Origin of the sequence: Paraburkholderia sp. HD33-4 (assembly GCF_021390635.1) — a bacterium.
Classification (GTDB): Bacteria; Pseudomonadota; Gammaproteobacteria; order Burkholderiales; family Burkholderiaceae; genus Paraburkholderia.
Genome location: NZ_JAJEJS010000001.1, coordinates 2,234,477 through 2,349,819 on the forward strand (window position 1 = coordinate 2,234,477; position 115,343 = coordinate 2,349,819).

The 115,343-nt window shown below is 60.2% G+C and carries 95 protein-coding genes and 15 pseudogenes; 58 read left to right on the forward strand and 52 right to left on the reverse strand.

What is annotated here, in order from left to right:
• Positions 1–33: 33 nt before the first annotated feature.
• Together L0U84_RS09855 and L0U84_RS43790 are read right to left on the reverse strand one after the other, a co-directional pair.
• Positions 34–228 (reverse strand): hypothetical protein, encoded by a 195-nt coding sequence (locus L0U84_RS09855; protein WP_233849549.1) that lies wholly within the window; start codon positions 226–228, stop codon positions 34–36.
• A 403-nt stretch (positions 229–631) separates the two neighbouring features.
• Positions 632–2,219 (reverse strand): annotated as a pseudogene (locus L0U84_RS43790) (alpha-amylase family glycosyl hydrolase).
• 47 nt (positions 2,220–2,266) lie between these two features.
• On the opposite strand from L0U84_RS43790, the gene L0U84_RS09870 reads away from it, so the two are divergent.
• The gene (locus L0U84_RS09870) at positions 2,267–3,913 is read left to right on the forward strand and encodes an alpha-amylase family protein (protein WP_233849550.1); all 1,647 of its coding nucleotides are present in this window, start codon (positions 2,267–2,269) and stop codon (positions 3,911–3,913) included.
• Positions 3,914–4,389: 476 nt separating this feature from the next.
• Here the strand turns inward: L0U84_RS09870 and L0U84_RS09875 are convergent, their stop codons facing one another.
• Both L0U84_RS09875 and L0U84_RS09880 read right to left on the reverse strand, forming a co-directional pair.
• On the reverse strand, positions 4,390–4,566 hold the full coding sequence (locus tag L0U84_RS09875; protein ID WP_233849552.1) for a hypothetical protein: 177 nt from the start codon (positions 4,564–4,566) through the stop codon (positions 4,390–4,392).
• Between the two features lies 1 nt (position 4,567).
• The gene (locus L0U84_RS09880) at positions 4,568–4,798 is read right to left on the reverse strand and encodes a hypothetical protein (protein ID WP_233849554.1); all 231 of its coding nucleotides are present in this window, start codon (positions 4,796–4,798) and stop codon (positions 4,568–4,570) included.
• A gap of 153 nt (positions 4,799–4,951) precedes the next feature.
• Between L0U84_RS09880 and L0U84_RS09885 the strand changes: the two genes are divergently transcribed.
• Positions 4,952–5,536, forward strand: coding sequence for a glutathione binding-like protein (locus L0U84_RS09885; protein ID WP_233849556.1), 585 nt, complete (start codon positions 4,952–4,954; stop codon positions 5,534–5,536).
• 600 nt (positions 5,537–6,136) lie between these two features.
• On the opposite strand, the gene L0U84_RS09890 is transcribed toward L0U84_RS09885, so the two are convergent.
• Positions 6,137–6,334 (reverse strand): hypothetical protein, encoded by a 198-nt coding sequence (locus L0U84_RS09890; RefSeq protein ID WP_233849559.1) that lies wholly within the window; start codon positions 6,332–6,334, stop codon positions 6,137–6,139.
• A gap of 44 nt (positions 6,335–6,378) precedes the next feature.
• Positions 6,379–6,927 carry a phasin family protein gene (locus tag L0U84_RS09895; protein ID WP_233849561.1) on the reverse strand — a complete coding sequence of 183 codons (549 nt, stop codon included), beginning with the start codon at positions 6,925–6,927 and terminating at the stop codon, positions 6,379–6,381.
• Between the two features lie 1,027 nt (positions 6,928–7,954).
• Between L0U84_RS09895 and L0U84_RS09900 the strand changes: the two genes are divergently transcribed.
• Genes L0U84_RS09900 through L0U84_RS09910 form a run of 3 tightly spaced genes read left to right on the forward strand, consistent with a single transcriptional unit; the run spans position 7,955 to position 11,084 of the window.
• Complete coding sequence (locus tag L0U84_RS09900; RefSeq protein ID WP_233849563.1) at positions 7,955–9,160, forward strand: paraquat-inducible protein A; 1,206 nt, start codon at positions 7,955–7,957, stop codon at positions 9,158–9,160.
• The gene (locus tag L0U84_RS09905; RefSeq protein WP_233849564.1) at positions 9,157–10,452 is read left to right on the forward strand and encodes an MlaD family protein; all 1,296 of its coding nucleotides are present in this window, start codon (positions 9,157–9,159) and stop codon (positions 10,450–10,452) included. Before L0U84_RS09900 ends, L0U84_RS09905 begins: the two co-directional genes overlap by 4 nt.
• A complete protein-coding gene (locus tag L0U84_RS09910) occupies positions 10,449–11,084 on the forward strand; it encodes a PqiC family protein (RefSeq protein WP_233849566.1) in 636 nt (211 codons plus the stop codon). The genes L0U84_RS09905 and L0U84_RS09910 overlap by 4 nt, the downstream gene beginning before the upstream one ends.
• 76 nt (positions 11,085–11,160) lie before the next feature.
• On the opposite strand, the pseudogene L0U84_RS44180 reads toward L0U84_RS09910, so the two are convergent.
• Positions 11,161–11,388, reverse strand: a pseudogene (locus L0U84_RS44180) (FdhF/YdeP family oxidoreductase); the annotation flags it as partial.
• Positions 11,389–11,524: 136 nt separating this feature from the next.
• On the opposite strand from L0U84_RS44180, the pseudogene L0U84_RS09915 reads away from it, so the two are divergent.
• From L0U84_RS09915 to L0U84_RS09925, 3 genes and pseudogenes are all read left to right on the forward strand, one after another.
• Positions 11,525–11,833, forward strand: a pseudogene (locus tag L0U84_RS09915) (DEAD/DEAH box helicase); the annotation flags it as partial.
• 438 nt (positions 11,834–12,271) lie between these two features.
• Positions 12,272–12,442 (forward strand): hypothetical protein, encoded by a 171-nt coding sequence (locus L0U84_RS09920; RefSeq protein ID WP_233849568.1) that lies wholly within the window; start codon positions 12,272–12,274, stop codon positions 12,440–12,442.
• Positions 12,443–12,556: 114 nt separating this feature from the next.
• Positions 12,557–15,226, forward strand: coding sequence for an ATP-binding cassette domain-containing protein (locus L0U84_RS09925; RefSeq protein ID WP_233849570.1), 2,670 nt, complete (start codon positions 12,557–12,559; stop codon positions 15,224–15,226).
• On the opposite strand, the gene L0U84_RS44185 is transcribed toward L0U84_RS09925, so the two are convergent.
• The 4 genes and pseudogenes from L0U84_RS44185 to L0U84_RS09940 form a co-directional block, all read right to left on the reverse strand.
• On the reverse strand, positions 15,211–15,633 hold the full coding sequence (locus L0U84_RS44185) for a KUP/HAK/KT family potassium transporter (protein WP_442794031.1): 423 nt from the start codon (positions 15,631–15,633) through the stop codon (positions 15,211–15,213). The genes L0U84_RS09925 and L0U84_RS44185 overlap by 16 nt on opposite strands.
• Before the next feature lie 153 nt (positions 15,634–15,786).
• Positions 15,787–15,858: pseudogene (locus L0U84_RS44190) on the reverse strand (hypothetical protein); the annotation flags it as partial.
• Between the two features lie 112 nt (positions 15,859–15,970).
• Positions 15,971–17,128: pseudogene (locus L0U84_RS09935) on the reverse strand (KUP/HAK/KT family potassium transporter); the annotation flags it as partial.
• Positions 17,129–17,208: 80 nt separating this feature from the next.
• A complete protein-coding gene (locus tag L0U84_RS09940; RefSeq protein WP_233849575.1) occupies positions 17,209–18,513 on the reverse strand; it encodes an NRAMP family divalent metal transporter in 1,305 nt (434 codons plus the stop codon).
• 2,818 nt (positions 18,514–21,331) lie between these two features.
• On the opposite strand from L0U84_RS09940, the gene L0U84_RS09955 reads away from it, so the two are divergent.
• From L0U84_RS09955 to L0U84_RS09965, 3 genes are all read left to right on the forward strand, one after another.
• Entirely contained in the window at positions 21,332–21,811 is a 480-nt protein-coding gene (locus L0U84_RS09955) for a hypothetical protein (RefSeq protein WP_233849577.1), read from the forward strand.
• Positions 21,812–22,208: 397 nt separating this feature from the next.
• Positions 22,209–23,102 (forward strand): DUF72 domain-containing protein, encoded by an 894-nt coding sequence (locus L0U84_RS09960; RefSeq protein ID WP_233849579.1) that lies wholly within the window; start codon positions 22,209–22,211, stop codon positions 23,100–23,102.
• 558 nt (positions 23,103–23,660) lie between these two features.
• Complete coding sequence (locus L0U84_RS09965) at positions 23,661–24,266, forward strand: ParB/Srx family N-terminal domain-containing protein (protein WP_233849582.1); 606 nt, start codon at positions 23,661–23,663, stop codon at positions 24,264–24,266.
• A gap of 162 nt (positions 24,267–24,428) precedes the next feature.
• Here L0U84_RS09965 and L0U84_RS09970 read toward each other — a convergent pair whose 3' ends face one another.
• From L0U84_RS09970 to L0U84_RS10000, 7 genes are all read right to left on the reverse strand, one after another.
• Entirely contained in the window at positions 24,429–25,214 is a 786-nt protein-coding gene (locus tag L0U84_RS09970) for an SDR family oxidoreductase (protein WP_233849584.1), read from the reverse strand.
• A gap of 148 nt (positions 25,215–25,362) precedes the next feature.
• The gene (locus L0U84_RS09975) at positions 25,363–26,721 is read right to left on the reverse strand and encodes a c-type cytochrome (RefSeq protein ID WP_233849587.1); all 1,359 of its coding nucleotides are present in this window, start codon (positions 26,719–26,721) and stop codon (positions 25,363–25,365) included.
• A gap of 17 nt (positions 26,722–26,738) precedes the next feature.
• Complete coding sequence (locus tag L0U84_RS09980) at positions 26,739–27,215, reverse strand: hypothetical protein (protein ID WP_233849589.1); 477 nt, start codon at positions 27,213–27,215, stop codon at positions 26,739–26,741.
• Entirely contained in the window at positions 27,212–27,838 is a 627-nt protein-coding gene (locus tag L0U84_RS09985) for a cytochrome c oxidase subunit 3 (RefSeq protein ID WP_233849592.1), read from the reverse strand. Before L0U84_RS09985 ends, L0U84_RS09980 begins: the two co-directional genes overlap by 4 nt.
• A 1-nt stretch (position 27,839) precedes the next feature.
• Positions 27,840–29,843 (reverse strand): cytochrome c oxidase subunit I, encoded by a 2,004-nt coding sequence (gene ctaD, locus L0U84_RS09990; protein WP_233849594.1) that lies wholly within the window; start codon positions 29,841–29,843, stop codon positions 27,840–27,842.
• Between the two features lie 39 nt (positions 29,844–29,882).
• Entirely contained in the window at positions 29,883–30,977 is a 1,095-nt protein-coding gene (coxB, locus tag L0U84_RS09995; RefSeq protein WP_233849596.1) for a cytochrome c oxidase subunit II, read from the reverse strand.
• A 299-nt stretch (positions 30,978–31,276) separates the two neighbouring features.
• The gene (locus L0U84_RS10000; protein ID WP_233849597.1) at positions 31,277–33,070 is read right to left on the reverse strand and encodes a thiamine pyrophosphate-requiring protein; all 1,794 of its coding nucleotides are present in this window, start codon (positions 33,068–33,070) and stop codon (positions 31,277–31,279) included.
• 195 nt (positions 33,071–33,265) lie between these two features.
• Here L0U84_RS10000 and L0U84_RS10005 point away from each other — a divergent pair, with 195 nt between their 5' ends.
• The 13 genes from L0U84_RS10005 (at position 33,266) to L0U84_RS10060 (ending at position 46,030) form a co-directional block, all read left to right on the forward strand.
• Positions 33,266–34,381: an enolase C-terminal domain-like protein gene (locus L0U84_RS10005; protein ID WP_233849598.1), complete on the forward strand. Its 1,116-nt coding sequence runs from the start codon at positions 33,266–33,268 to the stop codon at positions 34,379–34,381.
• Positions 34,382–34,467: 86 nt separating this feature from the next.
• Positions 34,468–35,430 (forward strand): hypothetical protein, encoded by a 963-nt coding sequence (locus L0U84_RS10010; RefSeq protein ID WP_233849599.1) that lies wholly within the window; start codon positions 34,468–34,470, stop codon positions 35,428–35,430.
• Positions 35,427–36,098, forward strand: coding sequence for a gluconate 2-dehydrogenase subunit 3 family protein (locus L0U84_RS10015; protein ID WP_233849600.1), 672 nt, complete (start codon positions 35,427–35,429; stop codon positions 36,096–36,098). The genes L0U84_RS10010 and L0U84_RS10015 overlap by 4 nt, the downstream gene beginning before the upstream one ends.
• On the forward strand, positions 36,088–37,731 hold the full coding sequence (locus L0U84_RS10020) for a GMC family oxidoreductase (protein ID WP_233849601.1): 1,644 nt from the start codon (positions 36,088–36,090) through the stop codon (positions 37,729–37,731). Before L0U84_RS10015 ends, L0U84_RS10020 begins: the two co-directional genes overlap by 11 nt.
• A 46-nt stretch (positions 37,732–37,777) precedes the next feature.
• Positions 37,778–38,782 carry an SDR family oxidoreductase gene (locus L0U84_RS10025; RefSeq protein WP_233849602.1) on the forward strand — a complete coding sequence of 335 codons (1,005 nt, stop codon included), beginning with the start codon at positions 37,778–37,780 and terminating at the stop codon, positions 38,780–38,782.
• A gap of 2 nt (positions 38,783–38,784) precedes the next feature.
• Positions 38,785–39,420: a trehalase-like domain-containing protein gene (locus L0U84_RS44195; protein ID WP_442793987.1), complete on the forward strand. Its 636-nt coding sequence runs from the start codon at positions 38,785–38,787 to the stop codon at positions 39,418–39,420.
• A gap of 53 nt (positions 39,421–39,473) precedes the next feature.
• Entirely contained in the window at positions 39,474–40,541 is a 1,068-nt protein-coding gene (locus L0U84_RS44200; protein ID WP_442793988.1) for a glycoside hydrolase family 15 protein, read from the forward strand.
• A 119-nt stretch (positions 40,542–40,660) separates the two neighbouring features.
• Positions 40,661–41,161 (forward strand): flavin reductase family protein, encoded by a 501-nt coding sequence (locus L0U84_RS10035; protein WP_233849603.1) that lies wholly within the window; start codon positions 40,661–40,663, stop codon positions 41,159–41,161.
• A 220-nt stretch (positions 41,162–41,381) separates the two neighbouring features.
• On the forward strand, positions 41,382–42,518 hold the full coding sequence (locus L0U84_RS10040; protein WP_233849605.1) for a glutathione-independent formaldehyde dehydrogenase: 1,137 nt from the start codon (positions 41,382–41,384) through the stop codon (positions 42,516–42,518).
• A gap of 638 nt (positions 42,519–43,156) precedes the next feature.
• Complete coding sequence (locus tag L0U84_RS10045) at positions 43,157–43,447, forward strand: hypothetical protein (protein ID WP_233849607.1); 291 nt, start codon at positions 43,157–43,159, stop codon at positions 43,445–43,447.
• A 132-nt stretch (positions 43,448–43,579) separates the two neighbouring features.
• The gene (locus L0U84_RS10050; RefSeq protein ID WP_233849609.1) at positions 43,580–44,875 is read left to right on the forward strand and encodes an NRAMP family divalent metal transporter; all 1,296 of its coding nucleotides are present in this window, start codon (positions 43,580–43,582) and stop codon (positions 44,873–44,875) included.
• A 381-nt stretch (positions 44,876–45,256) separates the two neighbouring features.
• Positions 45,257–45,553 carry a CsbD family protein gene (locus L0U84_RS10055; protein WP_233849610.1) on the forward strand — a complete coding sequence of 99 codons (297 nt, stop codon included), beginning with the start codon at positions 45,257–45,259 and terminating at the stop codon, positions 45,551–45,553.
• A 102-nt stretch (positions 45,554–45,655) separates the two neighbouring features.
• Complete coding sequence (locus tag L0U84_RS10060; RefSeq protein ID WP_233849611.1) at positions 45,656–46,030, forward strand: phage holin family protein; 375 nt, start codon at positions 45,656–45,658, stop codon at positions 46,028–46,030.
• 387 nt (positions 46,031–46,417) lie between these two features.
• Here the strand turns inward: L0U84_RS10060 and L0U84_RS10065 are convergent, their stop codons facing one another.
• The 3 genes from L0U84_RS10065 to L0U84_RS10075 all read right to left on the reverse strand — a co-directional run bounded on the left by L0U84_RS10065 (position 46,418) and on the right by L0U84_RS10075 (position 50,899).
• Complete coding sequence (locus L0U84_RS10065) at positions 46,418–46,948, reverse strand: hemerythrin domain-containing protein (RefSeq protein ID WP_233849612.1); 531 nt, start codon at positions 46,946–46,948, stop codon at positions 46,418–46,420.
• A gap of 374 nt (positions 46,949–47,322) precedes the next feature.
• Complete coding sequence (locus L0U84_RS10070; protein WP_233849613.1) at positions 47,323–47,970, reverse strand: YoaK family protein; 648 nt, start codon at positions 47,968–47,970, stop codon at positions 47,323–47,325.
• 637 nt (positions 47,971–48,607) lie between these two features.
• Positions 48,608–50,899 carry an FdhF/YdeP family oxidoreductase gene (locus L0U84_RS10075; RefSeq protein ID WP_233849614.1) on the reverse strand — a complete coding sequence of 764 codons (2,292 nt, stop codon included), beginning with the start codon at positions 50,897–50,899 and terminating at the stop codon, positions 48,608–48,610.
• 208 nt (positions 50,900–51,107) lie between these two features.
• On the opposite strand from L0U84_RS10075, the gene L0U84_RS10080 reads away from it, so the two are divergent.
• Positions 51,108–51,413 carry a RecQ family zinc-binding domain-containing protein gene (locus tag L0U84_RS10080; RefSeq protein ID WP_233851997.1) on the forward strand — a complete coding sequence of 102 codons (306 nt, stop codon included), beginning with the start codon at positions 51,108–51,110 and terminating at the stop codon, positions 51,411–51,413.
• Between the two features lie 400 nt (positions 51,414–51,813).
• Here L0U84_RS10080 and L0U84_RS43795 read toward each other — a convergent pair whose 3' ends face one another.
• Positions 51,814–51,987, reverse strand: a complete 174-nt coding sequence (locus L0U84_RS43795) for a DUF2934 domain-containing protein (RefSeq protein ID WP_267939541.1) — start codon at positions 51,985–51,987, stop codon at positions 51,814–51,816.
• A gap of 288 nt (positions 51,988–52,275) precedes the next feature.
• Here L0U84_RS43795 and L0U84_RS10085 point away from each other — a divergent pair.
• Together L0U84_RS10085 and L0U84_RS10090 are read left to right on the forward strand one after the other, a co-directional pair.
• Positions 52,276–52,542, forward strand: a pseudogene (locus tag L0U84_RS10085) (DDE-type integrase/transposase/recombinase); the annotation flags it as partial.
• A gap of 168 nt (positions 52,543–52,710) precedes the next feature.
• Entirely contained in the window at positions 52,711–53,682 is a 972-nt protein-coding gene (locus L0U84_RS10090) for an IS110 family transposase (protein WP_233849615.1), read from the forward strand.
• 1,904 nt (positions 53,683–55,586) lie between these two features.
• On the opposite strand, the pseudogene L0U84_RS10095 reads toward L0U84_RS10090, so the two are convergent.
• The 5 genes and pseudogenes from L0U84_RS10095 to L0U84_RS10115 form a co-directional block, all read right to left on the reverse strand.
• A pseudogene (locus L0U84_RS10095) lies at positions 55,587–55,751 on the reverse strand (RES family NAD+ phosphorylase); the annotation flags it as partial.
• A 99-nt stretch (positions 55,752–55,850) separates the two neighbouring features.
• Complete coding sequence (locus L0U84_RS10100) at positions 55,851–56,225, reverse strand: RES family NAD+ phosphorylase (protein ID WP_442793989.1); 375 nt, start codon at positions 56,223–56,225, stop codon at positions 55,851–55,853.
• Positions 56,225–56,386, reverse strand: a pseudogene (locus L0U84_RS10105) (antitoxin Xre/MbcA/ParS toxin-binding domain-containing protein); the annotation flags it as partial. The pseudogene L0U84_RS10105 and the gene L0U84_RS10100, both read right to left, overlap by 1 nt.
• A pseudogene (locus tag L0U84_RS10110) lies at positions 56,376–56,732 on the reverse strand (transposase); the annotation flags it as partial. The pseudogenes L0U84_RS10105 and L0U84_RS10110, both read right to left, overlap by 11 nt.
• A 238-nt stretch (positions 56,733–56,970) precedes the next feature.
• Entirely contained in the window at positions 56,971–57,636 is a 666-nt protein-coding gene (locus L0U84_RS10115) for a RibD family protein (RefSeq protein WP_326491186.1), read from the reverse strand.
• A 512-nt stretch (positions 57,637–58,148) separates the two neighbouring features.
• Between L0U84_RS10115 and L0U84_RS10120 the strand changes: the two genes are divergently transcribed.
• From L0U84_RS10120 to L0U84_RS10145, 6 genes and pseudogenes are all read left to right on the forward strand, one after another.
• The gene (locus tag L0U84_RS10120; RefSeq protein WP_233849618.1) at positions 58,149–59,279 is read left to right on the forward strand and encodes an extracellular catalytic domain type 1 short-chain-length polyhydroxyalkanoate depolymerase; all 1,131 of its coding nucleotides are present in this window, start codon (positions 58,149–58,151) and stop codon (positions 59,277–59,279) included.
• A 772-nt stretch (positions 59,280–60,051) separates the two neighbouring features.
• Positions 60,052–60,503: pseudogene (locus L0U84_RS10125) on the forward strand (Hsp20/alpha crystallin family protein).
• Positions 60,503–60,930, forward strand: a pseudogene (locus L0U84_RS10130) (Hsp20/alpha crystallin family protein). Before L0U84_RS10125 ends, L0U84_RS10130 begins: the two co-directional pseudogenes overlap by 1 nt.
• A 369-nt stretch (positions 60,931–61,299) precedes the next feature.
• Positions 61,300–61,863, forward strand: a complete 564-nt coding sequence (locus tag L0U84_RS10135; RefSeq protein ID WP_233849620.1) for an Hsp20/alpha crystallin family protein — start codon at positions 61,300–61,302, stop codon at positions 61,861–61,863.
• 1,061 nt (positions 61,864–62,924) lie between these two features.
• Positions 62,925–63,803 carry a manganese catalase family protein gene (locus L0U84_RS10140; protein ID WP_233849622.1) on the forward strand — a complete coding sequence of 293 codons (879 nt, stop codon included), beginning with the start codon at positions 62,925–62,927 and terminating at the stop codon, positions 63,801–63,803.
• Positions 63,804–63,946: 143 nt separating this feature from the next.
• Positions 63,947–64,603 (forward strand): glycosyltransferase, encoded by a 657-nt coding sequence (locus L0U84_RS10145; protein ID WP_233849624.1) that lies wholly within the window; start codon positions 63,947–63,949, stop codon positions 64,601–64,603.
• A gap of 729 nt (positions 64,604–65,332) precedes the next feature.
• Here L0U84_RS10145 and L0U84_RS10150 read toward each other — a convergent pair.
• Complete coding sequence (locus L0U84_RS10150; RefSeq protein WP_233849626.1) at positions 65,333–69,346, reverse strand: CheR family methyltransferase; 4,014 nt, start codon at positions 69,344–69,346, stop codon at positions 65,333–65,335.
• Between the two features lie 451 nt (positions 69,347–69,797).
• Between L0U84_RS10150 and L0U84_RS10155 the strand changes: the two are divergent.
• Both L0U84_RS10155 and L0U84_RS10160 read left to right on the forward strand, forming a co-directional pair.
• Positions 69,798–71,317 (forward strand): annotated as a pseudogene (locus L0U84_RS10155) (glycogen debranching protein); the annotation flags it as partial.
• 333 nt (positions 71,318–71,650) lie between these two features.
• Positions 71,651–72,522: pseudogene (locus L0U84_RS10160) on the forward strand (manganese catalase family protein).
• Positions 72,523–72,571: 49 nt separating this feature from the next.
• Here L0U84_RS10160 and L0U84_RS10165 read toward each other — a convergent pair.
• The 3 genes from L0U84_RS10165 to L0U84_RS10175 all read right to left on the reverse strand — a co-directional run bounded on the left by L0U84_RS10165 (position 72,572) and on the right by L0U84_RS10175 (position 77,086).
• Positions 72,572–73,801: a DUF2252 family protein gene (locus L0U84_RS10165; RefSeq protein ID WP_233849628.1), complete on the reverse strand. Its 1,230-nt coding sequence runs from the start codon at positions 73,799–73,801 to the stop codon at positions 72,572–72,574.
• Positions 73,802–73,891: 90 nt separating this feature from the next.
• On the reverse strand, positions 73,892–75,877 hold the full coding sequence (locus L0U84_RS10170) for an AI-2E family transporter (protein WP_233849630.1): 1,986 nt from the start codon (positions 75,875–75,877) through the stop codon (positions 73,892–73,894).
• Positions 75,878–76,168: 291 nt separating this feature from the next.
• The gene (locus L0U84_RS10175) at positions 76,169–77,086 is read right to left on the reverse strand and encodes a hypothetical protein (RefSeq protein WP_233849632.1); all 918 of its coding nucleotides are present in this window, start codon (positions 77,084–77,086) and stop codon (positions 76,169–76,171) included.
• Positions 77,087–77,764: 678 nt separating this feature from the next.
• Here L0U84_RS10175 and L0U84_RS10180 point away from each other — a divergent pair.
• The 4 genes from L0U84_RS10180 (at position 77,765) to L0U84_RS10195 (ending at position 81,479) form a co-directional block, all read left to right on the forward strand.
• A complete protein-coding gene (locus L0U84_RS10180) occupies positions 77,765–78,238 on the forward strand; it encodes a PRC-barrel domain-containing protein (RefSeq protein ID WP_233849633.1) in 474 nt (157 codons plus the stop codon).
• A gap of 166 nt (positions 78,239–78,404) precedes the next feature.
• Positions 78,405–79,130: an acyl-CoA dehydrogenase family protein gene (locus L0U84_RS10185; RefSeq protein WP_233849634.1), complete on the forward strand. Its 726-nt coding sequence runs from the start codon at positions 78,405–78,407 to the stop codon at positions 79,128–79,130.
• 392 nt (positions 79,131–79,522) lie between these two features.
• Positions 79,523–80,068, forward strand: coding sequence for a ferritin-like domain-containing protein (locus L0U84_RS10190; protein ID WP_233849635.1), 546 nt, complete (start codon positions 79,523–79,525; stop codon positions 80,066–80,068).
• 703 nt (positions 80,069–80,771) lie between these two features.
• Positions 80,772–81,479 (forward strand): glycosyltransferase, encoded by a 708-nt coding sequence (locus tag L0U84_RS10195; RefSeq protein ID WP_233849636.1) that lies wholly within the window; start codon positions 80,772–80,774, stop codon positions 81,477–81,479.
• A gap of 938 nt (positions 81,480–82,417) precedes the next feature.
• Here L0U84_RS10195 and L0U84_RS43990 read toward each other — a convergent pair.
• The 9 genes and pseudogenes from L0U84_RS43990 to L0U84_RS44205 form a co-directional block, all read right to left on the reverse strand.
• Complete coding sequence (locus tag L0U84_RS43990) at positions 82,418–83,074, reverse strand: putative zinc-binding metallopeptidase (protein ID WP_326491187.1); 657 nt, start codon at positions 83,072–83,074, stop codon at positions 82,418–82,420.
• A gap of 87 nt (positions 83,075–83,161) precedes the next feature.
• Positions 83,162–83,389 (reverse strand): annotated as a pseudogene (locus L0U84_RS43995) (zinc-ribbon domain-containing protein); the annotation flags it as partial.
• Positions 83,390–83,540: 151 nt separating this feature from the next.
• Entirely contained in the window at positions 83,541–84,236 is a 696-nt protein-coding gene (locus L0U84_RS10205) for a transglutaminase-like domain-containing protein (RefSeq protein WP_326491167.1), read from the reverse strand.
• A gap of 258 nt (positions 84,237–84,494) precedes the next feature.
• The gene (locus tag L0U84_RS10210) at positions 84,495–85,589 is read right to left on the reverse strand and encodes an extracellular catalytic domain type 1 short-chain-length polyhydroxyalkanoate depolymerase (RefSeq protein ID WP_233849637.1); all 1,095 of its coding nucleotides are present in this window, start codon (positions 85,587–85,589) and stop codon (positions 84,495–84,497) included.
• A 108-nt stretch (positions 85,590–85,697) separates the two neighbouring features.
• The gene (locus L0U84_RS10215) at positions 85,698–86,270 is read right to left on the reverse strand and encodes a phasin family protein (RefSeq protein WP_233849638.1); all 573 of its coding nucleotides are present in this window, start codon (positions 86,268–86,270) and stop codon (positions 85,698–85,700) included.
• A gap of 68 nt (positions 86,271–86,338) precedes the next feature.
• The gene (locus tag L0U84_RS10220; RefSeq protein WP_233849639.1) at positions 86,339–86,833 is read right to left on the reverse strand and encodes a YciE/YciF ferroxidase family protein; all 495 of its coding nucleotides are present in this window, start codon (positions 86,831–86,833) and stop codon (positions 86,339–86,341) included.
• A 94-nt stretch (positions 86,834–86,927) separates the two neighbouring features.
• Positions 86,928–87,959, reverse strand: a complete 1,032-nt coding sequence (locus tag L0U84_RS10225; RefSeq protein WP_233849640.1) for an alpha/beta fold hydrolase — start codon at positions 87,957–87,959, stop codon at positions 86,928–86,930.
• A gap of 101 nt (positions 87,960–88,060) precedes the next feature.
• Positions 88,061–88,312 (reverse strand): hypothetical protein, encoded by a 252-nt coding sequence (locus L0U84_RS10230; protein WP_233849641.1) that lies wholly within the window; start codon positions 88,310–88,312, stop codon positions 88,061–88,063.
• Positions 88,313–89,008: 696 nt separating this feature from the next.
• The gene (locus L0U84_RS44205; RefSeq protein WP_442793990.1) at positions 89,009–89,722 is read right to left on the reverse strand and encodes a thiamine pyrophosphate-dependent enzyme; all 714 of its coding nucleotides are present in this window, start codon (positions 89,720–89,722) and stop codon (positions 89,009–89,011) included.
• 371 nt (positions 89,723–90,093) lie between these two features.
• On the opposite strand from L0U84_RS44205, the gene L0U84_RS44000 reads away from it, so the two are divergent.
• The 6 genes from L0U84_RS44000 (at position 90,094) to L0U84_RS10260 (ending at position 93,751) form a co-directional block, all read left to right on the forward strand.
• A complete protein-coding gene (locus L0U84_RS44000) occupies positions 90,094–90,354 on the forward strand; it encodes a CsbD family protein (RefSeq protein ID WP_326491188.1) in 261 nt (86 codons plus the stop codon).
• Positions 90,248–90,748, forward strand: coding sequence for a hypothetical protein (locus L0U84_RS10240; RefSeq protein WP_233852082.1), 501 nt, complete (start codon positions 90,248–90,250; stop codon positions 90,746–90,748). Before L0U84_RS44000 ends, L0U84_RS10240 begins: the two co-directional genes overlap by 107 nt.
• Positions 90,745–90,999 (forward strand): hypothetical protein, encoded by a 255-nt coding sequence (locus L0U84_RS10245; RefSeq protein ID WP_233849642.1) that lies wholly within the window; start codon positions 90,745–90,747, stop codon positions 90,997–90,999. Before L0U84_RS10240 ends, L0U84_RS10245 begins: the two co-directional genes overlap by 4 nt.
• A gap of 28 nt (positions 91,000–91,027) precedes the next feature.
• Positions 91,028–92,116, forward strand: coding sequence for a glycosyltransferase family 4 protein (locus tag L0U84_RS10250; protein ID WP_233849643.1), 1,089 nt, complete (start codon positions 91,028–91,030; stop codon positions 92,114–92,116).
• A 525-nt stretch (positions 92,117–92,641) separates the two neighbouring features.
• Positions 92,642–93,094 carry a hypothetical protein gene (locus L0U84_RS10255; protein ID WP_233849644.1) on the forward strand — a complete coding sequence of 151 codons (453 nt, stop codon included), beginning with the start codon at positions 92,642–92,644 and terminating at the stop codon, positions 93,092–93,094.
• A 183-nt stretch (positions 93,095–93,277) separates the two neighbouring features.
• Entirely contained in the window at positions 93,278–93,751 is a 474-nt protein-coding gene (locus L0U84_RS10260; protein WP_233849645.1) for a PRC-barrel domain-containing protein, read from the forward strand.
• A gap of 361 nt (positions 93,752–94,112) precedes the next feature.
• On the opposite strand, the gene L0U84_RS10265 is transcribed toward L0U84_RS10260, so the two are convergent.
• Positions 94,113–94,439: a hypothetical protein gene (locus tag L0U84_RS10265; protein WP_233849647.1), complete on the reverse strand. Its 327-nt coding sequence runs from the start codon at positions 94,437–94,439 to the stop codon at positions 94,113–94,115.
• A 791-nt stretch (positions 94,440–95,230) separates the two neighbouring features.
• Here L0U84_RS10265 and L0U84_RS10270 point away from each other — a divergent pair.
• Together L0U84_RS10270 and L0U84_RS10275 are read left to right on the forward strand one after the other, a co-directional pair.
• Positions 95,231–95,458: a hypothetical protein gene (locus tag L0U84_RS10270; protein ID WP_233849649.1), complete on the forward strand. Its 228-nt coding sequence runs from the start codon at positions 95,231–95,233 to the stop codon at positions 95,456–95,458.
• A 598-nt stretch (positions 95,459–96,056) separates the two neighbouring features.
• Positions 96,057–97,886, forward strand: a complete 1,830-nt coding sequence (locus L0U84_RS10275) for an ABC transporter ATP-binding protein (protein WP_233849651.1) — start codon at positions 96,057–96,059, stop codon at positions 97,884–97,886.
• 496 nt (positions 97,887–98,382) lie between these two features.
• On the opposite strand, the gene L0U84_RS10280 is transcribed toward L0U84_RS10275, so the two are convergent.
• Together L0U84_RS10280 and L0U84_RS10285 are read right to left on the reverse strand one after the other, a co-directional pair.
• Positions 98,383–98,688, reverse strand: a complete 306-nt coding sequence (locus L0U84_RS10280) for a hypothetical protein (protein WP_233849653.1) — start codon at positions 98,686–98,688, stop codon at positions 98,383–98,385.
• Positions 98,689–98,925: 237 nt separating this feature from the next.
• The gene (locus L0U84_RS10285) at positions 98,926–99,306 is read right to left on the reverse strand and encodes a response regulator (RefSeq protein WP_233849655.1); all 381 of its coding nucleotides are present in this window, start codon (positions 99,304–99,306) and stop codon (positions 98,926–98,928) included.
• Between the two features lie 127 nt (positions 99,307–99,433).
• On the opposite strand from L0U84_RS10285, the gene L0U84_RS10290 reads away from it, so the two are divergent.
• Complete coding sequence (locus L0U84_RS10290; protein ID WP_233849656.1) at positions 99,434–100,555, forward strand: sensor histidine kinase; 1,122 nt, start codon at positions 99,434–99,436, stop codon at positions 100,553–100,555.
• A 404-nt stretch (positions 100,556–100,959) separates the two neighbouring features.
• Here L0U84_RS10290 and L0U84_RS10295 read toward each other — a convergent pair whose 3' ends face one another.
• The 3 genes from L0U84_RS10295 to L0U84_RS10305 all read right to left on the reverse strand — a co-directional run bounded on the left by L0U84_RS10295 (position 100,960) and on the right by L0U84_RS10305 (position 103,114).
• Entirely contained in the window at positions 100,960–101,472 is a 513-nt protein-coding gene (locus tag L0U84_RS10295; RefSeq protein WP_233849657.1) for a hypothetical protein, read from the reverse strand.
• 33 nt (positions 101,473–101,505) lie between these two features.
• Complete coding sequence (locus L0U84_RS10300) at positions 101,506–102,015, reverse strand: hypothetical protein (RefSeq protein WP_233849658.1); 510 nt, start codon at positions 102,013–102,015, stop codon at positions 101,506–101,508.
• A gap of 232 nt (positions 102,016–102,247) precedes the next feature.
• Positions 102,248–103,114 carry a glucose 1-dehydrogenase gene (locus L0U84_RS10305; RefSeq protein ID WP_233849659.1) on the reverse strand — a complete coding sequence of 289 codons (867 nt, stop codon included), beginning with the start codon at positions 103,112–103,114 and terminating at the stop codon, positions 102,248–102,250.
• 351 nt (positions 103,115–103,465) lie between these two features.
• On the opposite strand from L0U84_RS10305, the gene L0U84_RS10310 reads away from it, so the two are divergent.
• The 6 genes and pseudogenes from L0U84_RS10310 (at position 103,466) to L0U84_RS10335 (ending at position 106,815) form a co-directional block, all read left to right on the forward strand.
• The gene (locus L0U84_RS10310) at positions 103,466–103,729 is read left to right on the forward strand and encodes a hypothetical protein (protein ID WP_233849660.1); all 264 of its coding nucleotides are present in this window, start codon (positions 103,466–103,468) and stop codon (positions 103,727–103,729) included.
• A gap of 316 nt (positions 103,730–104,045) precedes the next feature.
• Positions 104,046–104,315: a DUF1488 family protein gene (locus tag L0U84_RS10315; protein ID WP_233849661.1), complete on the forward strand. Its 270-nt coding sequence runs from the start codon at positions 104,046–104,048 to the stop codon at positions 104,313–104,315.
• 200 nt (positions 104,316–104,515) lie between these two features.
• A pseudogene (locus L0U84_RS44210) lies at positions 104,516–104,644 on the forward strand (SET domain-containing protein-lysine N-methyltransferase); the annotation flags it as partial.
• Positions 104,645–105,261: 617 nt separating this feature from the next.
• Positions 105,262–105,516 carry a hypothetical protein gene (locus L0U84_RS10325; protein WP_233849664.1) on the forward strand — a complete coding sequence of 85 codons (255 nt, stop codon included), beginning with the start codon at positions 105,262–105,264 and terminating at the stop codon, positions 105,514–105,516.
• A 97-nt stretch (positions 105,517–105,613) separates the two neighbouring features.
• Positions 105,614–106,210: a ParB/Srx family N-terminal domain-containing protein gene (locus tag L0U84_RS10330; RefSeq protein ID WP_233849666.1), complete on the forward strand. Its 597-nt coding sequence runs from the start codon at positions 105,614–105,616 to the stop codon at positions 106,208–106,210.
• A 104-nt stretch (positions 106,211–106,314) separates the two neighbouring features.
• Positions 106,315–106,815: a DUF421 domain-containing protein gene (locus tag L0U84_RS10335; RefSeq protein WP_233849667.1), complete on the forward strand. Its 501-nt coding sequence runs from the start codon at positions 106,315–106,317 to the stop codon at positions 106,813–106,815.
• A 77-nt stretch (positions 106,816–106,892) separates the two neighbouring features.
• Here the strand turns inward: L0U84_RS10335 and L0U84_RS43800 are convergent, their stop codons facing one another.
• Together L0U84_RS43800 and L0U84_RS10340 are read right to left on the reverse strand one after the other, a co-directional pair.
• The gene (locus L0U84_RS43800; protein ID WP_267939542.1) at positions 106,893–107,021 is read right to left on the reverse strand and encodes a hypothetical protein; all 129 of its coding nucleotides are present in this window, start codon (positions 107,019–107,021) and stop codon (positions 106,893–106,895) included.
• Positions 107,022–107,280: 259 nt separating this feature from the next.
• Entirely contained in the window at positions 107,281–107,745 is a 465-nt protein-coding gene (locus L0U84_RS10340) for a PRC-barrel domain-containing protein (RefSeq protein WP_233849668.1), read from the reverse strand.
• A gap of 245 nt (positions 107,746–107,990) precedes the next feature.
• Here L0U84_RS10340 and L0U84_RS10345 point away from each other — a divergent pair, with 245 nt between their 5' ends.
• From L0U84_RS10345 to L0U84_RS10355, 3 genes are all read left to right on the forward strand, one after another.
• A complete protein-coding gene (locus L0U84_RS10345) occupies positions 107,991–108,443 on the forward strand; it encodes a hypothetical protein (protein WP_233849644.1) in 453 nt (150 codons plus the stop codon).
• A 183-nt stretch (positions 108,444–108,626) separates the two neighbouring features.
• Positions 108,627–109,100 (forward strand): PRC-barrel domain-containing protein, encoded by a 474-nt coding sequence (locus L0U84_RS10350; RefSeq protein ID WP_233849645.1) that lies wholly within the window; start codon positions 108,627–108,629, stop codon positions 109,098–109,100.
• 181 nt (positions 109,101–109,281) lie between these two features.
• Entirely contained in the window at positions 109,282–109,455 is a 174-nt protein-coding gene (locus L0U84_RS10355) for a hypothetical protein (protein ID WP_233849669.1), read from the forward strand.
• Positions 109,456–109,730: 275 nt separating this feature from the next.
• On the opposite strand, the gene L0U84_RS10360 is transcribed toward L0U84_RS10355, so the two are convergent.
• Entirely contained in the window at positions 109,731–110,060 is a 330-nt protein-coding gene (locus tag L0U84_RS10360; RefSeq protein ID WP_233849670.1) for a hypothetical protein, read from the reverse strand.
• 745 nt (positions 110,061–110,805) lie between these two features.
• The gene (locus L0U84_RS10365) at positions 110,806–111,303 is read right to left on the reverse strand and encodes a low affinity iron permease family protein (protein WP_233849671.1); all 498 of its coding nucleotides are present in this window, start codon (positions 111,301–111,303) and stop codon (positions 110,806–110,808) included.
• A gap of 429 nt (positions 111,304–111,732) precedes the next feature.
• On the opposite strand from L0U84_RS10365, the gene L0U84_RS10370 reads away from it, so the two are divergent.
• Positions 111,733–113,439, forward strand: coding sequence for a hybrid sensor histidine kinase/response regulator (locus tag L0U84_RS10370; protein ID WP_233849672.1), 1,707 nt, complete (start codon positions 111,733–111,735; stop codon positions 113,437–113,439).
• Between the two features lie 43 nt (positions 113,440–113,482).
• On the opposite strand, the gene L0U84_RS10375 is transcribed toward L0U84_RS10370, so the two are convergent.
• Together L0U84_RS10375 and L0U84_RS10380 are read right to left on the reverse strand one after the other, a co-directional pair.
• Positions 113,483–113,920 (reverse strand): response regulator, encoded by a 438-nt coding sequence (locus L0U84_RS10375; RefSeq protein ID WP_233849674.1) that lies wholly within the window; start codon positions 113,918–113,920, stop codon positions 113,483–113,485.
• Between the two features lie 254 nt (positions 113,921–114,174).
• Entirely contained in the window at positions 114,175–115,008 is an 834-nt protein-coding gene (locus L0U84_RS10380) for a CHAD domain-containing protein (RefSeq protein ID WP_233849676.1), read from the reverse strand.
• Between the last annotated feature and the right edge of the window lie 335 nt (positions 115,009–115,343).

The window sequence follows — 115,343 nt, forward strand, 5'->3', positions numbered from 1 at the left end:
CGATCCGGGCGGTACTTCACGAGGATCGAAATGTCAGTGCATGCGTGAAAGAGTACGAAGCAGGGAATCCCCTTCCTGGGTCACGCGAGGCAGCACGTCCCCTCCCGCCAGCCGCTCCATTGCGATCAGCTGACGGTCGAGTAATGCGTCGAGTTCCGTCCGGTCGGCAATCTGATCGGCGGAGTCCTTGACCAGCATCAAGGTCGCAAATTCGTGAGCGCTAAGCATGCCTGCCTCCTGATAGATAGACTAGATGTGATAGGGATCGCGCCTGTTAAGGCGTTTGCTTTTGGCAACGTATGGTCGGAGGCGCGTCTGGCTGCAATATGCGGTGCGAGTTGATAGTAAAAGGAGGTCTGCGACGCGGCAATTCGGGTCGTCCCGCATAGTGGACGTGCCCGCCGTTGCGCCTTGACAGATGAAGCGGCGAGGATGCACATGTACTCGCTTCCGAACCCCGATTGCAGCAATCTGAAGAACAGGACTCAAATCGATTTCAACTGTCAGCGAACTCATAGGCGAAACGAAAGCCTTCATGCTTCCTTGAGTTGCGTTGGCTTCAACGTGCTATGCCGAAGAGACTTCCGTCGCGGTCTCATAGCAATAGGTTAGCTGAGAGAAAGACAGAAGTTTAGCCACCCTGATTTGTCGCGCGCCACACGGCGCGTCCAACGATTGCTTCCCCAGCTGCAAGGGGGTTGGGGCCTGCCGCAAGGGCTTCTCCGTCGCGTCGTGCAGACGTCGATAGCACCACCACGCCAGACCGGGACTGCACCAGGGCGTGTTCGGCACCGAAGTTCAACGCTATGAAGAGCGATTGATCACGGTATCGACGTTCATAAGTCAGCACGTCTCCGCTTGCGGCGACATTCGCAATGGTGCACTGCACAACCGCGGCATTGCTGCGACGCAGGATCAGCAGGCGCCGGTAGAGCGAGAGCATGCTCGACGTATCAGCGCCCTGTTCGCGCATGCTCGAACCCGTCGCAACGGGTACCCACGGTTTGCCGTCCGTACAGCCCACGTTCGGCAGCGAGCCCTCCCATTGCATCGGCGTGCGCTCGGGATCGCGTCCCTGACCCATGCCTGGTTGCCTAAGTTCAGCCGGGTCCCTGACCTGATGCGGTTCGATGTCCCCATCCGTCATGCCGATTTCGTAGCCATAATTTCGCAACGTCAGCAGCAGGACAGCGGCCAAGCGCGCCTGCGCGGGGCCCACGCGCGATGCGATCCGCGGATTGTCATGATTGCCCGGCACCCAGTTTGGCCACGCATGCTCGGGCAACGCGCTGTCGTAATCCCAGATCATGCCGGCAATCACGGCTGCGTTCCATCTGGCGTTGAGCAACTAGAAAATTGAACGGCATGTCCGCCCCTTCGCCGACCGTGCCGTAATATTTCATCAGTTGCGCAACCGGCAAGTAGATCTCGCCGATCAGCACACGGTCGCCATATTCGTCCAGGGTGGCCCGCATCGAGCGCACGATCTTATGCACCTCCGGCTGATCTTCGGTGTAGGTCTGCAATAACCGATGATGCTCCGGTTCATCGGGTCGATATGCGGAGTTCAGTGGATTGTCACGAAACTGGTCATCCTTGATTACCAGCCACAACACGTCTACGCGAAATCCGTCGACGCCGCGATCCAGCCAGAATCGCAATACGCCGTCCATCTCGCGGCACACATCGTGATTACGCCAGTTCAGATCGGGCTGCTCGCGCAGGAACGCGTGACAGTAGTACTGACCCGTATGTTCATCCCACTCCCACGCGGAACCACCCATGCGGCTCAGCCAGTTGTTCGGCCGGCCGCCGTCGGGCGCGGGGTCGTGCCACAGGTACTGGTCGCGCTTCGGGTTGTCACGTGATGAGCGGCTTTCCTCGAACCATGGATGCCGGTTCGACGAATGGTTCGGTCCGAAATCGAGCAGTACTTTGAGGTCGAGGTGATGGGCGTGGATCACTAATTGCTCAAAGTCCGGGAGGGTGCCGAACATGGGATCTATGTCACAGTAGTCCGCCACGTCATAGCCAAAGTCGGCCATGGGAGATGGGTAGATGGGCGAAATCCAGATAGCGTCGGTGCCCAGCGCGGAAACGTATTCGAGACGTGCATCAATGCCGACAAGATCACCGATACCGTCGCCATTGCTGTCCTGAAACGAGCGAGGATAGATCTGATAGATCACACCGCGTTGCCACCGCTTCAGCTCCGGCATTTCAATTCCTCTTCATAGTCGACCACCTGGCGCCACGTGCGGACCATATGCTCAACGACCTCTGGTACAAGAACGCCATCATTTACTGTCTATCGGTAGGCACCTTCATGGACGCCAATGGCGACGGCGTAGGTGATTTCCAGGGACTCATGCGTCGGCTGGACTACTTGCAAGGTCTCGGCATGACGGCGGTCTGGTTGATGCCCATTCATCCTTCACCCGGACGTGACAATGGTTATGACATTTCCGACTACTACAACGTCGATCCCAGGTACGGCACGCTCGGCGACTTCGCCGAATTTGCCCACGCCTGTGCCGAGCGCGGTCTGCGGGTGATCATCGACCTCGTAGTCAATCACACTTCTGACCAGCACCCGTGGTTCAAGGAAGCACGCAGCGATCCTGATTCGAAATATCGCGACTGGTATGTCTGGTCAGATAAAAAGCCGCCAGATGCAAAACGTGGTGTGGTATTTCCAGGCGTGCAGAAGTCGACTTGGAGTTTCGACAAATGTGCAAAGCGCTGGTACTTCCATCGCTTCTACGATTTTCAGCCGGACCTGAATACCTCCAACCCTCATGTTCAGGCTGAGTTGCTGAAGATCATGGGCTTCTGGATACAACTCGGCGTATCTGGATTCCGCATGGACGCGGTGCCTTTCGTGATTGCAACCAAGGGGCCGAAGTTGCATCAACCGGTCGAGCAATATGAAATGCTGCGGACGTTTCGCGAATTCCTGCAATGGCGTGAAGGTGACGCGATCATTCTGGCGGAAGCTAATGTCCTCCCGGATACAGACCTCGAGTATTTCGGTGACGAAGGTGAGCGCTTGCCCATGATGTTCAACTTCCAGGTTAACCAGAATACCTTCTATACCCTTGCAACGGGTGACACGAAGCCGTTGAAGCATGCGCTGCTCGCGACGAAGCCACGACCGTCGAGCGCACAATGGGGCGTGTTCCTGCGTAATCACGACGAACTCGATCTGGGTCGCCTCACGCCTGAACAACGCGCTGCTGTGTTCGCTGCGTTCGCCCCTGAGCCGAACATGCAACTCTATAAGCGCGGGATTCGACGCAGGCTTGCCCCGATGCTGGCGGGCGACAGGCGCCGCCTTGAACTCGCCTACAGCCTGATGCTCAGTTTGCCGGGCACGCCCGTGTTCCGTTATGGCGATGAGATCGGAATGGGCGACGATCTGCGCCGTCCTGAACGAGCGTGTGCGCGCACTCCGATGCAATGGTCGACAGAGCCGCAGGGCGGCTTCACCAAACATACAAAGCCCCGCACATCCGTCATATCTGGCGGCGCATATGGTTTTGAGCGAGTCAACGTGGCCCAGCAGCGCCGCGACCCGAATTCACTTCTCAACTGGATGGAGCGGATGATCCGCATGCGCAAGGAGGTCCCCGAGATCAGTTGGGGAGATTTCGAGGTGCTGCGCACCTCGCGAAGCGATGTCCTCGCGCTGTGTTATCACTGGCGCGACAACTCGGTGCTGCTTCTACATAACTTCGGCGCCGAGGCATGCACCGTGAAGTTTCGCTCGGGCTGCCGCCTGATCAATCTGCTTTCGGACGACCACAGCCAGCCTGGCGCCGACGGCCGCCATGCGGTGGTGCTCGAACCTTATGGCTATCGGTGGTATCGGGTCGGTGGTCTCGATTATCTTTTGACGCGTTCGGAAATATAGAAATCCCGCATGAGCAGGACGACCGATGGTTGAAACTATTTAGGCCTCTTTGCGAAATCTTCTGCGAATTGTTCTCACAGACATTCTCATCTTTTGATTATGTGTTGACTCTCTAACTGCCGCATGTCGGTTGCTTTACACCAGTCGAGGCGCAGAACGACGCGAACAAGAAAGCCGCCGTGCTCAGGCAGCAAGGAAGATGCCGGTGTGCGATCCAACCGGCCGGAGGTGGGAGGCCGCGAGTAGGCGCGCGGAGTTGGGTGCGAATCGGCGTGCTAACACGCTGTGAATGGACTTGGTCGTCCCGGCAGGAACTTGTGGTCCCTGCAACGAATGTTATAGCGCGTGGAACTCCGAAACGTTAGCCAATTATCGGCCGGGCTGTCCGGAGAGAGCGAAGGCCGGCGCTATCCCTCTTCACCGGAACTCAGCCGGTCAAATGCCGCCTTGGGGTTGTCCGCGGCCAGTTGAGCCATCTACGGAGCCAAGGCGGCCAGCGCATTCCACTCCCACGCCCGATGTTTGTGCGTGCATTCCGGGAAATACTCGATGTTGACCAGCTCGCGTAACGCAGTCGTCAACGCGGCTTCGTTTAGCGGCGCAATCGCCGCGCGCGGCACGGATTCGACGCCGTCGATGATGACTGTCGGCATATCAACCACCCATATGCGCCGTTGGCAGCATGGGCACCTCGCTGATGTCGAACAGGACGCGGTTGAACGCGCCGGTCGCGTGCGCAAGGTCGGTTTCGCGATTGAGCCGGCCGTTCAAGGTTTTTGTCGCCTGGGCGGCATTGAGTCTGCGCGCGTACAACTGAGCCTTGCGCAGTGCGATCAGCAGACACGCCTGCAGCAGCTCTTCCCGCGCCGCCGGTTGCTCCTTCACTTTTTTCAGAACGGTTTCCGGTTGCCGGCAGCAGCGACCGCCTCGCGTGGGAGAGAGCGTTCAATCAGTGGGGAGCAGCCTGTCGTCGGCGGAGGCACACCCTTTGCTGAGTTTAGAAACGTCTAGCCAATCTAACGGAAAAGGCCCCCTATCATGAAGCTCTACTATTCCCCTGGCGCCTGCAGCCTCGCCGACCATATCGCGATGCATGAGGCCGGTCTCACTTTCGACCGGGTTCGCGTCGACTTGAAGTCCAAGGAGACCGAGACTGGGGCGCAGTTCAATCAGATCAATCCAAAGGGTTACGTCCCAACGCTCGAGATGGATGATGGCGAGCGGCTTACCGAGAATATCGCGATACTTTCGTGGATCGCACAGCGCAAGCCTACCCTTGCACCAAACAGCGAACCCGGCAGCTTACGCCTGCTCGAAATGCTCGCGTTCATTTCGACTGAAATCCACAAACAGTTCGGCCGTGTTTTCAAGCCCACTTCCGATGCTGAAACAACCGCAGCGCGCGAGAAACTCGGTCAACGCTTCCAGTTGACCGCCACCATGTTCAAAGGGGATTACCTATTTGGTACTGAAGCGACTGTGGCGGATGCCTATTTGTTCACGATGCTGCTTTGGGCCAAAAAAGCGGGTATCGAAGTCCCTGAGAAATTGGGAAACTTTGCCGAACGGATGCGCGCACGACCGGCCGTCCAGCTTGCCATGAAGCATGAGGGGCTGGAATGATGTGGCGCGCGACGGCAAAGGTCGTCCGCCTTTTCAGAAGCAGCTTTTCCGGTCAGGTTTGCAGCGCCGACTACGGGGACGCGCGGTTCACCGCTGTATCTTGTACCACGACGTCGCCCAAGTGGCGCGTGCTTGTATCGTGAGCGAACCGGGTAGGCACACCGTGAACTAAGCTCCTGGCTGAGGCCTACACTGCTGCAGTCAATAAAACCCCTACGCGATTCAACGAGGTGGCGCGCCAGCGTCACCGATTCCACGCCCGCCTTGTGCGCAATCGAGCGAGCTGGCAGCAATTTCGGATCGACTCCTTCACTACGAGGGGCGGACGAGCGGCGCCAGAGCCAACGCAATCCGCCAATGACGCAGTTCAATGGTTAATAGTCGAGGTCAAGGTTACGCAACAGAGCGGTACGGTCCCGTTCGTAACGGTAATGCACAATCACACCGCAAGTAAGCCTCACCAGCCCATAAGACTCACAGCCATAACCACGATTGGTCCACGTCTGCCTCTTGACGCAAACCCGGACTGCCACCCGCCTGCGAAGACGGCATCCCCAACCAGTCTGGTTTGCCTGGGTTGCGGTCGGCCCCGCGGACCGGTCAACGTACTCGTGCAAATGCACGCAGGACGGCTTCGCCGCGCGGCGTCACGTGAGAAAACGGGAAGTCCGGCCTCGCTGGCGCGTTCGCAATCAACTGCAGTTCGCGGAGCGCGTCAAGCTCTGCCCGGTCCGAATTAATCCGATCAGGCGCATCCTTCAACAGCAACAACGTGGCCACTTCGTGCGGGCTCAACATGTTGTGTACCTCGCGGCTGGTCAGGTTTTGTGGAAGTTTGTCGGCTATCGGGGTGACGAGCGACGTGCGGGGGGCAGACTTCGGCGTTCCGCGGTATCGGGCTCGGGCGCCACCTTTGCGGCACGCGCGAGAATGACACGGGTCATTTCCCGTATCTGTGGCCCAGCGACAGACTCGCCGTCTGTCTGTACCAGCAGCGGCAGAGACCCGCGCATCATGGCGTCGGCGCCTGTTGCATAGGTCGACTTGCTGTCGGGCACGGTGCCAGCCCGACTCTCATGATTGTCGTCGTGATTGCGGGGCCCGTAGCGCGGTCCCATTGTTTCCGACGCGATCGTCATCCAGTGTCGAGTGTATTCGGCGAATTGCACTGCGAGCCGGGGCATCAGATCGGCCTGGCGTCTGACGAACTGTTCAGGCGTCTGCTCGTGCAACACGTTCTCCCAGTGCAGCGCGGCACCTGCGAACGCAGACATGCACGTATCCACGTTGAGCCGCGTCAACGCGCAAAGACCGGCGAGGAACTGCTCGGACAGTTGCGACCCGTCAATCTGAACGGATGCGGTAAGCGGCATCTGTTTAGGTGTGCTCACAGAATATCTCTCCGGCTCGCGCTGCCAGCTGGGCAAAACAAGCGCTGCAAACGGGATTCATGAAGGGTATTTCCGCACACCCGGCCTTGGGCCGCACAGACGGCCTGACGCCGCCTTAGAGCAGCCACTCTAACTATGTTAAATCGCACTATTATTTTTCTAAGCCAGGGAGTTCCCCAATATGTGGGAAATGGGCGTTTGAAACGAATGGACTGTCCGCGCGAGTGGCACCCGCGACTGGAGACGTCCGACAGTCATCGCAGACGACTGCCCGTCGTTCGAAGCGCGGTGCGCTGCAATCTTGAACGGTCACTTCGGGGATGGAGAGGCCGCAGGCGCGGGTCTCGACAGATAAATTCCGACCGACGCGCCCGAAACGGACGGCCCATTGCCGCGTCGGCCTCGGATGGCGAAAGGAGGTCCACTCACCTCTACGACGCGCCGTGGAGAATGTCGCGATCGTGCTCGATGCCGGAAAGAACCAGCCTCCGGTCACACACCCGGGCATGCCCGGACACGCCGCCCGGGTCGAAACGTGAAGTTGGACGCCTCGAGCTGAAATCTTTATACGTTACGACCCACTCAAGCTGCCCCTGCTCCACAGCATCCCTGGCAATCTGGTGCATCCGGGCGTCGCGCGTCATGATCGACAACCGGTCTAGAAGGTAGGAGAGCACAACGGGCCTGTGCAAAAACAATGCGCCCTTCTCACCGCGCACGTAGAGCGCCCCACTGCGATAGAGCCCGTCGGGCGGCTCCCCGTTGGCAGTAGTGTGACTGGCTCTCTACTGGTAAAAGCCCTGGAGATTGAAGCTGGGAAGCTCAGGCGACGTCGTGACAGAAACGTCCGGATTGACGACGCGAAATACGCGCAGATGGCTGGTGGCTCGATCTACACCGACGGATCAGGCACGATCGTGCTCTGGAACCATGCTTCCGCAGCCCTCTCCGGTCATTTTCGACTGACCGGGAACGAACGATGCTCATCGAAGTGAGCCACTGATGGTATGGACGAAGGCGAAATCCCATGACGATTGGCTGCCCCGAATGTGGAGCGATCGTGGACATCCCACCGCTTGCCGCGCGCGCCCGTGCGCATTGCCGCGTCTGCCACTATCCGCTGGAGCGCCGCAGCGGTCGAAGTCTGAACGCGGCACTCGCGTTTGCCGCAACGACCTTCGTACTCCTCTTTCCAGCCAACCTGGTACCACTGATGACGGTCGAATTGATGGGCGCCGAGCGCTCATCAATCCTTTCGTCAGGCATCCTGACGATGTGGAATGGCGGATGGGTGATCCTCGCACTGTTACTGGGAATGTTTGGCATCGTTCTGCCGTTCGTGCGGTTTGGCGGCCTCACAGTGGTGCTCGGCGCAGTCCGGTTCGGATGGCGCTTCAAGGGCATCGGCGCGCTCTTTCGCTGGACGCTCTGGCTTGACATCTGGGCAATGCCCGATGTGTATCTCGTCGGCTGTTTCGTCGGATATGCGCGCGTGACTCAGAACCTGACCGGCACAATTGGCGCAGGCGGCTATTGCTTCATTGCTGCAGCGCTGATGTCGATGCTCACGCGTGGAACGCTCGATCGTCGGACCGTCTGGCGAGCAATCGGTGCTGAACAGAAGCTGACAGAAGATCAACCCATGCTCTCCTGCTCAGTATGCGACCTGGTCCAGCCGGTCTCACATGAGGGGAAGCCGTGTTCCCGCTGCGGGCGAAAGCTCTATTCGCGCAAACCTGACGCTATCGTACGGGCGGCCGCCCTATCGCTCGCAGCGCTTGTGCTGACAGTGCCCGCAAATCTGTATCCGATGACGTTCTCGATACAACTCGGCCAGGACGTGCCTCATCGGATTGTCGATGGCGTGTACCAGCTCTTTCATGCGGGCCTGTGGCCCCTTGGCATTCTCATCTTCTGCACGAGCATCGTCATACCGGTAGCAAAAATCGTGGGCATGGCCTGGTTCATTGCCTCGGTAAAGCGGCGATCGCACCGGCATTTGCGTTGGAAAGCGCATCTGTACCGATGGATTGACGAACTTGGACGATGGTCGAACGTCGACGTCTTTACGATCGCGGCGTTCGTACCACTGATCCGCTTCGGTGGTCTGGCCTCGTCCAGACCCGCGGACGGTGCAACGGCGTTCGCGCTCGTCGTGTTTCTGACCATGGCGGCTTCGCGTGCCTTCGACCCGCGGATGATGTGGGACGCCCGCATCAGGAGAGGGTCGTGAACAGCCCGCGTTCACGGCGTACGCAAGCCGAGGTACGGCGCAGCGCATGGCCGGGCTGGATCTGGTCGGCGCCGGTCGCCGCGTTAGGCGTGGCCGGATGGCTCGGCATCAGTGCGCTGGTGCATGGCGGCGAGACGGTCACCGTCACCTTCGCGAATGCCTACGGGATGAAGCCCGACGATACCAGCGTCATGCTGCGCGGCGTGAAGGTCGGTACCGTCTCGGACATCGCGCTCGCCCCCGATGGTGAGCATATTGAGGCAAAGCTCAAAATAGACGGTGCCGAAGAAAAATATCTGCGCAGCGGGACGAAGTTTTTCCTGCGTGGTGCGCAGCCAGACTTTAGCGATCTGTCGTCGATCAAGGCGCTCCTTTCCGGACCTGAAATCATCATGGAGCCCGGGCCCGGCAAGCCCACGGATCGCTTTGACGGCGATGACCGCAGACCTGCCCTCCCCCCCCAGCATGGCCCCATTGTGACGTATCTGGTGCGGTTCGACGGCGCCTCAGGAGGGCTGAAGAACGGCGCTGCTGTGGAATTGCGCGGATTTCATGTGGGTACCGTCATCGGCGTGCACTTGAGCTACGACGCGGGCACGGGCACGCTGAGCACGCCCGTGCAAATCGCTCTCGAGCCGGAGGCGCTCGGGATCGTCGGTGCGCCGCCGCCCGCCAATGGCGACTGGCGGCCACTCGTCGATGGCATGCTCAAACGCCTGGTCGCGAACGGATTGCGCGCACGCCTCGCTCGAGACCCGCCCCTGCTGGGTCCGCCCAAGGTCAGCCTCGACTTCGTGACAGACGCCACAAGCGCGACCCTCACCGCCGACAACGGCATAGCGGTGATTCCCAGCGTCGCGCCTTCGGACATCGATGCCATCACGTCAACAGCGGGTCAGGTCATCAGGAAAATCGACAGTCTGCCGATCAAGGAAACTGGAGAACAGGTACGCAGCATTGCCGCGCGTGTCAACGCGCTGAGTTCGTCTCCGCAAATCAAGGACAGCCTCACGCACATCGACCACGCCGTGACGCAGATCGATCGGACGGTACAGCAGGTGTCCCCGCAAGTTGCCCCGCTCGTCACGCAACTACGCGAGACGGCGAACGCGGCTGACGAAGCAGTCGCCGCGGCAAACCACACACTCGGGGGGGACGCGACAAGCCAGAACGATCTGCCTACGGCCTTGCGCGAGCTCACCGATACGGCACGCTCGATCCGGGCGCTCGCCGATTACCTGGATCGCCATCCGGAAGCGCTCGTTCGAGGCAGGCAGGAGGAAAAACCATGACGCCCAGACCCGCGAACCCGGCCCGACGTGTACTCGCAGCACTGAAGATAACAACCGTACCGCTGGCAGCGGTAGTAGTCGGCCTGATCGGGATATCCATCGCCGGGTGTGGCCACAGCCCGCCCACGCGCTATATCACCCTGAACGCAACGCCGGTTGCCATGCCAATAGCGACGGCTCAGATACAGCCCATTCAGCTAACCGCCGTGCATATTCCCGCCGAACTCGATCGGCCTGAAGTGGTCACGCAGCTTTCACCGAACCGGCTCTCGGTGGACGATACGGATCGGTGGGGCGCCCCACTCGCGCAGATGATACGCCGCACGCTTGCACAGGACCTGGTCACCCGCCTGCCGGAAGGCTCCTTCGTCCTGCCGGATGCGCCGGCGCCACCTGAGACGCGCACGCTCGTCGTCACCGTGCTGGACTCTGAGGCCGACGCACGCGGCACGTTGACGTTGCAGGCGGCCTGGACGCTGCTGACGGGGCACCCTGCCCGCGCGAGCCTGACGCAACAGGCAACATTCAAGTCTGAGATGACCAACCCTGGCGCGCCCGCGCAAGCGGCTGCGCTGAGTAACGTCCTTGGGCAGTTGGCTGACCGCATCGCGATGTCGATCGTCGCGCATTAACCGGCGTCAATACCAAAGCCGAATGCCCCGTCTCCGCCGCGCGGCACGCGATGCGCTGAGCGTGTCTTCGGAAGGACGCCGTCGCTTTCGCGCCGTTCTCGCAGAACTCGAGCGTATGCGGATCGACCGGCTTGGCCCATGAACAGCTGACGCATATGAGGCCGTCGGGCTTGTTCTGATGCATCAGGACGCGGCTATCCGTCAGCGGCGCGGTTTCCTGCAGCAGGATCGTAGCGACGGCCTTGAGCGACCCTCATGTGCCCGATGCGTACGGATACGTGTCGCTTTTGTCTATTTTGCTCATGAGTCCCCCTTGGGCCATGCATATCACGTCGTGATGTATCAGCATGTCGTGCTCCCGGACGTGGCGCGAAGCGGCGGTACGGTAGCTTGCTACGCCGCTGTCGGACCCGCCGCGTTGCACGCAACCACCAACCTCCATGACCGTCGCCACGACCACCCGCGACACGATCACCCGCCTCAACGCGATGCGCAAAACGCTTCGCGAGGTATTCGGCATCAGCCGGTTGCGTCCTGGTCAGTACGACATCATTCGTAGCGTGCTCGACCGGCGCGACACGCTCGCTGTGATGCCGACCGGCGGGGCAAATCGCTGTGCTACCAGTTGCCCGTGCTGCACCTCGACGGCTGGACGCTAGTCGTGTCGCCGCTGATCGCGCTGATGAAAGACCAAGTTCGACAAACTGCACGAGGCCGGCATCGACGCATGGCGGATCAATAGCACGGTCGTTCATGGCGAGATTCGTGAAGACCGAGATCGGTTGACGCGCGATGCTTGTTCTCCAGCGTAATGGAGGACTTGGGTCAGACTCGCCACCTTGTCTGGTTGCTGCCGGTTTCTCTCCCGCACGCCATCCCCTGGTTGCGCGACGACGGAAGACACAAGCTGCAGTGCCTACATCGAAGACAATACGAAGTACCAGGAAAGACGCACGTATATCTCGGGGGCGGCCCCGCCTTGCCAAATCGCACTTTTTGCGAGCCATTCAAAGCAGGTGCTCGTCACAGCCATGCCCGGAAAAAAACATGCTGCTGGGTATCAGGAGTTGCGAGCCCAGGTCCGACCGGAAGGTATCGCGCGAGCCGGCGACATCGTCAGGTGATGAATTGCGCCAACGCCGCGTAGCACGCAAACCGGCGAAGCACGCCAAAACGCGACACGCGGCGTGTCTGTCGCCCAATGCGCCGCATTCGCTCAAGGTGTTTCCCGTAAAGGCTCACCTCATCCGTGGACGCGGCTGCGCTCGTTTGGCCCGGACACGGTCGTTGGCGAAATGGTGGTCTACACGCAGCAACAGCGCAGCGCGGACGTGATCGCCAAGGCCAGCCGTGAATGAGAAGCAAGGGCCTTGTAGATGTCGCCAGATTCCCTCACCGGGCCCTGGCATGTTCCGTGCGCCGTCAGCATTCACGCAGCCATCCAGGCTGCACGCTGACCGCTATCGATTGACATGGGCGCCATCCGCAGCAAAACAGATCAAACGCCTTCCGACGGCGCCACCGGCTTCGTGCGCGTGCGCGGAGCACGCGAGCACAACCTAAAAAACGTCGACGTGCAGATCCCACGCGATGCACTCGTCGTGTTCACGGGCGTGTCAGGCTCGGGCAAATCATCGCTCGCGTTCGGCACGCTCTACGCCGAGGCGCAGCGGCGCTACTTCGAATCGGTCGCGCCGTATGCAAGGCGCCTGATCGAGCAGGTCGGCGTGCCCGAAGTCGACGCGATCGAAGGGCTGCCGCCCGCGGTCGCCTTGCAACAGCAGCGTGGCGCCCCGAGCGCGCGTTCATCGGTGGGCAGCGTGACGACACTGTCCAGCCTGGTGCGCATGCTGTACTCGCGAACCGGTGACTATCCCCCGAAACAGCCGATGCTGTTTGCCGAGGACTTCTCGCCGAACACGGTGCAAGGTGCCTGCCCGACCTGTCACGGGCTGGGCCGCGTGTACGAGGTCAGCGAGAAATCCATGGTGCCCGACGACACGCTCACCATCCGCGAGCGCGCGGTCGCCGCTTGGCCGCCAGCGTGGCACGGACAGAATCTGCGCGACATCCTCGTCACCCTCGGCTACGACGTCGACACACCATGGCGCAATCTACCGAAAAAAGATCGCGAGTGGATCCTTTTCACCGATGAGCAGCCGACCGTCCCCGTCTATGCCGGACTCACGCCGAAGGAGACCCGCGCCGCGCTCAGACGCAAGGACGAGCCAAGCTATCAGGGCACGTTCACGGGCGCGCGCCGCTACGTGCTGCACACCTTTGCGAACACCCAAAGCGCGTTGATGAAAAAACGCGTGTCGCGGTACATGGTCAGCAGCCTTTGCCCGGCTTGCCATGGCAAACGGCTCAAGAAAGAAGCGCTGACGGTGAGATTCGCCGGCTTCGATATCGGCGAGTTTTCCCAGTTGCCGCTCGCGGCGCTCGCCGCGATTCTCGCGCCGATTGCGCGCGGCGAATGGCCCGAGACGGCGGCGACGACGACCGACGAAGGCAGCGTGCTCAGCAGGAGTGCGATGCGCGAGGCCGCCGACAAGCGGGTCGCCGCCGGTGGCTCCGCGCACAAAGCGTCGCCCGATATCCGGCGCACGCCGAACCTGTCCACGGAGAAGCTCGTCGCCGCCCAGCGGATTGCCGCCGAACTGCTCGAACGGCTGACGACGCTCACCGATCTGGGCCTCGGCTACCTTGCGCTGGAACGCAGCACGCCCACGCTGTCGTCGGGCGAATTGCAGCGTTTGCGGCTCGCGACCCAATTGTCGTCGCAGCTATTCGGTGTCGTGTATGTGCTCGACGAACCGTCGGCCGGTTTGCATCCAGCTGATGGTGAAGCGCTTTACAGCGCACTGCAAGCGCTGAAGGCGGCGGGCAACTCGCTGTTCATCGTCGAGCACGACCTGCAGATGATGCGCCACGCCGACTGGCTCGTCGACGTCGGTCCGTTGGCGGGGGAAGCAGGCGGTCATGTGGTCTATAGCGGACCGCCCGAGGGGCTTGCAACGGTCGAGGCATCACAGACACGCCGGTATCTGTTCGCGCGGCTCGCCTCCGTCAATCGCACGCCGCGCGAGCCTGCGGGCTGGCTGCGGCTCGTCAATATCACCCGCAACAATCTGCACGGGGTGAACGTCGCATTGCCGCTCGGCTGCCTGAGCACCGTGACGGGCGTGTCGGGTTCGGGCAAATCGAGCCTCGTGAGCCAGGCGCTGACCGAACTGGTCGCGAGCCGCCTGGGACGGATCATCGAAAGCCCGGACGATGAAGACGAGGACCCGCTGCTCGCCACCGTGACGGCGCCGACGAGCGGCCATATCGCCGAGGGCATGGACGCGCTCCGGCGGCTCGTACGCGTCGATCAGAAGCCGATCGGGCGTACACCGCGCTCTAACCTCGCCACCTATACGGGCCTTTTCGACCACGTGCGCAGGCTGTTCGCGGACACACCCGGCGCAAGCAAGCGCCGCTACAGCGCAGGGCGCTTCTCGTTCAACGTCGCACAAGGTCGCTGCCCGACCTGCGAAGGCGAAGGGTTCGTCAGCGTGGAACTGCTATTTCTGCCGAGCGTCTATGCACCCTGCTCGACCTGTCACGGCACCCGCTACAACACATCGACGCTGGAGATCACGTGGCGCGATAAAAACATCGCGGAGGTACTTGGGCTGACTGTCGACGCCGCATGCGATTTCTTTGCCGACGAAGCAGGCGTGATGCGTGCGCTCACCGCACTGCGCGACATCGGCCTCGGCTATCTGCGGCTCGGTCAGCCAGCCACCGAGCTATCGGGCGGCGAAGCGCAGCGCATCAAGCTCGCGACCGAACTGCAACGCGCGCAGCGCGGGGAGACGTTGTACATCCTCGACGAACCGACTACCGGCCTACACCCCGCGGACGTCGACCGGCTGATGTTGCAGTTGCAGGCACTTGTCGACGCGGGCAATACGGTAGTGGTAGTCGAGCACGATATGCGGGTAGCCGCCCAAAGCGACTGGATTATCGACGTTGGGCCAGGAGCCGGCGACGCCGGCGGGGAGATCGTGGCGAGCGGCAAGCCCGCCGAAGTAGCGCGCGAAAAGGAAAGCCGCACTGCCCCGTATTTGCGGCAACACATTCAAAGCGCGATCTGAACACCTAGTTCTACGACATCTTCCGGCCGAAGCCCGTAGTATTCAGCGCTGGTGGCTGAATGGAACGACATTTGTCCAAACAACGCTTCGCGCCAACGCATCAACGCACCATGCGAACAACCCTTGACGACTTCATCTCGTGGCAAAAAGAAGGTCGTATGCGCGGGGTCATAGTTCCAGTTCCCCAACCGTCCACTCAGTGATTCGAGGAGCGCGGGCAAATTCATGCGTTCGACAAATCCGTGGTGCGCAATGATCTCGTGGCAACCGTTGCCGAGATCACGAATTTCAATGCGGGTTCGTTCCTCGATGCGAGGCGCCGACTCCGACAGGTTCGCAAAGAAAATCGCCGTCTCGTGCAACACCCCGTTGTGCCGGATATTGCTTTTAAGTGCTGCCGGCGTCATACCTGCCCCGTTTCCCGGGTAGACGGCCGTTCCCCGTACTCGCGCAAGGCGATCCCCGCTGTTGAGCGCATCACGCAGAAACCCATCCAGCGGCTCCGTACGGTCGGCGTGAATCGCCGCGAGCTCGCGCCCGCGATTCCACGTCGACATCAGCACGAAGAGGAGCAGACCCACCGTGACCGGGAACCAGCCGCCAGAAGGAATCTTTGGAATATTCGCGGCCACCAAAGTAAGGTCGACCGCAAACAATGGTGCGCTGACGAGCGCGACGCACCACGCGGACCAGTCCCCACACGTTGCGCGACACGCTGACCATCTGGATAGTCGTGATCAGCATCGTAAGTCCAACTGCAATGCCATAGGCCGAAGTCAGCCTCGCCGAACTTCGAAAGACCAGCACCAGGAACAACACCGACATGAAGAGGATCGCGTTGACGGCGGGCGAATAGACCTGTCCCCGTTGCTCTTTCGATGTCTCGATGACCCGCACGCGGGGTAGAAAGCCGAGTTCGATCGACTGGCTCGTCATTGAAAACGCCCCCGAGATGACCGCTTGCGAAGCGATGATGGTCGCGAGTATGGCGATCACGACGCCGGGGATGAGCGCCCACGAAGGCAGCGCCCGGAAGAACGGCTGTTGATACGAGCCGGGGTCGAACAGCAGCGTGGCTGCCTGGCCGAAATACCCGGTGATGATGGACGGAAACACGATCGTGACAAGTGCAACGCGGATCGCGCGACGTCCAAATTGCCCGATATCCGCGTAAAGTGCTTCCGCGCCAGTAAGCGCGAGAATGACCGCGCCCAGAATCGTGAATGTCGTGGCTGGATGAGCGACAGCCAGCGAAACCGCCCACCACGGCGAAAGCGCCTTCAATACCTGTGGGTGCTGTGCAATCCGGTACAGTCCGACGGCTGTTAGCGAGGCGAACCATACCGCCATCACGGGTCCGAACATACGCCCGACCACCTTGCTGCCGCTTCGCTGGAAAGCAAACAGCGCAATCAGGATCGCCGCGGTGGCGGGCACGACCCAAGGTCTGAACACGGGACTGATTTCCGTCAACCCCTCGACCGCCGACAGCACCGACACGGCCGGCGTAATCATCGAGTCGCCATAGAACATGGCGGCTCCGAAGAGCCCGGCCAGAAGCAAGGTGCGCGGCACCTGTCGATTATCCCTTTCATATCCTGAGCGGACGAGCGCCGTCAGAGCGATGATTCCGCCCTCGCCCTCATTGTCGGCGCGCATCACGTACAACGCGTACTTGAACATCACGACGATCACGATGGCCCATACGATCATCGAAAGCACACCCATGACGAGTTGTACATCTACCGGGCCTGTGTCGACCACAGCCTGTCGTAACGCGTAAATCGGACTCGTGCCGATATCGCCGAACACGACGCCCAGCGCGCCGAGTACCACCGCCCCACGGCCGGAGTCGTTGGGCGTTGCTGACGCATGGGGACGATCAATTCGCTGTTTGAGCATTTGAAATGCCGATGTCGTGCGCTGTTCGGCCTAGCAATTCATGTTCCAGTCGTAACGACATGCGCTTTCAGGGTTCGCGGTCAGGATCGCCATTCGAGCACGAACAGCGAGGCTAGCGCAGCTCCGGCGCAGGCGGTCGCCAGCCAGCAAAGACCCCGAAGAACCCAATGGGCGCTCAGATCGCCGACTGCTGAGCGCTTCGTGCTCAGCAGCACCAGCATGAACATCACGGGCGTCGCTGTCGATCCGTTCACCACCGCGCCCCAGTACAGGACATGCAGCGGTTCGACCCGCGCGCAAACCAGCGCCACACCGAGCACACCGCCGAGCACCATCACAGCCAACAGTGCGAGTAAGACCCGACGGTTTGTGAGCGACTTGTCCCTCGTTCCAAAGACGCCTGCCGCTGCGTGCGCGGCCGAACCCGCAAGCGGCGGCAGCGCAAGCAGCGCAGTGCCGATGAATGCAAGCGCAAGAAGCTGCGATGCATAGCCGTGAGCAACAGGCTCCAGTACATACGCAGCGTCCTGCATATGGGCGAGATCATGCCCGTACGCATAGAACGTCGCGGCTGTCGCAGCGATGATAAAAAATCCGACCAAGTTCGATAAGGCGGTCCGGATCAACGTATCCTTCTGCGTCTCGCGAAACCGCTGTTCGAGCAGGCGGTTTTGCTTCGGTGATCGCTCGTGTGCTGGATCGGTCCGCGATTCTTCGACCTGTTGCGTCGCCTGTGAAAAGAGCAGATACGGGCTGATGGTGGTTCCGAGTATCGCGAGCAGCATCGAAAAGTAGTGGTCCGTCCAGCGCAGATGTGGCACGAGTGATCTCAGCATCAGCGTCTGCCACGATACGTGCGTCACGATCACCACGCCGACGTAAGCGAACAGCGTGAGAGTCAGCCACTTCACGACCTTTGCATAGCGTTCGTACGGCACAGTGAACTGCAAGACAATGGACAGCATCGTCGCCAAAGCGGCGAACACCGGCACGGAACCGTGCCACAGAAGATTCGCCGCCACACCCATTGCAACCGTGTCCGCGGCGATATTGAAAACATTGGCAATCAGAAAACGTGTAACAGCCAGATAGAAGAAAATGCGCGGATAGTGCTCACGCATGTTGGTCGTCAGACCATTACCCGTGAGCATCCCGATTCGGGAAGCGACAAGCTGAAAAGCGACCATCGATGGATAAGACAGCACGCACAGCCAAAGCAGGTCATAGCCGAATTGCGCACCGGCAAGCGAGTAGGTTGCAATGCCGCTCGGGTCGTTGTCGCTCGCCGACGTTACCAGTCCCGGCCCAAGATCCGCCGCCCATGAATGCGCGGGCGCTTCGTCCGGGGCTTTGGGGTCCTGCTTGTCTCGCGCGGTCGTCGACATGGTCCATTCAGCGCGCTCTACGCATCCCCCCAGTGACACCATTGGAAATCCGATCATGCCTTCAATCTCGGCATAAGCCATGCCTGCTGGAACGGGCAATGCACTTCATCGGCTTGCTGGGTTGACTAAGCAAAAGTGATTCCAGATCGGTTGAGAAGGGGCGAGTGTCAGCGTGCGGTCGTGATGTGCGCATTGACCTTGATCGGCGGACCTTTGTCGTCCAATGGAGGTAACGGCTCGAAGCGGCTGATGACATCCGGCTGGAACAAGGCAGTACGTCGATCCGTCATACTGGAAGTAGCCGAGTTCATCGCCTTTGCCGACGTGCTGTCCTGCCAGGCGCGGAGCTTGCGACCGATCTGATTTTTCTTGACGAAGCCATTGCCTTGAGCGCGGGCCGTCGAACGTTGAACCGCTCACGCCTCCCTCACTATCGAAAGCCACTAGACACGGTTACGTGGTCCAACTACGCCCAACAGCATCAGCAGAAACGCACACGGCTGCGGGATGCCGTCCCGCAAGGTGACTGAGAAGTCCTTCGCTCCGCGCTACCGCCAAAGGCTCGGTCTCCCCACCCGCGTTACACGTCATCAAGCGTCCATGACTTCACCTTCTCGATGGTAGCGTACAACTTTAAAAGGTTGCTTTTTTCCAAAGCGTTGAGAGAACTGGTCAAGTTTGAGTACTCAAACGTCAGGAAATCGTCACCAATGTCCGGCAACAGGCTTCGCCGGCGGGTAAGCGGTTGTTCTATCCTGACGATGCTCACTCGAGCGAAAGATTGAGCAGTAAGCGTTGGGCACGCTAGATCTGCGCCCGTTAATCTAGCCTTCAGGTTCGAAGAATACTATCTGGGCAACGGCAAAGGCTTGCGTGTGTCCAACGCGTGTCGCTTCCATGGTAATCAGGACGTCATCTTTGAGAAGGATATGGTGGTCAAGCGCAGCGAGCGCGTGAAGTCCCGCAAGCCACATGATCGCGTCGCCGAGCCACTTGTGGATCGGCGAGCCACGGGGCCTGCATCGAGTGTCCGCCACAGCAAGCAAGGCTTTGTGCGGTTGGGGGCGGGTATGCTTTCAGTTCGCCAAGCCTGGACGACCCTTGCCGTGGCTCACGATCGCGGAAGGTCCATGGCGGTTTCCCGAAAGTACTTCGGTAAGCTGCACCGACAATGATGCGCCCTGGCATCCCGATTGCTCTCGGATCTGCAAAATCGGGCACTTCTCGACGGACGGAGGTGATCAAGCGGATGATGATGACAAACGTCAAAACTGGGCTTGAAATGATGAAGAGCCCATATACGTGCCTTACGGTGGAGGCCGCGATTGCGCATCTCGAGCGCATCTTGTCAGCTGATGGTGCAGAATCACTTTTCAGCCAAACCTACTGGCGAGCACGTGTTGAGCAGGTGAGCGCTACGCCGGGCCTAACCCCGGAGCAGCGAGCAAGGCTCGCGAAACTCCTTGCATCTATCCCCCGCCTGAGGGCAAAGCCGAGCTTTTGAACGATTCCGGCTAAGAACGCGGACAATCGGCCAGGAAGGGGCGGTCGTCTGCCTCGTCGCTCGGCCATCCTAGTGTCGGTTCCATAACCACATCGCGGACGTTCGACCCTAGTGGTGTGAGCCGGTGTCTGGCTAATCCGACCGTTCGAGTTGTCTCCGTTTCAGCCGTTTCGCAACGACTCGTTTGGCGCGTCGCGAACAAGTGTTCAGAATCAACGAACTCTCGGCACGATCGCAAGCAGGCGTTCAGCGTTATTAGCCAGGGCACGATCGATCAGCAAGGTGATATCCCCGGCGGCGCGGGTTAGCGGTAGAGAGTCAATGGGCGCTTGCCGCCGCGCACCCGGGACAGACTTGCACGCTCACCGATTGTCACTGTTTTGCGCCCTCGAAAAAAGTGGGCCTCTTTGCAGCGACCCAAATGCGTGGACTTTCAACACCAGGCACGCAATCTTAAGGAAAGTTTAAGGATGCTCCGATGTCGCGTCGATGTGCGCCACCGTATGGAGAGGGGCATGCCACCATTTGGGCGCACGACATCAGGCGCGGACGCAGTCTAGCTAGCTGCTTCTGTGCGGTCTCATCTGACCCGCTGATGATCAGTCGATGGGCCGCTTTTCGCAACTGACGGGTGGTCCCAATGTCGTAGTCAGTGCCTCGACGAACGCCGCTTCCTGGCACTGTGCGTTAGTCCAACGAATACCATTTCCTTAGACAGTGCAGGGAAACGGAATTCGCTGGACTGCAGCGATTTTGAAATCAACGGCTGGCAAGCTGGTCCCGGCTGATCCGCGACCAGAACTCCTCGCGCAGATTTGCGCAGGCTAAGGGACTGCGGAGCGTTCGCGGTACGGACGCCGGGCTCGTGCTGGCGGCTTTGGAACTCAAAATGAATATGATTACTGCTACAGGCCGCCTGGATTACCCGGATGACAGCTTCCTCCACGCAGGCATGGCACTTGCGCAATGAATGACACCGTCAAGGGCTAGGGAGACCACATGCACACCCGAGGTGGTAACGCAGTTACACCCAGTTCTACCACCGACGAATGCTGGTCCGTAACCGTGACGCTGGGGACACGCCTCCGGGCCAGCCCCACGGACGTGCGGAGGACCGTTGGAGACGACCAACGGCGACCGTCGGCAGGTAAATTTTGCGTTGAGGCAGCGCGGTAATACTCGATAGTTAGGATGACTACCCATCATCTTGTGCCGCTGGTTGCCGTTTGTCACAATTCCGGCGTTTTCGTCGAACTCTAACGTTAGTGCGGGCAGCACTGCCCGCGATAGTGCCATTTCCCAGGGAGGAAAACCATGAAGAAGATTGTCGCAACTCTCGCATCCGTACTGCTCGTTTCCACGGCGCTCGCACAAACCGCGACGCCATCGGAAGCCGACAAGGCTCAGATGAAGGCAAACAGCGAGAAGAGTGAAGCGCAGGCAACCGCTAACAAGAAGAAGGCGGAAGCCCAGACAGACGCCGACAAGGCTCAGGCCTCAGCGAACGAAGACAAGGCTTCGGCTCAGGCGGACGCAGACAAGAAAGCTGCGAAGATGGAAAAGGCAACGACGCCGAGGGAAGCGTCCGACGCACGCGCAGATGCAGCGCGGGCGCAAGCCAAGGCCGACAGGAAGAAGCACGATGCGCAGGCTAAGGCCGACAAGAAAAAACTCGACGCCGCCAACGACGCGAACGTCGCTCAGGCCAAGGCCAACAAGGACAAGGTCGAGGCGCAAAACGACGCAAACAAGAAAGCCGCCGATGAAAAAATCGACACCGCCAAAAAGCAGTAACCCGGACGGCGATGGCTCGCCCGATGCCCAACTTCCGGTCGCGCTTGGTCGTGACTCGGGAACGGTAAAGCGACACTCTCTTGCCTGGCAAGTCGGCCCACACTGAACCGTAGCATACGGCGCCCTCGCCATAAATGTCCGTCGGGTCCCACGAGGCAGCCGAAAGCCAGCTTAGGGTCGAGGTTGGCATTAGGGGCCTCCGGAGCGGTTACTCGTTCGGCGCAACAAATACCGTAGGAAGAAGATTAGGCTGGACGCATATCGCAGGACATCGACGACAAATCGCAATCGCATCAAGATTGAGTCAGGACTGACCGGTGTGCCACGGAGTCCCTACTCGATTGGCAAACTTTACTATGACGAAGGTCCCGCAAGAGCAGCTGACGGAAGAGTCGCCGTGAAAATACTTTGCGGGTCCGCTGGCTGGACCGACAAAACGCTCATCGCTTGCAAGCGATTCTATCCGGCTGATTGTAGAACCGCCGAAGCACGGTTACGTTTCTACGCGTCCAAGTTTCCCCTGGTCGAGGTCGATTCAAGCTACTACGGAATGCCTTCAGCATCGAACTCGGCATTGTGGGTAGACCGTACTCCTTCCGACTTCACGTTCGACATCAAGGCGTTTCGGCTGCTGACAGGCCATCAGACCGTGCGGGAGTCCCTACCGAAGGACATCGCGATGGCAATTCCGGGGACCGGAAAAAAGAACCTTTATTACCGCGACATTCCAGCAGAAGTCCTCGATGAACTGTGGCGGCGTTATCGCGAAGCGCTTGAACCGTTACGGAACGCCGGCAAACTTGGCGCCGTCCTATTCCAGTTTGCTCCGTGGCTGATGCGCGGCCCCAAAGGAAACGCTCATGTCGAAGAGTGCGCGGACCGGATGCAGGATTACACCGTCGCGGTCGAGTTTCGCAACCGATCGTGGCTCAATGACAGGCACGCCTTCGACACACTGGAGTTGCTGCGGCGACGTAAGCTTGTCCACGTCATTATGGACGCTCCGGAAACGGTTACCAACCGTGCGCACACCTTGTGGGAAGTGACCAATCCTGACCTCGCGTTTGTACGGCTGCATGGGCGCGATGCGGAAAAGTGGAGCGCAACCGGTGCGGCGACTGCCGCGGGACGCTTTGACTATGATTACAGCGATGACGAACTCGCACAGATAACCGGGCCTATCCGCGATGTCGCCAGACGGGCGGCGAAGACCCACGTCATTTTCAATAACTGCCGCGAAGACCAGGGTCAGCGAAACGCGCGCACCCTGATGGAGATACTCGGAGAATGATTTCGCCGGTCTTGTAGAGCTTAAAAATCACCAGCCTTCAATGACCGCCAATTGACCTTGGCAGCCAGCGAGTCAGTGGTGAATATGACGTGTGGGGCGCCTTGTGAGGGTAACCTTTCCGCGACAGAGTAAAGCCGTTTATAGCCGCCTCGAACCGTGCGGATTGCGTGCTCGTCACCTGCACTCCGCTCAAGCTAGAAGTGCTGCTGCTCGAGTACGTCACGTGTGACAGTACACTCGACTCGGTTACCTCTCCGACTAACTGAACAGGCAACGCTCCCGCGCCCTGAAGGTCCGTCGAAGGTCCTCCCAGCTCCGCATGGACCAGGTCTTCTCCTCCCGTGTCGATAGACTCCCAGACGGGACAGCGTTGTTTGTTTGGCAGAGGTCACATTTCCGCCCGTTTCCAGGAACACGACATGCGTCTTGGAAAAGGTAGGAACTTTTCACCCTGCAGAGCAATGCTGCACATGTGCCAGAGCATCGTGGTTCCCCTGATCTCGCGAAGTTTCTGCTCGAACAGTTCAGCCGCGCTCAAGACGAAAACGGGAGGAAAAATTGAAAACGGTGGCCATAAAAGACATTCGCCCGACTCAGCTCACACACGGTCTTCGCGAGATACTCGTAAAGGTGCAGTTCTATGAGTCGCTGACTGGTCACGACCTGGAAATGGCGATCGCTGAAAAGCCGGTGCCGGTAGTACTCGGGCCACGCGGCGCGCCGTTCGCGATTGACCATCATCACGTGGCGACCGCCTTGTGGCGCGTAGGAATAAAGGCGATGCCCGCTGTACTGATGGCCGACTTGACTCGACTGTCGTATCAGGAGTTCTGGTTGACAATGGACGACCATCGTTGGACTTACCCATACAACGCCAAGGGGCAGCGCAAGAGTTTCGCGGATATGCCCGAGCATGTGTGGGAACTGGAAGACGATGCATACCGCAGCCTTGCAGCGTCAGTGCGCGACGCTGGCGGCTACGAAAAAACCACTGTTCCGCTCGAGGAGTTCAGGTGGGCTGACCTCTTCCGTACGTGCCTGCCCTATCCGCAAAGCGAAGACGAATTCCTGACCATCCAGCGGCGGGCGATCAAGCTCGCCAGGAGCAAAGCGGCAGCCGGATTACCAGGATTCGTTGGCAAAATGCCGAGCCAGGGACTCTGATATCAGCGACCCCGATGAGAGAACCCTGCCGGTCCGGGTAGCGACCTCCTTGCGGTCGCCATTCTGTGGTCCTCGAGTCAAGCGCAACGACAGCCGCCTCGACACCGCCCCGCACATCGGCCTGCCACTGTTTGTCACGCTGAAAACGCCATCGCATCCGCGCTAGCCAACCAGCAACGATTGCCCACCATCGATCCAAACTGGCGTGCCGGTAATAAACCGCGCACGATCGGACGCAAGAAACACCACCATCTCGGCGATATCATCGCCGCTGCCCGCCCTACCGTCGGTGAGCGGGATCTTTCCTTGCGGATACTCGGCCGGCTCCGACGCCTCATCGCTCGATCGCGCTTGTGTGTTCGCGTCGATTTCGGTGTCGATCTTGCCGGGACAGATTATGTTCACGCGAATCCGGTGCTTCGCAAGTTCGAGCGCGGCCATCTGGCCGAGCGCCAGCAGGCCCGCCTTGGTCGTCGAATAAGCGGAGGCCCCGCCATGGCTGAACATTCGGGTGCCATTGATCGACGAAATGATGACGATTGACCCGCCGCCAGCACGCTTCAGATGCGGCACGGTTAGATGCAGCGTCAGATACGCGCCACGCAGATTCGTGTTGATCGTGTTGTCCCACTCGGCCGGCTTCAGTTCGTCGATCGGCGCCCAGACGCCATTGATGCCCGCGTTCGCGATGACGATGTCCAGTGATCCCGCCTGAGAAAGCGCGCGATCGAGTTCCTGCCCGAATCCGAATTCGTCGCGTATGTCGGCAGTGAAGCCAAACGCCGTACCACCACGCTGGACGATTTCGTCGACGGTCGCCCTCGTTTCGTCGTCTTTGTGCGCGTGCACGATCACTTGGGCACCCGCAGCCGCGAGATGCAACGCGCTCGCCTTGCCAATGCCGGAGCCCGCGCCCGTGACGAGCGCAGTCCTGTTTTGCAGGTCCATTCTCCTCCTCCGCTGAAAAGTCGGGTCAAGGGTGTGGTGCGATTTGATCGCCTTTTCTCCCCTGTCCGTCGCCGTACAGTTCCGTGATCCATCATGGAGCAAGCCCCAGACCCGCAAGAATCCGAACGGAAATTCGTGCTTCCCGTTTCTATTTGCCTAGTGATCGCCTGACACTAGCCACATCGCGTGTCGTAACAGGCGCTGCCGTGTTGCCCCATGCGTTGCGTACAAAGGTCAGCACGTGTGCCATTTCGGCATCGGTCAGATCGCCCGCGAAAGACGGCATTTTCTTCGGCTGCGGGCCGGATTCCGTAAGCGGTGCTTCGCCGCCCTCGACCAGCAGCCTGACGAGCGAGTCGGTATTCGCGCTCAACACCGCTGGATTGCCCGCGATACGCGGATACCTGAACGCTTCGCCGGATCCATCTGCGTGGTGGCAGCGGGCGCAGAATCCCCAATAAATGCCGGCGCCAGGCAGCTCGATTTCTCCCGAAGCGATCGCGCGCACCATCTGCGTCGCGGTGCGTCCATCGCCGTAGTGTCCGGACGGCTCACGCGCAGGCAGACTCTTCAGATAGCGTGCTATCGCCTGCAAATCATCGTCGGACAGATACTGGGTGCTGTCCTCGACGACCTGAACCATGCTGCCGAACGTCACCAGTCCGCCGCCATGTCCGCGCTTCAGGAAAGCGGCAATCTCGTCCTCTGAAAGGCGGCCAAGGCCCGACGCGTTGTCGGCGCTCAGATTCGGCGCGAACCAGTGATCGTTCTCGCCGCCCGTCAGGTACAGACGCGAATGCTCGCTGTAACCGCGTTCCTCATAAGCGGGCCCGCGCGGCGTATGACACGCTCCACAGTGCCCGAGCGATTGCACCAGATAAGCACCCCGATTCCATTGGGCGCTGCGCCCCGACTCCGGGACGAACCTGTGGTCAGGTGCAAACGTCAGACTCCATAGGCCCAGCGCCCAGCGTTGATTGAATGGAAACGGCAACGCCGTATGCGGCGGCACTTGCGCAACAGGCGCGACGCCGTGCATGAAATATGCGTAGAGCGCGTGCATATCGTCGTCGCTGATCTTCGCGAACGATGGGTAAGGCATCGCAGGGTAGAGCCGCCGGTTGCCGGGTGCCACGCCGTCTCGCACGGCCCGCTGGAAATCGTCGTAACTGTAGCGTCCGATGCCTCCAACGGGATCGGGAGTAATGTTCGACGACCAGATCGTGCCGAACGGCGAATTGATCGCGAGGCCACCCGCGAGTGGCGCCGACGGGTGCAACGGTTCCTTGCCCGACGCTCCGCCCGGCGGCGCCGTATGGCAGCCGGCGCAATCGGCGGCTTTGGCGAGATACTCGCCTTTGGCGATCAGCACCGTCTGCTCGCGATCGGGAGGGACGCCGGGTGTTTGCGCATTCGCATTAGCGGTAGCATTCGCACGGCGCGGAGTTTCACCTGCTGCAACGAACAGCACACCTGCAACGGCAGCGATGCCAATGGCGATAATCATTCGCTGGTTCATTGTCGTCACCATCGCCCACACCACGACACCATCGCCACCGCGATCGAGGTGACGATCAGTCCGAACATGAAAATCGCACTGGACAGCACGCCGATTCGCGCGAGAAACGCTTCGAGTTCGGCAACCCGGTGCGCGCGACCTTGCAACGACTGCTGCAATTGCGCGCGTGTAAAAGCAACGGTCCTCCACGCGACCACAATTCCCGCGACGCCCACAACGAAACAAACGGCACTCAAGGCGATCAGCGCAGTGATTACCCACGACGGCGGCGTCACCGGATGATTCGGATCGGAAAGCGCGCAGGACTGCGCGGTCAGCACTTCTCCGATGAGCATTTGCGCAAACCATGCAAGCGGCGTCGCGAGGGTGGCAATCAACAACCGCCACACGTGAAAGCGCGGCGCCTGGTTGCGGTCGGTATTTTCCGTGCGATGTCCGTGATCGCCGCCGTTGCGACGTGCCTGGGTCGGAGTGCCGCTCATGCTCGCCCCCTCAACAGATAAGGCGATAGATAGAGCGTGGTGAAAATGAAAAGCCAGACGAGATCGACGAAGTGCCAGTACAGTCCACCAATCGTCAGCGCGAGGCAGCGTTTCTCGTCGAAGTAGCCGAGTGCAGTCCACAGCAGCAGCAGCGCCAGCACCACCAGACCGACGATCACATGCGCCATGTGAAAGCCCGTTATCGTGAAGTACAGCGATCCGTACAGATGCGTGGTCGGTCCATACGGATGATTGCGCCACTCCTTGAGTTGAATGCCGACGAAGGTCACGCCGAGCACTAGCGCGATGCTCATCGATATCACGGCCCAGTGAATGCGCCGCCGCTTTACGCAGCGTTCGCATAACCAGACGAAGACACTGCTCGACAGCAGGATCGCCGTGTTGGCGCCGCCGAGTCCCAGCTTCGGCAGGCCTTCCGGTGGCCACATGTTGCCGCTTTGCGATGCCAGATACAGATATGAAAAGATCAGATATCCGAACAACGAGCCTTCCGTGACGATCAACGCGAGGCAGCCGAACCAGCCGCCCGAGCGCTGCCCTGCACTGCCCACTGGCAGGCGCGCCGGACCGCTATAAATCTCGCCTCGCAACGCGTCGCTCATGTCAGCTCCCGGCGTCCTGCACATGCTGCGGTTCGCGCTGGATCAGGCTGCGTTCGGGCCATAGCCAGACGATGATCGCCGCCGCACAGCCGACCAGCATCGACGCCGCGAACCACCATTCGAGCAACGCGAGTCCCGCGAAAAACAGCGTCGCGAACACGCTCAGTACAAAGGGCGTACACGTGTCTTCCGGCATCTTCAGGATCACATCGGGTTGCGCTTCCATGATCGTCGTTCCGAGTGCCTCCCTGCCCTGATCGAGTATCAGGCCCTCCTGTAGCGACGATCGCGCCTCATGCTGCTCCTGAGGTTCGCCCCGCCCTTCCCACAGCGGATGCCGGCTTGCGATGGTTGGCACAACCGCGAAGTTGTAAGGAGGAGGTGGTGACGTCGTCGACCATTCGAGCGTGCCGGCGTCCCACGGGTTGGAACCCGCAGGGGCGCCATGCCGCACGCTGTACAGCAGATCGCATAGGAAGATCAGGATACCTATAGCCAGCACGAACGAACCCGCGGACGTAATCAGGTTCACCGTGCTCCAGCCCATATCGGGCGCATACGTGTAGATGCGGCGCGGCATGCCGAGCAGTCCCGCAATGTGCATCGGAAAGAACGCCACGTTGAAACCGGTGAACATCACCCAGAAAGCGAGTTTGCCGATCCGCTCGCTCATCATGCGTCCGGTGATCTTTGGAAACCAGAAGTACACGCCGCCGATGACCGGGAACACGTTGATGCCAAGCAACACGTAGTGCAGATGCGCGACGACAAAATACGTATCGGTCAGTTGCCAGTCGAACGGCACAGCAGCGGTCATCACGCCCGACACGCCGCCGATCACGAACAGCAGCACGAAGCCCGCCAAGAAATAGAACGGCACGCGGAATATGGGCCGCCCGCACCAGATTGTCGCGATCCACGCGAACGTGGCGATGGCGCTCGGTATGGAAATCGCCATGCTGGCGGCGCCGAACAGCGACAGCGCGAGCGCAGGCAAGCCTGTCGCGAACATGTGATGGATCCACACGACGAAGCCGATCAGCATCGTCGCGACGGTCGACAATGCAACCGGTCCATAGCCGACCAACGGCCTGCGGCAAAACACCGGAAGTGCGTCGGAAACGATGCCCATTGCTGGCAACACGACGACATAAACCCAGGGATGGGCAAAGATCCAGAACAGGTGTTGCCACATCAACGCGCGGCCACCGTTCAGCACGTCGAAGAAATGCGTGCCCACGCGACGGTCCATCCACAGCATCAGAAACGCGAGACTCACGGACGGCACCGCGACGAGATTTCCGCAGGACGCGGTCATCGTGCCCCAGACGAGCACCGGGATGCGGTCGAGCGACATGCCAGGTGCGCGCATGCGCAACAACGTCACGACAAAGTTGACCGCGCCGACCGTCGTCGAAATGCCGAGCAGGACCATGCCGAGCGCGTATACGTCAATATTCGGGCCGGTGTCGTATTGAAGGCTCGACAACGGAACATAGTTGAACCAGCCAGCGTTCGGGGCCTCACCGAGCGGAAAACTGGCATAGAGGAAGATCGCGGCAAACAGAAAGATCCAGTACGAGAACGCGTTCAGACGCGGAAACGCCATGTCGCGCGCACCGAGTATCAGTGGCCAGAGATAGTTCGAGAAACCCGACAGCACAGGTAACGCATACAGGAAGATCATCGTCACGCCATGCATCGTGAACAACTGGTTGTATTGCTCGGGTGTCAGCAGCGTGGCGTTCGGTTGTGCGAGTTGCACGCGCATGATCAACGCCTCGACGCCGCCCGCGATCAGGAAGATGAATGCCGTGACCAGATAGCGCAGACCGATGCGTTTATGATCGACCGTCGAGAGCCAGCCGCGCCAGCCGGGCGGCGTTTCCCATAGCTCGCGCAACTGCTTTTCGGCTGTGCTGTCGCGTGGGATTTCGCCCCACTCCAGGGGCCGGTCCAATCGCAACCGCTCCGGAGTCGAAGGAGGTGTCGTGGTGTCGGTCATCGGCAGGTGTGTCGCTTGAGTGTCACATGATCGGAGGAGTCAATGCAGCGTCGCGAGATAGGCGGTTAGCGCCGCCGTCTCGTTCGTCGTCAGCACGATGTCTGGCATCAGCGAATCGGGCTTGATCTGCTGTGCGTGACGAATCCAGTCGAGTTGATGCTCGGGCGTGTTCGTCAGCGCTCCCGCTGCAATCATCCGTCGCGAATCGAGATGAGTGAGATCGGGTGCCTGCGTGCCGTCGGCCGAGGTGCCACGTACCGTGTGGCAGCCCGCGCAATGCGACTCAAAGACCTGAGCGCCATGCGTGATGGCCGCGCTGTCTGAGCCGGCTTCTGCAGCGGCTTCCGGTGTGGTGGACTTCGCTTGCGCGGCGCGCCATGCATCGAAAGCCGCGCGGTTCTGCGCGATCACCTCGAGTGCCATATGCGCGTGCTGCGCGCCGCAAAACTGCGAGCATTGCCCGCGATAGACGCCGGCTGCGTCTGCCTGAATCCATTGTTCGTTGATCTGCCCGGGAATTGTCTGCGTTTTGCCCGCGAGTTGCGGTACCCAGAACGCGTGAATGACGTCGGCGCTCTTGAGCACGACTTTCACCGGCTCGCCGACCGGAATGTGAATCTCGTTAGCTGTGACGAACGCCGGGCCGCCATCTGCATCGCCGTACTCAATCTTCCACCACCAGTCATACGCCGTGACGGTCAGGACCACCGAGGGCGCACGCGGCGGTGCCGCGACGGATTCGAGCGTAACCAGGGTGTACGCAAGTGCCGCGATCAGGCAGATCGACGAGATCGCGGTGCCCATATAGACCCAGCGCAACGCGCCCTTTTCGTCCTTTTCGCCTGTCACGAGGCTCGCGGCGTGCTCGCTGTGACGGCGTCGCGTAATAGCCATGCCTAGCAGCACCGCGACGATCACGATTACAGCCATCGATAAGGCGGCGAGCGCCCAGCCGAGATGCATCGTGGGCCCGGCGGCAGGGCCCGCCGCATGCAGGAAATAATTGAGTGGCGCACCTTGCGAGTCGGCGTGAACGATGCTCAAACCGGCCGGCAGCGCAATGGAAAGAGTAAGCGTACCGCGATCGCGTATAACTCTTCCGGCCTGACCCGCGGCAAGCGGCCTGTGTTGCATCGGCGTGCTCCTGGTTGCGTTGCTTGCGCGTCGGCAAGCCGGGCTTCCGTCCTCTCGTAGCAAGACACCTCGAAGCAAGAATTGCGCGCGCTCACGGGTTGATCCGGGAAGGCTCCGTTGAAGGTGGGGTTCACAACGTGTTTGCCTTTGAGTCGCAGCCAGACGTGGCTGTCGCTTACGGTCAGCGTCTGGTTCCGGGGACCGCTCCGTCTGCACGCTCAGTGAACGCTCGCCCGGCTGTAGGTTTTACTCACAATGTGATATTTACAAAAATCTTCTCGCAGAGCCGCATCGCGTGTTCAACCTTTTCCGTTGGGAATGACCGCCCCCAGCACCTGCCGCGCGGTATTTGCAATCACGCTGCCCTCCTTCGGATCGCCTTCCATCAACGTGCGCGCAAATGCTTTGGCCTGGGCGAGCGTCACATGCGGCGGCAACGGCGGGACTTCCGGGTCGGTTTTCACCTCGAGCACGACGGGCCGCCGCGCGGCCAGCGCAGCCTCCCACGCGTCCGGCAACTGCTCCGCCTTGTCGACATAGATCCCGGTAAGCCCCACCAATTCCGCGAACCGGTGATAAGGCACGTTCGGAAGCTGCTGCGAAGCGTTGAACTTCGGGTCGCCTTCCATCACCCGTTGCTCCCACGTCACCTGGTTCAGGTCCTCGTTGTTCAGCACCATGCAGATCCAGCGAGGATCGGCCCACTGCTGCCAGTATTTGGCCACCGTGATCAGTTCGGCCATATTGTTCATCTGCATGGCGCCGTCGCCGACCATCGCGATCACGGGGCGGCCCGGATAGGCAAACTTGGCCGCGATCGCATACGGAACCGCAGCGCCCATCGAGGCGAGACCGCCCGATAGCGACGCCATCATGCCGCGGCGGATTTTCAGGTCGCGCGCGTACCAGTTGGCGCACGAGCCCGAATCGCTCGTCAGAATGACCTGATCGGGCAGACGCGGCGACAATTCGGTGAACGCAAGCTGAGGGTTGACGCCATTTGTCGCGGGCGCGTGGGCTCGTTCGTCGAGCGTTTCCCACCAGCGCGACGTCCAGCGCTCGATGCGGCCTCGCCACGCGTTGCTCTCCTTCTGCTTCAGCAAAGGCAGCAGTGCGCGCAACGTCTGCGCGCTGTCACCGACCAGATTGACTTCCATCGGATAACGCAGGCTCAGCATGTCCGCCTTGATGTCGATCTGCACGCCTCGCGCGTCGCCCTCTTTCGGCAGAAATTCGGAGTATGGAAAGCCTGAGCCGATCATCAGCAGCGTGTCGCACGACGTCATCAGTTCATAGCTGGGTTTCGTCCCCAGCAGACCGATGGACCCCGTCACCCATGGCAGGTCGTCCGGCAGCGCGGCCTTGCCGAGCAGCGCCTTGGCCACGCCGGCGCCAAGCCGGTTCGCCACTTCGATCACTTCGTCGGTGGCCTGCAATGCGCCCGCGCCCACCAGCATCGCGACCTTGTGTCCCGCATTCAGAACGTCGGCAGCCCGTTGCAGGTCCTCCTGCATGGGGACGATCTTCGGCCGCGAATAGCCGATGCCGGAATGCGCCGTGCCGTGCTTGCGCGCGGGCGGCTCGTATTCGAGATCCTGCAGATCGTTTGGCAGGATCAGTGCCGTCACGCGCCGCTCCGCCAACGCAATCCGTATTGCGCGATCGACGAGGTGGCGCACCTGCGCGGGCACACTGGCCTGCTGAACGAACGCGCCTGCCACGTCCTTGAACATCGCCGCGAGATCGAGTTCCTGCTGATAGTGCGCACCCAATGCCGCCCTCGCCTGCTGCCCGACGATCGCCAGCACGGGCATGTGGTCCATCCTCGCGTCGTAAAGGCCCGTAATCAGATGCGACGCGCCAGGCCCGGACGTCGCGATGCAGACGCCAAGCTCGCCGGTGAACTTCGCATGCGCGCTCGCCATGAAGGCCGCCATCTCCTCGTGCCGCGCCTGCACGAATTCGATCTTTCCTTCCGCACGGTTCAACGCGCCGAATACGCCGTTGATGCCGTCCCCTGGATAGCCAAACATCCGCTTCACGCCCCAGCGATGCAGTCTGTCCACGATAAAGTCGCCCACCGTCGTCGCCATGAGAGTCTCCTGCAAAAAGAAATGACCTGCGATGCAGAAGCAATTAGCAAGAGTCGCGCCCCGTCTCGCTGAAATCCCGCCGTAAGGCATAGCGCTTGCTGCGGCGGTCGTTAGCAGAACAAACCGGATAACCAATCAACCTCGCGATCATGCCGACGCGCGACGACCATGCAAAACGACGCAGTCCCCCACTCGATGTCCGATCGTTTCACCGCTGCTCCGATCACGGCAATCACGGCGCACGCGTATACGATTCCGACCGACGCGCCAGAGGCGGACGGCACCTTCGAATGGAACGCGACGACGCTCGTGGTGACTGAGGTCGAGGCGGCCGGAATCCGCGGCCTCGGATACACCTACAGCGATGCTTGTGTGGCGATGCTGATCCGGAACACGCTGGCGGAGGTGCTGCTTGGCGAAGAAGCGTCCGCGCTCCCGTATCTGTGGCGAAAGATGCAGCGCCGCGTACGCAATCTCGGTCGGGAAGGCATCGCGGCTACCGCGATTTCAGCGCTGGACTGCGCGTTGTGGGATCTGCACGCCAAACGCCTCGACATTCCTCTCGTCAAGCTGCTGGGTCGGTCGCGCGAACGGGTGCCGGTGTACGGCAGTGGTGGCTTCACCACGTATACCGACGCGCAGATGACCGCGCAGCTGAGCGGCTGGGTGCAGAACGACGGATGCCGCTGGGTCAAGATCAAGATCGGCAGCGACGCAGCGCGCGATCCGTCGCGCGTGCGTTGCGCGCGTAGCGCAATCGGTCCGGACGCGGGTCTTTTCGTCGATGCGAACGGCGCGTTCGACATCACGTCCGCGCAACGCTTCGCCGAAGAGTTCGCGAGCGAAGGCGTGCAATGGTTCGAAGAGCCTGTGAGCTCCGACGACCTCACAGGCTTGTCCGTGATCCGAAGCCGTGCGCCTGCCGCGATGGATATCGCCGCGGGCGAATATGGCTACACCACGGACTACTTCAGACGCATGCTCGAACGAGGTGCGGTGGACGTGCTGCAGGCCGATGCGAGCCGTTGCGGTGGCATCACGGGATTCATCGCAGCCGCGCAACTGGCGTCCGCCTTTCACATCCCGCTCTCTGCGCATTGCGCGCCCGCGCTGCATCTGCACGTGGCCGCTGCGGTGCCTGGCCTGCGTCATCAGGAGTGGTTTCACGACCACGTGCGCATCGAGTCGATGCTGTTCGACGGTGCGCCGCGCGCCATGCAAGGCAGCATCGCGCCGGACCTGTCCCGCTCTGGCTGCGGCCTCGACTTCAAGCGCGAAGACGCGAAACGCTTTGCGACCGGTGTGCCATGAGAAAACGTTGACCCGCAACGCGAAATGGCCCCACTGCCCCATCGGCCGTTTGCTGACAAAGTCATTGATAAACCGATCCGCTGACGATGAAACAAACAACCTTATATATGCTTGTCGCGCTGTGCGCGGCTTCCGGTGCCGCCGCGCTGGCGGCGACGAGGAACCGTGGCGGGGACCGCGAAGGCGCATGGCCACGCGCACGCGCGCCCTTCGCGCTACCGACGATGCCTTCAGCGGAGCACGAACACATCAAGGCCGCGCGCGGCTTCAGCCACAGCTCGGCACTGCTCGCTTTTTCCGCACTGGCCGATAGCGCGGTCGAGCACTATCGAGGCTCGTTCGACAACAACGCCATGTACGCGCCGCTCGCCGCCGCGACCGGCGCGCTGCTCGCGGGTCTGCATGGCGGCGTGGACAGAACCGAGGCCTCCCATTCGGTCCGGCATGCGGTCTATCTCGCGGCCGTAACGACCGGCGTGGCGGGTACCGCATTCCATCTGTACAACGTCACCAAACGTCCGGGCGGATGGAGCTGGCACAACCTGTTTTACGGCGCGCCACTGGGCGCACCACTGACACTGCTGTTGTCTGGCGCGCTTGGCGCGGTCGGCGAACGGCTGCGCAACGAGCCTGCCGAAGATCCACAACTGTTCGGCATGCCAGCGGGGAGAGCGCTTGCGCTCGCGACGAGCATCGGCCTCGCGGGCACGGTCGCCGAGGTCGCGCTGCTTCATTTTCGCGGCGCGTTCCAGCACCGTGCGATGTACGTGCCCGTCACAGTTCCGCCGGTCGCGGCGGTGCTGCTTACCCACGCTGCGCTGAGTGCGCCGCAGTCGCGCTGGTTCACCCGCGTCTGGTTACGCATGACGGCGACGCTCGGATTGGTGGGTTCGCTGTTCCATGCGCGCGGTGTCGCACGCAGCCAGGGCGGCTGGCGCAACTGGTCGCAAAACGTGCTCGCCGGGCCACCGTTACCCGCTCCGCCGGGTTTCACCGCGCTAGCGATGGCCGGTCTCGCTGCACTACGCATGAGGGAGACCGAAAAGTGAACCGCGGCCATTTTGTTCCTGCTTATCCGGACTACGACGTTCTCGACAAACGCGATACGCCGTCATGGGACGATGCGACGCGTACCGTTATCGACGATCGCATCGGCACTCCCGACGCGCCCGCATGGTGCGATCCCGCTGAATGGCGCACGCTGCATGCGCTGTGCGATGCCATCGTCCCACAACCGGCAGGCCGGCCGTGCGTGCCGCTTGCCGCGCTGGTGGACCGTAAGATCGCGAAAGGCCGAAGCGATGGCTATCGCAATGCGCAGATGCCACCGTTGCAGCAAGCCTGGCGCATCGGTTTCGCCGCGCTCGACGACGAAAGTCTGCGTCACTATCGTGCCGGATTCGCAGACCTGGACGAGCGTGGGCGCATCAGCCTCATTCACGCGATGCAGCACGGAACGCTGACTCGCGACGCGTGGCAGGGAATGCGTTGCGACCTGTTCTTCAGGGAGCGGGTGCTGCACGACATCTGCACGACCTACTATTCGCATCCATCGACGTGGAGCGAGATCGGCTTCGGCGGCCCCGCGAATCCGCGTGGTTACGTGCGCATGTACTTCAACCGTCGCGACCCGTGGGAAGCCGTCGAGGCGGCACACGACGAAGCCGCTCAGAAACCTGGATCACAGAAGACTCGGGAGACAAAGCGTGCTCGATGACGCCCTTCGCCATCCCCGCGGCAAGGATGGCCGCGCACCGGACGTCTTCACGCGCGGCGGCTGGCTGCCAATGCACGAGTATCCGCGCCATGAGGAAGTCGACTTCGCGATCGTCGGCACGGGAGCGGGCGGCGGCACGCTCGCCTGCCGGCTTGCCGAACAGGGATTCAAGGTGGTCGCCTTCGATGCGGGCGCATGGTGGCGGCCGCTCGAAGAGTTCGCCTCGGACGAAACGCATCAGTCGAAGCTGTACTGGACCGACGAGCGGATCGTCGACGGCGACGATCCGCTCGTGCTCGGCGCGAACAACAGCGGCAAGGCGGTCGGCGGCAGCACCGTGCACTTCGCGATGGTGTCGCTGCGCTTCAGGCCAGAATGGTTCAAGGCGCGCACGTTGCTCGGCTACGGCGCGGACTGGCCGCTCGACTGGCGGGAAATGTGGCACTACTACGCTTACGTCGAAGACGCGTTGAAGATCGCCGGGCCGGTCAGCTATCCGTGGGGCCCGAAACGGCCACGCTACCCGTATCGCGCGCATGAGATGAATGCTGCCGCGCTGGTGCTCGCAAAAGGGGCGGAGGCGCTGGGCATCGCGTGGAGCCCGACGCCGCTCGCCACCGTGTCGGCGCCGCGTGGCAATGCGCATCCGTGTGTCTATCGTGGCTTCTGCGTGTCAGGCTGCGCGACCAACGCGAAACAGAGTGCACTCGTCACGTGGATTCCGCGTGCCGTCAGAGCAGGTGCCGAGATTCGCGACCTCGCGATGGTCGGCCGCATCGACGTGAACCCGGCGGGACGTGCCACCGGGGTCGAGTATCTGCGCGAAGGCCAGTGGCAATTCCAGCGCGCGCGTCATGTGGTCGTCGCGGGCTATGCGATCGAAACGCCGCGTCTGCTGCTGATGTCAGCCAATGCGCAGTTTCCGTACGGTCTCGCCAATAGGTCGGGTCTCGTCGGCAAGAACCTGATGGTGCAGTCGAATCAGGCGGTGTGGGGTGCAATGGAGGACGAGATACGCTGGTATAAGGGGCCGCCGTCACTGTCCATCACTGAACACTGGAACTACACAGACAAGGGCAAGGACTTCTTCGGCGGCTACGCGTATATGAGCCAGGGGCCACTGCCGGTGGTATGGGCGCAGACACAACTGGGACGTGGCCTGTGGGGCCAGCCGCTGCTCGACGAAATGCAGATGTACAACCATCAGGCCGGGCTCAAGATCGTCGGTGAAACGCTGCCGCAGGAACGCAACCGCGTGACGCTCGCCGATGAGAAGGATCAGTACGGCTTGCCGATCGCGCGGGTGAGCTGGAGCTATTGCGACAACGACCGGCGGCTGATCTCACACAGCCTGGCGTTCATGACGCGGGCGCTCGAAGCGGCCGGCGCGACACGGATCTGGGCCCAGCACGACGATACCTGCCATCTGAACGGCACAGCCCGCATGGGCGACGATCCGCATACGAGCGTCGTCAATGCGGATTGCCGCAGCTGGGATATTCCGAACCTATGGATCTGCGACGGTTCGGTGTTTCCGACCGTAGGCGGCGTGAATCCGTCGCTGACCATTCAGGCGATCGCCTGTCGCACGGCGGACAGGATTGCCGCGCTGGCATCGCGGAGCGAACTTTAGACGGATGCTCGCGCGCCGCCGCGTGAACACCAGGGAGACATAAGCCATGAAGAAGAGCCACATACCGCAAACGGTCGTGATCACCGGTGCGACGGCTGGCCTGGGTCGCGCGACCGCGCTCGAATTCGCACGACATGGCGCCGACGTAGCACTGCTCGCGCGCGACGTCGATGCACTTCAGCAAACCGCCCAGGAAGTTCGCGCCGCTGGCGTACGCGTGCTGTCGATCCAGGTCGATGTGAGCGACGCCGAAGCCGTCGATGCCGCCGCGGCGTCCGTCGAGTCGCGCCTCGGACCCATCGACGTCTGGGTCAACAATGCGATGGTGACGGTGTTTGCCCCCGTCGATGCGCTTTCGCACAGGGATTTTGCGCGGGTGACAGACGTCACGTATCACGGTTTCGTCTGGGGCACGATGGCAGCGTTGAAACACATGCTCGAACGCGACCGCGGCGTGATCGTTCAGGTGGGTTCCGCCCTCGCCTATCGGTCGATTCCGCTGCAATCCGCGTATTGCGGCGCCAAGCACGCGATACGCGGCTTCACGGACGCATTGCGCTGTGAGCTGCATCATCGCCACAGCCGTGTGCGCGTCACGATGGTGCAGATGCCCGCGTTGAACACGCCTCAGTTCGAGTGGGCTGAAAACGGCATGCCGCATGCGCCGCGTCCCGTCGCGCCGATCTTTCAGCCGGAAGTCGCAGCGCGGGCGGTCTATTGGGCGGCGACGCACAGACGCCGCGAAGTGTGGGTCGGCGCGTCGTCGATCAAGGCGATCGTGGCCAATCAGTGGATACCGGGTTGGCTTGACCATTATCTCGGCCGTACTGGTGTCGATGCCCAGCAGGACGAAACCGTAGCCCGCGGAGCGCGGCGCGCGTCGAACCTGTGGGAGCCTGTCACGGCTCTTCATCGCGTACATGGCCGGTTCGACGCGCAGGCGTCGTCGTCCAGTCCCGCGCTCTGGCTGGACACGCATCGAGGTTTCGCGATGCTCGCCATCGCGACGCTGGCCACGCTGTGTGTGGGCGTGCTGCGCCGCCGGATCTGATCATGGCGTTGCGCCTCGAAGACTACGCGATGCTCGGCGACGGTCAAAGCGCAGCGCTCGCCGGCATCGATGGTTCTATCGACTGGCTATGCTGGCCCGCGTTCGATTCGAGCCCCTGCTTTGCCGCGCTGATCGGCGAGCCGAACAACGGTTTCTGGCGGATCGCGCCCGATGATGGCGTCGTGGCCGCGCGCCGTCGCTACCTCGACGCGTCGCTGGTCCTTGAGACGATACTAGAAACCGTCAATGGCACGCTCGAACTGACCGACTGGATGGAATGGGCCGCGGCGCCGCCGCGCATTTGCCGGCGCGTGCGGTGCGTGTCGGGCCGGGTGCGAATCACGAGCGAGTTGGCGGTACGTTTCAACTACGGACAGGCGCTGCCCTGGCTGCGCCCCTTGGACGACAGGATCGCCGCAGTAAACGGACCATGGACGATCTGGTTCGACACGAAGCAGGCATCGTCCATTCGCGATGCGCGCGTATACAGCTCGTTCGAACTCGCGGCCGGCGAGGTTTGCGATTTCGTACTGACCTGCACCCGGTCTCACGAACCTCCACCGCAACGGTTGCACGCCTCGGAGTCGCTTAAGGGAGCGCTCGACTTCTGCTGCAATGGACTGCAGCTCACTCTATAGGCGGGCGCTATAACAATGCGGTAACACGATCACTCGTCACACTCAAAGGACTGATGAACCACCAGACCGGCGGTATCGTTGCGGCTCCAACCAGCTCGTTGCCGGAACGCGTAGGCGGCGACCGGAACTGGGATTACCGCTATTGCTGGCTGCGCGACGCGAGCTTCACGATGCTGGCACTCGCCGCAAGCGGTGTCAGCGAAGAAGCGCAGGCGTGGCGGGACTGGCTGGTGCGTGCCATCGCGGGGCATCCGGCGCAGACCCAGATCATGTACACCACAGATGGCGCGCGCCACATCGTCGAGTGGGAATGTCCAGCGCTGCGCGGGTATCAGGAGTCGCGCCCGGTACGTTTCGGCAATGCGGCCGTGAACCAGTCGCAACACGACATTTACGGCGAAGTGATGAATGCGCTATATGTCGCGAGGCAGCATGGCTTGGCGCCCGACGAGGACGCATGGTTGCTCGAACGCAACCTGATCGATCAGGTCACGGCCATCTGGCGCGCCGTCGATAACGGCTTGTGGGAGTTTCGCGGCGCGCAGCGGCACTTCACGTTGTCGAAGGTCATGGCATGGGTCGCGGTAGACCGTGCGATTCGCTGCACAGAAGAGTTTCATCACCGGGCGCCCATTGCCAGATGGCGACAGCTTGCAGCTACGATACGCAACGACGTGCTGGCGCACGGCTTCAATCAGCACGTGAACGCATTCACACAATCCTACGGCAGCGAGCAGCTCGACGCGAGCCTGCTGCTTTTGCCCTTGTTCGGCTTTCTTCCCGCGCAGGACTCGCGAATACAGGCAACAGTGAGCGCCATCGAGCGCGAACTGATGGCGGATGGACTCGTGTTTCGCTATCGAAGCGACGCATCCGGGAAGGCTCAGCACGAGCCCGACGAAGGCGCGTTTCTCGCATGCAGTTTGTGGCTCGCGCAGGTCCGGCACATGCAAGGTCGCCACGATGACGCGCGCACGCTGTTTGAACGGGTGCTCAGGTTGCGCAATGACGTGGGGCTTCTCGCGGAACAATACGACATCCGGGCAAAGCGCCAATGTGGCAATTTCCCGCAAACGCTGTCCCATGTCGCGCTGATCAATACAGCGATCATGCTGGGCTGACTCGCGACACGACGGCACGCCTTGCCCGCCAGTCTGAACAGTGCGCCCTGAACTCTCCAGATTCCTGCGCCAAACTGACTACTGGCGCATTCACCCCATCACGACAGAAAGGAGGAGCCATGAACAGCATCGCCGATCTTTTCAGGCACCTGACGGCAGGCGTGTACGTGATTGGCGTATCAGACGGCGATCGCCGGGACGCCTTCACGGCAAGTGCGGTCATGCAGGTTTCGTTCTCTCCATTGCTGATCGCAATCGGTATTAGCCCGACGCACGAGTCCTACAAGCTTCTCCATGACGGACGGGGATTTGCCATCAGCGTATTGCGGGCGGAGCAACAGGATCTCGCGCGGCACTTCGGAACACAGTCCGGCCGTACTGTCGACAAACTTGCATCGACGCGCTGGCAGCCGGGTATGACAGGGGCGCCCCTTCTGCTCGATGCGCTTGCGCATTTCGACTGCCGGGTCGTCAATGACTTCGATGCGGGAGATCACAGGCTGGTCGTTGGGTGCGTACTGGATGGAACGATTGTCAGTCCCGCAGGCGAGCCGCTGATCTACGCGCAGACAGGTAATCTCGACGGCAGCGCCAATCTCTATCCCGCAACATTTTCCTGAGAGCGCTGGAGATCCGTGTGCATGTTGTGCATCGGTTCAGGGCGACATGTGAGGCTCGATCTACTTAGCCAGGCACACGTCTGCCGCCATGCCGCGCAAGCGACGTTCCTCTCTGATGGCGTCTTCGCCGCTCGCTGTTCGCGATCACCAGGCATGCGTGCTGCTCGAGCTCGAACACGGTAGTCAACCGACGATCCGCCCTATTCTCGAGGAGTTCAGCATGAAAGCACTGGTTTATGAAGGTCCACGCAAGGTTGTCGTGAAGGAAATGCCGGATGCGAAAATCGAGCGACCTACGGATGTGCTCGTGAAGATCACGACCACCAACATTTGCGGCTCAGACCTGCATATGTACGAAGGCCGCACGAATATGGAATCGGGCCGCATTCTCGGGCACGAGAATCTCGGTGTCGTCGTCGAAGTCGGCAATGCTGTCGAGCGTATCAAGGCAGGCGATCGGGTGTGCATGCCGTTCAATATCGGATGCGGTTTTTGCAAGAACTGCGAGCGGGGTCTTACCGGGTTCTGTTTGACGACGAATCCCGGCGTTGCAGGCGCAGCGTATGGATTTGCCGGTATGGGGCCGTATAGCGGCGGCCAGGCGGAATATCTGCGCGTGCCTTTCGGCGACTTCAATTGCCTCGTTCTGCCGCCCGATGCCGAAGAAAAGGAAAACGACTACGTAATGCTGTCCGATATCTTTCCGACCGGTTATCACGCAACCGTTCTTGCCGGCGTCGAACCCGGCGATAGCGTCGTCATCTACGGCGCAGGCCCGGTGGGTTTGATGGCCGCGCTTTCAGCATCGATCAAGGGAGCCAGCAAGATCATGGTGGTGGACAGTCATCCGGACCGGCTGAAACTCGCGGAGAAGATCGGCGCGATCCCCATCGACGACAGCGACGGATCGTCGGTTGACAGGATTCTCGAGATGACCGGCGGGGAAGGCGCTGATCGCGGTTGCGAATGCGTCGGCTACCAGTGCAGTTGCAAAGGCCACGAAGTGCCGAACCTGACGATGAACAACCTGATCAAGGCGGTGCGTCCCACAGGCGGGATCGGCGTGGTCGGCGTGTTCGTCGCTGAAGATCCCCAAGCCGAAGATCCATTGCAGAAGAAAGGCCAACTTGCGCTCGACTTCGGGCAGTTGTGGATGAAAGGACAGCACATTGCGACCGGTCAGGCAAACGTCAAAGCTTACAACCGCAAGCTGCGCGATCTGATCGCGGCGGGCAAGGCGAAACCGTCCCAGATCATCTCTCACGAATTGCCGCTCGCGAGCGCCCCTGATGGATACAAGCACTTCGACGAACGGGACGACGGCTGGACGAAGGTCGTGCTTAAACCCGCGGCCTGAGCTAGGAGTGCAAGGTAAGTAGTCCGGTAACGGTGGGATCGCGCAGCGTTCGGGCAAATTCCACTCCACGTTGCAGGGCCGACCTCGCGGCTTCCTCGGGCGAGTCGAATGGCGGGCCGCAATCGCCCTCCCGGAACAGTGCATTCGCGCGGTCTGGGTTGCCGATGCCAACGAAGCATTCCGATCGCCAGGCATGCTGTTCGTACCGCTCCTCCGTCACAACCACATATCGACCCACACTTGCCGTCGCCATTGCAGTCTCGAAATTTCTGATCCTGCATCAAAGCATAGTCACCGGCTCGCTGTTATGCCAGCGGCGAGCGTGAACGTTCACGCTCGCCAGCGACGGGCTTTTTGAAAGGTTGTCCCCTATCGCCGCGACCGGTTGCATTGAAGTTGCCCCTTCCCGAACCACATCGGTCATGGCCGCCGTTGAACGTCGAAACGCGGACATCCTCCCAGTATTAAGCGCCGCCGACAGAACCGGCCGTGGAGACGCTCTGACTCCGGTTAGACGGACACCCCATAGAACGCTTTTGAAAAGCGGCACAAGTCATGGGAAGGCCAACGCCGTAAGGACCGCTCCCTGTGCGTGGCCCGATTCATGCGCGTTCACGGTAAGCCGGGAGGAGACCACCATGAAAACGCGCCTTTTCACTTACGTCGAATGTCCGTGCGGACATCGCGGAGCCCTGATCGAAAGCACCGACACGCGCAGTTCGTCAGACGGCGAGCATCAGGCGTGGCTGCGCCAGTTGACCCACGCCGGGACGTATGAAGGAGCGGACGGACTGTTCGCGGACATGAAGCCCGGTTGCCCCGCGTGCGGCCGAAGTTTGGGTCCGGATGATGTCGTCGGACGCCGCGAGCTGCAGGGGACGGACGAAGTCCTGCGGCCGCCACAGACACCGCTCGACGCCGGCCGCTGACGCGTCGGACGTCCGGTGATTGAACACCGAGGCCCGCGACAACGCCAGGCAGCCGCTCCCGCGAAAAGCCTCGTCGGGAAACATTCGCCCTACGCGCTTCACGCGGCACCCTCTTTCTACGGGGCACCCAGAATGGACATTGACATCAACCCGTCCGACAAGCCGGACCCCGAAGTGCAGTCGTGGCTGGAAAAGCTCGGCCCCGGCCTGGTTACCGGCGCCGCCGATGACGACCCCAGCGGCATCGCGACCTATTCGCAGGCTGGCGCGCAGTTCGGCTTCAACATGCTGTGGACGATCATCCTCACCTATCCGCTGATGGTGGCGATCCAGATCGTCAGCGCGCGGCTCGGACGTGTGAGCGGCCACGGCCTCGCGACCAACATCAGGCGTCACTATCCTGCGTGGCTGCTGTACGGTTGCGTCGTCCTGCTTCTCGTTGCCAATACGATCAACATCGCGGCCGACCTCACGGCGATGGGCGCAGCGGTCAACCTGGTGGTCGGCGGTCCAGTGCATGTTTATACCGTTGCATTTGCGCTGGTTTCCGTGCTGCTGCAGCTCTTCATTCCCTATCGCAGCTATGTGCGCGTACTCAAGTGGCTGACGCTCGCGCTGTTTGCGTATGTGGCCACGGTGTTTGTCGTGCAAATCCCGTGGCAGACCGTGCTGGTTCGCACCTTTATTCCGCATCTGTCATGGAAAAGCGCGTACATCACGACGGTCGTCGCCATTTTCGGGACTACCATCAGTCCATATCTGTTCTTCTGGCAGGCATCGCAGGAGGTCGAAGAGATGCGGGCCGAGACGGGTCAGCGCGCACTCAAACATGCCCCCAGACAGGGTCGCGCCAATCTGAGCCGCATCCGGATGGACACGTGGATCGGAATGGGATTCTCGAATGTCGTGGCTTTTTTCATTATCCTCACGACAGCCGCCACCCTGAATGCGCACGGCGTGACCGACATCCAGACATCTGCGCAGGCCGCTGCCGCACTCAAACCGATCGCGGGCAAGTTCGCCTTCACCCTGTTCAGTCTTGGCATCATCGGCACCGGGCTGCTCGCGTTGCCTGTGCTTGCGGGTTCCGCAGCCTATGCGATGGCGGGCGCCTTCAACTGGAGAAACAGCCTCGCGCTGAAACCCCAACTAGCGAAACGTTTCTACGGCATCATCGCACTATCTACCGCGGTTGGTCTTGCGATCGGTTTTACAAGAATCGATCCTATCAAGGCGCTTTACTGGAGCGCCGTGATCAACGGAGTGGTGTCCGTCCCAATCATGGGACTCATCATGTTCATGGCGGTCAATCCGAAAATCATGGGCCGCTTCGTCATTCCGGCGCGCCTGCGCATCACCGGCTGGGCCGCAACGATCGCGATGGGAACTGCGATGCTGGCGATGTTCTGGTTCATGCTCATTCCTTGAGAACGTGAGGCGCCCCGGTCACATTCAATCGTTTTTTTTCGATCTTCCAGACTGCAACTTCAACGGCCGCTCTGCCGGAGGGGGATAGCATCCCTCAAAACGCTCGCAATTCATTAGGAGTTCTTTGTACCTCAACCAAACCAATCGGGGGGTGGTCCTCCGCTTGCGTCAGGTGTGGCGAAATTGCGCCGTGAACCAAAGGCGAAGCACGCAGGCGTTTCGTCAGTGTCTTAATGACTTGCGGAAGCGGGCCCGGCTTTTGCGCATCAATCGGCACGGTGTCCCGCTGGCCGAGCCAACATTGGCAGAACCGCGAGGCTCGACTTTCGCGGAGGCACATTCTCCGGTACAGCCTGATCGCATTCACCTGAGGAGCAGACAATGGAAACGACGAAAGAAGAAGGACCGTTACGGGAGATGGCCGGCAACGTACAGCAAGCCGCCGGTGATCTGCTGGGCGATGTCGGTGCGCAAGTGAGCGGCACGGCGAAGGAGCTGAGCGGTAAAGCGCAGCAACTCTATGCCGATTTTGCGGATGTCGTTCGCGAATCTACCGTAGAGCGTCCATTCGCGGCGCTGGCGATTGCCGCAGGCGTGGGTTTCGTCCTCGGCGCGTTACACGCGGCAACTCGCTCCCGACCCAACGACATACGGCACGACTGGAGAGATTGGAGGTAAGGCGATTTGGTCTTGCCCGCGAACGAGCGCGAAGAACGCAGATGACAAGCACCTCGCTGGCCCGCGTCTTTCAACACCAGCCAGCTCCTGAGGAGTAGCGAAATGTCGATACGTTTAAGAGTCACCCAGTGGCGAAACGTCGGCGGATTCTGTGTCGAACGGGCCGCCGATTACGGTGAGCTGGTTGGCGTCGAACTCGAAGAGACGAGGAAAAGGCTGGTTCGTGAATTAAGCGCGCTCGTCGCTTTGGCGGCAGCTGGCCTTTTCACACTGTCGTTTGTGTGCATTGCGGGGATTGCAACGGCATGGGGGACATCCTATTTTCTTCCGGTGGTTTGGGGCGTGGCCGCGATGTGGCTCGTTGTTTCCATCGTCTCCCTGCTGATCGTTCGCTCGCAGAAACCCGGGCAATCGCTTCATGTTCTGCAACGCGAACTCCGGAGCGACCTCGACACCTTGAGGGAGGCCCTCAAATGAGCCACCGATCTGACGATAACAGAGCAGAGACCGAGATCCTGACCCGGATGGCGGCATCGCGAGCAGCGTTACTCCTAGCGAACCACTCTGCGCCACCCTCGGTCCCGGTCTTGCGCCGACAAACCACGCCCCCCGCAGCCGGTCTGATCACTTCGCTGGCGGCCGCACCTCGCGTCACGCTGCTGCTGGCTTTATGCATCGGCGTAATCGCCCTCGGGCCTCACAGGACACTCAGAGTAGTGGGCCGCTCGGGGATTACCGCGCTGCTGGCCGGCACGACCCGCAAGGTAATCGCTCAGGCCATATAGGCTATCGCATATAGCGGACTGCGCACGAATTTCGTGCGCCCGACCGCACGCGCCGCGCAATCTTCAATCGCCGCCCGACCTACAGCGTCATGGTCTTGTCGCCTCCCGATCTGCTACCCACCGCGTCGAGCTTGAGCTGCAGTTCGGCTTTGCGCTTCGCCATTTTTTCGCCGAGTTCCCGAAGGTTGCACTTTGACTTGCGCAGTTCCGGAAAGAGTTCCTGCTCCTCTTCCTCGACATGATGGTCTACCATCTCGCTCATCACTTTGAAGGTCGCGTCGAAGCCCCTGTCGCCCGCCCTCAACGTTTCAAACTTCGCAATCAGGGTCTTGACGAGGAAATGCTCGATATACGCCTCTTCAACGTCGACCCTGTCGCTGTCTGGCAATGCTTCCTGCGCGGCGGGATACAGCAGTTCCTCTTCGAGCATCGTATGGATGGATAGCTCTTCGCAAGCGCGCTGCGCAATTGCAGCTTTCGCTTCAACGTCCTCCGTCTTTTCGAAAGCCGTAAAGAGTCTTTCGACTGCGCGATGCTCCGCCTCGAGAAAGGCCAGTGCATCGGATGCAGTGGATGCTGCTTCGCCTTTGTCCTGTTTTGTCGCTTCCATGTCTATCTCCTCGGTCATACGGTTGGATGCAATGGTAGGCGACCTTGCTGAGCAACCCATATGCCCACTAAGCAATCTTAGCGTGGCTGCCGCGAGCGGGTTGTCAAACCCGTCGTGCAGCCAGTACAGACGGCCCGGTGTCGCCGAGATGCGCAACTGTGGCGTCACGAGGCGCCGGCCGTGACTGGATCGCGGGCGAAACATGAACCGATGCTCACCAAAACTTGCTGAGCCAGATGGCGACAGATGAGCTTCTGTCGAACATTGAGGCATTTCGGCCCGCTCATGTCTTCCATCTGACTCACCCGTCACGCAGGGGCCCGAACTGCTACGACAATTCCGGGAGGATTTCCAACGCCCATGTGAGGCACGCGTCACGCGCGCGTCGCGCCGGTAACCGCGATGTCGACGAAGATCAGCGCCGCGATCAGCAACGGATGCGGCGCGTCCCTGCGCGCGAGCGCCCCCGCCATCACGCCGCCGCTATAACCGAGCCACGCGCCGCCCGAAAGAGCGGCCGTGCGCAGTGAGATCATCGCGTCGCCGGTGCGCCACATGATTGCGCCCGCCATGGCGATCAGTGCGTCCGCACATTTGATGATATTGATGGTGACGACGATGATCTGGATCGACTGGCCGCCGATGCTCGCAAACGTCTCGCCCTGCATGGCCATCGCGAGTGCGAGCAATGGCAGTTCGCCCCGCAGAGACAGCGCCGCGTCTTGCCGCAACAGATCGGCCGCCACAATCGCGAGCAGCATATGACGCGGCGTGGGGATCAGACGCCGCGCGATCGCGCCACATGGATACCCGGCAAAGAACAACCCCAGCACCAGGCCGAACGACCCGCCCAGCGTCCAGTTGCGCGAGATCGCCGCGTAGCCGAACTGCACGGTATTGCCGGTCATGATGCCCGGGTACAGCCCGCTGAAATCGAGGTAGCCGATGATCTCGACATAGCCCGCCGCCGCGGACAGCAGCGCAGCGCGTGCGATCGATTGCGACAACGTGCCGGATGGCATGGATGTGCTATCTCCGACGGATGCACTGATCGCAAATGGCGGATTGAATCTTGCCACGCCGCGCGAAGTGCGGCGAGCAAAGAGACGTATCGTTCGCGCGGCGGCCCTCCGGATATCGTGAAGCACGATCGGAAAAATCGGCCACAAAGGGCCGGCCGCATCTGCTTCGAACGCACACGCGCCAAGTTCGCCAACCCATTTGAGGCCCGCGCCTCGGTCCCGCGCGCGATTTTTCGCGCGTGCGTAATAAGGGCTGCCTTCCACGAGCGGTGTCGGGTCATGCGAAACCAGATATATCCGGACTCCATCGGTTTGTGCGCATCCGACGTGCGATCATCTTACGAAGATAACTTTGGCCGATTAGGCAATCTAGCGGGCATCTCGAGGTTATTGGATTCGCCACTGCCCGATGAGCGTCGCGCGGTCGCGAACTACCCCGTCCGTTGCTCATCTGCCCGCGGCTCCGTACGTAACGCATACGTTACCAACACACGCCCTGAGATCCGGCGGCGCTCGCCACGACGATCATGGAAGCGGGCACACGCCCGTCATGCGCTTCACGCGCCATACTGGTGTGATTGAGTGGCCGGCAAAGATCGTGCTGCCGGTCCATTCGTAGCCACCCTGCACGCACTCCTCACCGTGGGCTCGCCAAGATGCGCACCGGAATCGACTTCGCGCCCGGCACCTTGCTCTCCTTCGCGTAATGCCACAGCGGGAGCAGCGGATTGCATTCCGGATAGTAGCCGCCGATGCATCCCTGCGGCACGTCGAACGGCACGACGCTCAGCCCGTAGACGCGGCGCTCGACGCTGTCGTCCGCGATCGTTTCGAGGCCAATGCGATCCCCCTGCACGAGCCCGCGCTTCTCCATGTCGGCGTGATTCATCAGGATCACCATGCGCGTGCCTTTGATCCCTCTGAAGCGGTCGTCGAGGCTATAAATCGTCGTGTTGAACTGGCTATCGCTGCGCAAGGTCATGAGCCGCAGCGAATCGGGCTCGCGCTGGGGCATGTCGGGATCTTCGCCAATCGACGTGGGCACCATGAACTCGGCCTTGCCACTCTTCGTTTTCCACTTGCGCTCGCGCGCGGGCAGCGGCCGTATCACGCCACCGGGTGTCCACATGCGCGCCTCGAAGTCTTCGAACATCTCCGGCCACGTCTTCGCCATCTCGATGCGCACACGCGAATAATCGTCGCGCCACGCGTCCCAGTCGACGGTCGAGCGTTCGCCGAGCGTCGCCTTCGCGATGCCCGCGACGATGAACGGCTCCGAGCGTATCGTCGGCGCGGCCGGCTCGGCCACGCCATGCGAGCCGTGAAAGTGCGCAGTGCTGTCTTCCATCGACACCGCCTGCGCGCCGCCCGCCTGCCGGTCGATCTCGATGCGACTCAGGCACGGCAGCATATATGAGCGCGAACCGTGCACCAGATGGCTACGATTGAGCCTGGTCGTCACGTTGACCGTCAGCCCGAGCGCGGCCCACGCCGGCTCGGTGCGCACGCGGTCGGGTACCGAGCGCACCAGGTTCCCGCCCAGGTTGATCATCGCGTTGACCTTGCCGTCGAGCATCGCCTCGAAAGACTCGACGATGTTCATGCCTTTTTCGCGCGGCGGCTCGAACGAAAACTGTTTGGCCAGCTGATCGAGCGGCGCGAGTTCCGGCTTTTCGGTGATGCCGACCGTACGCTGACCCTGCACGTTCGAATGTCCGCGCACGGGCGACGGACCCGCGCCCGGCTTGCCAACATTGCCGCGCAGCATCAGTAGGTTGCACAGCATGCGCACGTTCTGCACGCCCATGCGGTGCTGCGTGATGCCCATGCCATAGTGGATGATCACCGCGTTCGCCTTCATGTAATCATCGGCGGCGGCCTGGAGCGCCTCGCGCGGCAAGCCGCTCACGCACTCGATGTCATCCCAGCTCGCGTCGCGAACGTACTGCGCGAATTCCTCGTAGCCGTTCGTATGCTCGCGAATGAAAGCGACGTCGACCACTCGCGCGCTGCCCGTGCTCACCGCACGATCATCCGCTTCAATGACGAGCTTACAAATGCCGAGAATCGCGGCAGTGTCGCCGCCTGTCTTCACCTGGTGGTATTGCGTACTGATCTGCGTGTCGGAGGGCGTGAGCATGTCGACCGGCGATTGCGGGTTCGCGAAATGCAGCAGGCCCGGCTCCCGCAACGGATTGAACGTGATGATCGGCACACCGCGTTTGCGCGCGTCCTGCAACTGATGCAGCATGCGCGGGCTATTCGTGCCGACGTTCTGGCCGAAGAAGAACATCAGGTCGGTCTTCTCGAAGTCGTCGAGCGAGATCGTGCCGACGCCCACGCCGATCGCCTCCTTGAGTCCGACGGCGGTGCTCTCGTGGCACATGTTCGAACTGTCGGGCAGATTGTTGGTGCCGTACATGCGCGCGAACAGCTGCAGCATGTACGAGGTTTCGAGCGACGCTCGGCCCGAGGTGTAGAACACCACGCTGGACGGGTCCAGCGTGCGCAGCTCGGCGCCGATTGCATCGAACGCTTCCTGCCACGCTACGGGCACGTAGCGGTCGGTGGCCGGGTCGTAGCGCATCGGCTCGGTCAAACGCCCCGCTTCCTCGAGATCGCGGTCGTGCCACTTCGCGAGTTCGCTGACTGTGTGGGCGTGGAAGAAATCGGGTGTCACACGTTTTACCGTGAGATCCCACGCCGTCGCTTTCGCGCCGCTTTCGCAGAACTCGAATGTATGCGGATCGGCCGGCTTGGCCCACGAACAGCTGACACACATGAAGCCGTCGGGCTTGTTCTGACGCATCAGGACGCGGCTATCCGTCAGGGGCGCTTTTTCCTGCAGCAGGATCGTCGCGACGGCCTTGAGCGACCCCCATCCGCCCGATGCGTACGGATATGCGTCGCTTTTGTCTATTTTGCTCATGAGTCCCCCGCTTGGTCCATACATGTCACGTCATGAGGTATTAGCACGCCGTGTTCCCGGACGCTGCGGAATGCGGCGGTGCTGCGCTTGCTGCGTCGCTGGCGCGCTCGCGAGGTTTGCCGCGATAAGTGGTGAGTACAGCGCGATTGATGCTGCGGTCGACCGCTACGCGCAGCTTGCGACGCGCGATCGCGATACCCTCCATCAGATGATCGACTACGCGCAAACCGGCGGCTGCCGATGGCGCGTGATACTCGAGTATTTCTGTGATGCGCAGGGTTTCGAGCGCTGCGGCACCGGTGGCAACTGCCTGAACCCGCTCGAGGCAATGCGCGAGGCGCAAGGAAGCGCACCTGACGAGATAGAGCCGCCGCGCCGCCCCAGCAGGCAGCCACGCTTCGGCCACGGAGACACGGCGCAAATTCGGCGCGGCCCACGCAGTATTGACGACGGACAAACGGGTCGCGGTACTGTTTTCCGATGGAACGACCCGGACATTCATGGAGGCTCGTGAAGGCAGAGATCGCTTGACGCGCGAGGCTTGTCCTTCAGTGTGGTGGAAGACTCGGGTCACACTCGCCACCTTGTCTCGTTGCTGCCGCATTCCTGCCACTCGAGGAGTGCTCCGACATCTGGCGCACAGGCTACCTGCCATGAAACTTTCCAGGCAGGCACTCCTGAACGCCGCCTCGGGCTTAATCCTCGGCGGCTCCCGCTACGGAACGCGCTTACGGCGTTCCTTCCGCTTGCCATCCCGTGGTTGTGCGAGGACTGAAGACGCAAGCTGCAGTGCCGACCACCGAGGATAATCACGGTGAAACGGAAAAGACCCGCGTATACCTCAAGTGCGGACACGCCTTGCAGAATCGCACTTTCCGCGCGCCGGCCATTCCGGCGCACCAGTTTGGTGACCGTCAGGCAGTATCGCTGCCGGCCGCGCTTCGTCGTTGCTCCTCTGCGATTTCCGCTTCCACCAGAGCTCGCGCTTTTCGCCAGTACTCGTCGGCGCAACCCTCCATACGGCCGTCCTCCTGCCAAAGCGCATAAGCTTTGGCTCGAATACGCTCTTCGATACTCTCAGCAGCCATAAAACGTACCTTTGATTACAAGTCGGCGTCGGGGAAATATAGATGCTCCCGCAGCCGGACAACAACCCTGTCATTCATCGCAGCCTGGAATAGACGCTGTTTAAAGCACACCGTCTCCCACCCGAATCGCTGCGATCTTAGAGTCAGTTTGAAGCTTCCACAGCGCAGGCTACCATCCTTCGGCGGCGAACCGTGTTTAGCTCGGTCCGGAATTACACCGTGCGCGCGGAGTCTTGGGCCATTCCAATATCGTCATGGCCGCGTCAAGGGTGCGGGAGTAAGATCCAGGCCGCGCGCCGCTATTTCCAGCAAGCGATCGATCGGACCGGTATGTCCCTGAGAGCGCGACCATGGACAAAACCGGGGCAAATCTGGCCGTCCTGCAGACCATCAACGCTGAACGCGAACGTTCACAAGATCCAGCAGTTCAGGTATCTCAGCCAGATCGTCGAGCAGAATCATCGGGCTATCACACGCCAAATCGGGCCTTTGATGGGCTTCAGGTACTTTCGCTGCGCTCGCTTTATCGTAGCTGGAGTCGAGACGAATGAAATGAACGCGTCCCACCCGTGAGCGCTGAAAGGGATCTGAAGGTGAACCCTCACGGGCCGACGGCATCAAGTGCCGAAGTTGGAAGATCATTGAAGTCTTCTCAGGTAAACAAGAGGATCCGTCATGCCGCTTACACCCGTTGGAATCGACATCGCGAAAAGCGTCTTTTAGGTGCACTACGTGGATCCAGAAACCGGTGAGATCGTGAACAAACCGATCAAGCGGGCAAAGTTCCTTGAGTATTTCGCGAACCGTGCGCCGTGCCTGATTGGCATGGAAGCGTGTGGTTGTGCGCAGCACTGGGCACGAGCGCTGAACAGGATGGGACACCAGGTAAGACTGATCCCCGCGGAGTTTGCCAAGGCGTTCAACATCCGCAACAAGAACGATGCGGCGGACGCCCGGGCGATCTGGCTGGCCGTACAGCAACCTGGCAGGCCGATCGCGGTCAAGACTGAAGCACAGCAGGCGGTGTTGGCGCTGCACCGAATGCGGCAGCAGTTGGTTAAGTTCCGCACGATGCAGATCAACAGTCTGCGTGGCTTGCTGACCGAATACGGCGAAGTGATGGGCAAAAACCGTTCGGCGCTGGACAAAGCAATACCATCCGTGCTGGCGAGGGTTGCAGAGCGTCTGCCGGCGGTCCTGATCGATACGTTGCGCGAGCAGTGGAACGGATTGACCAAGCTGGATGAGCAGATTGCTGAAATCGAGCGACGGTTACGTCAGTGGATGAAGGAAGACCGGGCGGTCAACGCTATTACCGCGATTCCGGGTGTCGGCGTACTTACGGCGACAGCGGCGGTTGCGACGATGGGCGATGCGAAGGCCTTTAGATCAGGACGGGAGTTTGCCGCCTGGATTGGGCTTGTACCGAAGCAGGCGGGCTCGGGTGGCAAGGTGAACCTGCTGGGTATTAGCAAACGTGGAGATACGTATCTGCGCACGCTGCTAATTCACGGTGCGCGCAGCGTGCTGACTCACGCAAAGGAACCGGGTCCGTGGGTCGAACAGATCAGAAAACGACGGCCAGTGAATGTGGTGATCGTGGCCCTCGCCAACAAGATGGCGAGAATGACCTGGGCGGTCCTGGCGCATGAGCGGCAGTACCAGAAGGGGTATGTCAGCGTGAAGCCGGCATGAGAAACGGTTGGTATTACGAAAGAGACTAACTTTTACACAAGGTGATAGTCGAAGGGTTGCGTAGGAAATCGTATGCGATGACAAGCCAGGTAGGACCGGGACTCGTTAAACCTGAATGTGCATAGGAGCTTTGAGCTCGTGAGATGAATGAGGCACGAGTCAGCGGATTTCATAGTGGCCCGCAGCGGTAGTATCCGCTGCAACAAGGCCGAATATAATCTGCAGCCCATTCTGTCTGTCAGAACACACGAAAACTCGCGCAAACGGGACGCGTTCATATAGATGCACATGATCAAAAGAAGGCAAATGATACCGGACGACATCATGCGAACTGCTGCCTGACAGTTCTATTCGTTGCTCATGTAGGAATCCATACCATTAATCAACTTCCTCCTAGCGTATCGCGACAACTCTTCACGCCAAGCCATCAGTTGACGCGGGGGCTCGAAGCGGGACAGATCGCGGGGTTCAGAAAGCAGGTCAGTCGCCACAAGCCAGCTTGATTGCGCGGTGGGCCGCCTTCGCGCACCCCGAGCTGAAATTCCCCATTCTGCCGTCCTGAAATACCAATGCGACCTAGTCGCCGCCCTGCAGAGTAACCTTTCCAGGAAAACCAGGAAAGCCAACTGGACAGCACCACGATCTCGCGTCGGTGGCGCGCGCACGGCCCCTGGCGGGTCAGTCATTTCGGAGCCGTAGCGCGTGTCTCGCGCGCGAGGCTGCACGGGGCCGAGTGGCACAAGAAATGCTGCGAGCGGCCCAAGAAATGCTGCTCATGTCGCGTGCCGCGGGCTTCGTCGCTCACAGGCATAGGGGCCAGCTTCACCGCGCGTGACTCCCGCTTGCACGGGCATCTGACGCAATACCTGTCGCATCGACATGACGCTGGACCCTCCCTCCCGTTCGGCCCTTCATCACCAGCTTCAGTCTCATCAACCTGTCCTGTGACTACTACGGCCTCTGCTAACTCCTCGCTCCGGCTCGACGCCGTTGCCCTTTCAGGCATGAGGCAAGGCCTCCCCAGGTAAGAACACACTCCTTCACCGCACAACCACCGCATCTACGCCACTTCGCCGTGGTCACGAGAGCTTCGCGGTTTTTGGCCCGCTCGCCCTGCTCCGCGGCGCCTCATATGCGGTTCTTTGTTAATCGACTCGCGGCTTACGCTCCACGCTTCCTCGCTACACCCGGTCGCCCTCGTGCAGTTGCGCTTCTCTGGGCGCACAAAAAAATCGGCCCGCTTGCGGGCCGATGAACACACGTGGTACTTGGCGAACCGCTGTGCGCGATTCGAGCAAATTAGAACTGGCGAATATGAAAATAGCAAGTCGCCAGAGGACGCCGCTGGGCTGGCGAAATTTCGCTAGGTCTCGCGCGTGACGAGCGCGGGGCGCGCTGATTACGATTTCATTTGCCGGGTGCGAGCCCCGGCAAATTGGAAAACTCCTTTTAACGGCGCACCGTCGACTGGGCGCCGCTTTTTTTGGCCTCACGCTGTCCGACGCTTTCCGGTATGGGATTTGCGCACGCGCAGAATCCGCCCACCCGCGCAAGACGCAGCCAGCGCAATCCGGGAGCCCGTGATGCCGAAAAGAGAATTCGTACATGGCCACCACACGTATCGCCTTCGAACGGTGAGGGTAACGAATGGATGGACGTTCGAAATCGTTCATAGGGTGCGCACGGGGGATGATGCAACCGAGACGGAGCATAGCCCCGGGATCACCTATGCCTCGGAAGAGGCAGCGATGGAAGCAGGCACGCAGGTAGTCATCGACATGAGCGCCCTACTGAAGGAGAACCGTTGAAAGCCGAAAGACAGATGCGCGTGAGCGTCAGACGCGGGTCTCTCGCGTGATCTCTGGCGATTGTGCCTGGGCGAGCGACTGGCACCTCCGGCTGTCTCACTCGTCAGAGCCGCGAAAAAGCCGCTCGTCCCAAACGACTGGTCGCGACTCACCGACGACGATGCCCGCAGCGAGCGGGTGTGCCGGGTTAACCAGAACATTCCACTCTTCGCGCGCGACAACTGACGGCACCAGCAGTATTGCGGTGCGGCGTTCTGCAAGAACCTGTCCGCATTTTTGTGTGCGAGGCGGTTAGCGGAGTTACCGGGGCAGGCAGCGGCCCTCGGGCCGCTGCCCGCGACGCCACCGTTCGTTTCTTCTTCATCGGCATATCCATGACTTTGATCCTTCATGATATGCCCCGCCCACAAAATGACGGATAGGTCCTTCTGCAATCCAGCGATCACCAAACTCCCGGGCGATCTGGATGTTCGCCCCGTCCCATCCGGCCGGAAGCAGGGTTTCATCCGCTCGCTCCACCGGAATGTCGTGGGGTGCTTCAGCCGTGACGACGACGTGGGCCTGCGGCACCTTGCCTATGCGCGCGTGGACCAGCACCTCGAGCATTGCTGCGGCGAACGTGGTCGCCCCATAAATGACGGCGCGGCCCGGACTGTTGAACCGGCCACCGATCAGCTGTGCCCCCGTTCCATCCCAGACGGGGTGGCGGCCGTCCGCAATGCGATAGATCCGCATCAGGCTGGAATTCCATAAAACAGCTTCCAGAGCAGCTCTTCCACGCGCCTGGCACCCAGCTCGGTCATCGAGACATCAAGCGGGGTGCGGCCGTCGAGCAGTGGATGAGGCGTGTTCAGGAATTCCCGCGCGTCAGCTTCTGAATCCCACACGTATTCGGCCAATGGCCGGCTCGATCGCACTGCGCCGTCTGATCATCGCCCGTAGCCCCCGCGTGATACCTCGCCGCAGCCCCGGGCGGTAGATCTTTGCACCTTCGATGTCTACGCCCTTGTACCCACGGTCCACGAGGGCGATTTCTGCGCGACATCGCTCAGGATTGCCGCCTCCTCCAGCGCTTCTGCAAGAGTGTGGCCATCGTACGGATTACCCGGCATCGAGCGCACGCCAACGACCAGGCCTTCCTTGTGGGTTGTCGTGATCGACACTTTCACACCGAACTCATACGGCGTGCACGCGTTGCACCTTTGCCAGGCACTCCACCTCTGGCGCATGCAATGCGTAGATCTCAGCGTAGGACCAGCTCTTCTGTTCGTTCATTGGCTTTCATCTCAGGAGCCTGACTTTCTCCACAGGGTTATCCACCAAAATTGTGGATAACGACCATCCTTCCTGCAAGGGGTATCGTCCATGATGCCGCACGCGTTGATGGCGAACGATGGATCCAACGCGGTCGTGTTGGCCGCATCAAAAAAAGCAAAGCGTGTGGCCGAGGGCCTGCACAGAGCACCTGGCCGCGCGCTTTTTACGCTTTCTTATAGCGCAGCCAGACCCCGTCGTGATCCACTTTTTCAAAAGACACCAGCTTCAGATGCGCTGGCGCTTGCCACTCGTCCATCGCTACCTCGAACGATGAAGGATGTTCACGGCGGCCATCTACGAGGGGGAGAATCAATACACTCACCTCGTCCACAAGGCCCGCATTCACGAACGAACCGCTCACATGCGATCCACCTTCCACAATCAGCTTCTTCAAGCCGAGTTCGGCCGCAAGCGTTTTCACCACCTTGTCAAGGTCGAGCTCTGACTTGCCGCCGAACACATACGAGATGCCGATCGATTGAAGATAAGCGAGATAATCGTCGGTGACCTGTTCGGTCAGCACTTCGATCACGTGCGACTCAAGCGTCGTGTTGCTCTTCCATGACACCCGGCCCTGCGGATCAATTGAAATCGCGTATTGATGCGCGTTGCGTTCGACGAAGTGATCAGCGCGGAGCACCGGGCCTGTGGCGAGGCCTCTCCGGTACTCCGAGCCTCCAGAAATTTCCTGCATGGTCGCGCGCCCGCATATCCAGCCGTCAGCGTCGAAGCTAGCCGCGGTGCTTTCATACAAATCAGCAGCGTAGTCGAGGTTCCAGCCCTCCAGCAGGCTGCGGCCGTCGAGCGAGGACATCATGTGAGCAACGATATAGGGTTTTCATGCGAAGTCCCGGTGTCTGGTCTCGAAACTGATCTCGCCGCAAGCATTCGTTAAAACTTGCAGCTTATAAACGAAAAGATCGGGCTGGCCCCTGTGATGTTTCTCACGGCTCGCCTTCAGCGGAGGCGCGGGTAGCGCGTCCCTGATGATCACACCCGACCAACGGGCCAGTAGTAGCAACCGCCGTTCCAGAGAGAGGGATTGTCCGCCCGGTTCGGCGCGACCGCTTCGAGCGGTCTGCCGCCAAGGGATACGAAGTTCTGGAGCTAGGTACCTGCAGCTACCCGATACGGGACGCATCCACCAGCGTCGTAGTCAGATCAAGCACGTCTGCGATGAGCCATCGGAAAGCGACAGGTACGAGTGTTGCGCTGCAAGACGGCCTGTTTGGAAGCGCCTCACTCTTAAACACAGCTGGTCTGCTATGTACCGTTGCGCAATGCGGCGCGATTTTCCTTGCTCGCGCCATCCGGATGCATGTTCCTGGAGGAGTCCGCGGAATGTCGAAAAGCCTGATCAAGCTCTGGCTGAGCGGTTTGAGACACATGGTCACCAGTCAGGTGGAACCGATTCGCGTACCCAAGCCCCGCGCGCCGACGAGGCCTGCGCGCACCAGGACCGCTAAAGCGAAACCGAAGCCGGGCGCAGCCACCAAGGCAGCTACGCCGCGTGCCGGAACGCGCCCTGCGACGCGCGAATCGCGCGAGCGTCCGCGAGCGTCTGCGTGGGCGCGCGGGAAGTGGGCCCGGTCGTACCACTCGGCGCCGCCTATGGCCGGCCGCTTCGTCAATCACATTTCGTATGCCCTCTACACGCCGCCAAAGACCGGCCTCGAGCGCTTGCCACTCGTCGTCATGCTGCACGGCTGCAAGCAGAACGCCGACGATTTTGCGCGAGGCACGCGGATGAATCTGCTCGCCGACAAGTACGGATTCGCGGTGCTCTATCCCGAGCAGTCGAAGCACGATCACGCGCTGCGCTGTTGGCGCTGGCATGACGATTTGACCCGCGCAGGCGGCGGCGAGGCTGCATCGGTTGTGTCGCTGGTCAACGCCATTGTCGAACAGCACGATCTCGACGCCGAGCGCATCTATCTCGCGGGAATGTCCGCAGGCGCGGGACTCGCGGCGATACTGGCCGTGCGCTATCCGCGTGTATTCGCAGCGGTCGGCCTGCACTCCGGTGTGGTGTTCGGTAACGCGCGCTCCGCCACCACCGCGCTCGATGCCATGCGCCGGGGCAGCCGCAGCGACCCCGTCGCGCTGATCGACGCCGTCGTCGATGTCCGGGAATATCCGGGCATGCCGGCGATCATCGTGCATGGTGAACTGGACTCAGTGGTGACATCAGTCAACGCCGAACAATTGACGCAGCAGTTCCTCCGGCTCAACGGCTTCATTGATGCTGCCGGGAATCGCCGCGCAGGCGACGCACGTGAGGAGAAGCGCCAGGACGGCGTCGTGAGTGACTATTTCAAGAATGGCCGGCGGGTCGTGAAGACATCGATTGTGCGTGGGCTCGGCCATTCATGGGCCGGCGGCGACGATAAGGTGGCCTTTCACTCATCGAAGGGACCCGACTCCGCCGCCGTCATGTGGGAATTTTTCAAGTATCAGCGGCGCTCGAGCTAGGCCCCACAAGATGCATTCACCCCACCGATGAGCCACGATGCGACAGGTGTCATACCATAGCGCGCGTCGCCTCAGGGACTCTATCGTGTTCGCACTGTCGCCAGTGCTGCGTACCCAGCGGGTGGGCCATTCAATTGCGTTTTCTTACCAGTCGCGAAGAAAAGGGGAACCTCGGGCCTTTTCTGGGGCTGTTTTCACCGATTTGCTCCGATCAAATCACACATTCACGGATTTTGCTCCTCGTCCCCAAGGGCCTCTTTCGATGATATGCAACTTCCCGTATTCGATGTCTTTTTCATCATCGTCGGTGCGAGGTTGCAGAATTGACCGATATCGAAGGTTTGTTCGTCCGGGAAGATGATCTCAACCCGGCGCGCTCGCGCACTCATGTCGCCCTTATGTTGTTGTCGATGGCGAGCCTCGCGGCCTCTACCACGCGACCCGTGTTTCAGTCGGAAGGCCCCTGCTGGAGCACAGCGGAACACGGTGCCGGTCCAATGTGAGCCAGTCCGAATCAAATTCCATATTGATCCTCCGCCCGCTGGCCGCAATGCATCGCGAACTATAGTGACCGGCAGACGGTTTTCAGGACCGGAACTTCATCACTTCCCCTTGAAATTTTCGCCTTAGGTCCTATCTTTGTTTTCGCTCAGGCAGATGCGCCGGCCGCATCCGGTGCACTGCGTGTTTCGATTTGTTTGCCAGCAGTGTGGCAAGCGAACTGGAGCGCGTAGACCCGTTCGCCTCGTCGCTGCGCGCGAAGGAGGATACGATGAGTGATCTCTTTTCCGTAACCGACCTGTTCAGTGAGTTTGACCGTCTGCAGCGGCAGATGGACAGCCTGTTCGGCGGCTTCCCGTCCAGCATCCGCTCAGGCCGCTTCGGTGCCTTTCCGCAACTCAACACCGGCACCACCGAAGAGTCGATCGAAATTGTCGCGTTCGCGCCCGGTCTCAACCTGGCCAACCTGGACGTGTCGGTCGACAAGGGCCTGCCGACCATCAGCGGCGAGCGCAAGCCTGCCCAGGCCGGACATGATGACCCAACCGCGAGGACATCCGCACCTATGCCCAGCAGCGCTTTACCGGCAATTTCCGGCGCGTGATCGAACTGCCGCAGAATGCGGACCCCGACAAGGTACAGGCGCGCCATACCAACGGTTGCGTGTCGATCAGCGTGGGCAAGCGCGAAGCGTCGAAGTCGTGGGGCATTACCGTGCAGTAATGCCAGTCATTCAAGGAGCGAACCATGACAAGACCCAGGTCGCCGAACGCGACCAGCAAGCGGTAGCACGACGCGAGGGTGAGCAGCCGGCACGGCGGATGACACTCACACCGGCAGTCGACGTGTTTGAAGACAGCCAGGCATCACGCTGTGGGCGGACCTGCCGGGTGTAACGAAGGGCAAACTCGACGTGAAGGTGCACGACGGAAATCTCTATATCGAGGCCGAAGCGGTGGTGCCAACTCCCGCAGGTCTGCGGCTGCAACACGCCGAGATCCGTGGACCGCATTTCGCGCGCGCGTTCTCCCTGAGCCCCGACTTCGACACATCGAAGATCGATGCGAACCTGCAGGACGGTGTCCTGAAACTGACGATCCCGCGTCGCGACGCGGCGCGGCCGCGACGGATCGAGGTGCGGAAGAACTGAGCGCGGGAGATCTGCAACGACGGCGCGAGAGACCGGTGCCGGCCGAGAGGTCGCCACCGCCCGGCTTTGTGGAGACGGTGATGCCGACCTCCGTGGACCAAAAGTGGCGCGGATGCACGGGCCGCCCCTGAGCGGGGGCGGATGCCCGGTTCGTAAGCCGGTTGGCCTTCGCGATGGGTGTGCGGCGCCGCTCGGGGCAACGCGGGGTGGCAGCTGCAAGCCGACTGCCATCTGGCGTGTTACGCCCAGCGCGAGGGGCTTCTGCTGACGCCCGGCGCGCCGCGGCGCCGCAGTCAATCGACGACAGCAGAAGCGAGCAGTGAGCGTGCAGACATGCGGTTCTCCTGCCAGATCATCGAGGAGCATAAGATGAGCACCGACCCGAAAAAGTGGAACCCTTTCAAATTTCTCCGCGGCTCAGCGCGCAAGCCCGACGTGGACAGTCCGCAAAGCTCACCGGCCCGCGAACCATGGCCTGCCGGGTGGCCTGACATTCAGCGACTGTTCTCTCGCGACCCGTGGCAGGCAATGGAGGACTTCTTTCACGATCCATTTGCCACGCGCGGACCGCTCGATCGGTGGTTTGGTGACTTCAGCTCATCGCGTTTCCAGCCGTGCATCGACGTCGTCGATGAAGGGAAGGTCCTGCGCGTGACTGTCGAGTTGCCAGGCATGGAAAGGGATGATCTGACGGTCAGCGTCGAGGATGGGGCGCTCGTGTTGCGGGGTGAGAAAAAGCAGGATGTGCACAGCGAGGAAGATGGCTGCTACCGGCTTGAGCGCGCATACGGGGCCTTCACGCGCACGATCCCGATGCCCGAAAACGCCGATCCCGAACACGCGCTCGCAAAGTTTGACAGGGGCGTGCTTACGCTGACCGTGCCAAAACAGGAGCCGTCGCGACCCGCGAGCCGCACGATTGATATTGGATAGCGGCCGCGCCGACAGTGCGCCTGCAAGGTGAATGCTGGGAAGGAGTTCGGGCCGTTAGCTCAGCTGGTGACGCAGCGGACTTTCAAGAGGTCGGTCACTGGTTCGAATCCAGTACGGCCCACACGATGTAGGCGGACATTTCTGTCCCACCGCTTCGGGCTATCAAGGCATCACAGAGCGCTGCTTGCGCCGATGCGGCCAGAATGCGTTGCTCGATGGATGAGTGGCGCCGCTGCGATCGTATGCTTCTGTGACACCACCGCGGATCACGCTGTGGATTGCATGATCTGCAGACAGGGCGGTTTATTTTGCAGAGCCTGGTCTGCGCCATCAACGCGCCGGCTCCGACGCAGTTGTCAAGCGGCCAATGCGGAAGAGGATTGCCAGCCCGGTTCTGCGGTGACCGCGAGGCATGTTGATGTCGCACAGGCGGGGTTGGAACCGGTTGTACCAACGCACCGAGTGGCTCCGGGCCGTCGCCGGGAACTGGAGGCCGCGATAAAGCGATTCCGCTTTTGTCATCAAATCGTGCAGCCGTGACCGCGGGCCCCTCGCTGCACCGCTCAGGAGGCGGCGGTCCGCACGCGAACAATCGCACGAGCGCCTCACCTGTTCTCCTGTTTTGTAAAGACTGGCTGAATGTGAGGAAAATCGCGACACCTGAACCGCTTTTCGTGCTGGCGCCTGCCAATGATGGCGCGGGTTGTCCACCCCCCTCGTTTCAACAGATACCGGATGCGTCTGGCTCGCGACATTTCCTGCGGCGGCCGCGTTTGCGTCCAGGCGCAGGCCGTGCAGCCAGCCTGTTCAGGTGCGCCAGCACGACATCGGCCTGCCCCCGAGGCACACCTCATGCTGGATGTGGCAAGCGAGCCTTCATCTGGAGCGGAACACTCGCACCGCATCCCTGGCCGGGGCATTCGTCCCGAGACCCGAGCGCCCGATTCCGGGTTCCGTTCGGTCAGCTGACCGATCTGCTGCTCGGGCAATCTCCGCTGATCAGCAGCTGGCGCTATCCATCGCGCCATGGGGATCGCCGTGTCTGCAAAAAGGAGTGAGTCATGTTTGCGCACAACAAACGCCTGCAATACACGGTCCGCGTCGCCGCACTTAGCCCCGGGCTGGCCAATCTGCCGCTCGAGCAGTTCGGCGGTCCACAGGGAGAACTGGCCGCTGCCTGTCGCTACTTCACACAGGCTGTCGCTGAAGACGACCCTGGCCGCAAGGACATGCTCTTCGATATCGCCACCGAGGAGCTCAGTCATCTGGAAGTGATCGGATCGCTTGTCGCCTTGTTGAACAAGGGCGCCAAGGGACAACTGGCGGAGGCCGTCGAGGAGGAGGCTGAACTCTATCGCTCGCTCACCGCCGGAGGAAACGACTCTCACACAACTGCGCTCCTCTATGGTGGCGGCCCTGCCCTGACCAACTCAGCCGGCGTTCCATGGAGCGCAGCGTACATCGACACCATCGGCGAGCCGACGGCCGATCTCAGATCGAACATTGCCGCCGAAGCACGGGCAAAGATCATTTATGAACGGCTGATCGGCGTCACCGACGATGCCGAAATCAAGGATGCACTGGGCTTCCTGATGACGCGCGAAATCGCGCATCAGAAGTCGTTCGAAAAAGCGCTCCACTCCATCCAGCCGCATTTCCCTCAGGGCAAGCTTCCGGGCGACCCGAAATATACCAGCGTTTATTTCGATTTTTCCAAGAGCGATGATGTGCGAGGCCCGTGGAACGAGGGACCCGAATGGAAATTTGAAGCAGATCCGACACCGGCCGTTGATGGCGGAGACGGCACAGCAGAAGTCAATGTGCCGAAAGCCGACCTCGATGTGTTGAAGGCGATGGCATCCCGTACCACCTCAAACACCGATGTCGATCCCACCACTGGCGCGGACCTAGGCTCAGGGCAGGAAGCCGCTACGAAGTGATTGACAGGATGTTCCGGCGTGGGTGGTCTCATAACCGGCCGGACCTTATTGAGCAGGTGCGTGCGCTGGCGTTATTCCTCGAAGTCCCGACAGATGACACGGCATGAACTACACGAACAATTCCTTTGAGGTAGAGGTGAAGCATGCTCGGCATTGTGATTCCTGCACATAACGAAGAGAAACTTCTCCCTGCCTGTCTTCGGGCTAGCAGGCTGGCTGCGCAGCACCCGGGGCTCAAAGGTGAGCAGGTGGGGGTGGTAGTCGTGCTCGACAGGTGCACTGACGGGTCGGAGTTGATTGCCCGTGAATATGGTGCGTCCACGGTCTTCATCGATGCTCGCAACGTAGGGATGGCGCGCGCAGCAGGCGCTTCGGTGCTACTTGAAAAAGGAGCTCGCTGGCTCTCCTTTACCGATGCAGACAGTCGTGTCGCCACGGACTGGCTGGTCGCGCAATTGGCCTTGAAAGCCGAGGCCGTATGCGGCGTTGTCACCGTCGATGACTGGGGCGAACACGATGCGGCCACGCGTGCTGCCTTCTATCGCTCCTACGTGAATTCAGATGGGCATCGCCACGTACACGGCGCGAACCTCGGCGTGTCCGCCCAAGCATATCTTCGCACCGGCGGCTTTCCGCCAATCGCATGCTCTGAGGACGTCGCCCTGGTCGACATGTTAATCGCGACGGATACGACCATTGCCTGGAGCGCGGCACCACGGGTGACAACGAGTGCACGAAGAGCGTCCAGGGCGCGTGGAGGATTCGGCGACACGCTTGCCACTGCAGCGGATAGAAAATGACACGAGTTTCTTTCCATCGCCGGGCTATTCACAGGGGACGACGGCGCATGGTGACCCGGCGATGTAGATGGTCTATGCACTCGGCTATCGGAAGCACGCTGAAGGCTTAGGAAAAAATGGCCTCGTGAGCCGCCGTCAGGATTCAGGCACAGCGAATGCGTGGAAGCCCGCCACTGCGGGATTTCCATCATGCGAAGATCGATCGCCGATGCAGAGTGGCTGATTCAACTCCCGGGCCAATAGACTTCTGGAATTGTTCGGCGGGCGTCTCGTAGTCCAGTGTGTTTCTCGGACATCGGGGGATTGACTGGATTGAATAGCCAGCCGCGAGCGACGGGAGTGGACGGTCATATGGGCCACGAGATCATGGCCTCCTCGCTGCGCAGTCTGCTGCGCGATGACCTGCGTTGCGCTACCAAGGCGACATTTAGCCAACAAGCGGCAACCGGTCGGTTCCGCTTGACGCAATTTACGCAAGTACCGTTCCCGGATACCGAGCATACTGCGCACATCGCTCCGCTGCGCTCGGCAACCTTCACGTCCCTTCGGCGAAGAGTCAAAGTGCGAAACCTGAGTGACCGAGGCGAGATTTCCTTAACGATCTCTTGTGGTCAGATCGGTCCGTGCGTGCCCGGCGACTTTAAAGCGCGACGTACAGTGGTCGCCGTTGAGGAAGCGGGACCGGGTGGCGATCCGGACAACCGTGCTTCACGGACCGTCGCAGGGCTTCTATTCGGACAATAACCGCAACAAACTTTCCGGGTCAACGGGCTTGGTCAGATGGTGGTCGAAACCTGCCTCGGCCGAGCGCATGCGGTCCGCTGGCATTCCGTATCCCGTAACGGCGATCAGCGTGACGTCCCGACCGGGCGCGGACTTGCGCAGCTGCCTTGCCACGTCATAACCATCCTGATCCGGAAGTCCGATGTCGAGCAGAACAACCTCGGGCCTGAAGGTCTCGACTGCAGCGATTCCCGAAATGCCATCCAGGCGGGTCTGCACGTCGTGACCTTCGATGGCAAGAAGCATCGCCAGCGCTTCGCTCGCGTCGGCGTTGTCATCGATGATCAGGATCCGCTTTGCAGGCACCGGGGCGCGGGTAGGCGGTGCATCAACACCTTCCTCCGCGCCGGGTGTCGCACCAAGTGGCAGATCGACAACGAACTCGCTGCCTGTCCTGCCGTCACTGATTGCCCTGACCGAGCCACCGTGCAACTCGACCAGACGCCTGACCACAGAGAGTCCAACGCCGAGCCCGGGCTGCCGCTGGTTACCCGATACGGGGCCCTGAACGAACATTTCGAAGAGACTGCCGAGCATCTGGGGCGGGATACCCCTGCCGTTGTCCTTGATGCTGAGAAAAAGCCGCTCAGCCATCCGGGTCGCGCGCAATTGTATGGCGCCGCCGGGCGGAGTGAACTTCGCAGCATTAATCACGATGTTCTCAATGACCTGCGACAGGCGCGTCGAGTCAGCGTACAGATAGACAGGCTCTTCCGGAAGCGAGACCGAGAGCGTGTGATGACGTTCATCGACGATCGGCTGGCAAACCTCGATGGCACTCTGGACAACTGTCTTCAGCAAAACGGTTTGCCGGTTCAATTCAATGCTGCCACTCGTGATCCGCGTGATATCAAGCATGTCGTTGACAAGGTGCATCATTGCCCGCACCTGTCGCTGTATGACGCCAGCTGCCCAGGCCTTCTTCGTTTCTCCAACCGCTTCGGAGACCAGCAGGTTACCTGCAGAAACCAGCGCTGCAAGTGGATTGCGTAGCTCATGGCCTAGCATGGCCAGAAATTCGTTTTTCCGGCGGTCCGCCAGTGCAAGCTGCTCCGCACGTTCAAGAAGACGACGACTACTCACGCTGCGATTGGTGAGATCGCGTTCTGTCGACGCAACCCCCATGGCATTTCCCGAATCGTCCAGAAGGAGCGACATGGTCAACCATATGTCGATCACCCGTCCGTCCTTGGCGACGCGCCGTGTCTCGTAGGAATGCAACGCTTCGTTGTGCAAGGCCTGCAGGATGAAGTCGAGGTGATCCTGCCTCGCGCCTCGGGGCAGCATTTCGGAGACGGACATGCGCAGCGCCTCCGCCTCGCTATAGCCGTACATGGCAGTGGCGGCCCTGTTCCATGCAAGGAAACGGCCCTTCAGGTCGAATACCGTTATCGCATCGTTGGAATCCTGAACAACTGCCGCAAGTCGGCGCGAGCGCTCATCGGCGCGCTTGACGTGGGTGATGTCCGTCCATGTGACGACGGCGCCGGCAGGCGTCTGGCCATGAAGCGCGACATAGGGCGTGACTCGCCGCACGTACCATTGCCGCGTAGCCGTTTCAACTTCCCTCTCCGCATGTTCCGTCGCACCAGAAAGCACCTGTTCTACATCGTGCGCCAATGTATCGCCGAGAGGCGCACCCAGTACTTCGGAGAGGGCAAACCCGGTGTCGGATAATGCGAGACCGAACAAGCGGGCCGCGCTGGGCGTAAATCGCTTTATCGCGCCCTGCCTATCAAGCAGTAGCGTCGCGATCTCCGTGCTTGCGAGAAGATTCGTGACGTCTTCGGTGAGCGCCTCTGCCTGACCGATCTTGTGTTCGAGCTGGGCATTGACCTGGTTCAGCTGTTCGTTGACCGCCTGCAATTCTTCTTTCGATGTCTCGAGCTCCTCGTTGGCCGAGCGCAACTCCTCGTTCATCGAAAGAATCTCTTCGTTCGATACCCTTAGCTCGCTGTTACTCTCTTCCAGCTCCTCAATGGTGCTGCCAAGGGCGGCCTGGGTCGTGCGAAGTTCGCCCTCCAGATGCCAGAGATCCGAATCGACGCCCACTGGGACTGGCAACGCGGGCCGGTCAATGACGGGCAACCGCGAGAAAATGACGAGCAATGCCTTGCCGGAATGCGCCGTATCGAAAGGCCGTGTGACGGTGATTTTCACTCCCCGCGCTTCGCCGTCCGCCACCACCTCGCTGACGGGGGTGCCAGACTCGCTTTGGACAGCCCGGCGCAACACGATACGTAACTTCAAACGTAGGCCTTCACGGGCCATATCGAGAATGTTGCCGGTCGGCTCCCCCGCCGGTTGCCCCAGATAGTCGTCTGCGGAGCCGCTAACGTAGAGAACCTGATGCGCGGCATTGACCAGCACCGCAGCTGCGCGATGTTCAGTCAGCAGGGTTGCGTTCACCAGCTCCGCGTAACCCTTGTTTCTCGCGCCCAGGCGGCTTGTGGGCGGGAATTCCTCGCGCCGCACCGTCCGAGTCGAAAAGCGGTAGCCGGATACAGTGGTGGGCGTGACCGGACTGCGCTGGTAAATTCGCCACGCTTTAGACATTTCCTGGAACTGGACGGAATCCGGATCCGTGCTTTCTGAGCGTCCGAGAAACAGATACCGCTTTGGGTTCAGCGAAAAGTGGAACAGTTCGAACACGCGCCGCTGGGCTTCGGGTTCGAGATAGATCAGCAGATTCCGGCAGCTGATGAGGTCCACGCGGGAGAATGGCGGATCGGCGATCAGGTTCTGCGGCGTGAAGAGAATCGTTTCCCGAAGGTTCTGCCGGACCTGATATCCGTCGCCCAGCGGTTGAAAAAAACGGTCTAACCGTGCCGCGCCAAGGGGCAACGCGACACCGGGCGTATAGATACCGGTTCGCGCCCGAGCGAGAGCCGCACGGTTCACATCGGACGCGAGAATCATGAATTTTCGCGTTCCATTGCGCTTCTCGATCTCTTCAGTGAGCAGCATTGCCATCGAATAGGCCTCTTCCCCTGTCGCACATCCCGGCACCCAGACGCGTAGCGGCTGTTCGCCTTCCGGCTCGTCAAGGAGGCCCGTCAGGACACGTTCGGTCAGCACTTTCCACGCTTCCGGATCGCGGAAAAACTCCGTCACCCCAATCATCATATCCAGACTCAGCGCCTCTGCTTCCGCGGGCCGGTTTTTTAGCAGATCGCAGTAAGCGGCCAGGCTGTTCACCCGGTTCACGGTCATGCGGCGGGCGATACGTCTTTCCAACGTTCCCCGCTTGTATCCTCTGAAGTCGGCGCCGGCGACCGCCAGGGCCCGTAGCACCGGGTCCAGATCGGCCGGATGTTCCCCGTCTTCCGCGGCCGGTAGGCTAAGAGCGGCTGGGTGCTCGATATAGTCGGTCAACGCCGCGGGCATTTTGTCCACTGGAAGCACATAGTCGACCAGTCCTGTCGCGATCGCATGCTCTGGCATCGCGCTGTGCTCGGCGGATTCGGGTGTCTGAGCCATCACCATTCCACCCTCGGCCTTGATGGCCCGCAGGCCGGCAGAGCCGTCGGCATTCGCTCCCGTGAGCACGATCCCGATGGCGCGCTCGTGCTGATCCGCTGCCAGTGATGAGAACAGCCGGTCGATAGGCATTGGAATTTCTGGGCGCCCCACCGCCGGCATCAGTTTGAAGACCCCCTGCGAGATGCTCACCGATACCTTCGGTGGAATGACGTGGACACACCCTGCCAGAACCGGCGCACCATCTTCAATCATGGATACGATCAGGGATGTGTCCCTTGCAAGCAGTTCGGGCAGATGACTTTCGGAATCCGGCGACAGATGAACAACGACCACGAAGGCGATGTCGCAAGGCATGGCAGAAGCCGCCCGGAAAAACTGGCCGAGAGCGTGCAGCGCGCCAGCGGACCCGCCGATTGCCACGATTCGTGCGGGAGCAGGCTTTGCGACCCTCGGAAGCTGTTCTTTTGCGTCGAGCATGTTTGGGCACGGAATCCGCAGAAATAGGGTGAAATGCGACTTTAAAACCGCGGCGCACCGAACTGCGCGTCGCCTTTGGGTTGGCATTTTCTCACGCATTCGCAGTCATAGGGTCAGTTCAGCTTGCGCTCGACCGCCGCCAATCAGCACAGTCAAAGGCGCGCGTCATTGGGGGCGGCGCAAAGACCGTACCATGCACTTCCTTGCCTTATGCGAATTCCGCTCGCGGGTCTCCTTCTGCGGCCCGCTCTCTCGGCTGCCGCCTGACGCGGTCGGACCGTAACCGCTTATGCCTGTTACGCAGATCAATGAGCGGCACGCACGGGCTGAAACGGGAAGCGGAGTATGGCCAGTGAACGCAATATGAATCGAGCAAAACCGATTTGGCCGACGTCCTCAGAAATGCGGCGCCCCATTCCGTTGTTCGGGTCGAGGATCAGGTCGCCCCACTGGATCGATTACGATTGGATTTTTCGGGGCTGACCCGCGATTTTTCGCACAGGGCCCGGGCGCAATCGGTGAACTCAAGCAGATGATCGACCGCTTCCACCATGCGGGGCTCGAGGTGATCATCGACGTCGTGTATAACCACACGGCCGAGGGAAGCGAACGCGGGCCGATGCTCTCGTTACGCGGGATTGATAACGCTTCGTACTACCGCTTGATGCCCCGACGACAAGCGGTATTACATCAACGACATGGGTACAGGCAACCCACTGAATCTCTCGCATCCCCGCGTGCTGCAAATGGTGGCTGACAGTTTGCGATACTGGGTAACAGAGATGAATGTCGATGGGTTCCGGTTCGACGTTGCGACCATTCTTGCACGCGCACCCGAGGGGTTCGATGCGGGCGGAGGGTTTCTCACAGGGGTCGGCCAGGATCCGATACTGTCGAGCGTCAAGCTGATTGCCGAACCCTGGGACTGCGGCCCGGGTTATCAGGTCGGGGCATTTTCGCCTGGTTGGGCAGAGTGGAACGACAGGTATTGCGACACGGTACGGGATTTCCGGAAGGGGGAGAACGGGGTCGCTCCGGAGTTCGGAAAACGCATCACCGGATCCGGCGACAAATTTAACCACCGCGGTCGCCGCCCTTGGGCGAGCGTAAATTTCCTGACCGCGCACGACGGTTTCACACTGAATGATCTGGTCTCTTACAACGACAAGCATAACGACGCGAACGGCGAAGACAACAAGGACGGAAGCTCCGACAACCGGTCATGGAACTGCGGAACAGAGGGCCCGACTGACAACGCTGAGATAGTGACATTAAGGGAGCGCCAGAAGCGCAACATGCTCGCGACCCTGCTGTTTTCGCAGGGCACGCCTATGATCGTCGCAGGGAATGAATTTGGGCACCCAGCAGGGTAATAACAACGCCTACTGCCAGGACGACGACAGTTGGGTCAACTGGGACATTGGCGAAGCAGGCGCTTCGCTCATCGAATTCGTGCGTAAGCTCACTACACTGCGCAATACGCTTCCGGTCCTGCGTCGCGGCCGGTTTCTGATCGGGGAATTAGACAACGACGTACGGGTAAGCGACGTGAAATGGCTCGGCTGTTCGGGCGAAGAACTCACATCCGCGCATTGGGATGATTCCACGATGCGCTGTTTTGGGCTGGTTATTGACGGTCGCGCCCGTGCGACGGGAATTCGTCGCGCGGCTTCCGACGCAACGGTGTTGATCGTTGTCAACGCTCACCACGACCTTGTCGGTTTTATCCTGCCGGACATTCCCGGAATTGATATCTGGACTTGTCTGATAGACACGAATGCGCCAATCCGCGAGGAAGTCCCGACATTCCGGTCGGGCGATGTCTATCAGGTCACTGGACGATCTCTGTTGCGATTTTCCCTTCAGGCGCGTGGCGAGACAAAGGGCGTACTTGACAGTCTGGAAGACAGTATGGTCGACGGCTCCAGACTGAAGGACCCCGAGGTCGCTACGCAGACATCGCCAAAGTAGTCCTGCAAATCGGGCGCATGACGCGGCATGCGCCCGACACACACGAAAATGAGCGCGCGGTACAAGCGTGCCCCGTATCGCGTTCTGTTCGTGGAAGAAGGCACAACCCATGCGCGCGACGTAGTCGGCAGTGATGCCTTGCACGGCAATCTCGCGGTACAACAGCCGGGGCTTGCGCCCTGAGAGCCAGACGTCCGAAGTCGGGTGCGACCTGGCTGGTCCTGGCCCTTGCCGCTGTCTGGTCAACCATCCGGTCCGCTAACTCTTCGATACCCGGGAAATCCTGTTTACGGTCGACGAAGAATTCCTGGCACCGATCACCGGAGAAGTGTCATGTTTATCCACAACAAGCGTTTGCAGTACACCGTGCGCGTCGCGGCCCCTAACCCTGGACTTGCCAACCTCCCGCTTGAGCAGTTTGGCGGCCCACAGGGCGAGCTGGGCGCCGCCTGCCGCTATTTTCCTCAGGCCGTCGGTGAAGACGATCCTGGCCGGAAGGATCTGCTATTTGACATCGCAACTGAGGAATTGAGCCGCCTCGAAATCGTCGGATCGATCGTTGCCATGCTAAACAAGAGCGCGAAAGGCCAGTTGGCTGAAGCGGTGAAAGCCGAAGCAGAACTCTACCGGTCCATGACGGGCGGCGGAAACGATTCGCATATTACAGCGCTGCTATATGGAGGCGGCCCCGCACTCACCAATTCGGCCGGCGTTCCGTGGTGCGCTTCCTATGTCGACACGATTGGCGAGCCGACCGCGGATTTGAGATCGAACATCGCCGCGGAAGCACGCGCAAAGATCGTCTATGAACGGCTGATCAATGTCACGGATGATCCCGGGATCAAGGAAACGCTCGGCTTTCTGATGACACGGGAGATTGCACATCAAAAGTCTTTCGAAAAGGCGCTGCATTCGATCCAGCCAAACTTCCCGCAGGGCAAGCTCCCGGGTGTGCCCGAATACACGAGCGTCTACTACAACATGTCAAATGGTGACGATGCTCCGCGCGGACCGTGGAACGAAGGGCCCGGATGGGACTTGTCGGTTCCCCAGAGCCGGCGGTTGACGGCGGCGACGGGCTGGCAACTGTCAATGTGTCGAAGAGCGATGGGAAGACCCTGCAGGCCATGGCGTCCCGCACGGCATCGGACACCTCATCCGATCCGACGACCGGCGCCGACCTTGGCGCCGGACAAACGACGTAACTTCGCACAACAGTGTCGGGGGTAGCCCGAACTGAACGGTCGATGCTACCTACGCGATAGCAAGCGCGTACCGGCGACAATGTTCAAGGTAGGCGGTTTCATGGCTACCGGCGAGTTCGACGACGCTGCTCCATAGCCAGGGTGGTGCGTCAATGGTTTTGGATCGCGCGCGCCGTAGTTCTTTCAGCCAGGCCGCTCGCGCGCGATGATCCAGTTGCCGCGCATGGGCAATGCCAACGACCTGCGCCACGTAGCGTGCGACATCCATCGCCCCGCTCTGGGTCAACTGGTCAATCTCGAGTTTGATATCTTGCGGCAACAATTCGCGGATCACCACCGGACGGTCCAACAGCCGGTCAGCACGCATGCGTTCTCCGAGAAATGGCGCAAGGTGACGTGCACCTTCGACCACACGCTCTGCGTTATCTTTCGGCATATCGACACCGGGGTATCGCGGCGCAGCGGCCTTTACGCCCTCCTTTACGTCGATCAGGCATAGATCATCGCCATCAACGACGCCGCCATCGACGTCGAGGAGAACGGCGTAGCGCAGCCGTCCTAACGAGCTACAGCCCTTGACCCAATACGCGGCGTCGAGCACCGACACTGCTCCGTCATCCCTTCGCGCCCTCAGGCTCGTTGCGAGCTGGCTGATAGCTCCCTTCTCGAACAGCGCGGATATCTGCGCTGTTTCCTCCTTCGTCAGAGGCCAGAATCGTCGACCGAGCGGGATCGTCGGTTTCGTATCCTCAAGACGTTCGACGGCCAGATGCTTCCAGGAGCGGCGCACCGCTTCTTTCATGACCACACGTACACTCTCGGGTCGTTTCAGCCCTCCAATTTCCTTTCCTTTAGTCGCCCGCGCGAACGCGCGCTCGTAACCGTCGGCAAGCGCTTCCATCATATGGACCGTGGTCAGCCCCGGCAGGTCGGAGCCCCGCGCGGCGGTCGCCAGCGATAGTCCGAGCCGGATAAGATCATGCGCCGGATTGCCGATCACCGTCTGATCCAGATCCCGAATCTGAATTTCCACGCGACCCTGCGCATCAGCCACGGGCCCAAGGTTGCCAGTATGGCAGTCGCCACAGATCCACAGCGCCGGGCCGTCCGGGAGTACCGTGGTCCCGCGCGTTTCAAGCCATTCATAGAACTGCATGGTGTTGCCACGAACATAGGCGTGTGCTGATCGCGCCATCTTCGCATTGCGCATCGTGCTCAGCACGGCTTGCCGCCCCTCGAAGTCAGGCGGTTTTCTGTCTCTATCCCGCTTCCCCGCCATACTGTTCTCCTCTGATGAGATCGCCCCGGACTGCGACGGCAAGTACCGAATCGCAACCGGAGCAACACGGGCATAGAAACCAGGCAGTGCTCAGATTGCGTCTGGGGACAACGCGCCTGATTCCGTTATCGACGAAGCGTGGTGCATCGCGTCGCCTGCTGGTGGTTTGGTTTGTAGAGCTGAGTCAGACGCACTTTCCGGCCCGGTCACCGCTATCAACTGCCTGAACGACGATACGGCGAGGGCAACGGTGCCACGATGTTCCTGGGTGTCCTGTGGCGTGTCTGACATGAAACCGAGAATGAGTGTGGCGCCCGGTGCCCGCTGGTGAAGGCGCCGCAGCAGAATGCGCAGATATGCGCTCGACTGCCCCGCATCGAGTGAAACAACGCAGATCGTCTTCACGGCCGACAGATTCACTTCTGCCAATCTCTTGCGGGAAAATTGCGCACGGTCGGCGAGGTCAGTCTGGATTCCCTCGCGCGCCAGAAGCTGGATAGTGGCCGCCGCCAGGAGCTCGTCCAGGCCTCCCCGGCCGGCAATGCAAAGAACCGGGTTGCCTGCTTGCGGTTCCGTCTCGTGTCCCCCGTTCGTGACAACAGAGATGACGGGTGGTGCGGCCAATCGCAGAGACGGTATGTCGGGCCCGGATGGTGTTGACGGCTCCTCCTTAACCGGCTCGTCAATATCTTCAAGTCCGTCGATGATATCGAGCAGCGCGTCCGTGATACGCAAGAGCTGGTCAGGCGGAATTACTCCGCGCATCATGTCGCTGTGCGCAAGCTGTAGCCCTTGCAGCATGACACGGTCGTAGTAATCCACGAGGGTCATGTCCTTCAGCAGCGTTTCGGCCTGCTTCAGCGCTTCTTCAGGATCGTCCGCCAATATTCGCTGATAAAAGTTGGCCGGAGGGGTCAGTGGCGGTCGATCACCCAGAAGCACTTCGAGGAACTCCAGTTTGTCTACGTGGCGTCCGAGAATTACAAGACACAGTGTAAGAGGTGTAGAAAGGACGAGCCCCACGGGACCCCAGATCCAGCTCCAGAAAATGGCGGCGACAATAACAGCGACGGGCGACAGCCCCGTGCTGTGTCCATACAGGAAAGGTTCGATTACCTGGCCGGTAATGAGGTCAGTCGCGGCAAACAGCGCCACCGTCCACAACAGCATCGACCAGTCGGGCCCTGCGGCCGCGAGCGTGAGAGCGAGAAAGGCTCCGATCCACGTGCCGACATAAGGCACGAACCGCAGAAGCGCGGTGAGCACCCCGAATAGCACCGCACCTGGAACGCCGATGATTGCCAGTCCGATCGAAATGACCAATCCGACCCCCACGTTGACGCCGAACTGGGTCAGAAAATAGCGGCTCAGCCGGTGAGCGGTTTCGTCCATCGCGATCGTAGTGCGATGAAGATCACGCGAGCCGAACAGTCTGATCAGGCGGTCCCGCAGGTCTTCCCGCTGCAGGAGAATGAAGATGGCAACCACGAGCACGATGCCCGCCGTCTCGAGCGGGCTGATCACCGGCGACAGGAACCGCTGAGCGAGCGCGAACGGAGACGGTGCTGGCTCCTGGACCACAACGGGCATGGGTGGCTTGTCCTGCTGCTTCGCCGCCCCCGAAACTGACGCAGTTTCAGGCTTCCGAGCCGGCGCTACGCGTTTGAACAGGTTCGACGCACTCCCAAGCAGATCGTCGGCGCGTCCCACCGTGGCGCCCTGCACGCTTTGGATTTTTTTCTCAATGGAAGCCTGATAATGCGGCAGATCCGCTCCGAGTTGCGCGACCTGCGCGCCGATGAGGGTTCCAACGCCGCCCATCAATGCCAGAGCCAGGACCACGGCGATGACAACTGAAGGTAGTTGACCCAACCGAAGTCGCCGCAGTTGGTCTACCAGAGGTGCTACGAGAAAACTCAGCAGAACGGCCAGCGTGACGGGTATCAGGACTTCACGGCCCAGGTCAAGCGCGCAGATAACGACCACGGCAGTGATCAGGGACGTCAGTTGCCGAAGATTAGGTGCCTCGGAAGGCGCAACCTTGGTAGCGGGCCAGTTGGGCCGGTTCGAGACCATCGAAGACTCCCCGGGAGCTGAAGCGAAGGGCGCTTCGTCCCACCAAACATCGCGGTCGCAGCGTGTGTGGGATGCGGGCAGCCGATGCGTAACAGGCCCGCGGCAAGGTACGCCGGCGACATAGGTGCCGCATGCTCCAGCGCGATCAAGGCGCCGGTGAGCGCATGCCTCGCCCCTGAATAGACTAATGCGCAAACAGCGCGATAAGGATGATGATCGGAATGGGTACGCCGAGCATGAAAAGAAGGATCGAGCGCATGGTTGCCTCCAGAAATTATATTGGTCAGGGACTTAGAGATCGCGTTGTCGGCCGCCGAACGTTGCCATCAGGCTGGCTGAAAAGGCGCCCATCAACAGGGACACAAAGAGCCAGAGGGGCGCATAAACGGCCGCTTTGCGTGCCTTCTCAGCCGCATCCTTCGCAGCCGCCTTCAGATCGTAGAGCTTCTGTTGAAGCAGTGCGTAAGTCGTGTCGACACGGGCCTGCGCGGCGTCCTGGGAAAGTCCGGTGCGCCGCGCGACGAGCTGACCGACATACCGGGAGTCGTCGGCAGAGAGCCGGTCACCGTATGCCACGCTGTTCAGGAAGATGTGCAGAACCTCGTCGTTCGCCCTACTTTCGCTTTGCGTGACACTGCCGGTTACCGCAGAGGCGGCCGGCTGCCGGAAAAGGGAATCGACAAAATAGCCGATTGGCCACGCGTTGCCGGCGGCAGCTGCGTTACCGCGCTCAATGGATGTCGTCCCGATGCCGGCGTTACTACCCGCCGCTACGACCTGTGTACCTGTGTGAAAAAGGCCGGAAATCGCCGACGTCAAAAGTGCGGCCGTCACGAGCGTCGCGACTGCCCAACTCAGAAAGCCATGCGCAGTATCGCGGAAATATGTTTCGTCGACGTGGAGCGAGATCCAGCGTTTTCTGAGCCGCCCAGCCAGATATCCGCCAAGGCCCGATGTGAGAATCTGCGTCACACAAATCCATATGACCGCCGCAAATCCGAATCGCGTGGCGTTCTCACCTGGTGGAGCCCAAGGCGATATCGAAGCAAGGCCAAGTCCGGAGCCGAGCGTCAGCAGTATCAGCGAAAAGGCAGCCGTTGCCGCCGCTCCCGCAATGATTGCGCTCCACGTGACCGCGCTGGCGGATCCCTCTGATAACGTTACATTAGCAGCGCTCACAGGCCGGCTGCTGGTTCCGATCTCGTCCACGAAAATCTCCTTTCCTGAGGTCACATCCGGGGCATCCCCAGCTATAGGCCACGAGCGATGTGGCTACCGAACGAGGATCGGATAAGGACCTCCTTCGCATTATTTGTGCCGCACGCATTGGGGTGTCGTTGTGAACATCAGATGCCCCTCTCAGATGCGGTTCTGGTCTCACATATGACGCGAATTCATCGATGTGGAAACGCGTGCAATAGCGGCCATTCGATTGCCAGGCGTGTGAACGAAACTGGCGAGCTACAGCATCGGGAGATCGGCGTGCGTCCCCAGCCGCCTCTGGAGCCGATAAGCGAATCTCCAGTACGTGTCGTCGAAAAGCCACCGCCATCGACCAGTGTGATGGTCGGACGCGCTTCGCAAGGAGAGGGAAATTTCCTGTCGGAGTAAATACCCGTCGGCGCAGTGCCTGATCTCTCCGCCGCAATGTCGCCAGACAATTGGCGTTTGTTGAAACCACGGCTACCAGCCAATCGTTGCAGGCTTGATATTGCCGGAGACCCGTAGTGCAGGAGTCCTCCCTCGGTCGCCCGGCCTACGATGGAAGCGGAACAAACAGCGGAAGCGAGGACGAACCCGGCACAGAGCCGCGTGCAATTCGTCGACCGCATTGCGATGCGGCATGCCGATTGCTGAGAATAAGGTCCAATCCATCAGGAGTACATCATGACCCTACTCGACCCAGGCAGCCAGCAACCGTCGGCTGGAACTGGAGCGCACATCGTCGGCATAGCGAGCGGCGATGGCCCCGGCCCATACGTAATGGCCGCAGCCACGCTCGACGGCAACAAGGTCTTCACTTCGGATGGTGAACATGTCGGCAAGATCGGGGACATCATGCTCGATGTACGCGGCGGTCGCATCGCGTACGCGGTACTGTCGAGCGGGGGCTTTCTCGGGATGGGCGATACGCTGCACGCCATCCCATGGGGCGCACTCACCTTGGATACGGACGGGAAGTGCTTCCGCCTGCTAGAGATGACCGCGGACCGAATCAAAAACGCGCCCGGTTTCGATAAGGATCACTGGCCTTCGATGGCGGACCCGCGGTGGGGATCTTCGGTGCACGATTACTACAACCGCCGGCCTTACTGGATGGCCACGGGGGATCTCGCAGACGACGACTCTCGCGCCCTTTAACAGCCCGGCAAACAGACGGCAATGTCGGAGCCACTGAAATCTCCGCCCGACGTGAACTTGCCGCTTATTTCAACCCAGGGGCCTTGATTCCGCTCCCGGACGCCGACGCAAGTCGGCGTTCCGAGCAGGATCATCGGCACCGACTAAGGCACACACGCGTCGCAGCATGCCCCGTCCCAATGAACGAATGCCAGGAGACCGCGAAGGCGACGCGGTCATCACGCTTGCTGGCACCAAGGCGTGGTGCTCGGGAGCGGCTTTCGTCACCAACGCGCTTGTGACCTGCCGCGACTCGCGCGGGGAGAGACGGCTTGCCGCCGTCAACCGTCGGCCGCCCGGTATCCATGTAACCGAACGAGGCTGGCACGCGATCGGTATGGCAACAACACAAAGTGTTGAAGTCGAGTTTGACGCAGTACCCGCCGTAGCTGCCGGCGGATCGGGCGAGTATCTGAGCCGCCCCGGATTCTGGCAGGGCGCAGGGGGTATTGCGGCCTGCTGGTACGGCGCAGCGGCCGCGCTCCGGAACGCCCTGCGGCAAGCTGTAATGCATCGCGATGATCCTTATCGGCGCGCACATCTGGGGACGGTCGATGCTGCACTCACCGGTACCGCGGCGGTATTGCGCGACGCGGCCGCGTGGATCGACGGTAACCCTTATGGCAATGCGATGAAAGTCGCACTTCGTACCCGTAGCGTGACAGAAACGGCGGTCTGCACGGTTCTGGAGGCGACAGGACGGGCATTGGGTGCAACCCCCTTTTGTCGGGACCGGTGGTTTGCGCAGATGAGCGCGGACCTGCCAGTTTTCATACGGCAGAGCCACGCGGAGCATGATTTCGCTACGCTCGGCCAGTTGGTTGTGCGCGATCACGATGAGTGGTCGCTATAACGACGCGCCAGCAGTATCTTGACGACGATGGTTACGTACTGAGTTGCCACTGACGATATCCGATGGAAGCATGGGCGCAGACAGCCGATGACACATCGAACGCGTTCCCTCGCCCCGGGTTGCTGCATCGTATTGCCTTACACGTCGAACCGGATTTCATACTCGAACTCTGGTCGAAGTGCGCTCGCTCCGTCGGGCAGTGGGAGGTCCTGGTGTGATAGGCATTGCGATACGGAGAATTAAGGGCCATGCCTTCCGGCTTATTCCGTCTGCTCCCTGCTGGGTGCTGGCGGAGAGGATGATCTGTTATGCCGCATTTTGAGCCGTCATTCTGGTCGGCCTGGGCGGATGGACAGATCAGCGTTTTCACTCGAAATTTCAAGGAGATTTCCATGTCCCAGAAACCCTTCCTGACGGACGTCCAGACCCTGCGAATGCGCGCCCGTCAGCACATCGACGAAGGTGCGGTAACGGCTGGCTATGAGGCGGACCGCGAAACTGTCCTGAAGCTACTCAACGACTCGTTGGCCACAGAAATCGTCTGTGTGCTGAGATACCGGCGCCATCACTTCATGGCAAAGGGACCTGCATCCAAAAGCATTGCCGACGAATTCCTGGTTCATTCGAACGAGGAGCAGGGTCATGCCGATCAGATCGCAGAACGCATTGTCCAGTTGGGTGGGGAACCCAACTTTGCACCCGACGGATTGGTGAGCCGGAGCCACGCTGAATATGTGGAAGGCACATCCCTCGGGGACATGATCAAGGAGGATCTTGTCGCGGAGCGCATCGCCATCGACAGTTATCGCGAGATCATCCGGTACCTTGGAGAAAAGGACCCGACGACGCGGCGCATGATGGAGGGAATTCTCGCAGTGGAAGAGGAACACGCCGACGACATGGCGGATTTGCTGGGCGACATGTCGGCAAAGACCTGAGCGCGCGGGACAGGCACGAACGGGATGAGACGAAAGACGCTTTGAAACTATATGTAGGCGCCCAGAACTGGCGCCGCACAATCGGACTCGTCGGTTGCGTGGCGCCAGAGGGTATAAATCCCGAAGCGGCCATGACGCACATCATTACGCCGGTCGTATCGTTCTACACCCGGGCCGGTGCATATCGGCGGCAATGCTGCAACGCTGCCAGTGGTTGGCGACTGGCGCGGCGATGGGAGCCGGCGCTTGCCGGTTCAAGATAGTCACGCTGAACGCCGCCATGTGCTTACCGGCACTGCGGAACGATCATGCCGGAGCGGGGGGCGCCGGCTGTCAACGTCGCCAGACCGCTGTGACCGCCTGCCTTGGGCGCTGGCCACCGGCATCATGGGCGATGCCGGTTGGGCGGACGTCGGAAAGCCTGCCGACCGTTGCGATCGATCGCCGCGGAAAGCACGCGCGCGCACTCCACTGCAGACCACCTTCAATCTCGCTCTCGGTCCAAAAATTGCTGACTCGCGGGAACATCCGGAGAAGACAGCGTGTCCCAGGGCGCGCCTGAGGAGGCGGTCTGAGCGCACAAGTACCTGGCGCTGCCACCGTGTATCGGTCATCAGTACAGCCGGCTCAACGCCGCAGTCCTCTTGCATCGATCAGTCATGTCCGTGTGCGCACGGACAAAACAACAAAAACGGAGTACACCGTGATTGGCATCATTATTCCAGCCCACAACGAGGGCCGCTGCATCGGGGAGTGCGTTAGCGCCGCGATGCTGGCGGGGCGCCACGCGGAGCTCGGCGGAGAGGACGTGGAGGTGACTGTCGCGCTGGATACGTGCACGGACGACACGGGCCAGATTGCCGCGTCACTGGGCGCGCAGATCATCGAGGTCGTGGGCCGCAATGTCGGCATGGCCCGTGCGACGGGCGCGCGCGCTGCGCTGGAAAGCGGTGCGCGGTGGCTCGCCTTCACGGATGCCGACTCCGTGGTTCCTCCGGACTGGCTCGTCCAGCAGTTGCGCTGCAGCGCGGACGCGGTGTGCGGCGTAATCAGCGTTCGCGACTGGTCAGAACACTGCGACGCGGTGCGGGAAGACTTTCTCAGGGCATACTGCGACGCTGACGGCCACCATCACATTCACGGCGCGAACATCGGCGTCGCCGCGGCCGCATACCTTAGAACCGGCGGGTTTCCGTTGCTTGAGTCTGACGAAGATGTCGCCTTCGTCCAGGCGCTGATTGACACCGGCGCCACGATCGCGTGGACCGCATCGACGCGTGTCGTGACAAGCGCACGGATGGACTGCCGGGCTCGCCGGGGATTTGGCGCAAGGCTACGGGAGGTCAGCAGACGATTGGCGCCACTGGGCTGGCCCCGCGCCGCATTCCTCGATGAATGCGAGCCAGAGTGAACGGCCGTCGAGTCTATCAATGATGCAAGCTACGTCCCCACCGGCGCCAGGCGTAGCAGTACTTTTGCTAGCGCATCTTGGGAGGCGGCTGCTACTCCCTGCTCAATGTTCAGGATGAGATCGGGCGCCTACCTACGACAGGAATTTCCCGATGGCTTGTGCTTACGTGCCGATCACGGGTATCAACAGTCTGGAATCTTCAGGCGATAGTATCCCCAGCTAAGTGCAGATCTACGTTTACGACGCGATTGATTCGATGTCCGGAGCATATAGGCAACCGTCGATGAAAGTGTGTGCGCGCCGCTCCGCATATGAAAATGCCTCTTCACCTGACAAGAAATCAAGCTGTTGCGGAAGGCTGGAGACCGCCGTTGCGGGCAGGTGTGACGAAAGAATAGACCAGGAGACGGAGTACCGAAGCTCCTTGCCATTGAGTGAGACGACATTGTTCGCTACGACCCGGACGTCAATTGTGAATCCGCGATACGCCGCACAGGACCGGCTTTGCATAACTGCTCCATTTCTAGATGATCGCCGATAGGCGAGATATATAGATAGAAAGCGCAACCCGCATTCCTGCCTGACCAGGTCATAGACCAGGGGTCAAAGATGACCGCTACTCTGCGGAGCCTACAACGGCCACTTTGCAGCAGGAACCACGGGAAAATCGGCTGCGGCTGAGTGCACGGATACCCAACCTTCTATTGCAGCGTTCGGTCGCGACGCCGTTGCGGAGCGTCGACATTCGCGAACCTCGGATAGAACACTCACGTGCCAATAAACGGACTGCTGCGCGCCCCCCGATGTCTGATGCGACTCCAATCATCGCCGACGGGTCTTAGTGACGTCGCGCTGACCGGATAACGCAATCGACAAACCGCAGCTTTTCGACGACCGCGGCCGACCATGCGCCCGGATACGAATCTGCAGCGCCAATACTACGATTGAGGGGTATTCACGGCCGCCGTGAGGGCAAACCATTTTGTCATCGAACATTGACAGTCATCGTCGCCCCGTTCCACCGATTGCGGCTGCGGCCCCCTCGCGTCATGACCGCGTGCAGTACCCTGTGCGATGGAAAGCCCATACGCCGTTGCCGTATCGATGGTGTCGACAATGCGCAGATAGTGTGCCCATGTCTCCGCCCAGTCCTCCCACGGATGCACCGCAGCGTATGCGCTGATAAACGAATCTTGCCATCCGCCGCGTACCGCGCCTTCGCGATAGTGGATTGCAAGCGCCGGCCCATAGTCCGCCCGTTCGTCCCCGAAGATCAGTCGAAACTGTGTGAGCAACGGTGTCCCCACTATCAGGCGATCATAGAAATAATGCCCGATTTCATGGCGGAAATGACCAAGAAGCGTGCGATGTGGTTCCCTCATTGCCAGACGGGTTTGCTCTCGATGCTCGTCATCGGCTTCGGCGACATTCACCGTGATCAGCCCACTCGCATGTCCCGTCAACACCGCCTTCGAAGGTGTGTCCTCGAGAAACGCAAATTGAAGGCACTTCGAAGGATTTTCATCGCGCGACCCGACCGTCAGTCCGAGATCGTCAAGCGTATAGAGGAGCCGTGGTTTCGCGGACTCGAGCATAAACCAGTAATATCGTCGGCGAGGTACTGAGAGATCTGGAATCGTGTGCGTCAGGCGACAAGCACGGCAAAGCGCATGCCAAGATTGCACCGGCAGCATCCAGTTTCACACACCTTGCGTTGCATAGTTCAGGCACGGCTTGTACAAGGTTGTGGCGTCGTCTGGCAGACGCTGCCACTGCCCATCGCCGAGGTCCCGGAAGGCACTCATCTCCGCTGTTTCAGCAATGAACCCCAGAAAGGCGCCGCAACCGTCGCAGTCGTTACTCTCGAAGAGAACGGGATGATGACAACAGCTGCACTGAAAGGTTTTCATCGGCCACGAGACAAGGGCTCAAGCTCGTTCTGGGCATGCGACTCAGGCTCGCGCATATCACCTTGAAGCTTGTCAGCTTGGCCGGCCCGAAAGCGTTGTTCAACGCGACATCCGTCGCGTCACGGCCGCGCGCCATAAGGACACGGCCAGTTCACGGCGCATTGTTGCGCGCATCGAATGTCTGCCAGCAACCTCCAAGATAGGCTTCGAACCACTCGCAAAAATCCATTGGCGCGTGCGGTGGGGGCAGCCCGACGTCACTGATATAACCAGTGCAGTAGCGCGCGGGGATATGCATTGCGCGACAGAATGCGATTGCCAGGTGGGCGTAATCGCGGCACACGCCGAACTGTTCCTGATAGGCACCCGATGCTGTCCTTGTCGAACTTGCCCGCTGATAGTCGAAACGCAGATGGTTGTGAACGTAGTCGCAGATCGCCTGCACTCCCGGCTGATCGGGCTTGAGAGCGCCAAACATGTTCCACGCGATATCCGATAGCAGATCAGTTTCCCAATAGCGGCTGCCGGGCAGGAATTGGAGGCACTCCTCGGGCAACGCCTCGACCGGACTCTGGCTACCGTCCGCACGCGGCCTCTCAGGATTGTCCGGTACGTTGATTATTGCCTCGGTAGACAAAGAGAGCTCTCCGTCGGGCGGTGTAACGAGCCGGCTGCAGAGACTGCCGAAGCTGTCGTAGTACTTCGTCAGCGGTAATGCAGGTTCGACAATCAGGCGGTCGGAAACAATAATTTCGTTCACGTAGGACGAGTGCGTATTGAGCATCAACAGCATTGGGGTCGACCGGGAACACGTATAAACCATTTCATATCCGACGCGCAGTTTCATACGGGGCCTCTGCAAGTGTTGGTGCGCGATGTCATGGCGATCCCTTCGCTATCGAACGTGTACCAATGCTTTTTTTCGATAAGGCGGATAGTAAAGGGTCCTGATCACGTGTCTCATGCGCGCGACTGCGAGTTCTTGCAATATATGTATCAACCGCAATCGTTGTGCCGCGTCAAGGCGGCAGGAAGTGGTCGTCAGCAAGCAGGCTTGACCGGAACGCGTCGAGAAGTGAAAACGATGCAGACTGTTCGATCAGGCTCAGAACTTCCGGTCCCCGCCTGTATTGAGATCGACAGAATCGAAGAAGCGAAGCATTTCGCGAGATGCATCTGGCCCGTTACAGTCGGTATAGCTTCCCGCACTATCGCCGCCAGACCACGCATGGTCGAGACCATGAATAATCCATTGTTCTCCGATGACTTCGCCCTTGTCGTCGCATGAAAGACTGCGCGTATGCCCGTAGATCCCTTCCTGTGTCGCAACCGTCGTGATTTGACGGAACGCGCTTTGTGATGAGACCGCAAAAATACAGTTCATGCGGATCAGATCGTCACAATTGCGGGGATGCACGACATTATCCTGATCCCCATGAAAGGCGATCAGAGGTGTATAGGCACGTTGCTCGGATTCTTTCCGCAACAATTCAAACTGAAAATCGGCCGACCCGTGATTCATCACAGATATGGCGGAAAATGCGTCATCTGCGATTCCGTACGCTAAACCGGAGTGGATCCCGGCAGCAGCGTAAAGATCGACATAAGTGACGGCAAGATTGACTGCCATTGCGCCGCCAGCCGACATGCCGGCCACGTAGATGCGGGTGGAATCCGCGTTATACATGGTCATCACCTCGCGAGTGAGTTCGGCAATGAGTGCCGCTTCGCCCGATTCGCGCAGCCGGTCGCCTGGACGAAACCAGTTCCAGCATCTCGCTGCATTGGCGCTTTGCGGTTGCTCCGGGTAGAGGACGATGTATCGCGCTTCCTCAGCCAGAACGTTCATCCTTGTACCGGCAGCGAAATCGTCAGGATCCTGGTTAGCGCCATGGAGCATGACGACCATCGGGAGTTGTTCGTGTTCGTGAGATGTCGGAACATAAACCTTGTAGTTCCGCGCTCCCACCGTCCCCCGAAACGTCTTATGCTGCCATATGGATTCGTCGGGCGCTCCCGTCAGCGATGATATCGACGGCGAATGTGTGCCTACCCCATCGCGGCGAGACGGCTCCGGGGCCGCCGAAGCGTCCTCCGGCATTAATCCGCAAAAGAAACTGGTAGTGGCTTCCACGGGGCCGCGTAAAAAAAGCGCAAGGGTAAGATCCTGCGCGAATAGAAAGGGGTTGGAATGATTCATAATGCCGTTGTCGGTCAGCGGTCGCGCATCGCATGCTTGCAAAACAGACCCGCCTTCAGCGGGCCTTGTTTGCCTGCATTCAGATCCTGCACGGGAAAGATCTGTCGTTTAGCGCTTGTTGCCGGATTTGGCAGGCTGAGGCAGCATCGCTTCGCCCCCGGCCAGGAAGTCACCCGTCGCCTTCGCCGTCTGCGAAATGGCATCCGATGAAGCTCCTTCTACTGCGTCTTTGACGGCGGTGCCCATTGCGTCCTGCGCTGACTTTGTAACGGTGTTCTCCAGGGTCTCAGCTGTTCGGGTCGTCGCAGCGTTCGCCTTTTCTATCGCCTCCAGGAACATCGCGTTGACCTGGCCACCACGACTTTCGTACTGGCGTCGGAGTTCGCGCGCGACTTCAGCGCCAATCGACAGAATGATCGTGTGTAAATGGCGATTGTAGGAAGCCGCTTTCCCGGGAAGCTGGGTCAGCATGCTGGATTGCCATTCCGGCAAATTGTTGGCGTTTTCAGTGTCGTCGTCCCTCGGAAAATTGTTGCTCTCCTCAATGACCGCCCTGATCGTTTGAACGTTCAGTTCCGCGAGTTCCTGAAGTCCGTTCATGTATTTTCCAGTCAGATTGACAAATGACTGGTAACTGGCTTTGTGAAGATCCGCGATCTGCTGTGGCGAATAAAAGAACATTTGATACTCCTTGTTGAGATAAGCGTTGCTTGATGGTTGTTCGATGCCGGTTTAACTGCATGGAGCCGTTACTTGCCCATTGCTTCTGCTGCCACCTTCTCTTCGGCCAGCAACGAAAGCGCCTCGTCCGTCGCCTTCTCTTCCTTCAACGTTTCGGCCAGGAGTTTCGCCGCCTCTGTTTCTCCCAGTTGCCTGGTCAGCGCAATCAACGAACCGTAAGATGCGATTTCATAGTGCTCAACCTTCTGGGCTGCGGCAATCAGCGCCGTATCGAGGACAGGGCCTTTCTCGATCTCGTCGATCTGCTCCTGCCCTTCCTCGACAAGACCTTCCATCGCGACGCACTTGACGCGCTTGAGCTTGATTGCACTCGTCTCGACGATCTGGTCGATGCGTTGAACCTGCCCCAGTGTCTCTTCGAGGTGTTTCTCGAATGCGGCCCTGAGATCCGGGCTGCTCGACGCGCGTGCCATCTTGGGCAGAGACTTCGTCATCTGTTTTTCGGCGCTATAGATATCCGACAGTGAATGGATAAAAAGATCTTTAAGGGTCTTCGTAGGCATGAGTGTTCCTTGATTGAATTTCAGAACTGCATCCGGGATGAGTGCAGCTTGATGCGAGTGATCCAGCATGAATCCGGCACCGAGACAGAACCGCTTAATCGGCCATGGTCAGGGGAACGTCGTCTACGGACATGCTGGATTCGATCTTTTTCGTATCTGTATCGGCGCTCATACGATCAATCGCGCTGGTGATTTCCTCAGCCAGCGCGTAGTGGACCATGTGCCCTGCCCCGGGCATCAGGGTCAGGTCGCTGTGTGGCAGATCCCGACGCAGCCGGACGGATTGCGCTTCAGGGGCGACGACCTTGTCGCCGTCGCCGGCGAAGATACTCACTGGCATTTTTAGCGTTGCGTAGTGAGCGCAACAATGCGCTGCGGACGGGATCATGAACGCGGCGTCCTCTGCCGCTGCCCGGATCTGCATGGGACGTAACAACATTTCACGGGGCACGACATCGAAAAACCTGTCGGGCATCGGCGCAGGCGCGAACATCGCCTCCACGTTGCGCCGTAGCATGACGCGACCGGTCAGCGGCGAAACCGTGTAACGCAACACGTCGCCAAACACAGGAAGCGCCACCGGTGCCGCCAGCGCGACATCCACGCGGGCCGCAGGATAGTAATAGCCTGAAATCAGCACGAGGCCCCGTACATCCGTCGGAAATTCTGTTGCCAGGCCGAGTGCGACCAGCGTACCCCACGAATGCCCGACCATGACAGGCCGTTTCACATCGATCTGTACGAGTGCCTGCCGTATGACCGCGGCTTGGGCTTGCGCGGTCCAGAGGCGATCTCGCGGACGCTCGCTGTGTCCGAATCCCGGGCGGTCGAATGCGATTACCCGGTGATGTTCTGCTAACCGGTCAATCAAACCGCAGCCGATAAAATCCTGTACCTGGACGGTGTTCCCGTGCAGCAACACGACAGCCGGCCCTCGCCCTCTGTCGATGAAGTGGAGCCGTATACCGTCCACTTCGATAAAACGGCCCATGGGCGGATTATCGCGTTCGGCTTTCCGTGCCCGATGCAAAACCCACAGCGCGGTGGCTGCACCGGCGACAGCCGCGGCTGCGACCGCTCCGGCCGTGCCGCGAGATAAGCCGGCTTTCTTGAAAGAGGTGGCCATGACGTCTCGTGTAGAAGCTACAGGTAAGAAAGATCAGCATTCCCGAAAATCGGCGCTTGATGAGATTGGTGCGACCGCGTCTCATGCGGCCGCGCACTGCTTTACTTCTTCCCTTGAGGTGCAGCCTCGTCGGGTGGAACATCGCCAGGTGACGGCTCACCGGGAGTGTCTTCCTCGGGGACGTCTTCATCGGGATCGATGCCGGGCAGGTCCCCCTCTTCCTCATCTTCGATGCGCGTCGCTCCGCCCGTCGCCGGCGCATCGCTTGCAGGGAAGGTGTCTTCGAGCGGCTGGTCAGTAGCGTCGTCGGGCTTTTCGTCCGGGGTGCGGTGCTCAACAGGTGTGTGGGTCATGATTCACTCCTCGTAGTTTGTGGCTCTGATGTAAGCGCAATTGCTGTGCCGCAACAGCGACCATTTCTTTTTCATCCGAGAGGTGGTCGCAGCAAAGGCAAGTTCAAATCCGACGCGCGATCTCCAACCCTTTGTGCGTTTCCTTGAGCGATGTTCGCGCCCCGTCACATATTCCAGTCCCAAAGGTTGCCCAACCGCCGGGGACGATGACGTGTTGTCCGAAAAGAGAGAATGTAGAGTCCGTTGTGCGACAGATCCCGCAGTGTCGCGAGCTACCAATGCGAACGGAAATCGTCGTACCGGCTTTCGACTATCGAGCCACAGTGTCCGCACGGACAGGTAACGTGAGTCATTGCGCGCAACGCCATGATGGAAGCTTGCATTGTTGCTGGCGGACACTGCCACGTGGCCCGGAAGCCCATGCGCGAATGGAAGGAGATCCGCGCGCATTTGCTCAAAGTGAGCCAGCTCCAACGCGCATCCTCCATAAAAATGGCGGCGGCTTCTGGGGCTCACCGTTGCGGGGCCCCTAAGACAATCATCTCACGCGTCACCGAGGATGAAATCTGACAACCCGCAGTCAGTTGCAGCTGCATGGCTCACCGTCCAGACGTTACGGAGGACCCTGCCGCGATTCCGCACACCTCACGCACTTGACCGCTCAGATGGTCGGACAGTTCAATCATGCCCTCCTGCTCATCGTTTTGCCCCTGCGCCCCAAAGCGGAGGCCGCCTGCCATACGGGTACGGCAATCCTGCGATGGTCCCGGCTATTACGCGCCGATGCCCCACATTGGCGTGGGTGTGGGAGGCGGCGAGGTCGGAAGTGGGCGTGGGGGCAGGTGCGTGCGCGCCGCCCCCGCACGGACTCGAACACCAACGTCGACCCTCACTACCGGCGCCAATCTCGGCGCGGAATGGTTCAGGGTTCGCGGCACGATAGTCGAGACGAGCTGCAGAGCGCCACCACCCTTCTGCGGCAAAGGCTTGGCATTCGGTCGGGCGTGGTGATCGGCTCCATGGGATCGACGCGCAGTTCGCAGCTATAAGGCGGATTGCCGAGTTCCCTCTGCTCAAAAACAACACTTCGGCCAGCATGTCGTTGTGCAGCACAACGACTTTCACGGGAAGCCGGATCCTGACCGCGGTCGAAGGCTCCGCCATCAGCATTGCGAGACTCCCGTCCCCGACGATTGACACAACCTGGCAGGGGTTCGCGAACTGCGTCGCGATCGCGAATGGGAGGCCACGGCCATGCCGACGCGCGTTGATAACACACTCACAAAAAATTGCGGGCATTCCGACCGGCGAGGGGTCTCTGTAACTGGCCGTGGTCCTCGATGTGTTCAGTCGCCGCATTGAGGGCTGAGCGATGGCAAGCCAGCTGTACACCCATAAGGAGCTCGACATTTAGCAAGGTGGTTGTGTCAAAAATTGATGTCTTCCGCATTAGGCAGCGGGAGAGTAGCACCAACATCAGGATCATGAGAGCGGAGCCGGAAGAACTACTTGCGCAATTGTCGCGCACGAAGGCACCTCAGAAGACAACACACAGGTGGCTTGAATAGTTCTTTGATATCCCGGTGGGCGGACACCGCCAACTGATCACGTCCATCTCGTCGGGTCCGACACTTGCTCGGGGATTCGTCACAGGCCAGACCGGTCGCCGTGTGGTTGTCGCCAACCGCGTCGGTCCCGTACATGCTGCGTATGTCACGAAATTTGGCGGCGTATCACCAACCGTGCTCAACCTCAGGGGGTGGCAAATGGAAACGATCAGAATGGAAGTCATACTTCGCGAAGCTGCAGGGAACCTGAAGGACGCGATCGGCTCGGTCGCTGGCGACGTGGGAATGCAGCTTGACGGCAAGTCGAACGAGTTACGCGGCAAGGCACAGCAGCTTTGCGCAGACGCGACGGATCGCGCGCGACTCAATGTCCTCACGCCCGCTTGCGATGCTGGCAGGTGCAGCTGCAATCGGTTTCGTGATCGGCGCGCTGCCGGCATTGACCCGTCAGCACCGCTCCTGTGCAAGGATTGACGGCGCGGTACGAAAGCTTATGTCGATTCAATCCAAAGCGAACGGGTGGGCCGCCGTGAGCCGGTTCTTCAGGGATCGGATAACGGACTATGGCGAACTCATGTTCATCAAACCGGCGAAGGCGCGCGTACAGCTCGCGCGGCGAAGTGATTGCACTCGTCCCGCTCGCGGTCGCGGGCCCGTTCACCCTGGCGTTCTTCTGCATCGCGACTATTGCGTCGGCATTGAACACACCGTACTTCCTGCGGGTGTCACGGGCGGTCGCGGGCGCGTGGCTCCTCCTGTGCGTCGTTTCCTTCATCGCAGTTCGTTCGAAAAGCCGGCCCGTTCTTTCAGCGTGCTTTTGGACGAAATCCACCAGGAACTGCATACAGTCAAGGAAAGCTTGAAATGACGTCACGATCAGTGCTGGCCGCAGCTGAATCCGCGGTGTTGGAACGGATGGCCGTATCGCGCGCGAACCTCGTTACCGCGCGCGTTACAGCGCACCTGCAGCAGACCGGCGGCAAGCCGACCGTCACACTACTCGCGGCCCTGCTTGTCGGATCGTTGGTGATGGGTCCTCGAAAGATCGTGGGCGTTGTTGTGCGCAATGCGTTCGTCGCGTGGATCGCGAAAACGGTCCGACGCATCGCAGGAACATAGGCGCCACCGGCGTAAATGGAGTTGTCTAATGCGTATCGCGCAGATCTCCCCCTTGGCAGAGGCGGTGCCCCCAGCGCTTTATGGCGGAACGGAACGGGTAGTCTCATATCTCACGGAGGCGCTTGTCGATCTCGGCCATGACGTCACGCTGTTCGCGAGCGGCGACTCGCAGACGCGCGCGCACCTCGCGGCGGCATGGCCGCGCTCGCTACGTCTCGACCAGTCTGTTTGCGATCCGCTCGCGCCGCACCTCGCGATGCTTGAACATGTCCGTCGCCGGGCACACGAGTTCGATGTCCTGCATTTCCATCTGAGCTATCTGCCGTTTCCTGTCTTCTCCCAGGTTGGCACTCCCTTTGTGACCACACTGCACGGCCGCCTCGACTTACCCGAACTGAGGCCTGTGTTCGAGCTTTTTTCTCGGGCGCCGGTGGTGTCAATCTCGGATTCGCAAAGGGCTCCTCTTCCTGCGGCGAACTGGGTCGATACCGTCTACCACGGCGTGCCAGCGGATCTGCTGACCCCGCAGCCGCATGTACAGCCGACCTACCTCGCCTTCCTTGGCCGGATCTCCCCTGAAAAACGCGTCGATCTCGCTGTTCAAATCGCTGCCCGCGCTAATTTGCCCCTCAAGATCGCGGCGAAAGTGGACAAGGCGGATGAAGCCTATTTCCGCAACGTTATCGAGCCGCTGCTGGCGCAGCCACATGTCGACTTCCTTGGGGAGATCAACGAGGCCGAGAAACCCCGATTCCTGTCGGGTGCCGTTGCCCTGCTGTTTCCGATTGACTGGCCCGAACCGTTCGGTCTGGCGATGATCGAAGCGATGGCGTGTGGCACGCCGGTTATCGCGTTCAGGCGCGGTTCTGTGCCCGAAGTGATCGAGCACGGCGTGACGGGCTACATAGCCGACGATGTCGACGGGGCTGCGGACGCCGTGGCTCAACTCGCCATTCTTTCGCGTACAGAGGTGCGTGCCCAGTTCGAAAGTCGCTTCACATCCAGGACGATGGCATTGCGCTATCTTGACGTCTATGCCGGGTTGACTGCAGCAAGTCGTCCGCTGCTACGGGCAGTCGCGGGCAGCGGTGGCCACGACGGGACGTTCGATCCATGACACTAAGCCGAGAACCAAAAGGTTGGAGGGGTCCGACTGGAAGAAGGCCTTCAGCCGTTCCTCGCGGCCGATATGACGCAGTTGCTCGCTTACTCCGCGGAAAGATGTACCTTGGAGCTGCACCTGATGTTGAGCGTGGGCTTTTTCACCGGAGCGCGGTTGGGCACGGTTATTACGCTGACAGTGACCGGTTTGTACGCGGCCCGCGAAAGCCCCTTGCTTCCCGGAGCTCTCTTACCGGGCAGACCGGGCGGCGCTCCATCAAGCGCTTCCTTCCCCGGCGGCGGGGCCATTTCGCAAAGGATGTTTGTCTCGGCTTTTGGCGCAACCGGTACTCCTGTAGCGGCGTGAGGTCTCTGACACAACACGCCAATGCCACACCGGCGAATAAGGGATCCACGCACGCGGCGATATGGGCGAAGACGGTATATGGACTGGAAGTCACGCTGCTAGCGCGGTCGTCTGGCCAGGTATAGCCCTTGCACACTTGAGTGCGTATCAGCTGATGACCTATGGAGGAAACGCATGCCACAAGTCATCGTTGCGCTGTTCGGCTCATATCATGACGGCGATGAGGCGCTTCGCGCGCTGCGGGCATTCGGGTTAAGCCTGGACCATGGACATTTATACCGGAGCGGAAAACGCACCCCGGCGACGCCTGTCTCTGTCAACACTCCAGAGCTGGACTGGCGTCTCCACGAGTTCGCGGAGTATGCCGCGCATGGAGAGCGTCCCGGCGCAGGCGCGAACCGATACAACCCGGAGACGGCAGATTTGGACCTCAGCGCCGACACTGCTGCTCCCGTGAGCGTCGACACAATCTCGCGTACGCTTCTAGTGATTGAGGACACGACTGGCCTGAGACCTGCCGCCGTTTGCGAGGTGCTTTATGACTACGGCGCACTTGCAGTAAAGGACGCGGCCGGCCACTGGCGCTTTTCACCCAACCGGAAGGTCTGCCGCAGCCAGGAATCGTGATTTGATTCGCGACCGCCAGTTTTCTGACGCCGTGATTGCTGGTGCGGCTGACCGAGCGACTGAGGCGAACCATGGTGATGCACATAGCCATTGCAGAGTCGCACCGGTCGCCCCCTTGCTCATCCGCCCCAACCTGGAATGCCGCTTGCGCGTTCCAGAAGCACCATTTCAAGGAGGTGAATCATGGGCTCAATCAACCCGCAAGGTGGCACCCAAGGCGGGGCCAATATTGTAGGCGGTGGCATCGGCGAAGGCCCGGGGCCGGACATCATGGGCGCAGCAACCCTGGACGGAACCAAGGTGATGTCTGCCGACGGCGAACATGTGGGGAAAATTTCAGACATCATGCTGGACGTCCGAAGCGGACGCATTGCCTACGCAGTGCTGGCGGAGGGAGGATTCCTCGGAATGGGGGCCAATCTGCACGCCATCCCATGGAGTGCACTGACGCTCGACACGGACGAAAAATGCTTCCTGGTCGACATTACCGCCCAGCGCCTCAAGGACGACCCCGGTTTTGACAAGGACCACTGGCCCGTCATGGCGGACGCAAAGTGGGGAACGTCGATGCATACCTACTACAACCGGGACCCGTACTGGTCGGCCGCCCACGAAGTGCTCGAAAACGACCCGAGCATCAGGCCGAGCGAGCACTAAAAAACAGAACGGCTGAGCCGCGCCATGCCGACAGCTAATCTGTCGCTCTGGTGCCTACGCCACCGCGCCCCACTGCGGTGGCGTGCCCGCCTCGCTTCAGCAATTTGGCGCGCCAATACGGGCTCATTAAAGGCTTTGTCCAAGAAGTATCGGATCTGCCGCGATCTGCTGGGCAAGACGGGATACCGAGCCATGGTTGCTGCGCCATCGCCGGCATGGCTGCCCGTGAACATAATGGCTACATTCCTGCTCGTCGTTTAACCTCTGCTGTCGTAGTTGCCATGACCATATTATCAAGCGAGCCGCCACTTATGACTGCACGGGTCCGCATGTTCCGAAGGCCCCTTCGCTAAAATCGTCCTTAGCGATTGCCGATCTTGCGCAGCTTCTGAATTGCGTTTTCGAAAAAGCCTCGGCAATAGAGGGCCGCCAGATAAAGGATCGGCAGTCCAACCGTGGCGGCAAGCAATACGGCCGCCACCCTCACAAACGCACTGGTCGACCAGCTTTCGTACTCAGCGACGCTAATCGCAACGAACAAGGCCGCACTGAACACGGCGGCGTGAAACATGTACACGAATGTCAGCCGTCGCCTTTCCCAATCGACAATTGTCCGGCCGAAAAAGGTGCGCACCGTTCGACCCAGGGAGAAAACGATCGCCGGCACCCCGACAATAAAGAAAGTCATTGCGGGAATCTGCGAGTGAGCCATATACCTTTCTCAATGAGAGTTCCGTGTAACAACTACGAATCCCCGTCCCTCAGCCGAGCCGACTCGCGCGGTTCGCAAAGAGGTCCGCACCTTCTTTGTCGCACTACCTACACCGCGCACCTACATCGCCCCGCTTCTCGCACTTCGCGATGTCACCGGCCCGGATCAGCTTTTGTCTCCAACGCGACGCATCTCGCCTTTTTCCTCATTTCACGATTTGAAATCACCGGTTTGGTTGAACGCAGCTTGCATGTTCCCAAACCACTCCCGTACGCGGCAGCGCCCATCTCGTCCTATACTCGCACTGCGGCGGATACTCAGTTCGTCCGCTCGCGTTGGGTCCATTGGTCGTCCTCATCGACCGACCGCTCGACGCATTATACGTTTCTCAAACTGCCGCTGACGCTCGACGCGAGAATCGCGATGGTCACGCCACGTGTAACGAGGCCGAACACAGCGAAGGCCAAATTGCCCCACATCCGTGCCGGCACGCGTGATCGGCGCGGTTTCTGTACGGCTGATGGCAATCGTCGAGCCGGACCTGTCGTTGTCAAAGGTGGATCTCGACCGTGCTTTCAACGTCTGCCCCACAAGGCAGATTCCGCGCGACCGACTCGCGCGCACAAGTGGGATCTACCCATTTGCGTTTACTGACTCGAGCTCCCTACTTCTTTAGGGTTGCGGCGACGGCCGCATTTTGGTCCAGCGCTCCCCCCAACATGCGCCGAGCGGTGCGTTTTTCCGGACAACTTGTATGGAGACACATGATGTATGAAGCGCAGCTCAGCAATCTGACAGCACGACTCGCCAACGCCGCTCGTGATACCGCAGGGATGCCAGAGGAAACCCGGCAAGCATGGTTAGCCGCGATTGAAGGCGAAATCGATGCGTTGCGCACAGAGATCGAACGAAACCAGAACGTGGTGCCGGCAAACCGTTTCCAGCTTCTTCGACAACTGGAGGACGCGAGAGCGATCGCAACCGGTCTACTCTAGACTATGGATCGCCTTTCTCGCGGAAGGTCGATCCTTTGCTCGAAGTCAGTCTCAGACCATTTTTTAAGTCCGTTCCACGTGTCGTTGCTTCGTAAACACTCGAGTGTCAGTGACCTGCGTATCTGGCGATTCCTGTTTCAATCGGCGGATCCAACCCCGGGATTGGGAGCGGCTTTTGTAGCTTCATTAAAGCTGCTGCACGGTCGTTGCGAGTTTCTATTCGGCGGAGCTTGCACCGACCGGCGATACAGTCAACGTCATGGCTCCGGCGAGCCATCGAGACCTCAATGTCACAGCTGGCGACCGCCAGCAACGCGGGCTCGACGCTAGTGAATATCCATCATTGCTACTCGCGCGTCCGTCGGCAACGCAGTGTCACTGCCAGACACGGTCGATCGAGCCCATCCCGATACCAAAGTTACGGACATGCAGTGAGCCGCCCGGGCAACATGAAATGACAGGTTGCCGGCGTGCCCCGTGGCACGGCGGTTGCGCCGATCTATCTCGGGAGCGAACCATCCCATCCTGTTCGTGGCAGCCGATTGCAGCTGTCGTCCGCCACCAGGTTATCGCTCCGTCGCTTCCACGGAGCCAAGCAATGCAACTCGCAGACGATGCTGACCATAGCCGCGCTGGACGTGTGCGCCGTCGTCGGCGCTCACGTGAAATCTCGAGATACGCGGGCAGGCCGATCCGCCTGCTCTGGCGGTATGTTGGCCGTCGCAGGTTCGCGCATGTCGTAGTGCTTTCGAGCGTCCTGATCGCCGTGGGGTGCGCGCTGGGATCGCAATACGGCATCAAGAACCTTATCGATGCACTGCCTGCCGGACGTGCGCATCCGCAGACCGTGATTCGCGCTTTCACGATTCTGGTCATACTGATTCTGGCTGACAACCTGTTCTGGCGAATCGGAGGCTGGATCGCCGCGCGCGCATTCGTCGGAGTAACGGGCGATATCCGCAACGAGATGTTCGCCTATCTGTCGGCGCACGCTCCGGTATTCTTCGCGGACAAGCAGCCTGGTGTGCTGTCCAGCCGGGTGTCGGCCATGGCGAACGCCGTCTATACCGTGGAGAACACAGTCGCGTGGACCGCACTGCCGCCGTGTCTGACCGTGGCGGGGGCCATCGCCATGGTCGCCGTTGTCAGCGTGCCGATGAGCCTCGCGCTTGTTACAGTCTCCGTCGGACTCGCGTTGTGGCTCTTCCGGCTTGCGAACAAGGGAACGGCGCGCCACCAGGCATTCGCCGCGCGTGCGGCATCGGTGGATGGCGAGCTCGTGGACGTGATCGGCAACATGGGTCTCGTGCGCGCCTTTTCCGCGGCGCCGCTGGAGTATCAAAGGCTCGACGCACGCCTGCACGCAGAGAATGCGGCCCGCACGCAAAGCCTGCTGTACCTCGAAAAGCTGCGGCTGCTGCACTCCGCTACCACCGCGCTCTTCTCCGCAGGACTTTTGGGGTGGACACTGTGGCTGTGGAACGAGGGACGTGCAACCACCGGTGAGGTCGTGCTCGTTAGCTCGCTCGGTTTTGCAATCCTCCACGGCACCCGGGATCTGGCCGTAGCGCTTGTCGACCTCACGCAGCATATTGCGCGTCTGGGCGAGGCGACGCAGACTCTGCTTGTCCCGCATGAGATGGCAGAGCGCGGAGATACGCAGCCTCTGCAGATCGAACGGGCTACCGTGGACTTTGACAACGTGTCCTTCGCTTATGCCGGCCGACGGCCCGTGCTCAGCGAATTTAACCTGCACATTCGCGCTGGCGAACGGGTGGGTCTGATCGGTCCTTCCGGCGCCGGCAAATCGACCATCTTCGCTTTGATCCAGCACTTTTACGAACCGCAGACAGGCAGCGTGCGGATTTCGGGGCAGGACATCTCGCGTGCGACGCTGCATAGCCTGCAAGCGGCAATTTCAATCGTGCCGCAGGACGCTTCCCTGTTTCATCGATCCCTGCTGGATAACATTCGCTATGGTGTCCCCGACGCGTCGGAAGCCGATGTTCGCCGCTCGTGCGAGGACGCAAACTGCGTGGACTTCCTCGCCGCCATGCCCGGGGGCCTCGACACCGTTGCCGGTGACCGCGGCGCAAGGTTGTCGGGCGGTCAACGCCAGAGAATCGCCATCGCTCGCGCTCTTCTCAAGGACTCGCCTATCCTTCTGCTCGACGAAGCCACCTCAGCGCTCGACACGGTTTCAGAACTCGCGATCCAATCAGCCCTTGAGCGGTTGATGCAGAACCGCACTGTCATCGCCATCGCCCACCGCCTCTCCACCCTCCAGACCTTCGATCGCATCGTCGTGATCAATCGAGGGCGTGTCGTTCAGGACGGCTCGCCGACGGAACTGGCGGCCGTCCCAGGGATCTATCGCGAGACTCTTGCGCGACAGCGCCGGCGATTCGCCTGCCCAGAGACTTCCTGACGCGAGAGCGACTCGTCATACAGCATTCATTCTGGCTTCCGGAACCGCGCGCACGATCAACGATTTGTTTAAGACTGACGTCGCACGCGGGACGCGTCTTGTTCGATGGTGACAGCCGCGATCACCACCCGCGCCAGCGTCCTCGCCTACGATGCGACATGCCTTTGCGACCGCGCGCCCCATCCATCGTACGACCATTGCGACAGACAGGCGGACGTTGGTGCGCGCTTATGAAGACCGGTAGTGACGGCGCGATGATCACTCTGCATCCGTGGCAACGATGCTCTGACTATTGCGCGTACATTCAACAAGTCGGTCTCGCAGTGAGCTCGCTATGGCTCCCGTTATGCTCCCTTGATCCTGCTCGTCGGGACCGTTTCGGACGATCGCCATTTGCCCGTTTGTCGGGCCCGGCGAAGCCGTCGCTTCTCATTTGGCCTTGATTGCTAGGTCCCTCTTAGATGGCGTTGTCCACCCGGAGCGAAGCAGAACCTTTTCAGGCTGATTTCGATACGGAATCGCGGCTGTCTTCGTCCACTCCCTCGGGTCGAAAACCGCGTATAGCGGACGCCGCACCCTGATTCCCCCGTCGCTCGACGTCCTGCGCGAGGAGCTCCCGGAAAACGCCCAACCCTAGCACGCCATGCAACTGTCGGAACTGCTCAAGCACCTCTGCGATAGCATGGTTCAACGTCTCCGGTTTGCGCGTACTGGCGATATGTGAGCTACCCCTTACCAGTTCCAACATGTATGTCACACGGCCCAGCGCCATCGCGGCGCCGGAGATCGCTTTCTTCGCCATTCCAGCTCTCCTGTTCTGTTTTCAATGGATCCCTCCCTGGGGTGCAACGTGCCGTCAGTGGACCCAGGTTTTCGTACGATTGCGCGCAAGAACATTGCCCGGTAACAACGGCCACTTATACCGACCGACGCTGGCACTTACAGAATGCGTGGATCGGCCCTGTATGCGTGGTCGAACGCGCCACGCAAGCAGCCCCTCAACGCCGCTGCCGATTTCTTTTTCATAGGACGCCCGGTCTCAAATGGTTGGACGGGACGCGATTGCGGCCAGAATGACCGGCAATCGGGCCGGCTTTACAAAATGATGATCGAAACCGGCCTTGAACGATTCGGCCTTTTCTGCGGGCGCACGCAGTGCGGTCACCGCCAGCAGAAACGGGCGGGGGATGTAACCCATGCGCCGGATTTCTCTCGCCACCGCGTGTCCGTCCACGCGGGGCATCTGGATATCGAGTATCACCACGTCAGGTCGCCAGGCATAGTACGCGGCAAGCGCGCCTGCACCATCCACCGCCGTCTGGACGGTGTAGCCGTAGGCTTCGAAGAACAACACGTAGGCTTCGACCAGATCCGCGTCGTCGTCCGCGATGAGTAAGCGCTCCGCTTTCGCAGTGGACATAGATTCCTCTAGGTTGCCCCTAATGTCGCGCAATTTAGGGACCCGATAGAATCAAGGCGGATAGTTTCAGCTAATATAAATTCAGCGAATACTCCATACGGATTTTTTCCCTTCTTCGAGGGCGAACATGCGATTGGCTGACTTCATCCTCCGCGACATGGAAACGATTGTGGCGCAATGGGAGGCGTTTGCCGCCACCCTGTTGCCGGCAGCCGCAAACATGCAATCGCTGGCGCTGCGAGACCATGCGCAACAGATTCTCCAAGCCGTAGCGAAGGATCTGTCGACGACCCAAACCAGGGACGCGCAAATCGAAAAGTCAATGGGCCGTGCCCCCGTACGGGTCGGAACTCCAGCGACAGCCGCGCAGACGCACGCGCTTTTGCGGGCGCGTGGCGGGTTCGACATCAACCAGTTGGCTGCGGAGTACCGTGCGCTGCGAGCGAGCGTTCTGCGCCTCTGGATGGACGACTGTCAGCCCGAAGCCCCACATCCGGATGATGTCATCCGGTTCAACGAGGCCATCGACCAGGCACTTGCGGAATCGGTCGGTCATTTCAGCGCGCAGGTCGACCAGGCTCGGAATCTTTTTCTTGGCATGCTCGGGCACGATATGCGCAGCCCGCTCCAGACCATCCTGATGACGGCCCAATATCTTGCAGCGCTGAACGCCGGGGAGCAGGTATCCGGAGCCGCATCCCGTTTGATCAGAAGCGGCGCTCGCATGCAGGCCCTTCTGGGCGATATGCTTGATTTCAATCGAACCCGGCTGGGTATGGGGATCAATATCGCGCCGACCGATGCCGACCTGGACAAACTGCTTGCCGACGAACTCGACCAGTTGCGGGCAGCGCATCCGGACCGTCGGGTCTATCTGGACGTGGAAGGTGACTGTCGGGGTGTTTGGGACGGCCGTCGTCTGCAGCAGTTGCTCGGCAATCTGGTTTTGAATGCAATCAAGTATGGAGCACCCGACGCGGCGGTGCGGGTGGTGGTGACGGGCGACGCGCGGGATGTTCGTTTCGAGGTCAGAAACTACGGGCCCGCCATTGAGAAAATCACGCTGGATCGGATCTTTGACCCGCTTCAGCGTGGCTTCAATCAGGAACGCTCATATAACGCTGACGGCAGTCTGGGGCTCGGACTGTATATCGCGCGCGAGATCGCCAAGGCCCATGGGGGCGAGATCGAGGCGCGGTCCGACGAGACAGAAACGGTATTCGCTGTGCGCCTGCCGCGCTCTCAGTAGCGCGCATGCACGTGCCTCGCACGGATCGACCGTCGGCGCGCTTTGGGGTGCGCACGCCCGCCCGCGATCACCGATCAGGAGCGTGAGGGCAGTTCATACGGCCGCCGTTCGGGCGCTGGCATTCAAATGGATAAGATCCCCTACCCCTGCTTGCAGACTGGGACACGATACAACGAAAGTGTGTATCCATAACATCGGCACCTACGCCGCCGACATCGCCGAACGATTCAAGCTGCTTGATCTCACGGATGCGGTGCACATCGGTCATTCTATGGGCGGTGACGAGGTGACGCGCTATCCCCTCCGGTAATCCGAGACGTTAGTATGCCTCATCAGGAAGACATTCGAATCTCTGTTCGGTCCGAAATCCCGCTGTGCGGGCAGACGTTCAAAGAGCGCGGCGTTCAGAGGCGACGCCCGGAAGGCAGGCCAAAGGGCATTTCGCGCGTGGGGTTTTGCTTCAACAACTCGCGTTCTAATTTCCGGATCGAACCGAGATAACCCTTGTAGGTCGAATTCTCAAGAAGCCGGAGAACGTAGGAGTTGGTAATCAAGGCAAAGAAGCGAAATCGAAACATCTCGTTGGCAGCGGCTGCAGACAGCATTTTACAATCGACCAAAAGCCCAACCTTTTCAAAAAAACACAGACACAGAAGAATCTCCGCATCTAAGAGTGGTGACGACTCGACGGTACTTAAGGAAAACAGTTCTCCACCGGGTAATAGCTTTGCAAAAACACCGGTAAAGTTGAGAAATCCCTCTTCAAGCAGATTGATTAGTTGTCCTTCTTGAAATTTTCGACTCTCGTGACGCTGCCGATAAACCCAAAAGGCTGAAACAAACGCTCCTATGATTCCCAACGCCTGGAAGCCGTTCGCGATTGCGGACACCACTTCCGCCCAGTTTGGTTGCGTCACGACTCACTCCCTGCGAGACTGCGACTTTAAAGCTTAGGTATAAACCGGAAGAAAGTAGTCGTTCAAGGTCCCTTTGAGCCGCCAATTCCCCGCTGATATTGGCCATATTTGCGAGCGTTCGAACCCGTTGTGGGTGGTGGCGGAAATCGAAGTCAAGTCAAGCAAACGAATCGGAATTCTTTCCTTTGGCGTTCCTAGCCGAACGGCCGCTACCGGAACAAGTTGCCATTCGCATTGCGCGCGGTCGAGAGGCGGTTCCCTTACACCCGCCACATCCAACGGCGTCAAGCTGTCCTTGATCCGGGACCGGATACCGAGCAGGCCGAAAATACGCCGGACCCCAATGCCGAATCTGATCAGCGCGTCGGCCACGCCATCGTCGGTCTCGGCCGTCTTTCGTTGAACCAGATCCTGCCCACGCTGCCCGCGTCGAAATTCTCGAAGGCGTGGCGCGTCAGCCACGACCTGGACAAGGCAAGGAAAATCGCTCGCCAGTAGATCAGCATCGATCCGGTCGATCAGTTCGCGCGAGAAATCGATCACATGTCGCTGTGTGTCGTGCGCGGACAAACACCGCGTACGCCCGGCGAAGAAGGCTTGTAGGATCAGCGCATCGTCGAGGCCATTTATGAATCGGCGCGGATGGACCACGCGGTGAAGATTGCCACGCCTGCTTGTCCCACGCGGGGACCAGAACCAGATGAACAGAACTGCTGACCGGCCTCTGAGGTGTTGACAGTGGCGTAGGCAACACCTCCGTCACCGCCTCACTCATCTAGATAATCGGGGCGCCCCCCGTCACCGCAATCGTCGCGCCCGAGATATAGCTGGCTTCGTCGGAGGCCAGCATCACGTAGGCGGCAGCCAGTTCGGCGGGTTGTCCCGGACGCTTCATCGGCACCTGCTCGCCAAATTTTTCCACCTTCCCAGCCGGCATGGTCGACGGAATCAACGGCGTCCATATCGGCCCTGGCGCGACGCAATTTGCCCGTATGCCCTTCTCTGCCAGCAACTGCGCGAGTCCGCCGGTGAAGTTCTGGATCGCGCCTTTAGTGGTCGCGTAGGCGATCAAGCCGGGATTGGGATGATCCGCATTGATCGACGATGTATTCACGGTCGACGCGCCAGGCTTCATATATTTCACTGCCGCCCGTGTGATCCTGAACATCGCACCGATGTTGGTATCGAAGGTTTTGTCCCATTCTTCATCGCTGATGTCTTCGAGCGACCGATAGCTCATCTGATAGGCCGCATTGTTAACCAGTACGTCGAGCCGCCCGAACGCCTCGACTGCTCGCTCGACGATCTCCTTGCAATGCGGTGGGCTGGTGATGTCGCCACGCAGCAGCACCGCCTTGCGGCCCGCGTCCTCCACCCAGCGCGCCGTTTCGCGCGCGTCGTCATCTTCGCTGAGGTAGGCGATCAACACGTCGGCGCCCTCGCGTGCGAACGCTATGGCGACAGCACGGCCAATTCCGCTGTCGCCACCGGTAATGACGGCGGCTTTGCCGGCAAGACGTCCTGAGCCCTTGTACGACTGCTCGCCATGATCCGGTTGTGGCTTCATCGGTGCGGTTTGCCCGGGCGTCTGGTGCTGCTGCTGATTGGGAAAGGGTGGCGCGGGATATTCCGTGTCGGTCATGAGAATCTCCAACGCACGAATGGACGGACGCGACGCGCGATCGCGCGACGCGCATGACGCAAACGCAGCATCCTTCGAGCCCGAGCGGGCACCGCCCCGAATCTCGTCAGGCACGCGTGCTGCCCGTAGCAGTTTCGATTGACGGAGTCAGGCCCAATTTTGGACCTAATGGTGAAAGCCGCGAGCCGGGAAACGCACCCGCATTCTCAGTAGCAATACGTCCGCCGAGCACGTGAGCACACCGCGTTCCGCGTGCCAGCGGAGGCACTGAAGTTGTAGGCAGAGCTCGGGTATGACGCGTGCTGCGCCATAGATGCGGCGTCGGCGAGCGCCACCGGACCGGAGACGATCATGAAGCGGGTAGCGACGATGTTGAGCGTGGTTTCGCTGGTTGCCAGCACCTGCGCGTTCGCGCAGGCAAACAGCAGCAGCGCCATGCCCACAGTGCAGGGCCAGCAGGATGCGCAGCCCGGCACCGGCAGCCACAGCATGGATCGAGCCGCAGCTGCCGGCAGCAGCAAGCCGGCTAGCGGAACCTTGATGCAACAACGCGAAAAGGGAATGTCACCGGAGGGCGCGTCGGGGACCGACGCGACCGGCAGGATGAAACAATAGAGAGGGGGCACAAATCGCGCGGTAGTTGGGCGACCGCGATGCTGGTCCAGCCAGTATGTTATGCAGCAGCTCATAGTTGACCGGCTTCGAGAGATCGGAATTGAATTCGGCAGAGCGCTTTCTCTCCTTATCGCGCCGTTGCGCTCATCCGGTTAACGCAATCAATGTCATGCGAGAACTGCCTGGCCGCTTCCGGATGCCAGTGAGTCGCTACAGCCCTGCGATCGGACAGAGTTCGGCATGATCCCAGTATTCAGGATGCATCGGCTATGCAACAATCATTTGCGCTTGGCTCCGGACTGTCCGCTCACTTGTCATGGAAATTCTTGAACTCGAACCCCAGGTACTTGACGGCCGCCGCGGCGTGTCCTTCTGCCTTGCACGACCGCATGGCATCGTCGAATGTGTGATCGCGGTCAAGGCACTGCAGGACTACTTCTGGCTCGAACCAAACGCCGACGACGTCCGTATCCTCAAGGCTTTCCGGAACGGCTGTGGGCGCATCCGGGCGATCGCCGAGCGCAAGGCCCTTGCGCATCCAACCGCGCACCTCGAACTGACAGCTGACGATTTCGCGCGACCGTGAACAGATGATGAGGAATTGCGCCACGCTTCTGCAAGCTGGCTTATGGGTCCATCGAATGAGAGTGGTTTGCGCGTCTGACCGTTAGATGCGCGCAATCCTCTTATTAGCTCATTGAATAGGCGCGGCGGCGATATGCTTCGCCGCTGATCGGACATACATCAACAAACTCAGGTTATGGAATGAAGGACAACGCAATGTAACTGCTACGCATCTCGGCACGGCGCTCGCCGGTGCACCACAAGGGGCAGTTCGCATTGCAGTCGCTCGCCGCTGGCGAGCGACTGATCGAATACAAAGGTGACGTCAACACCTGGCGGCGTGCAGCCGCCGTTCGCTCACGCCGCTGCTCGGAAGCGCTCATATTGAGCGTGCCATTCACGCCGTTCGGAAAGAAGCCGCCCTTCATGGCCGCGGAACTGGTCAAATACACGATGTTGAGCACGTTTGCGTAGTTGCGGCTGAACGCAAGCCCATTGCCGTACAGCTCAACCCGAGTCTGTCACGTGTATGCGACGGTTGCACGAATGCGATTCGGCCGATGTCTCGCGGCGCTGAGCGCCGGACGCAGTAGCCGGAGTTTGGCTACACCGGATTGCTGGACCGGCAGGTCAACCTGAGTTCCGACAGGCCTGCCGCCACCGGTCAACTCCGCCGATAACGCGGGATACCCAGTCTCCACGACCCTTCCGCGACTCCGCGCTAGTTGCGACGGCCGCCATATGGACGGATGTATCTCCTCAGCAAGGCCGGCAGCAGTGGACATAGGCTGCCAAAATACCTGTATATTTATACAGTATCGCACACGGAAATCCACATCCATGAACCGACACTTTTTAATTTGGGCTAAGCCATGCGCATGCGCGCACCGAACGCAGAACTTCGAATGCCGGAATTGCGTTCGCCTGGCCGCAGATGTGGACCGAGTGCTTCATCCAGAGGAGACTTCATGATGAGAGCGGACGAATGGGTCAGAGAGGCTGAACGGGAAACGAAGCTTGTCGACGCGCTGTACAAGGCGCGTTTGCTGATTTCGATGCACAACGGTATGACCGTGAGGTGTGACGGCGAGGAATGGCCGCTTGACTTTGGCCAAGAGCTGAAGATGATTGACGCTACGTTGAAGATGGTTGGAGTTGACACCCGGCGCGTCGACTCGGCACCAGGCAGGATTGAGCAGAGGACGAGCGCTAGCGGAAGGTGAAACCTGCAGCGGCGTCAACCTGTAGGAGATGTAAGGCGAAATAGCAACGCCGCAGTCTTGACAGCACGACATCACGGTTGCTCGCAGGGGAGGCAAAATGAAAACGGTGGCCATCAAAGACATTCGTCCAACGCAACTGACCCACGGTCTTCGCGAGATAGTCCAAAAGACGCAGTTTTATGAGTCGCTGTCCGGTCGGGACCTGAAAATGGCCATCGCTGAGAAACCGGTGCCGCTTGTGCTTGGGCCGGGCGGCGTACCGTTCGCAATTGACCATCACCACGTGGCAACTGCTTTGCGGCGCGCGGGAATAAAAGCGGTGCCCGTGGTGCTAGTGGCCGATTTATCGCAGCTGTCGTATCAGGACTTCTGGCTGTCGATGGACAACAATCGCTGGACGTATCCATATAACGCCACAGGGCAGCGGAAGAGTTTTGCGGATATGCCCGAGCATGTATGGGAGCTGGAAGACGATGTATTTCGCAGCCTCGCGGCATCGGTCCGTGACGCTGGTGGCTACGAAAAAACTACCGTCCCGCTCGAAGAATTCAGATGGGCTGACTTCTTCCGTACGTGCCTACCGAATCCAGAAACTGAAGACGATTTTTTGTCCATACAGCGACGGGCGGTTAAGCTCGCAAAGAGCAAAGCGGCAGCGGGACTACCGGGATTCGTAGGCAGCGTGCCAGGCTAAGGGCCGCGGATAGCGTGCATTAGCACAGGTTCAAAGAGGATTCGTTCGAGTCTGTGGCTCGAACATACCTTCGCTAAGCTTACGAAAAAAACAGGAAGGCGACCGTGAATGGACTTATCGAGCTGTTCGGAGAAGGAAAGAACCTCTCTTCTCTTCAGATGGGGGCACGCGCTGCGGCAATTTTCCTTGTCGCGCTTATTTTCATTCGAATTTCCGGGCGCCGCTCATTTGGACAACGCTCACCTTTCGACTATGTTGTTGCTATCCTGCTTGGGGCAACGATGAGTCGCGCAATAGTTGGCGCATCGCCTGTGCTTCCAACGTTCGTTGCATCGCTGGTCATCGTACTCATGCATCGAGCGTTGGGGTGGGTGTGCGTTCGGTCGCACACGATTGAGGTGCTCGTAGGAGGTATCGAGCGCCAGCTATTCCGCGATGGAAGTTTCGATAAGCAACAAATGCTGGCCGCACTGGTCTCGCGAACTGACATTCTCGAAACGGTGCGAAAAGAACTCGGCACTGAGGCACTCGATAAAGTGCAAGCAGCAATTCTCGAGCGTAATGGTGAAATCAGCATTATCCGGAAGCCAACTACTGACCGATGACAGAGCGCCAGAGTTGTCGCCCGTGCTCATGGCTCCGCAGCTATTTCATTCACTGCTTGAAGTCTAACTGAGCGCGGTCATTTCGCCCGAGGCGTTTTGAGTTTCGCATCAGGTTCCTCGAGCTTGCCCGCCCTGATGGCAGTAACGGCGTTCGCAACGGCAAGCGCGACATTCACCACTTCCTTTTGCATATCGTCGCCGTTCAACGACGAGGCACCACCTATTAAGGTCAACGCGTGCGTCGCTATCGCTCACTAAACACCTGTGCCGCCTATAAAGCTGGTTCTGCAGCATCTTTATGTCCGTCGGGCGCGGGGCTTAGCGATGAGGGCCGCCTTTCTGTTCCCCGGCGGCTTGGTGCCCGCATTCCCCCGGTTGTTGGTAGCACACCCAGGCCGGACAGTGATCCGCGCATTCGGTCTCGAGCCCCTTAAGGGTCGCGGGCGCGCCTGCGAGCGCGACACGTCAAAAGTTGCCCGACCCTGAGTCCTCCACGTTCCTCACATCCGACCAGTAAGGGTCGCGGTTGTAGTACTGATGCACGGTGGTACCCCACGAGGCGTCCGCCATTGAAGGCCAATGGTCCTTGTCAAAACCGGGGTCGTCCTTGATTCGCTGTGCGGCGATGCTGACGTGAAAGCACTCCGCGTCGGTATCGAGCGTCAATGCGTTCCACGGAATCGCGTGCAGACTTGTGCCCATCCCGAGAAATCCGCCCTCGGAGAGCACCGCGTATGCAATCCTGCCGCTTCGCACGTCGAGCATGATGTCGGAAATCTTGCCGACATCCGCGCCATCTGACGAAATAACGGTCGTCCCCTTAAGTGTCGCTGCAGCCATCACGTCGGGACCGGGTCCGTCACCGGTACCGCTGCCGACAATTTGCGCCCCGCTGCCAGGTGGGCTCCCTTGTGGGTCGAATGTGCTCATGACGTTCTCCGGATTGTCAGGTGGAAAGCTTCATCGGCGCAACGAATATGCCACGCGGGTTACTTGGCGCTGGGACTCAGGCAATACCTTGAAGACCGGAATGGCGTCGCGGGGCGCACCAGTGTCACGGGCATGAGCGAAGACGGTATATGGACTGGAAGTCACGCTGCTAGCGCGGTCGTCTGGCCAGGTATAGCCCTTGCACACTTGAGTGCGTATCAGCTGATGACCTATGGAGGAAACGCATGCCACAAGTCATCGTTGCGCTGTTCGGCTCATATCATGACGGCGATGAGGCGCTTCGCGCGCTGCGGGCATTCGGGTTAAGCCTGGACCATGGACATTTATACCGGAGCGGAAAACGCACCCCGGCGACGCCTGTCTCTGTCAACACTCCAGAGCTGGACTGGCGTCTCCACGAGTTCGCGGAGTATGCCGCGCATGGAGAGCGTCCCGGCGCAGGCGCGAACCGATACAACCCGGAGACGGCAGATTTGGACCTCAGCGCCGACACTGCTGCTCCCGTGAGCGTCGACACAATCTCGCGTACGCTTCTAGTGATTGAGGACACGACTGGCCTGAGACCTGCCGCCGTTTGCGAGGTGCTTTATGACTACGGCGCACTTGCAGTAAAGGACGCGGCCGGCCACTGGCGCTTTTCACCCAACCGGAAGGTCTGCCGCAGCCAGGAATCGTGATTTGATTCGCGACCGCCAGTTTTCTGACGCCGTGATTGCTGGTGCGGCTGACCGAGCGACTGAGGCGAACCATGGTGATGCACATAGCCATTGCAGAGTCGCACCGGTCGCCCCCTTGCTCATCCGCCCCAACCTGGAATGCCGCTTGCGCGTTCCAGAAGCACCATTTCAAGGAGGTGAATCATGGGCTCAATCAACCCGCAAGGTGGCACCCAAGGCGGGGCCAATATTGTAGGCGGTGGCATCGGCGAAGGCCCGGGGCCGGACATCATGGGCGCAGCAACCCTGGACGGAACCAAGGTGATGTCTGCCGACGGCGAACATGTGGGGAAAATTTCAGACATCATGCTGGACGTCCGAAGCGGACGCATTGCCTACGCAGTGCTGGCGGAGGGAGGATTCCTCGGAATGGGGGCCAATCTGCACGCCATCCCATGGAGTGCACTGACGCTCGACACGGACGAAAAATGCTTCCTGGTCGACATTACCGCCCAGCGCCTCAAGGACGACCCCGGTTTTGACAAGGACCACTGGCCCGTCATGGCGGACGCAAAGTGGGGAACGTCGATGCATACCTACTACAACCGGGACCCGTACTGGTCGGCCGCCCACGAAGTGCTCGAAAACGACCCGAGCATCAGGCCGAGCGAGCACTAAGAAACACAACGACTAAGCCCACCCGGGCGTCATTCAGGCCTGTGAAACGGGCAATACGTGCAGAGGACCGGGTAGCGCCGAGAACGGGTGTTCACGACCCCATGGCGAACAAAATGGGCGCCCCCGGCTCGCGGAATAGCCTTTGCTCGAATCAAATCATCAAACCCCGCCGGAGACAAGCATGGCTACCAATCCCAAGCAGCAGAACCCCTCAAGTGACAAGTCCGAAGAGGATATCGACAAGGCGGTTGAAGACACCTTCCCGGCCAGTGACCCGCCCGCGACAGGCGGGACGACCCGCATTGAGTCAGAGGACGGCGAGGAGGTCGACGAGGACCAGGGTAACCCGCGGTAATCGCCGACAGGCACGAGCACGTGTGTCGATACCCGGAATCTGCAAAAGCCGTGGCTGGGTGTCGCGACCGACACCTAGCCCGGCAGGTCTCCTTGGGTGGCGTTCGAGGTAGGAATTGCGAGACACTAAATGGAGACAGCCTGACCACAAACGGAAGCAACGAGAGCACGCGAGCCGGCACAACCAGAAGGCGAAAAGCTATCTGACCGTTCACCGGAGAAGCAGAGGGCAGTCAGGCGAATCTTCGGCGGCCGCGACTAGCATGGCGACAGTTATCACCCAGTTCTCTTTTTACGTGCAAAAGTGAGCGCAGAAGCGTTTGCAGGTTGCGGAGCTACTCCATGGGTTGCGTAATGCCGAACCGCAGCCGCGCCCTCAGCGTTTGAGCGTTCATCAAGTCTTTTCGCCAATGCCAATAGAAAATGTTCTAAATGTGCGCTCCCATGTCTTGCCAGAAAATTGGCCCTCATCTCCTCGATACACGCGTGCCGCGACTCGGGAGATAGCATGCTTGAAACATGCGATGCTCCGACGGACAGCTCCAGCAGATACGCAGTTTCAATGCGAACCGGTGCGGCGCTTTCTCCCTTCGCTCTCTTGTTCATGCTCTGTCTCCAATCGGTATTCGGCGCGACCTGCAGGAAGTGTCCCGGTGTGGATGCGCTTTTTGTCTATAACAACCTGGTGACGTCATGACTTGCCGCAAGGAATAGATATGCGTAATGTCGGGAATCACGAGGTCTGCCCGGGATGCCGCCCGCCAGGCCCCGTTAAGGGCCAAAGCTCAACCATCTCGGTGTTCTCGATTTGGCCTCAGGCGCGGTCCTCCACCCCTGAGGCCCCCGTGGACTTGAGGTCGACCGACGACCTGAGACCTATCGCTCAGCTTCCACCCGAGGCAGGATTGGTAGCCGACGAAGGCGTGGCAGTCCCCGCCTTCTTGTGCATCTTTTTGTGCGAACTCGTTGTTGCGGGTGCCATGGTATTGGCCCCTGACGCGCCAGAGACGGAGTCGGTCGAGCCGCCGGGGTTTGGCTTGCTCATTCCTGTGCCGCCTTGGCCTCCAGCGGCGCCGCCGCCCGCGCTTTGGGCGAAGACGCCACCTGACATTCCGACCAAAAGTGCTGAAATCAAAACTCCTTTCGTCGCAGCTCGCATCGCAGTCTCCTCAAGTACAAATCGGCTAACGCCGGACGGCGTTAGCCCTGTTCGGGACCGCAATCCGCATACCACGCCGGTGGGCAAAGCGGCGCGCAATCACCTGACAAGGGAAACATCTGTTGCGAAACGAGAGAAGTGCTGCCGCCGTGGCCCGCTTCGCGCTCACCCGGTCAGGCTCTGGTTCTTTCCTCACGGCAGGCCTTGACGTCCCGCTGCGGCACGGACAATATCCTCGTCGTTTGGATTCTTTGTCGATAGCCGAAGGTAGGCGGCCGCCAGCCTCCGCAATTCCTCTTCGGTCGCATCCTCGATTCCGATTAGATGATTGTCCGCGGCCCGGTGGGACGCGAGGAGCTCATTGAGCTTGAGATGCACTGCGACGCTGTCCTTGTTCTGGCTCTGCTGAATCAGGAACACCATAAGGAATGTGACGATGGTCGTGCCGGTGTTAATCACCAGTTGCCAGCCATCCGAGTAGTGGAACAGCGGTCCAGTAATCACCCACGCAGCAACAGTCGCTACGGCAAGACAAAAGGCCACCGGTGATCCTGCCCAGCGCGTTACCAGACTGGCAAAGGAGTCAAATGCTCGAGCTAAGGGATGCTGTGTCGCATATGCGGGGCTTGACGTATCGGGAACCGTATCCAGTTCGTCTGTCGGAGCCGGGGCTTCGTGTGCTGGTTTCATTAGCCTGCTCCGGGATGTTGGTCTACCTGCGCAGCAACATACGTGCCAATGGGCTAAATACACCGGAGCAAGCCGAGGGTCGCCGTCGACCCTGCTTTCAGTCCGGCCGTTCCCTGATCGCCATCGCTGATATTGCGTAAGAACGGCCAGCTTGCGCGGAATATCGTGCAATCTTTGCCGCTCCTTGTATCGTCCGAGCATATGTTAGTTTGAGTTGCGTCAAAAATCGTTCCGTCGATTGCGGCGCGTTTTGTGCTTAGGAGCCTAAAATGAGAGAGTCGGCCTTCAGGGCCATCTTGCGATTGATAGGCCGGGCCGACGCTGTCAGCGTTTTCCTTTGGGTTGTCACACCTCGTGACTGACCAGGCTCTCTGCAGCGGCCACCGCCGCCCTCCTTCTCGTCCACTCCTGGGAAGCTGTGCATCGTTCATGGAAAGCAATCCCGCGCTCACTGATAACGACGAGCTTGCTAGAAGGCCGGCCCGGCAACCCGACTACGCGGCTGAAATCAAAGCGCTTGTCCGACTCGCGAAAGCCCAGACTGAACCAAAAACTCGTCTGTGGCAGGAAATCGCGGAAGCCGCGCTCGCAGTCTGCGAAGCCGGCAGCGCAGGGATTAGCGTCGTCGAAGGCAGCGGTGAAAATCGGTACTTCAGATGGCAGGCTGTGGCGGGTGTGTGCGCTGCCCTTAGGGGCAAGACAACTGCATGGAACGAATGCCCATGTTCGGTAGCGCTTCAGAAAGGCACGCCGCAACTGTTCATTCGGCCGCAGCTACATTTCCCATGTCTTCAGTTCGCGAACGTCGACGTCACGGAAGGTGTCGTTGTTCCGATAACCTGCGGCGATGTGCAGCTAGGCGCAATATGGGTGATGTCCCACACTGCCGACCGCCAGTTTGATTGCGAAGACATTCGGCTGCTGTCAAACCTCGCAGTGTTCGCCGGAACAGCACTGACCGTCGTGGACACGCGCGACAATGGAATTGCAAGCGACCAGAGGCACAATGAGTTCATCGCTATGCTCGGGCATGAACTGCGAAATCCGATGGCACCCATCGACAGCGCTATTGGTGCTGCTGCGCGCCTGTGCGCTGATAACGCCAAGGCCGTAGAAGTACTGACCGTGGCTCAACGACAGATGAGACACTTGCGCACGCTCGTCGATGACCTGCTCGACGCAGCACGGTTGAAACACGGCAAACTTGCCATCAAGCACACGGATACGTCTCTCAACGAAATTACTTTCGACGCTGTAACGGCGGTCAAGCATCACTTCGAGTCTCGCCGGCATACCCTGAAGATCAATGGCCTCGAGGCGCCTGTCCCGGTTCGCGCGGACCACGTTCGACTGAGTCAGGTTCTGGGCAACGTCCTTTCGAACGCGGCGAAGTACACGCCGGTGGGTGGGGTAATCGAAATGACTGTTGATGTCGATGCCAGTGCTGGACCCCCTCCGGATGGCGCGGTCATTATCACCGTCAAAGATAATGGAATCGGAATTGATACGACGGTGCAGCCGCACATCTTCGAACTTTTTGCGCAATCTGCCCGGGGACACTCGCGAGCTGAAGGCGGACTCGGAATTGGCCTCGCCGTTGCGAAACGGTTGGTCGAGTTGCACGACGGCACCATCGCTCTTCAAAGTGAAGGCGCCGGCACCGGCACAGTCGTCACTCTACAGTTGCCAATCCTTCGCGGGCCATCGGCACAGGACCAGTCCGAGCCGTCGGCAGAGAGTGCGGCCCCCGACTCTGTACGACTCCTGCTGGTCGATGACAATCCGGACGCTCTGATGTCGTTGGGCACGTTGTTGGAGCTTGAAGGACACGATGTGACCACTGCAAACAATGGACGCGACGCAATTCGCCTTGTTGCGGAGGTCCGACCGCAGGTCGCAATCATTGATGTGGGCATGCCAGACGTTGATGGGTTCGATGTTGCGCGCGCTGTTCGCTCCGACCACACCCTGAATGACATTACTTTGGTAGCGTTGACCGGATATGCCGCCGAGTCTGATAAATCAAGAGCGTTAGCAGCGGGCTTCGACTATCACCTGACGAAGCCACTCTCGCTGGAGAAGCTGCAATATCTGCTTGCGAATCGAAAAGGTGGACAATTGGGCGGACTCGTTTAACAGCAACGCAAGTCGACCGCCGCGAGGCTACCCGGACCTCACGTCAGGAAATCAGTACGGAAGATACCGGCTGCCAACGCGACATCGCCCGGTCGGAACCCACGGGCCGCAGCGTTTCGCGCGAAGGCCGAGACAGAAGCAACGACCCTACCGTGGACTCAAGCGCGTCAAGGTCTATAGGCTTGAGCAAGAATGCGTTCCAGAGGGCCGGTATCCGGTGAGGTTGTGTATGAGCCGAGACCATAATTACCGGTATCGCGGAAAGGGCTGGGTACAACTTAAGATGACGGCACAACTCAATGCCGTCCATCCCCGGCATGGTGCAGTCTGTGACTATGAGGTCCGGCATCATTCTTCCAGCCTTGTTGAGCGCCGTCTTGCCGTCTTCCGACAAAAATACCCTGTATCCCTGCCACTCCAGAGCCATGCTTATAGCGGCCAGAATGTCTGGTTCGTTGTCCACGAGGAGAATGGTTGGCATTGGGGGCGTCCGGAGCGGTTACACATCCATCGCAACAACCATACCGAAAGGCGAAGATTGGTCGGGGCAGATATCGCCGGTTGCGGTGGTCGACAAGAAATCGCAAATGGACCAAGCTGGAGACTGAAACGACCGTCGCACAGCGGATTCCCTGCTCAATCGGCAAATACTACTGTACGAAAGATGAACGACAGTCAACTCTCCTGGAACGAACCGGCCCGGGTCTAAGCGCTTCGGCAGCTCCCCACCAATCCTCAAAGCAATTTCGCGGCTGCCCGGACTCTGTGCTTCCGCTCCTTCTCCAGTATGCGCAGCGCGTCTCTGACGGCACGATCATCCTTGAAGAGCTCCGGATTGTTATTTATCAGCGCCTCGCTGGCGACGACATCATTTAACGAGCCGAACCTTTTTTGAATCCTCTTCAATTCCTTCACAGTTTTCAGCTGCTTCGTTCCTAGTAGGGGCTCGAAAAAGTCCAGCAGATACCGCACCTTCTTCCCAGCTTTGCGCACTTCGTGATAGGCCGCGTAATTAGAACGCTTACTGCGGGAGGCGACGCGCATACGCTTATGCAATGACTTTTCTGCGGCGTCCAGCCGCTTGCGTGCGAACCTCTTCAGCGATGTGTTTTTATGCGTTTCGTTCAAAGCTGCGCTGGAGCTGGTGACGGCATCCTGAAGTTCAAAACTCATACTGGCGTGCGAGAGCTCCTCACGGCTTCTCTCGGAAGCGGCGGCTCTCGCGGCTCGAAGTCGGTCAAAGGGCGTCCGCCTAGGTCCCACCGTTTCGCCAAGTATCTCGATAAGGATGTCCCAGTCACGGGTCTGTCCAGCAGACCCCGCAAGTTGCTTGAATAGAGCTCGCTGCCGGTCATCAAGTCCGCTATCCAGCAACGGTCGGTACGCCCAGAGAAGCGACCTCAGCCGTCGAAGCGCCACGCGAAGCTTGTGAAGGACTTCGGCGTCAGGGTCAGCCTCCAACGCACTAGCATGAGCGATGGCTTCGCGCACCAAAGGCTCTGCATATGAGGAAAAATGCGACTCAGCACTGTCTGACTCGGGCGGGCTCGCCTCGGCTTCCGTTTTCATACAGCCTCCCTCGTGATTCGCATAACCGAGCAAGAGGGGTTCCTGCCAGACGGATTTTCGACATCAGCAGGCGGCGGCCAGCCCCGGTCATGCAGAGTGGCTGTGAACCAGCTTCCGATGGCCCTGAAGACAAAACGACGCCAAGCATAGATTCAATGCTGGCCCGCGTTCAGCAGCATCCAAGTCTGAATTGTCGCTGGCCCCGCAAGAATTCGCGCGAACACTCCGTAGCACCTAACGCAGCTGTAGTGCTCTTCTAATCGCGCATCCTTCTCCTCGCGGACGCCATCGAGCCTGAGGTTCTGGTGCGGAGGCTCTGCGGCCGACTTGCCGGC

Bases quoted from the DNA above. Each gene is read 5' to 3' on its own strand.
- L0U84_RS10050 (WP_233849609.1), top strand. From the start codon at position 43,580: ATGGACATTGACATCAACCCGTCCGACAAGCCGGACCCCGAAGTGCAG.
- L0U84_RS10315 (WP_233849661.1), top strand. From the start codon at position 104,046: ATGGAAATTCTTGAACTCGAACCCCAGGTACTTGACGGCCGCCGCGGC.
- L0U84_RS09910 (WP_233849566.1), top strand. From the start codon at position 10,449: ATGACGCCCAGACCCGCGAACCCGGCCCGACGTGTACTCGCAGCACTG.
- L0U84_RS09885 (WP_233849556.1), top strand. From the start codon at position 4,952: ATGAAGCTCTACTATTCCCCTGGCGCCTGCAGCCTCGCCGACCATATC.
- L0U84_RS10025 (WP_233849602.1), top strand. From the start codon at position 37,778: ATGAAGAAGAGCCACATACCGCAAACGGTCGTGATCACCGGTGCGACG.
- L0U84_RS10120 (WP_233849618.1), top strand. From the start codon at position 58,149: ATGTCGAAAAGCCTGATCAAGCTCTGGCTGAGCGGTTTGAGACACATG.
- L0U84_RS09900 (WP_233849563.1), top strand. From the start codon at position 7,955: ATGACGATTGGCTGCCCCGAATGTGGAGCGATCGTGGACATCCCACCG.
- L0U84_RS10075 (WP_233849614.1), bottom strand. From the start codon at position 50,899: ATGAGCAAAATAGACAAAAGCGACGCATATCCGTACGCATCGGGCGGA.
- L0U84_RS10185 (WP_233849634.1), top strand. From the start codon at position 78,405: ATGCCCCGTCCCAATGAACGAATGCCAGGAGACCGCGAAGGCGACGCG.
- L0U84_RS10270 (WP_233849649.1), top strand. From the start codon at position 95,231: ATGTATGAAGCGCAGCTCAGCAATCTGACAGCACGACTCGCCAACGCC.
- L0U84_RS44200 (WP_442793988.1), top strand. From the start codon at position 39,474: ATGAACCACCAGACCGGCGGTATCGTTGCGGCTCCAACCAGCTCGTTG.
- L0U84_RS44205 (WP_442793990.1), bottom strand. From the start codon at position 89,722: ATGTCGAGCTCCTTATGGGTGTACAGCTGGCTTGCCATCGCTCAGCCC.
- L0U84_RS10060 (WP_233849611.1), top strand. From the start codon at position 45,656: ATGTCGATACGTTTAAGAGTCACCCAGTGGCGAAACGTCGGCGGATTC.
- L0U84_RS10180 (WP_233849633.1), top strand. From the start codon at position 77,765: ATGACCCTACTCGACCCAGGCAGCCAGCAACCGTCGGCTGGAACTGGA.
- L0U84_RS10240 (WP_233852082.1), top strand. From the start codon at position 90,248: ATGTCCTCACGCCCGCTTGCGATGCTGGCAGGTGCAGCTGCAATCGGT.
- L0U84_RS43795 (WP_267939541.1), bottom strand. From the start codon at position 51,987: ATGGCTGCTGAGAGTATCGAAGAGCGTATTCGAGCCAAAGCTTATGCG.
- L0U84_RS10205 (WP_326491167.1), bottom strand. From the start codon at position 84,236: ATGAAACTGCGCGTCGGATATGAAATGGTTTATACGTGTTCCCGGTCG.
- L0U84_RS10165 (WP_233849628.1), bottom strand. From the start codon at position 73,801: ATGGCGGGGAAGCGGGATAGAGACAGAAAACCGCCTGACTTCGAGGGG.
- L0U84_RS10345 (WP_233849644.1), top strand. From the start codon at position 107,991: ATGCCACAAGTCATCGTTGCGCTGTTCGGCTCATATCATGACGGCGAT.
- L0U84_RS10260 (WP_233849645.1), top strand. From the start codon at position 93,278: ATGGGCTCAATCAACCCGCAAGGTGGCACCCAAGGCGGGGCCAATATT.
- L0U84_RS10310 (WP_233849660.1), top strand. From the start codon at position 103,466: ATGAAGCGGGTAGCGACGATGTTGAGCGTGGTTTCGCTGGTTGCCAGC.
- ctaD (WP_233849594.1), bottom strand. From the start codon at position 29,843: ATGACCGACACCACGACACCTCCTTCGACTCCGGAGCGGTTGCGATTG.
- L0U84_RS10380 (WP_233849676.1), bottom strand. From the start codon at position 115,008: ATGAAAACGGAAGCCGAGGCGAGCCCGCCCGAGTCAGACAGTGCTGAG.
- L0U84_RS10065 (WP_233849612.1), bottom strand. From the start codon at position 46,948: ATGGAAGCGACAAAACAGGACAAAGGCGAAGCAGCATCCACTGCATCC.
- L0U84_RS10355 (WP_233849669.1), top strand. From the start codon at position 109,282: ATGGCTACCAATCCCAAGCAGCAGAACCCCTCAAGTGACAAGTCCGAA.
- L0U84_RS10375 (WP_233849674.1), bottom strand. From the start codon at position 113,920: ATGCCAACCATTCTCCTCGTGGACAACGAACCAGACATTCTGGCCGCT.
- L0U84_RS09985 (WP_233849592.1), bottom strand. From the start codon at position 27,838: ATGAGCGACGCGTTGCGAGGCGAGATTTATAGCGGTCCGGCGCGCCTG.
- L0U84_RS10265 (WP_233849647.1), bottom strand. From the start codon at position 94,439: ATGACTTTCTTTATTGTCGGGGTGCCGGCGATCGTTTTCTCCCTGGGT.
- L0U84_RS10245 (WP_233849642.1), top strand. From the start codon at position 90,745: ATGACGTCACGATCAGTGCTGGCCGCAGCTGAATCCGCGGTGTTGGAA.
- L0U84_RS10360 (WP_233849670.1), bottom strand. From the start codon at position 110,060: ATGAACAAGAGAGCGAAGGGAGAAAGCGCCGCACCGGTTCGCATTGAA.
- L0U84_RS10000 (WP_233849597.1), bottom strand. From the start codon at position 33,070: ATGGCGACGACGGTGGGCGACTTTATCGTGGACAGACTGCATCGCTGG.
- coxB (WP_233849596.1), bottom strand. From the start codon at position 30,977: ATGCAACACAGGCCGCTTGCCGCGGGTCAGGCCGGAAGAGTTATACGC.
- L0U84_RS43990 (WP_326491187.1), bottom strand. From the start codon at position 83,074: ATGCTCGAGTCCGCGAAACCACGGCTCCTCTATACGCTTGACGATCTC.
- L0U84_RS09980 (WP_233849589.1), bottom strand. From the start codon at position 27,215: ATGAGCGGCACTCCGACCCAGGCACGTCGCAACGGCGGCGATCACGGA.
- L0U84_RS44195 (WP_442793987.1), top strand. From the start codon at position 38,785: ATGGCGTTGCGCCTCGAAGACTACGCGATGCTCGGCGACGGTCAAAGC.
- L0U84_RS10340 (WP_233849668.1), bottom strand. From the start codon at position 107,745: ATGAGCACATTCGACCCACAAGGGAGCCCACCTGGCAGCGGGGCGCAA.
- L0U84_RS10225 (WP_233849640.1), bottom strand. From the start codon at position 87,959: ATGGCCACCTCTTTCAAGAAAGCCGGCTTATCTCGCGGCACGGCCGGA.
- L0U84_RS10040 (WP_233849605.1), top strand. From the start codon at position 41,382: ATGAAAGCACTGGTTTATGAAGGTCCACGCAAGGTTGTCGTGAAGGAA.
- L0U84_RS10290 (WP_233849656.1), top strand. From the start codon at position 99,434: ATGCGATTGGCTGACTTCATCCTCCGCGACATGGAAACGATTGTGGCG.
- L0U84_RS10210 (WP_233849637.1), bottom strand. From the start codon at position 85,589: ATGAATCATTCCAACCCCTTTCTATTCGCGCAGGATCTTACCCTTGCG.
- L0U84_RS10035 (WP_233849603.1), top strand. From the start codon at position 40,661: ATGAACAGCATCGCCGATCTTTTCAGGCACCTGACGGCAGGCGTGTAC.
- L0U84_RS09955 (WP_233849577.1), top strand. From the start codon at position 21,332: ATGAAGAAGATTGTCGCAACTCTCGCATCCGTACTGCTCGTTTCCACG.
- L0U84_RS09875 (WP_233849552.1), bottom strand. From the start codon at position 4,566: ATGCCGACAGTCATCATCGACGGCGTCGAATCCGTGCCGCGCGCGGCG.
- L0U84_RS10010 (WP_233849599.1), top strand. From the start codon at position 34,468: ATGAAACAAACAACCTTATATATGCTTGTCGCGCTGTGCGCGGCTTCC.
- L0U84_RS10045 (WP_233849607.1), top strand. From the start codon at position 43,157: ATGAAAACGCGCCTTTTCACTTACGTCGAATGTCCGTGCGGACATCGC.
- L0U84_RS09970 (WP_233849584.1), bottom strand. From the start codon at position 25,214: ATGGACCTGCAAAACAGGACTGCGCTCGTCACGGGCGCGGGCTCCGGC.
- L0U84_RS09890 (WP_233849559.1), bottom strand. From the start codon at position 6,334: ATGTTGAGCCCGCACGAAGTGGCCACGTTGTTGCTGTTGAAGGATGCG.
- L0U84_RS10140 (WP_233849622.1), top strand. From the start codon at position 62,925: ATGTTTGCGCACAACAAACGCCTGCAATACACGGTCCGCGTCGCCGCA.
- L0U84_RS10305 (WP_233849659.1), bottom strand. From the start codon at position 103,114: ATGACCGACACGGAATATCCCGCGCCACCCTTTCCCAATCAGCAGCAG.
- L0U84_RS10285 (WP_233849655.1), bottom strand. From the start codon at position 99,306: ATGTCCACTGCGAAAGCGGAGCGCTTACTCATCGCGGACGACGACGCG.
- L0U84_RS10005 (WP_233849598.1), top strand. From the start codon at position 33,266: ATGTCCGATCGTTTCACCGCTGCTCCGATCACGGCAATCACGGCGCAC.
- L0U84_RS10100 (WP_442793989.1), bottom strand. From the start codon at position 56,225: ATGCGGATCTATCGCATTGCGGACGGCCGCCACCCCGTCTGGGATGGA.
- L0U84_RS10275 (WP_233849651.1), top strand. From the start codon at position 96,057: ATGCAACTCGCAGACGATGCTGACCATAGCCGCGCTGGACGTGTGCGC.
- L0U84_RS10330 (WP_233849666.1), top strand. From the start codon at position 105,614: ATGAAAACGGTGGCCATCAAAGACATTCGTCCAACGCAACTGACCCAC.
- L0U84_RS10255 (WP_233849644.1), top strand. From the start codon at position 92,642: ATGCCACAAGTCATCGTTGCGCTGTTCGGCTCATATCATGACGGCGAT.
- L0U84_RS09855 (WP_233849549.1), bottom strand. From the start codon at position 228: ATGCTTAGCGCTCACGAATTTGCGACCTTGATGCTGGTCAAGGACTCC.
- L0U84_RS10370 (WP_233849672.1), top strand. From the start codon at position 111,733: ATGGAAAGCAATCCCGCGCTCACTGATAACGACGAGCTTGCTAGAAGG.
- L0U84_RS10220 (WP_233849639.1), bottom strand. From the start codon at position 86,833: ATGCCTACGAAGACCCTTAAAGATCTTTTTATCCATTCACTGTCGGAT.
- L0U84_RS09975 (WP_233849587.1), bottom strand. From the start codon at position 26,721: ATGATTATCGCCATTGGCATCGCTGCCGTTGCAGGTGTGCTGTTCGTT.
- L0U84_RS10170 (WP_233849630.1), bottom strand. From the start codon at position 75,877: ATGGTCTCGAACCGGCCCAACTGGCCCGCTACCAAGGTTGCGCCTTCC.
- L0U84_RS44185 (WP_442794031.1), bottom strand. From the start codon at position 15,633: ATGACGCCGGCAGCACTTAAAAGCAATATCCGGCACAACGGGGTGTTG.
- L0U84_RS10145 (WP_233849624.1), top strand. From the start codon at position 63,947: ATGCTCGGCATTGTGATTCCTGCACATAACGAAGAGAAACTTCTCCCT.
- L0U84_RS44000 (WP_326491188.1), top strand. From the start codon at position 90,094: ATGGAAGTCATACTTCGCGAAGCTGCAGGGAACCTGAAGGACGCGATC.
- L0U84_RS10190 (WP_233849635.1), top strand. From the start codon at position 79,523: ATGTCCCAGAAACCCTTCCTGACGGACGTCCAGACCCTGCGAATGCGC.
- L0U84_RS10215 (WP_233849638.1), bottom strand. From the start codon at position 86,270: ATGTTCTTTTATTCGCCACAGCAGATCGCGGATCTTCACAAAGCCAGT.
- L0U84_RS10080 (WP_233851997.1), top strand. From the start codon at position 51,108: ATGATCGACTACGCGCAAACCGGCGGCTGCCGATGGCGCGTGATACTC.
- L0U84_RS10070 (WP_233849613.1), bottom strand. From the start codon at position 47,970: ATGCCATCCGGCACGTTGTCGCAATCGATCGCACGCGCTGCGCTGCTG.
- L0U84_RS10250 (WP_233849643.1), top strand. From the start codon at position 91,028: ATGCGTATCGCGCAGATCTCCCCCTTGGCAGAGGCGGTGCCCCCAGCG.
- L0U84_RS10280 (WP_233849653.1), bottom strand. From the start codon at position 98,688: ATGGCGAAGAAAGCGATCTCCGGCGCCGCGATGGCGCTGGGCCGTGTG.
- L0U84_RS10150 (WP_233849626.1), bottom strand. From the start codon at position 69,346: ATGCTCGACGCAAAAGAACAGCTTCCGAGGGTCGCAAAGCCTGCTCCC.
- L0U84_RS10230 (WP_233849641.1), bottom strand. From the start codon at position 88,312: ATGACCCACACACCTGTTGAGCACCGCACCCCGGACGAAAAGCCCGAC.
- L0U84_RS09870 (WP_233849550.1), top strand. From the start codon at position 2,267: ATGCTCAACGACCTCTGGTACAAGAACGCCATCATTTACTGTCTATCG.
- L0U84_RS10055 (WP_233849610.1), top strand. From the start codon at position 45,257: ATGGAAACGACGAAAGAAGAAGGACCGTTACGGGAGATGGCCGGCAAC.
- L0U84_RS10365 (WP_233849671.1), bottom strand. From the start codon at position 111,303: ATGAAACCAGCACACGAAGCCCCGGCTCCGACAGACGAACTGGATACG.
- L0U84_RS09940 (WP_233849575.1), bottom strand. From the start codon at position 18,513: ATGTCGACGACCGCGCGAGACAAGCAGGACCCCAAAGCCCCGGACGAA.
- L0U84_RS10325 (WP_233849664.1), top strand. From the start codon at position 105,262: ATGATGAGAGCGGACGAATGGGTCAGAGAGGCTGAACGGGAAACGAAG.
- L0U84_RS09925 (WP_233849570.1), top strand. From the start codon at position 12,557: ATGGGCGCCATCCGCAGCAAAACAGATCAAACGCCTTCCGACGGCGCC.
- L0U84_RS10135 (WP_233849620.1), top strand. From the start codon at position 61,300: ATGAGCACCGACCCGAAAAAGTGGAACCCTTTCAAATTTCTCCGCGGC.
- L0U84_RS10350 (WP_233849645.1), top strand. From the start codon at position 108,627: ATGGGCTCAATCAACCCGCAAGGTGGCACCCAAGGCGGGGCCAATATT.